This is a genomic window from Streptomyces sp. NPDC041200 (genome assembly GCF_055591805.1).
On sequence record NZ_JBVIZF010000001.1, the window covers coordinates 157,100 to 267,068 of the forward strand.

Annotated in this window: 110 protein-coding genes and 2 pseudogenes (1 of these 112 only partly in view); 55 read left to right on the plus strand and 57 right to left on the minus strand. The window is 71.5% G+C overall.

The window, feature by feature from the left end; all coding sequences use genetic code 11:
• Positions 1-286 precede the first annotated feature (286 nt).
• Both ACZ6CL_RS00765 and ACZ6CL_RS00770 read right to left on the minus strand, forming a co-directional pair.
• Positions 287-787 (minus strand): SUKH-3 domain-containing protein, encoded by a 501-nt coding sequence (locus tag ACZ6CL_RS00765; protein WP_468929407.1) that lies wholly within the window; start codon positions 785-787, stop codon positions 287-289.
• Positions 784-1,305, minus strand: a complete 522-nt coding sequence (locus ACZ6CL_RS00770; RefSeq protein ID WP_468929409.1) for a YwqJ-related putative deaminase — start codon at positions 1,303-1,305, stop codon at positions 784-786. The genes ACZ6CL_RS00765 and ACZ6CL_RS00770 overlap by 4 nt, the downstream gene beginning before the upstream one ends.
• 196 nt (positions 1,306-1,501) lie before the next feature.
• Between ACZ6CL_RS00770 and ACZ6CL_RS00775 the strand changes: the two genes are divergently transcribed.
• The 3 genes from ACZ6CL_RS00775 to ACZ6CL_RS00785 all read left to right on the plus strand — a co-directional run bounded on the left by ACZ6CL_RS00775 (position 1,502) and on the right by ACZ6CL_RS00785 (position 7,031).
• Entirely contained in the window at positions 1,502-2,479 is a 978-nt protein-coding gene (locus ACZ6CL_RS00775; RefSeq protein WP_468929411.1) for an SMI1/KNR4 family protein, read from the plus strand.
• A 1,067-nt stretch (positions 2,480-3,546) separates the two neighbouring features.
• The gene (locus tag ACZ6CL_RS00780; RefSeq protein ID WP_468931203.1) at positions 3,547-5,910 is read left to right on the plus strand and encodes an SUKH-4 family immunity protein; all 2,364 of its coding nucleotides are present in this window, start codon (positions 3,547-3,549) and stop codon (positions 5,908-5,910) included.
• A gap of 209 nt (positions 5,911-6,119) precedes the next feature.
• Positions 6,120-7,031, plus strand: coding sequence for a cellulose-binding protein (locus ACZ6CL_RS00785; RefSeq protein ID WP_468929413.1), 912 nt, complete (start codon positions 6,120-6,122; stop codon positions 7,029-7,031).
• A 19-nt stretch (positions 7,032-7,050) separates the two neighbouring features.
• On the opposite strand, the gene ACZ6CL_RS00790 is transcribed toward ACZ6CL_RS00785, so the two are convergent.
• The gene (locus ACZ6CL_RS00790) at positions 7,051-8,793 is read right to left on the minus strand and encodes an MFS transporter (RefSeq protein ID WP_468929416.1); all 1,743 of its coding nucleotides are present in this window, start codon (positions 8,791-8,793) and stop codon (positions 7,051-7,053) included.
• A 263-nt stretch (positions 8,794-9,056) separates the two neighbouring features.
• Here ACZ6CL_RS00790 and ACZ6CL_RS00795 point away from each other — a divergent pair, with 263 nt between their 5' ends.
• Positions 9,057-9,845: an ABC transporter ATP-binding protein gene (locus ACZ6CL_RS00795; RefSeq protein WP_385448374.1), complete on the plus strand. Its 789-nt coding sequence runs from the start codon at positions 9,057-9,059 to the stop codon at positions 9,843-9,845.
• Entirely contained in the window at positions 9,842-12,421 is a 2,580-nt protein-coding gene (locus ACZ6CL_RS00800; RefSeq protein ID WP_468929418.1) for an ABC transporter permease, read from the plus strand. The genes ACZ6CL_RS00795 and ACZ6CL_RS00800 overlap by 4 nt, the downstream gene beginning before the upstream one ends.
• 121 nt (positions 12,422-12,542) lie before the next feature.
• Here ACZ6CL_RS00800 and ACZ6CL_RS00805 read toward each other — a convergent pair whose 3' ends face one another.
• The gene (locus ACZ6CL_RS00805) at positions 12,543-12,974 is read right to left on the minus strand and encodes an NUDIX hydrolase (RefSeq protein WP_468929420.1); all 432 of its coding nucleotides are present in this window, start codon (positions 12,972-12,974) and stop codon (positions 12,543-12,545) included.
• A gap of 79 nt (positions 12,975-13,053) precedes the next feature.
• On the opposite strand from ACZ6CL_RS00805, the gene ACZ6CL_RS00810 reads away from it, so the two are divergent.
• A complete protein-coding gene (locus ACZ6CL_RS00810; RefSeq protein WP_468929423.1) occupies positions 13,054-14,043 on the plus strand; it encodes an aldo/keto reductase in 990 nt (329 codons plus the stop codon).
• 136 nt (positions 14,044-14,179) lie between these two features.
• Here ACZ6CL_RS00810 and ACZ6CL_RS00815 read toward each other — a convergent pair whose 3' ends face one another.
• Both ACZ6CL_RS00815 and ACZ6CL_RS00820 read right to left on the minus strand, forming a co-directional pair.
• Positions 14,180-14,596 (minus strand): hypothetical protein, encoded by a 417-nt coding sequence (locus tag ACZ6CL_RS00815; protein ID WP_468929426.1) that lies wholly within the window; start codon positions 14,594-14,596, stop codon positions 14,180-14,182.
• An 11-nt stretch (positions 14,597-14,607) separates the two neighbouring features.
• On the minus strand, positions 14,608-15,663 hold the full coding sequence (locus tag ACZ6CL_RS00820) for a DNA polymerase III subunit beta family protein (protein WP_468929428.1): 1,056 nt from the start codon (positions 15,661-15,663) through the stop codon (positions 14,608-14,610).
• 112 nt (positions 15,664-15,775) lie between these two features.
• Here ACZ6CL_RS00820 and ACZ6CL_RS00825 point away from each other — a divergent pair, with 112 nt between their 5' ends.
• Positions 15,776-16,177, plus strand: coding sequence for a VOC family protein (locus ACZ6CL_RS00825; protein WP_468929431.1), 402 nt, complete (start codon positions 15,776-15,778; stop codon positions 16,175-16,177).
• Between the two features lie 90 nt (positions 16,178-16,267).
• Here ACZ6CL_RS00825 and ACZ6CL_RS00830 read toward each other — a convergent pair whose 3' ends face one another.
• Both ACZ6CL_RS00830 and ACZ6CL_RS00835 read right to left on the minus strand, forming a co-directional pair.
• Positions 16,268-16,750, minus strand: a complete 483-nt coding sequence (locus ACZ6CL_RS00830) for a nuclear transport factor 2 family protein (RefSeq protein WP_468929433.1) — start codon at positions 16,748-16,750, stop codon at positions 16,268-16,270.
• 282 nt (positions 16,751-17,032) lie between these two features.
• Positions 17,033-18,046, minus strand: a complete 1,014-nt coding sequence (locus tag ACZ6CL_RS00835) for an NADP-dependent oxidoreductase (RefSeq protein WP_468929436.1) — start codon at positions 18,044-18,046, stop codon at positions 17,033-17,035.
• A gap of 112 nt (positions 18,047-18,158) precedes the next feature.
• Here ACZ6CL_RS00835 and ACZ6CL_RS00840 point away from each other — a divergent pair, with 112 nt between their 5' ends.
• Positions 18,159-18,752 (plus strand): TetR/AcrR family transcriptional regulator, encoded by a 594-nt coding sequence (locus ACZ6CL_RS00840; RefSeq protein ID WP_468929438.1) that lies wholly within the window; start codon positions 18,159-18,161, stop codon positions 18,750-18,752.
• A 177-nt stretch (positions 18,753-18,929) separates the two neighbouring features.
• Here ACZ6CL_RS00840 and ACZ6CL_RS00845 read toward each other — a convergent pair whose 3' ends face one another.
• Both ACZ6CL_RS00845 and ACZ6CL_RS00850 read right to left on the minus strand, forming a co-directional pair.
• Positions 18,930-19,133 (minus strand): DUF397 domain-containing protein, encoded by a 204-nt coding sequence (locus tag ACZ6CL_RS00845; protein WP_468929441.1) that lies wholly within the window; start codon positions 19,131-19,133, stop codon positions 18,930-18,932.
• Positions 19,134-19,146: 13 nt separating this feature from the next.
• The gene (locus ACZ6CL_RS00850; RefSeq protein ID WP_468929443.1) at positions 19,147-20,001 is read right to left on the minus strand and encodes a helix-turn-helix domain-containing protein; all 855 of its coding nucleotides are present in this window, start codon (positions 19,999-20,001) and stop codon (positions 19,147-19,149) included.
• Between the two features lie 151 nt (positions 20,002-20,152).
• Here ACZ6CL_RS00850 and ACZ6CL_RS00855 point away from each other — a divergent pair, with 151 nt between their 5' ends.
• Together ACZ6CL_RS00855 and ACZ6CL_RS00860 are read left to right on the plus strand one after the other, a co-directional pair.
• Positions 20,153-20,509 carry a hypothetical protein gene (locus tag ACZ6CL_RS00855; protein ID WP_468929445.1) on the plus strand — a complete coding sequence of 119 codons (357 nt, stop codon included), beginning with the start codon at positions 20,153-20,155 and terminating at the stop codon, positions 20,507-20,509.
• A gap of 419 nt (positions 20,510-20,928) precedes the next feature.
• On the plus strand, positions 20,929-21,396 hold the full coding sequence (locus ACZ6CL_RS00860; protein ID WP_468929447.1) for a hypothetical protein: 468 nt from the start codon (positions 20,929-20,931) through the stop codon (positions 21,394-21,396).
• Positions 21,397-21,674: 278 nt separating this feature from the next.
• Here the strand turns inward: ACZ6CL_RS00860 and ACZ6CL_RS00865 are convergent, their stop codons facing one another.
• The 8 genes from ACZ6CL_RS00865 to gvpO are packed head-to-tail and all read right to left on the minus strand — an operon-like array spanning position 21,675 to position 25,091.
• Complete coding sequence (locus ACZ6CL_RS00865) at positions 21,675-21,953, minus strand: gas vesicle protein K (RefSeq protein WP_468929449.1); 279 nt, start codon at positions 21,951-21,953, stop codon at positions 21,675-21,677.
• A complete protein-coding gene (locus ACZ6CL_RS00870; protein ID WP_468929451.1) occupies positions 21,950-22,174 on the minus strand; it encodes a gas vesicle protein in 225 nt (74 codons plus the stop codon). Before ACZ6CL_RS00870 ends, ACZ6CL_RS00865 begins: the two co-directional genes overlap by 4 nt.
• Positions 22,171-22,935, minus strand: coding sequence for a GvpL/GvpF family gas vesicle protein (locus ACZ6CL_RS00875; protein WP_468929453.1), 765 nt, complete (start codon positions 22,933-22,935; stop codon positions 22,171-22,173). The genes ACZ6CL_RS00870 and ACZ6CL_RS00875 overlap by 4 nt, the downstream gene beginning before the upstream one ends.
• Entirely contained in the window at positions 22,932-23,267 is a 336-nt protein-coding gene (locus tag ACZ6CL_RS00880; RefSeq protein ID WP_123107744.1) for a gas vesicle protein, read from the minus strand. The genes ACZ6CL_RS00875 and ACZ6CL_RS00880 overlap by 4 nt, the downstream gene beginning before the upstream one ends.
• 19 nt (positions 23,268-23,286) lie before the next feature.
• Positions 23,287-23,526, minus strand: coding sequence for a gas vesicle protein GvpG (locus tag ACZ6CL_RS00885; RefSeq protein ID WP_468929455.1), 240 nt, complete (start codon positions 23,524-23,526; stop codon positions 23,287-23,289).
• Positions 23,514-24,266: a GvpL/GvpF family gas vesicle protein gene (locus ACZ6CL_RS00890; RefSeq protein WP_468929457.1), complete on the minus strand. Its 753-nt coding sequence runs from the start codon at positions 24,264-24,266 to the stop codon at positions 23,514-23,516. Before ACZ6CL_RS00890 ends, ACZ6CL_RS00885 begins: the two co-directional genes overlap by 13 nt.
• A 3-nt stretch (positions 24,267-24,269) precedes the next feature.
• Complete coding sequence (gvpJ, locus tag ACZ6CL_RS00895; protein ID WP_468929460.1) at positions 24,270-24,728, minus strand: gas vesicle protein GvpJ; 459 nt, start codon at positions 24,726-24,728, stop codon at positions 24,270-24,272.
• A 30-nt stretch (positions 24,729-24,758) separates the two neighbouring features.
• Positions 24,759-25,091: a gas vesicle protein GvpO gene (gene gvpO / locus ACZ6CL_RS00900; protein ID WP_468929462.1), complete on the minus strand. Its 333-nt coding sequence runs from the start codon at positions 25,089-25,091 to the stop codon at positions 24,759-24,761.
• A gap of 216 nt (positions 25,092-25,307) precedes the next feature.
• Between gvpO and mfd the strand changes: the two genes are divergently transcribed.
• The 3 genes from mfd (at position 25,308) to ACZ6CL_RS00915 (ending at position 29,598) form a co-directional block, all read left to right on the plus strand.
• Positions 25,308-28,844, plus strand: coding sequence for a transcription-repair coupling factor (mfd, locus tag ACZ6CL_RS00905; RefSeq protein WP_468929465.1), 3,537 nt, complete (start codon positions 25,308-25,310; stop codon positions 28,842-28,844).
• A gap of 83 nt (positions 28,845-28,927) precedes the next feature.
• A complete protein-coding gene (locus ACZ6CL_RS00910; protein WP_468929467.1) occupies positions 28,928-29,206 on the plus strand; it encodes a hypothetical protein in 279 nt (92 codons plus the stop codon).
• Positions 29,203-29,598 carry a type II toxin-antitoxin system VapC family toxin gene (locus ACZ6CL_RS00915; protein WP_468929470.1) on the plus strand — a complete coding sequence of 132 codons (396 nt, stop codon included), beginning with the start codon at positions 29,203-29,205 and terminating at the stop codon, positions 29,596-29,598. Before ACZ6CL_RS00910 ends, ACZ6CL_RS00915 begins: the two co-directional genes overlap by 4 nt.
• 341 nt (positions 29,599-29,939) lie before the next feature.
• Here the strand turns inward: ACZ6CL_RS00915 and ACZ6CL_RS00920 are convergent, their stop codons facing one another.
• Positions 29,940-31,430: a helix-turn-helix domain-containing protein gene (locus ACZ6CL_RS00920; protein ID WP_468929472.1), complete on the minus strand. Its 1,491-nt coding sequence runs from the start codon at positions 31,428-31,430 to the stop codon at positions 29,940-29,942.
• A gap of 69 nt (positions 31,431-31,499) precedes the next feature.
• Here ACZ6CL_RS00920 and ACZ6CL_RS00925 point away from each other — a divergent pair, with 69 nt between their 5' ends.
• Together ACZ6CL_RS00925 and ACZ6CL_RS00930 are read left to right on the plus strand one after the other, a co-directional pair.
• On the plus strand, positions 31,500-32,012 hold the full coding sequence (locus tag ACZ6CL_RS00925) for a hypothetical protein (RefSeq protein WP_468929474.1): 513 nt from the start codon (positions 31,500-31,502) through the stop codon (positions 32,010-32,012).
• A gap of 118 nt (positions 32,013-32,130) precedes the next feature.
• Positions 32,131-32,520 carry a DUF1330 domain-containing protein gene (locus ACZ6CL_RS00930; RefSeq protein WP_468929476.1) on the plus strand — a complete coding sequence of 130 codons (390 nt, stop codon included), beginning with the start codon at positions 32,131-32,133 and terminating at the stop codon, positions 32,518-32,520.
• Here ACZ6CL_RS00930 and ACZ6CL_RS00935 read toward each other — a convergent pair.
• Entirely contained in the window at positions 32,502-34,370 is a 1,869-nt protein-coding gene (locus tag ACZ6CL_RS00935) for a gamma-glutamyltransferase family protein (protein WP_468929479.1), read from the minus strand. The genes ACZ6CL_RS00930 and ACZ6CL_RS00935 overlap by 19 nt on opposite strands.
• A 221-nt stretch (positions 34,371-34,591) precedes the next feature.
• On the opposite strand from ACZ6CL_RS00935, the gene ACZ6CL_RS00940 reads away from it, so the two are divergent.
• Positions 34,592-34,978 (plus strand): helix-turn-helix domain-containing protein, encoded by a 387-nt coding sequence (locus ACZ6CL_RS00940; protein ID WP_468929481.1) that lies wholly within the window; start codon positions 34,592-34,594, stop codon positions 34,976-34,978.
• 29 nt (positions 34,979-35,007) lie between these two features.
• Here the strand turns inward: ACZ6CL_RS00940 and ACZ6CL_RS00945 are convergent, their stop codons facing one another.
• The 6 genes from ACZ6CL_RS00945 to ACZ6CL_RS00970 all read right to left on the minus strand — a co-directional run bounded on the left by ACZ6CL_RS00945 (position 35,008) and on the right by ACZ6CL_RS00970 (position 40,364).
• Positions 35,008-35,895, minus strand: a complete 888-nt coding sequence (locus ACZ6CL_RS00945; protein WP_468929483.1) for an alpha/beta fold hydrolase — start codon at positions 35,893-35,895, stop codon at positions 35,008-35,010.
• A 140-nt stretch (positions 35,896-36,035) separates the two neighbouring features.
• Entirely contained in the window at positions 36,036-36,641 is a 606-nt protein-coding gene (locus ACZ6CL_RS00950) for a ClpP family protease (protein WP_468929486.1), read from the minus strand.
• Positions 36,642-36,645: 4 nt separating this feature from the next.
• On the minus strand, positions 36,646-37,287 hold the full coding sequence (locus tag ACZ6CL_RS00955; protein ID WP_468929488.1) for an ATP-dependent Clp protease proteolytic subunit: 642 nt from the start codon (positions 37,285-37,287) through the stop codon (positions 36,646-36,648).
• A gap of 113 nt (positions 37,288-37,400) precedes the next feature.
• Positions 37,401-38,219, minus strand: coding sequence for an endo alpha-1,4 polygalactosaminidase (locus ACZ6CL_RS00960; protein WP_468929490.1), 819 nt, complete (start codon positions 38,217-38,219; stop codon positions 37,401-37,403).
• Between the two features lie 70 nt (positions 38,220-38,289).
• A complete protein-coding gene (locus ACZ6CL_RS00965) occupies positions 38,290-39,183 on the minus strand; it encodes a phosphorothioated DNA-binding restriction endonuclease (RefSeq protein WP_468929492.1) in 894 nt (297 codons plus the stop codon).
• A gap of 44 nt (positions 39,184-39,227) precedes the next feature.
• On the minus strand, positions 39,228-40,364 hold the full coding sequence (locus tag ACZ6CL_RS00970; RefSeq protein WP_468929494.1) for a substrate-binding domain-containing protein: 1,137 nt from the start codon (positions 40,362-40,364) through the stop codon (positions 39,228-39,230).
• 331 nt (positions 40,365-40,695) lie between these two features.
• Between ACZ6CL_RS00970 and ACZ6CL_RS00975 the strand changes: the two genes are divergently transcribed.
• The 4 genes from ACZ6CL_RS00975 to ACZ6CL_RS00990 all read left to right on the plus strand — a co-directional run bounded on the left by ACZ6CL_RS00975 (position 40,696) and on the right by ACZ6CL_RS00990 (position 44,866).
• Positions 40,696-43,317, plus strand: coding sequence for a sensor histidine kinase (locus tag ACZ6CL_RS00975; protein WP_468929497.1), 2,622 nt, complete (start codon positions 40,696-40,698; stop codon positions 43,315-43,317).
• A complete protein-coding gene (locus tag ACZ6CL_RS00980; protein WP_468929499.1) occupies positions 43,298-43,774 on the plus strand; it encodes a roadblock/LC7 domain-containing protein in 477 nt (158 codons plus the stop codon). The genes ACZ6CL_RS00975 and ACZ6CL_RS00980 overlap by 20 nt, the downstream gene beginning before the upstream one ends.
• A gap of 104 nt (positions 43,775-43,878) precedes the next feature.
• Positions 43,879-44,298 carry a DUF742 domain-containing protein gene (locus ACZ6CL_RS00985; RefSeq protein ID WP_468931206.1) on the plus strand — a complete coding sequence of 140 codons (420 nt, stop codon included), beginning with the start codon at positions 43,879-43,881 and terminating at the stop codon, positions 44,296-44,298.
• Complete coding sequence (locus ACZ6CL_RS00990; protein WP_468929502.1) at positions 44,246-44,866, plus strand: GTP-binding protein; 621 nt, start codon at positions 44,246-44,248, stop codon at positions 44,864-44,866. Before ACZ6CL_RS00985 ends, ACZ6CL_RS00990 begins: the two co-directional genes overlap by 53 nt.
• A gap of 35 nt (positions 44,867-44,901) precedes the next feature.
• On the opposite strand, the gene ACZ6CL_RS00995 is transcribed toward ACZ6CL_RS00990, so the two are convergent.
• Positions 44,902-45,624, minus strand: a complete 723-nt coding sequence (locus tag ACZ6CL_RS00995) for a hypothetical protein (protein WP_468929505.1) — start codon at positions 45,622-45,624, stop codon at positions 44,902-44,904.
• Positions 45,625-45,880: 256 nt separating this feature from the next.
• Positions 45,881-47,134: an MFS transporter gene (locus tag ACZ6CL_RS01000; RefSeq protein WP_468929507.1), complete on the minus strand. Its 1,254-nt coding sequence runs from the start codon at positions 47,132-47,134 to the stop codon at positions 45,881-45,883.
• A gap of 93 nt (positions 47,135-47,227) precedes the next feature.
• On the opposite strand from ACZ6CL_RS01000, the gene ACZ6CL_RS01005 reads away from it, so the two are divergent.
• Positions 47,228-47,608: an ArsR/SmtB family transcription factor gene (locus ACZ6CL_RS01005; protein WP_468929510.1), complete on the plus strand. Its 381-nt coding sequence runs from the start codon at positions 47,228-47,230 to the stop codon at positions 47,606-47,608.
• A 63-nt stretch (positions 47,609-47,671) separates the two neighbouring features.
• Positions 47,672-48,412 (plus strand): MBL fold metallo-hydrolase, encoded by a 741-nt coding sequence (locus ACZ6CL_RS01010; protein WP_468929512.1) that lies wholly within the window; start codon positions 47,672-47,674, stop codon positions 48,410-48,412.
• On the opposite strand, the gene ACZ6CL_RS01015 is transcribed toward ACZ6CL_RS01010, so the two are convergent.
• Positions 48,399-49,253, minus strand: a complete 855-nt coding sequence (locus ACZ6CL_RS01015) for a class I SAM-dependent methyltransferase (protein WP_468929514.1) — start codon at positions 49,251-49,253, stop codon at positions 48,399-48,401. The two genes, ACZ6CL_RS01010 and ACZ6CL_RS01015, sit on opposite strands and share 14 nt — an antisense overlap.
• Positions 49,254-49,403: 150 nt before the next feature.
• Between ACZ6CL_RS01015 and ACZ6CL_RS01020 the strand changes: the two genes are divergently transcribed.
• Positions 49,404-49,988, plus strand: a complete 585-nt coding sequence (locus tag ACZ6CL_RS01020; protein ID WP_468929516.1) for a TetR/AcrR family transcriptional regulator — start codon at positions 49,404-49,406, stop codon at positions 49,986-49,988.
• Between the two features lie 315 nt (positions 49,989-50,303).
• Here ACZ6CL_RS01020 and ACZ6CL_RS01025 read toward each other — a convergent pair.
• Positions 50,304-50,644, minus strand: a pseudogene (locus ACZ6CL_RS01025) (hypothetical protein).
• A 418-nt stretch (positions 50,645-51,062) separates the two neighbouring features.
• Between ACZ6CL_RS01025 and ACZ6CL_RS01030 the strand changes: the two are divergent.
• The 3 genes from ACZ6CL_RS01030 (at position 51,063) to ACZ6CL_RS01040 (ending at position 53,518) form a co-directional block, all read left to right on the plus strand.
• Entirely contained in the window at positions 51,063-52,364 is a 1,302-nt protein-coding gene (locus tag ACZ6CL_RS01030) for an XRE family transcriptional regulator (RefSeq protein ID WP_468929518.1), read from the plus strand.
• Entirely contained in the window at positions 52,361-52,879 is a 519-nt protein-coding gene (locus ACZ6CL_RS01035; protein ID WP_468929521.1) for an NUDIX domain-containing protein, read from the plus strand. The genes ACZ6CL_RS01030 and ACZ6CL_RS01035 overlap by 4 nt, the downstream gene beginning before the upstream one ends.
• A gap of 180 nt (positions 52,880-53,059) precedes the next feature.
• A complete protein-coding gene (locus ACZ6CL_RS01040) occupies positions 53,060-53,518 on the plus strand; it encodes a DUF3515 domain-containing protein (protein ID WP_468929523.1) in 459 nt (152 codons plus the stop codon).
• 340 nt (positions 53,519-53,858) lie between these two features.
• Here the strand turns inward: ACZ6CL_RS01040 and ACZ6CL_RS01045 are convergent, their stop codons facing one another.
• Positions 53,859-54,539 (minus strand): TetR/AcrR family transcriptional regulator, encoded by a 681-nt coding sequence (locus ACZ6CL_RS01045; RefSeq protein ID WP_468929524.1) that lies wholly within the window; start codon positions 54,537-54,539, stop codon positions 53,859-53,861.
• A gap of 91 nt (positions 54,540-54,630) precedes the next feature.
• On the opposite strand from ACZ6CL_RS01045, the gene ACZ6CL_RS01050 reads away from it, so the two are divergent.
• Entirely contained in the window at positions 54,631-55,026 is a 396-nt protein-coding gene (locus tag ACZ6CL_RS01050; protein WP_468929526.1) for a cupin domain-containing protein, read from the plus strand.
• Between the two features lie 9 nt (positions 55,027-55,035).
• On the opposite strand, the gene ACZ6CL_RS01055 is transcribed toward ACZ6CL_RS01050, so the two are convergent.
• Entirely contained in the window at positions 55,036-55,983 is a 948-nt protein-coding gene (locus tag ACZ6CL_RS01055; RefSeq protein WP_468929528.1) for an aldo/keto reductase, read from the minus strand.
• Positions 55,984-56,023: 40 nt separating this feature from the next.
• Here ACZ6CL_RS01055 and pdxR point away from each other — a divergent pair, with 40 nt between their 5' ends.
• Complete coding sequence (pdxR, locus tag ACZ6CL_RS01060) at positions 56,024-57,448, plus strand: MocR-like pyridoxine biosynthesis transcription factor PdxR (protein ID WP_468929531.1); 1,425 nt, start codon at positions 56,024-56,026, stop codon at positions 57,446-57,448.
• A gap of 127 nt (positions 57,449-57,575) precedes the next feature.
• The gene (locus ACZ6CL_RS01065) at positions 57,576-58,100 is read left to right on the plus strand and encodes a hypothetical protein (RefSeq protein ID WP_468929534.1); all 525 of its coding nucleotides are present in this window, start codon (positions 57,576-57,578) and stop codon (positions 58,098-58,100) included.
• 50 nt (positions 58,101-58,150) lie between these two features.
• Here the strand turns inward: ACZ6CL_RS01065 and ACZ6CL_RS01070 are convergent, their stop codons facing one another.
• From ACZ6CL_RS01070 to ACZ6CL_RS01095, 6 genes are all read right to left on the minus strand, one after another.
• A complete protein-coding gene (locus ACZ6CL_RS01070) occupies positions 58,151-58,675 on the minus strand; it encodes a P-loop nucleotide/nucleoside kinase family protein (protein ID WP_468929536.1) in 525 nt (174 codons plus the stop codon).
• Between the two features lie 195 nt (positions 58,676-58,870).
• The gene (locus ACZ6CL_RS01075; protein ID WP_468929538.1) at positions 58,871-59,404 is read right to left on the minus strand and encodes a GNAT family N-acetyltransferase; all 534 of its coding nucleotides are present in this window, start codon (positions 59,402-59,404) and stop codon (positions 58,871-58,873) included.
• 240 nt (positions 59,405-59,644) lie between these two features.
• Positions 59,645-60,136, minus strand: a complete 492-nt coding sequence (locus tag ACZ6CL_RS01080) for a GNAT family N-acetyltransferase (protein ID WP_468929540.1) — start codon at positions 60,134-60,136, stop codon at positions 59,645-59,647.
• A 166-nt stretch (positions 60,137-60,302) separates the two neighbouring features.
• Positions 60,303-61,472 carry a DUF2235 domain-containing protein gene (locus tag ACZ6CL_RS01085; protein WP_468929543.1) on the minus strand — a complete coding sequence of 390 codons (1,170 nt, stop codon included), beginning with the start codon at positions 61,470-61,472 and terminating at the stop codon, positions 60,303-60,305.
• A 142-nt stretch (positions 61,473-61,614) separates the two neighbouring features.
• Positions 61,615-62,274: a peptide-methionine (S)-S-oxide reductase MsrA gene (msrA, locus tag ACZ6CL_RS01090; protein WP_468929546.1), complete on the minus strand. Its 660-nt coding sequence runs from the start codon at positions 62,272-62,274 to the stop codon at positions 61,615-61,617.
• A 141-nt stretch (positions 62,275-62,415) separates the two neighbouring features.
• Positions 62,416-63,513: a hypothetical protein gene (locus tag ACZ6CL_RS01095; RefSeq protein ID WP_468929548.1), complete on the minus strand. Its 1,098-nt coding sequence runs from the start codon at positions 63,511-63,513 to the stop codon at positions 62,416-62,418.
• 136 nt (positions 63,514-63,649) lie between these two features.
• On the opposite strand from ACZ6CL_RS01095, the gene ACZ6CL_RS01100 reads away from it, so the two are divergent.
• Entirely contained in the window at positions 63,650-64,801 is a 1,152-nt protein-coding gene (locus ACZ6CL_RS01100) for a cystathionine gamma-synthase (protein ID WP_468929551.1), read from the plus strand.
• Positions 64,802-64,810: 9 nt separating this feature from the next.
• On the opposite strand, the gene ACZ6CL_RS01105 is transcribed toward ACZ6CL_RS01100, so the two are convergent.
• From ACZ6CL_RS01105 to ACZ6CL_RS01115, 3 genes are all read right to left on the minus strand, one after another.
• A complete protein-coding gene (locus ACZ6CL_RS01105; RefSeq protein WP_468929554.1) occupies positions 64,811-65,062 on the minus strand; it encodes a hypothetical protein in 252 nt (83 codons plus the stop codon).
• Positions 65,059-65,604 (minus strand): sigma factor-like helix-turn-helix DNA-binding protein, encoded by a 546-nt coding sequence (locus ACZ6CL_RS01110; RefSeq protein WP_468931208.1) that lies wholly within the window; start codon positions 65,602-65,604, stop codon positions 65,059-65,061. Before ACZ6CL_RS01110 ends, ACZ6CL_RS01105 begins: the two co-directional genes overlap by 4 nt.
• 65 nt (positions 65,605-65,669) lie before the next feature.
• Positions 65,670-66,173, minus strand: coding sequence for a MarR family winged helix-turn-helix transcriptional regulator (locus ACZ6CL_RS01115; protein WP_468929557.1), 504 nt, complete (start codon positions 66,171-66,173; stop codon positions 65,670-65,672).
• Between the two features lie 179 nt (positions 66,174-66,352).
• Here ACZ6CL_RS01115 and ilvA point away from each other — a divergent pair, with 179 nt between their 5' ends.
• The 3 genes from ilvA to ACZ6CL_RS01130 all read left to right on the plus strand — a co-directional run bounded on the left by ilvA (position 66,353) and on the right by ACZ6CL_RS01130 (position 69,721).
• Entirely contained in the window at positions 66,353-67,630 is a 1,278-nt protein-coding gene (ilvA, locus tag ACZ6CL_RS01120) for a threonine ammonia-lyase (protein WP_468929560.1), read from the plus strand.
• A gap of 172 nt (positions 67,631-67,802) precedes the next feature.
• Positions 67,803-68,858 carry an ATP-binding cassette domain-containing protein gene (locus ACZ6CL_RS01125; RefSeq protein WP_468929563.1) on the plus strand — a complete coding sequence of 352 codons (1,056 nt, stop codon included), beginning with the start codon at positions 67,803-67,805 and terminating at the stop codon, positions 68,856-68,858.
• Positions 68,858-69,721 carry an ABC transporter permease gene (locus ACZ6CL_RS01130; RefSeq protein ID WP_468929566.1) on the plus strand — a complete coding sequence of 288 codons (864 nt, stop codon included), beginning with the start codon at positions 68,858-68,860 and terminating at the stop codon, positions 69,719-69,721. The genes ACZ6CL_RS01125 and ACZ6CL_RS01130 overlap by 1 nt, the downstream gene beginning before the upstream one ends.
• A gap of 74 nt (positions 69,722-69,795) precedes the next feature.
• Here ACZ6CL_RS01130 and greA read toward each other — a convergent pair whose 3' ends face one another.
• Complete coding sequence (gene greA, locus ACZ6CL_RS01135; RefSeq protein WP_468929569.1) at positions 69,796-70,293, minus strand: transcription elongation factor GreA; 498 nt, start codon at positions 70,291-70,293, stop codon at positions 69,796-69,798.
• A 298-nt stretch (positions 70,294-70,591) separates the two neighbouring features.
• Entirely contained in the window at positions 70,592-71,002 is a 411-nt protein-coding gene (locus tag ACZ6CL_RS01140) for a DUF4307 domain-containing protein (RefSeq protein WP_468929572.1), read from the minus strand.
• Between the two features lie 96 nt (positions 71,003-71,098).
• Between ACZ6CL_RS01140 and mca the strand changes: the two genes are divergently transcribed.
• Complete coding sequence (gene mca, locus ACZ6CL_RS01145) at positions 71,099-71,971, plus strand: mycothiol conjugate amidase Mca (RefSeq protein ID WP_468929575.1); 873 nt, start codon at positions 71,099-71,101, stop codon at positions 71,969-71,971.
• A gap of 7 nt (positions 71,972-71,978) precedes the next feature.
• Positions 71,979-72,248, plus strand: coding sequence for a hypothetical protein (locus ACZ6CL_RS01150; RefSeq protein ID WP_468931211.1), 270 nt, complete (start codon positions 71,979-71,981; stop codon positions 72,246-72,248).
• Between the two features lie 121 nt (positions 72,249-72,369).
• Here ACZ6CL_RS01150 and ACZ6CL_RS01155 read toward each other — a convergent pair whose 3' ends face one another.
• A complete protein-coding gene (locus tag ACZ6CL_RS01155) occupies positions 72,370-75,669 on the minus strand; it encodes a tetratricopeptide repeat protein (RefSeq protein WP_468929577.1) in 3,300 nt (1,099 codons plus the stop codon).
• A 1,477-nt stretch (positions 75,670-77,146) separates the two neighbouring features.
• Between ACZ6CL_RS01155 and lxmK the strand changes: the two genes are divergently transcribed.
• From lxmK to ACZ6CL_RS01190, 7 genes are all read left to right on the plus strand, one after another.
• The gene (lxmK, locus tag ACZ6CL_RS01160) at positions 77,147-78,205 is read left to right on the plus strand and encodes a class V lanthionine synthetase subunit LxmK (protein WP_468931213.1); all 1,059 of its coding nucleotides are present in this window, start codon (positions 77,147-77,149) and stop codon (positions 78,203-78,205) included.
• Complete coding sequence (locus ACZ6CL_RS01165; RefSeq protein ID WP_468929580.1) at positions 78,202-79,245, plus strand: T3SS effector HopA1 family protein; 1,044 nt, start codon at positions 78,202-78,204, stop codon at positions 79,243-79,245. The genes lxmK and ACZ6CL_RS01165 overlap by 4 nt, the downstream gene beginning before the upstream one ends.
• Before the next feature lie 109 nt (positions 79,246-79,354).
• Positions 79,355-81,163, plus strand: a complete 1,809-nt coding sequence (locus ACZ6CL_RS01170) for an ABC transporter ATP-binding protein (RefSeq protein ID WP_468929583.1) — start codon at positions 79,355-79,357, stop codon at positions 81,161-81,163.
• A complete protein-coding gene (locus ACZ6CL_RS01175; protein WP_468929586.1) occupies positions 81,160-81,777 on the plus strand; it encodes a flavoprotein in 618 nt (205 codons plus the stop codon). Before ACZ6CL_RS01170 ends, ACZ6CL_RS01175 begins: the two co-directional genes overlap by 4 nt.
• Complete coding sequence (locus ACZ6CL_RS01180; protein WP_468929589.1) at positions 81,774-82,535, plus strand: class I SAM-dependent methyltransferase; 762 nt, start codon at positions 81,774-81,776, stop codon at positions 82,533-82,535. The genes ACZ6CL_RS01175 and ACZ6CL_RS01180 overlap by 4 nt, the downstream gene beginning before the upstream one ends.
• Positions 82,536-82,606: 71 nt before the next feature.
• Positions 82,607-83,527, plus strand: coding sequence for an ABC transporter ATP-binding protein (locus tag ACZ6CL_RS01185; RefSeq protein WP_468929591.1), 921 nt, complete (start codon positions 82,607-82,609; stop codon positions 83,525-83,527).
• Complete coding sequence (locus ACZ6CL_RS01190) at positions 83,524-84,741, plus strand: ABC transporter permease (RefSeq protein ID WP_468929593.1); 1,218 nt, start codon at positions 83,524-83,526, stop codon at positions 84,739-84,741. Before ACZ6CL_RS01185 ends, ACZ6CL_RS01190 begins: the two co-directional genes overlap by 4 nt.
• Before the next feature lie 182 nt (positions 84,742-84,923).
• On the opposite strand, the gene ACZ6CL_RS01195 is transcribed toward ACZ6CL_RS01190, so the two are convergent.
• A complete protein-coding gene (locus ACZ6CL_RS01195; protein WP_468929596.1) occupies positions 84,924-86,288 on the minus strand; it encodes a M16 family metallopeptidase in 1,365 nt (454 codons plus the stop codon).
• A complete protein-coding gene (locus tag ACZ6CL_RS01200) occupies positions 86,285-87,667 on the minus strand; it encodes a M16 family metallopeptidase (RefSeq protein WP_468929599.1) in 1,383 nt (460 codons plus the stop codon). The genes ACZ6CL_RS01195 and ACZ6CL_RS01200 overlap by 4 nt, the downstream gene beginning before the upstream one ends.
• Before the next feature lie 124 nt (positions 87,668-87,791).
• On the opposite strand from ACZ6CL_RS01200, the gene ACZ6CL_RS01205 reads away from it, so the two are divergent.
• Positions 87,792-87,971 carry an LxmA leader domain family RiPP gene (locus ACZ6CL_RS01205; protein ID WP_468929602.1) on the plus strand — a complete coding sequence of 60 codons (180 nt, stop codon included), beginning with the start codon at positions 87,792-87,794 and terminating at the stop codon, positions 87,969-87,971.
• 103 nt (positions 87,972-88,074) lie between these two features.
• Here the strand turns inward: ACZ6CL_RS01205 and ACZ6CL_RS01210 are convergent, their stop codons facing one another.
• Together ACZ6CL_RS01210 and ACZ6CL_RS01215 are read right to left on the minus strand one after the other, a co-directional pair.
• Entirely contained in the window at positions 88,075-88,509 is a 435-nt protein-coding gene (locus ACZ6CL_RS01210) for a hypothetical protein (protein WP_468929604.1), read from the minus strand.
• Positions 88,510-88,538: 29 nt separating this feature from the next.
• Entirely contained in the window at positions 88,539-88,811 is a 273-nt protein-coding gene (locus ACZ6CL_RS01215) for a helix-turn-helix transcriptional regulator (protein WP_468929606.1), read from the minus strand.
• Between the two features lie 111 nt (positions 88,812-88,922).
• Here ACZ6CL_RS01215 and ACZ6CL_RS01220 point away from each other — a divergent pair, with 111 nt between their 5' ends.
• Together ACZ6CL_RS01220 and ACZ6CL_RS01225 are read left to right on the plus strand one after the other, a co-directional pair.
• Positions 88,923-89,915, plus strand: a complete 993-nt coding sequence (locus ACZ6CL_RS01220) for an LLM class flavin-dependent oxidoreductase (RefSeq protein WP_468929609.1) — start codon at positions 88,923-88,925, stop codon at positions 89,913-89,915.
• Positions 89,908-90,933: a phosphotransferase family protein gene (locus tag ACZ6CL_RS01225; protein WP_468929611.1), complete on the plus strand. Its 1,026-nt coding sequence runs from the start codon at positions 89,908-89,910 to the stop codon at positions 90,931-90,933. Before ACZ6CL_RS01220 ends, ACZ6CL_RS01225 begins: the two co-directional genes overlap by 8 nt.
• Here the strand turns inward: ACZ6CL_RS01225 and ACZ6CL_RS01230 are convergent.
• Together ACZ6CL_RS01230 and ACZ6CL_RS01235 are read right to left on the minus strand one after the other, a co-directional pair.
• Positions 90,917-91,597, minus strand: coding sequence for a GOLPH3/VPS74 family protein (locus ACZ6CL_RS01230; RefSeq protein WP_468929613.1), 681 nt, complete (start codon positions 91,595-91,597; stop codon positions 90,917-90,919). The genes ACZ6CL_RS01225 and ACZ6CL_RS01230 overlap by 17 nt on opposite strands.
• Positions 91,598-91,660: 63 nt before the next feature.
• Positions 91,661-93,070 carry an amidase gene (locus ACZ6CL_RS01235; protein WP_468929616.1) on the minus strand — a complete coding sequence of 470 codons (1,410 nt, stop codon included), beginning with the start codon at positions 93,068-93,070 and terminating at the stop codon, positions 91,661-91,663.
• A gap of 341 nt (positions 93,071-93,411) precedes the next feature.
• Between ACZ6CL_RS01235 and ACZ6CL_RS01240 the strand changes: the two genes are divergently transcribed.
• Positions 93,412-94,386 carry an L-threonylcarbamoyladenylate synthase gene (locus ACZ6CL_RS01240; protein WP_468929618.1) on the plus strand — a complete coding sequence of 325 codons (975 nt, stop codon included), beginning with the start codon at positions 93,412-93,414 and terminating at the stop codon, positions 94,384-94,386.
• A gap of 68 nt (positions 94,387-94,454) precedes the next feature.
• Positions 94,455-94,700 (plus strand): hypothetical protein, encoded by a 246-nt coding sequence (locus ACZ6CL_RS01245; protein ID WP_468929621.1) that lies wholly within the window; start codon positions 94,455-94,457, stop codon positions 94,698-94,700.
• Positions 94,701-94,780: 80 nt separating this feature from the next.
• Here the strand turns inward: ACZ6CL_RS01245 and ACZ6CL_RS01250 are convergent, their stop codons facing one another.
• On the minus strand, positions 94,781-95,404 hold the full coding sequence (locus ACZ6CL_RS01250) for a TetR/AcrR family transcriptional regulator (RefSeq protein ID WP_468929623.1): 624 nt from the start codon (positions 95,402-95,404) through the stop codon (positions 94,781-94,783).
• Between the two features lie 205 nt (positions 95,405-95,609).
• Here ACZ6CL_RS01250 and ACZ6CL_RS01255 point away from each other — a divergent pair, with 205 nt between their 5' ends.
• Together ACZ6CL_RS01255 and ACZ6CL_RS01260 are read left to right on the plus strand one after the other, a co-directional pair.
• The gene (locus ACZ6CL_RS01255; RefSeq protein ID WP_468929626.1) at positions 95,610-96,425 is read left to right on the plus strand and encodes an oxidoreductase; all 816 of its coding nucleotides are present in this window, start codon (positions 95,610-95,612) and stop codon (positions 96,423-96,425) included.
• A gap of 108 nt (positions 96,426-96,533) precedes the next feature.
• A complete protein-coding gene (locus ACZ6CL_RS01260; protein WP_468929628.1) occupies positions 96,534-97,376 on the plus strand; it encodes an alpha/beta fold hydrolase in 843 nt (280 codons plus the stop codon).
• 345 nt (positions 97,377-97,721) lie between these two features.
• Here ACZ6CL_RS01260 and ACZ6CL_RS01265 read toward each other — a convergent pair.
• Positions 97,722-98,024, minus strand: a pseudogene (locus ACZ6CL_RS01265) (HD domain-containing protein); the annotation flags it as partial.
• On the opposite strand from ACZ6CL_RS01265, the gene ACZ6CL_RS01270 reads away from it, so the two are divergent.
• Both ACZ6CL_RS01270 and ACZ6CL_RS01275 read left to right on the plus strand, forming a co-directional pair.
• Positions 97,984-98,247, plus strand: coding sequence for a helix-turn-helix domain-containing protein (locus tag ACZ6CL_RS01270; protein WP_468929630.1), 264 nt, complete (start codon positions 97,984-97,986; stop codon positions 98,245-98,247). The pseudogene ACZ6CL_RS01265 and the gene ACZ6CL_RS01270 sit on opposite strands and share 41 nt — an antisense overlap.
• A 176-nt stretch (positions 98,248-98,423) precedes the next feature.
• On the plus strand, positions 98,424-100,457 hold the full coding sequence (locus ACZ6CL_RS01275; protein ID WP_468929633.1) for a thioredoxin domain-containing protein: 2,034 nt from the start codon (positions 98,424-98,426) through the stop codon (positions 100,455-100,457).
• A gap of 125 nt (positions 100,458-100,582) precedes the next feature.
• Here ACZ6CL_RS01275 and ACZ6CL_RS01280 read toward each other — a convergent pair whose 3' ends face one another.
• Together ACZ6CL_RS01280 and trhA are read right to left on the minus strand one after the other, a co-directional pair.
• Positions 100,583-101,206, minus strand: a complete 624-nt coding sequence (locus tag ACZ6CL_RS01280) for a TetR/AcrR family transcriptional regulator (protein ID WP_468929634.1) — start codon at positions 101,204-101,206, stop codon at positions 100,583-100,585.
• A 26-nt stretch (positions 101,207-101,232) separates the two neighbouring features.
• Positions 101,233-101,940, minus strand: a complete 708-nt coding sequence (trhA, locus tag ACZ6CL_RS01285; RefSeq protein ID WP_468929637.1) for a PAQR family membrane homeostasis protein TrhA — start codon at positions 101,938-101,940, stop codon at positions 101,233-101,235.
• Between the two features lie 244 nt (positions 101,941-102,184).
• Between trhA and ACZ6CL_RS01290 the strand changes: the two genes are divergently transcribed.
• Both ACZ6CL_RS01290 and ACZ6CL_RS01295 read left to right on the plus strand, forming a co-directional pair.
• Positions 102,185-104,014 (plus strand): phosphoenolpyruvate carboxykinase (GTP), encoded by a 1,830-nt coding sequence (locus ACZ6CL_RS01290; RefSeq protein ID WP_468929639.1) that lies wholly within the window; start codon positions 102,185-102,187, stop codon positions 104,012-104,014.
• Positions 104,015-104,211: 197 nt separating this feature from the next.
• On the plus strand, positions 104,212-105,402 hold the full coding sequence (locus ACZ6CL_RS01295) for an L-talarate/galactarate dehydratase (RefSeq protein WP_468929641.1): 1,191 nt from the start codon (positions 104,212-104,214) through the stop codon (positions 105,400-105,402).
• Between the two features lie 15 nt (positions 105,403-105,417).
• Here the strand turns inward: ACZ6CL_RS01295 and ACZ6CL_RS01300 are convergent, their stop codons facing one another.
• The 3 genes from ACZ6CL_RS01300 to ACZ6CL_RS01310 form a co-directional block, all read right to left on the minus strand.
• Positions 105,418-105,927, minus strand: coding sequence for an O-acetyl-ADP-ribose deacetylase (locus tag ACZ6CL_RS01300; RefSeq protein WP_468929644.1), 510 nt, complete (start codon positions 105,925-105,927; stop codon positions 105,418-105,420).
• A 42-nt stretch (positions 105,928-105,969) separates the two neighbouring features.
• Positions 105,970-106,380 carry an SCO4983 family protein gene (locus ACZ6CL_RS01305; RefSeq protein ID WP_468929647.1) on the minus strand — a complete coding sequence of 137 codons (411 nt, stop codon included), beginning with the start codon at positions 106,378-106,380 and terminating at the stop codon, positions 105,970-105,972.
• An 84-nt stretch (positions 106,381-106,464) separates the two neighbouring features.
• Positions 106,465-107,676, minus strand: a complete 1,212-nt coding sequence (locus ACZ6CL_RS01310) for a pyridoxal phosphate-dependent aminotransferase (protein ID WP_468929650.1) — start codon at positions 107,674-107,676, stop codon at positions 106,465-106,467.
• 329 nt (positions 107,677-108,005) lie between these two features.
• On the opposite strand from ACZ6CL_RS01310, the gene ACZ6CL_RS01315 reads away from it, so the two are divergent.
• On the plus strand, positions 108,006-109,622 hold the full coding sequence (locus ACZ6CL_RS01315) for an ABC transporter substrate-binding protein (protein ID WP_468929652.1): 1,617 nt from the start codon (positions 108,006-108,008) through the stop codon (positions 109,620-109,622).
• Between the two features lie 5 nt (positions 109,623-109,627).
• Positions 109,628-109,969, plus strand: partial view of an ABC transporter permease gene (locus ACZ6CL_RS01320; protein ID WP_468931215.1) — the start only. The gene runs 618 nt beyond the window's last position; the window shows 342 of its 960 coding nt (coding positions 1-342); it begins with the start codon at positions 109,628-109,630; its stop codon lies off the right edge, out of view.

The following is a 109,969-nucleotide window of genomic DNA, read 5'->3' on the forward strand; positions in this document are numbered from 1 at the left end:
CCACGACGGTGCCGCACACGGCCGACGCCGGGATGACCAACGGCGCGTGGTGGCCCCGGTGCGGGGTGGCTGGGCCCCGTAGGGGCGCGGGGAACCGCGCGAGCGGCCACGACGGTGCCGCACACGGCCGACGCCGGGATGACCAACGGCGCGTGGTGGCCCCGGTGCGGGGTGGCTGGGCCCCGTAGGGGCGCGGGGAACCGCGCGAGCGGCCACGACGGCGCCGCACACGGCCGACGCCGGGATGACCAACGGTGCCCATCACGGTCTCCCCCAAGCGGAGCGACTACGCGCGAGACAGCCGAGCCGGAAGCGTGCCCGTGATCAGAGCGCCCAGCGCAGCGTCAAGCGTGGCGCCGAGATACCAGTCCCCGGTGTGGTCGAGGCTGTAGATCCGCCCCTCCGCGTCGATGGTCAGCAGCCCCTGCCCATCGGCCTCTTCACCCAGCGGGCAGACCTCGGTCTCCAGGGCGCGCCCCAGGTCGCCGAGAGTGCGGGCCAGGTGGAGCCCGTGCAGGGGGTCGATACGGAAGGGCGTGGGGGCGATCTGGCGGCCGGTGCCGGGCGGCTGGATATGCAGTCCGCCGAACTCGGCCCAGGCCTCGACGGCGGCCGGGAAGACGGTGTGCCGGTGTCCGGCGGGGGAGGTGTGGGCCGACAGGGTGTCGGCCCAGCGTTCGGCGCGTTCCATGTCCCAGCGGCCCGGCTGCCAGCCCGCGTCGCGCAGGGCGGCGTCGACGGGGACGGGGAAGCGGGTGGTGTCGGTGCGCTCAAAGGGGCGGGTCACGCGGGCTCACCCACCACCCGTACGCCGAAGTGGCCCAGCAGCGCCGTGCAGGAGAGGCACGGCGGGGCGTAGGAGCCGTGCTGCGGGTCGCCCGCCTCGCGGATCCGGCGGGCGGTCAGCTTCGACTGTTTGAGGGAGCGCCGGGCCTCACCGTGGGTGAGGGGCTTGCGGGCCGCGCGTTTGGTGCGGGCCGCCTCGACGGCGGTCAGATGACGGGAGAGCAGCACGGCTTCGGGGCAGCGACCGGTGAAGCGTTCGCGCTGTCCGCTGGTGAGGGCGTCGAGGAAGTCCTGCACCAGGGGGTGGAGGGTGGGCGCCTGGTCGGCCTTGCCTCCGGTGCAGGTCAGGGTCTCGCCCCGGACGGAGAGCGCGGCCGCGACGGCGGGCAGGAGCGTGTCGCGGCGGTGGTGCAGTGGGGGCGGGCCCGCGTCGGGATCGACGCTGCTCCATCTGAGCCTCGGGTCGCTGGCCGCGGCGGCGGCGCCGTCGCCGCCCCCGTTGCTCTGCGTGATGTGCATGTGGTGGGTCCCTCCCTGTGCAATCCACCGCAATCCCCCGGTTGCGAAAGATCAGCCTGCCAAATGCCACGGGAAATGCGGTAGTCCGGGTACGTCGGCCCAGGTAGGCGGGCGGGGTGGTGGCCGACCGGTTCCGCTTGTGGCCTCACCGCATAGGCTGTGCCCCATACGCCAGCATCAGCAGGGGGCAACCGCCATGACGACAGGTCGGCTCGGGCAGCATGCCGCGCCACCGAACACGGCCTACGCCGGGCAGGTCGTGCACTTCCCGGATCCGGTTCGGGCCGCCCGCCACCCCATGGGCGTCCGGGTGGACGAAAACGGCTTTCCGGACTTCTCGCCGTACGCCCGCGCGGCCGCCGAAATCGCCGAGCCCCCGGAGGGGTTCGGGGTCGACGAGCTGCGGCTGACCGACTTCGTATCGGCGAACGCCGCGCTGCACGCCTCCGGTCATGAGCTGTGGAACGACGCCTCGGCGGTGGCCACCCCGCACGGCTGGACGTGGCACCACGTGCCCGGCCGCCGCCGGATGGTGCTGATCCCGGTCGAGGTCAAGGCGTTGCTGCGGCATCACGGCGGGCTCGCGACGGCCTTGGTGGACCACACCAAGCGGGGCACCCGCCCGCTGCAGGACACCCGGCCGATTCACTTCCGGCTGCCGGTGCGGGGGCTCTCGGTCACCGAGGAGCAGGTGCTGGGCGTCGAGGAGGACCTCGGCTACCGGCTGCCGGAGTCGTACCGCGCGTTCCTGAAGGCGGCGGGGGGCTGCGCGCCGGTGGGCGCGGCGCTCGACCCGGAGCTGGGACTCCTGGTCGACCAGCCGTTCTTCACGGTGCGCGACGAGGCGGCGGCCAACGACCTCGTCTACATCAACAAGTGTCTGCGCGACCACTTCACCAAGGACTACCTGGGCGTGGGCTTCGTCCAGGGCGGGGTGATCGCGGTGAAGGTGAAGGGGGACGCGATCGGCTCGGTGTGGTTCTGCGCGTACGACGACGCGCGGGACCGCGACGGCTGGACGGTCCGGGAGCGGGTGGAGCGGCTGATGCTGCCGTGCGGTGAGGACTTCGACGCCTTCCTGCTGCGGCTCGCGGGCAACCCGCCGGAGCTGGAGACCGTGGCGAACCTGATGGTGGACGGCGGATTCGCGTACGCCGTACCCGTGGAGGGCTGAGCGCGATGGTGACCTTCGCACAGGCGCAGGAGCGCGCCGAACTCTGGATCAACGGTGAGGTGCCCGCGTACCAGCAGCGCGAGGTGCGGGTGCGGGAGTTCGACCTGGGCTTCGTGGCCTGGGCCGAGGACCGCCCGGACGGGGCGGTCTCGGGCGCGCCCGTGGACGGCGCCCGGCTGGTGATCGCGCGGGACAGCGGCGAGACGACGCTGTGGCCCGGGCTGCCGGTGGGTGAGGTGATCCGCCGGTACGAGGAGGAGTACGGGACCAACGACGACCGCGCCCAGGAGACCACCGGGGGTCGGCAGCAGCGCATCGACCTCAACGTGACGTCGTTCCTGCTGACTCCGCCGGAGTGGCTGCAGGAGGCGGCGGACGCGATGAGCGGTGGCGCGGACGCGCCGGACGCTCCGGCGACTGGCGCGCCGGAGCCGGAGCCGGTGGACGACTGGCCTTCCGGCGGCGTGCCGTCGCCGCGTGCCGATGCGCCCGCCCCTGCGTCCGGGTCGGCTGACGAGGGCTGGCGTAACGGCCCGCCTACGCCGCCGCCTGGTCGCGGCGAGCCGGAGGATGCGGTGCCCGTGTCCGCGGCGGTGGACGACTGGCCTTCCGGCGGCGTGCCGTCGCCGCGCGGCGACGCGGCCGGGCCTGGGCCCGGGGCGGCTGGCGGCGAGCCGCGCGATGCGGTGCCCGAGCCGGAGCCGGTGGATGACTGGCCGTCGTCGGGTGGTGCGGCGTCACCGCGCGGTGACGCGCCCGCGCACGGTTCGCCGTCGACGCCCGCGCACGGGTCGGGTTCGGTCTCCGGGTCGGCTGACGAGGGCTGGCGTAGCGGTCCCCCTACGCCGCCGCCTGGTCGCGGCGAGCCGGTGGACGACTGGCCTTCCGGCGGCGTGCCGTCGCCGCGTGCCGATGCGCCCGCCCCTGCGTCCGGGTCGGCTGAAGACGGCTGGCGTAACGGTCCGCCCACGCCGCCCGGTGGTGGCGAGCCGCGCGATGCGGTGCCCGAGCCGGAGCCGGTGGATGACTGGCCGTCGCCGCGTGGCGACGCGCCCGCGGCCGGGCCCATGCCCGCTTCCGCGTCGGCGGATGACTGGCCTTCGGGCGGTATGGCGCCGCCACGCGCCGGCGCGTCCGCGCCCGGCGCGCCCGCACCCCCCGCGTCCGCGCCGGTGGCGCCGCCGCGGCGGGACAGCGACGACGATTGGCCCACGGACGGGGTGGCGCGGCCGCGCGTCGACGCACCCGCTCCGGCCCCCGGCGCCGGTGGCCCGTGGACCCCGCCGTCCGGTTCCGGTTCCGCTTCCGGTGAGACGCCGGCGGGTCCCGGTACTCCGTGGGCCGACGCCAACTCCGCCAGCGACGACGGCGATCGTTCGGTCGCCCCGCCCGCCACGGTGTTCGCCCCGCCGCTCGCGGGCTCGGACGACGAGGACACCCCGCCTCCGGGGGTGCGGCCGGACGCCAAGACCGAGCTGATGGCGCCGCCCTCCGGCGCGGCCGACATCGCGGACGCCGCCACCCACAAGGCGGGCAAGCCGGGCGGTCCGGCGACCCCGCCGCCGCCCGGCGCGCCGGGTACGCCCGGCGCCCGGCCGGGCGCGGGGGCGCACACGCCTCCGCCGCCGAGCCCGGGTGCTCCGGGTGCTCCGGCCGGAGGCTACCTACCGACGCAACTGGTCTCGCAGCTCGACGCCGACAGCACGGGCGGCGGCGCCCCGGGCGCTCCCGGCGCGCAGAGCGGTAAACAGAGTGGTCCGCAGATCCCGCCGCCTCCCGCCCCCGGTACACCCGGCGGTGGGGTGCACGCGGCCGCGACGATGCTGTCCGGTGGTCCGGTCGGCGCGCCCGGTACTCCCGGTCAGACGCCGCCCGGCGGTCAGACTCCGCCGCCTCCGCCCGCCCCCGGGGCGCCCGGTGCCCCAGGTGGCGGTATGCACGCGGCGGCGACGATGCTGGCGGGCGGCCAGAACACGCCGCCGCCCGGCCCCGGCGCCCCCGGCTTTCCGCCGCCGCCCGGTCCGCCCGGTCCGCCCGGACCTCCCGGCGCTCCGGGCGCGGGTGCTCCGAGCGCGGGCGCTCCCGGGCAGGCTGGGCCATCCGGCCCGCACCCGCCCGGCCCTCCCGGTGTCCCCGGTGCGGGTGGTCCGCACACTCCGCCGCCCCCGCCGAGCCCTGTCCCGGGTCCGCCCGGCGCCCCGGGCACTCCCGGCGCTCCCGGCGGTGGCGTCCACGCGGCCGCGACGATGCTGGCAGGCGGCCCGACCCCGCCGCCGCCCGGCGCCCCCGGCGCACCGGGCGCCCCCGGCGTCCCCAACATGCCGCCACCGGCCGGTCCGCCGGTGCCCGGGATCACCCCGCCGCACGGGGTGGCGCAGCCCGGGACGCCGCCGCCCGGCATGCCGCCCGGGCCCGGCGGCGGGTACGCGTATCCGCCGCCGCCCGCCGGGATGCCGACGGTCGGCCCCGGCTACATGGCCGTCCTCCGCTACCGCGCGCAGGACGGCTCCGAGCAGCAGCTGATCCGCCGTTCGGCGCCGGGCACCCCGCATCCGGAGTGGCAGATCCTGCATGAGCTGCGGGCGATGAACGTGCCGCCGCAGCAGGTGCTGGAGCTGCACACCGAGCTGGAGTCGTGTGACCTGCCGGGTGGTTACTGCGCGCGGATGATCCGCGAGTCGTGGCCGCAAGTACGGATCAGCCATACGGCGCCGTACGGGCGCGATCACGCCACCCGGCAGCAGGGCGTACGCCATCTGATCGAGCACCAGGGTGAGCTGCACCAGGTGGCCGACGGTCCGGCCCGCCCGGCGCCCAACCGGGTGCCGCTGCCGCACCCCAGCCAGGTGCAGCCGATTCCGCCGGTGCCGCCGGAGGGGCTGGCGCATGAGCTGGGCCAGGCGTTCGGGCCGCAGGCGATCGTCCGGTTCGACCAGCGGGCGGTGTCGCGGCAGGGCGTACCGGACGTGGTGGCGCAGACGCTGGTGTGGGCGGGGCTCCCGGCGGACTTCGGCCCGTTCTTCTGGGCTCAGGCGCAGCAGGGCCGCCCGGTGCCGACGCTCGCCGAACTGGCGGCGGAGCGCGGTGTGCAGCCCGCGGCCGACGCGGGGTCGTACCTGGTGATGGGCAACGACTTCGGCCGTCAGCTGTGCGTGCAGTACGGCACGGCGCACATCGTGGCCGTACCGCTGGAGGCGGCGCCGCAGCCGGTGCCCGCGCAGTTCGTCAACACCGGTCTGCCGGAGTTCGTGCGCTGCATGGGGCTGCTGGGCCGTATGTGGCGGCTGCGGTACGGGCTGACGCCGGACCAGGCGGGCCGCTGGACGGTCGACTTCCAGGCGCAGCTTGCCGCGCTGGACCCGGCCGCGCTGTCCGCGCCGGACAACTGGTGGGCGGTGCTGCTGGAGCAGATGTGGGACGGTCTGCTCTGAACCTCACCCGCATGACCGCCGGAGCGCGCTGAGCGCGTGCCCCATCGAGGCGCCCGACCCCCGTGACGGGGGCGGGCGCCTTGTCGTTGTGGTACCCGGGCGGGCCCCGGCCGGGGAGATGGGCGGAGTGTCGCGTTATGGGCGATAAGACCCTATCCATCAAGATGTGCGCCGGAGCGCGTTGCCTACCGGACAAAGGGGTTCCAAGGATGGGCGCATCGGTGTCACGTCATGGCTTCACCATCGGCGGACGGGGCCGCGGCTACCGTCCCGCGCAGGTCGACCGCTATGTGGCGGAGCTGTCCGAGGGGCGTGACGCGGCGTGGGAGCGCGCCGCGCGCCTCACCGTTCTCGCCAACGAGCTGGCCGCCGACGCCGAACGGCTGCGTGAGGTGATCGCCCAGTTGGCCCCCCAGACGTACGAATCGCTGGGTGACCGCGCGCAGCTGATCCTGATGGCGGCCGAGGAGGAAGTCGGCTGCCTGCGGGCCGCGGCCGAGGCGTCGGCGCAGGAGGAGTGGGAGGCCGCGCAGGGCGCCGCCCGGCTCGTCCGGGACGCCGCGCGCGACGAGGGCGAGCGGGTGCGGGAGGCCGCCGAGGCGTCGGCGCGCAGCACCCTGGAGGCGGCCCAGGCGCAGGTGGAGGAGTTGCGCGCGGCCTCGCGCCGGGACGTCAAGGAGTGGCGCGGCGAGGCGCTGGCGGCGCTGAAGGAGATGCGCGGCCGTACCGCCGCGCTCCTCGCCGAGCAGGAGCGGGAGCAGGCGGACCGGTGGGAGGCGGCCGGCCATGAGCTGGTCGAACGCGACGCGGCGATGACCGTGCGGCTGGGCCAGATGGAGGAGCACGCCCAGGCGAGGCTGGCGGACGCCAAGAGGGAGTACGCGATGGCGGATCAGGCGGCGCGGCTGCGGCAGGAGGACGCCCAGGCGCAGGCGGCGGAGATCATCGCGCAGGCCCGGGCCAGGGAGGAGCGGCTGGCCCGGGAGACGGAACGGACGCTGCGCGAACACGTGGAGCGGCGCGAGGAGCTGAAGGCGCACTTGGAGCACGTACGCGGCAGCCTGGCGGCCCTGACGGGCAAGCCGGTCGTGGAGGACGCCGCTCCGCACCCCGAGAACTGATCCCTGCCGCGCAGCGGGTTCAGCTCTCCCGGGCGGGGTTCGCCGTCAGCTGGTCGGCGGCGGACCCCGTTTCCGCGGCCGCTGCCGTCTCCGTTCCCGCTTCCCTCTCCGCTTCCGTTCCGCTTCCCGTTTCGGCGCGGACCGGGAAGCGGCGCGGGGCGAGGAACAGCAGGACCAGGAGGGCGAGGACCGCGGCGCCGGCGGCGCCCAGGTAGACGCGGTCGACGGCGGTGTCCACGGCGCGTCGCAGATAGTCGGCGGCCCGGGCCGTGAGGGCGCCGGGGCTGTCGAGGGCGTGGGAGACCGAGTCGAGGTCGCCGGGGAGGCCGTCGCGGATGCCGGACGGGGCGGCGGCGAGCCGGGCGGCGAGGGTCGCGTTGGCGACCGCGCCGAACAGGGCCGCGCCGATGGACTGGCCGACCTGGCGGCAGAAGAGGATCGAGGCGGTGGCGGTGCCGCGCTCGTCCCAGTCGACGGACGACTGGACGCCGATGATCAGCGGGAGCTGGAAGAGTCCGAGCGCGGCGCCGAGCATCAGCATGATCAGCGCGGGCTGCCAGGCGGCGCCGGGGTAGGGGAGGAGGGGGAAGGCGGCCAGGATGAGCGCGGCGGCGCCGATGCCGATGATGGAGCAGTTCCGGAAGCCGACGCGGTTGTAGACGCGGCTGCTGAGCGCGGCCGAGATGGGCCAGCTCAGGGTCATCACGGACAGCACGAACCCGGCGGGGATCGGCCCGAGGCCCAGCACCGACTGGGCGTAGGTGGGCAGGAAGACGGTCGGGGCGATCATGAGGAGCCCGAGCGCGCCGAGCGCGAGGTTGACCGCCGAGATGGTGCGCCGCCGCCACACCCACCCCGGGATGATGGGCTCGGCCGCGCGCCGTTCGATCCATACGGTCAGGGCCGCGCAGGCGGCACTGGCCGTCAGCAGCGCGAGGGAGGGCGCGGAGAGCCACGCCCAGGCCACTCCGCCCTGGACGAGCGCGGTCAGCAACAGCCCGCCGCAGGCGAAGATGGCGAGGGCACCCGCCCAGTCGATGCGCGGCCGGGTCGCCCGGGGCCGTACCGGTTCGTGCAGGTGGCGCACGATGAGGAGGAGGGCGAGCGCCCCGATCGGCAGATTGATGAGGAAGATCCAGCGCCAGTCGGCGTATCCGGCGAGCACGCCGCCGAGCGCCGGGCCCGTCACCGCGGACAGCGCCCATACGGAGGACAGCCGCGCCTGGATCTTGGGGCGTTCCTTGAGCGGATACAGATCGGCGGCGACCACCTGGATGGTGCCCTGGAGCGCCCCGCCGCCCAGCCCCTGGACGACGCGGAAGGCGATCAGGGAGGCCATGTCCCAGGCCCCGGCGCACAGCAGCGATCCGATGAGGAAGACGATGGTGCCCGCCACCAGGATGGGCTTGCGGCCGAAGGTGTCGGAGAGCTTCCCGTACACCGGCAGGGTCACGGTGACGGCGAGCAGATAGCCGGAGAACAGCCAGGAGAAGACGGAGAAGCCGCCGAGATCGCCGACGATCTGCGGAACGGCCGTCGAGATGATGGTGGAGTCGAGCGCGGTCAGCGCCATGCCCAGCATCAGCGCGGCGACGACGGGGCGGCGGCCGCGGGGAGTCGGGTTCTCCCGGGGAGGGGAGTCCCCGGCGGATATGGAGTCCGCGTCAGGCCCTTCTGCGGTGCCGCCCACCGTGACGCACTCCCTCCGCCGGTCGCCCGCGCCGACTCTGGTGTCCAGTTCTTGTACGACCCACCATTCCATGGAGCTTCGGGGCAGGGGAAGAACGCATCAGGGCTGTTGAGGCGGCGGACTCCCGCCTTCCGCTCCGTCCGGGTTCAGGGTCGGCCCCGAGACGCGCTCCACCCCAAGGCCTACTCCCCTAGGGGATGCGCTGCCTTTCCTCCTACCCGGGGTTCGTCCCGGGGAAGGACGAGCCGGGGCGTACCGCTCCTTACTGTTGTTACCGCCGATCGGATACGTACGATCATCTCGGATCCGACATAGACGAAAAAGAGGAGCACACCGTGACAACGGCCGTATCGATTCCCAAGACCGGGGGCAGCGGAGGACATACGGCCGTCGCCGCCCGGGCACGCCAGGTGGTCAAGGCGTACGGCTCCGGCGAGACCCGCGTGGTCGCGCTGGACCACGTCGACGTGGACATCGCCCGCAGCCAGTTCACCGCGATCATGGGCCCTTCCGGTTCCGGCAAGTCGACGCTGATGCACTGCCTCGCGGGTCTGGACACGGTGTCCTCCGGGCAGATCTTCATCGACGAGACCGAGATCACCGGGCTCAAGGACAAGAAGCTGACGCAGCTGCGCCGGGACCGGATCGGCTTCATCTTCCAGGCGTTCAACCTGCTGCCGACGCTCAACGCGATCGAGAACATCACGCTGCCGATGGACATCGCGGGCCGTAAGCCCGACCGGGGCTGGCTGGACCGCGTGGTGCAGACCGTGGGCCTGAGCGACCGGCTGAGGCACCGTCCGAACCAGCTGTCCGGCGGTCAGCAGCAGCGCGTCGCGGTGGCCCGCGCCCTGGCCGCCCGCCCCGAGATCATCTTCGGTGACGAGCCGACCGGGAACCTGGACTCCCGGGCCGGTGCCGAGGTGCTGGGCTTCCTCAAGCGGTCCGTGGACGAGCTGGGGCAGACGATCGTGATGGTCACTCACGACCCGGTCGCCGCCTCCTACGCCGACCGGGTGCTGTACCTGGCCGACGGCCGGATCGTGGACGAGATGCACCACCCCACCGCGGAGCTGGTCCTAGAGCGCATGAAGAGCTTCGACGCGCGCGGACGGGTGTCATGACCGTCCTCAAGACCTCTCTGCGCAACTTCGTCGCCCACAAGGGGCGGATGGCGCTGTCCGCGATCGCCGTCCTGCTGTCCGTGGCGTTCGTCTGCGGCACGCTCGTCTTCACCGACACCACCAACGCCACGTTCGACAAGCTCTTCGCGAGCACCGCGTCCGACGTCACGGTCAGCCCGAAGGGCGCCAGCGACCAGGACACCCGGCAGGGCCGCATCCGTACCCTGCCCGGGGCGGACCTGGCGAAGCTGAAGCAGGTCGACGGCGTCAAGTCGGTGATCGGCGACGTCACCAGCCAGTCGGTCACCGTCACCGACGCGAGGGGCAAGAGCATCGGCCCGAGTTCCGGCGCCCCGACCATCGGCACCAACTGGGACACCACCGAGCACCGTTCGGTGAAGATCACCTCCGGACACGCGCCGCGCGGCCCCACCGAGGTGATGGTCGACGCCGACACCGCCGAGAACAAGAAGCTGAAGCTCGGCGACAGCCTGCGGACCATCGCCATCCCCGGCGAGTTCCACGCGAAGATCGTCGGCATCGCCACGTTCCAGGTGACCAACCCCGGCGCCACCATCGTCTACCTGGACACCGCCACCGCGCAGCGCAAGCTGCTGGGCGCGCCCGGCGCGTACTCCAGCTACGCGATCACCGCCCAGCCCGGCGTCAGCAACGACCAGCTCAAGAAGGCCGTCGTCGCGGACCTGGGCGCCGGTCACAAGGTGCAGACGAAGGCCGAGGCCAGCAAGGAGGCCGAGAGCGACATCGGCTCGTTCCTGGACGTCATGAAGTACGCGATGCTCGGCTTCGCCGGGATCGCCGTCCTGGTCGGCATCTTCCTCATCGTCAACACCTTCTCCATGCTGGTCGCCCAGCGCACCCGCGAGATCGGCCTGATGCGCGCCATCGGGTCGAGCCGCAAGCAGATCAACCGGTCGGTGCTGATCGAGGCGCTGCTGCTCGGCGTCGTCGGCTCGATCCTCGGCGTCCTCGGCGGCGTCGGGCTCGCGATCGGCCTGATCAAGATCATGGGCAGCGCGGGGCTGCACCTGAGCACCGACCAGCTGACGGTGAAGCCCACCACGCCCATCATCGGTCTCACCATCGGCATCGTCGTCACCGTCATCGCCGCGTACATCCCCGCCCGCCGGGCCGGGAAGATCTCCCCGATGGCGGCCCTGCGCGACGCGGGCACCCCGGCCGACATCCGGGCCGGATGGATCCGGGGCGCGATCGGCACCCTGCTCACCGCGGGCGGCGCGGCGGCCCTGGTCGTCGCGGGCACCGCGGACAAGGCGGTCGACGGCTCGCTGTTCCTGGGTCTCGGCGTGGTGCTGACCCTCATCGGCTTCATCGTCATCGGCCCGCTGCTGGCCGGTCTGGTGGTCCGGGCCCTGGCCACCGTCGTCCTGCGGATCTTCGGCCCGGTCGGCCGACTGGCCGAGCGCAACGCGCTGCGCAACCCGCGGCGCACCGGCGCCACCGGCGCGGCCCTGATGATCGGCCTCGCGCTGGTCGCCTGTCTGTCGGTGGTGGGCTCCTCGATGGTCGCCTCGGCCACCGATGAGCTGGACAAGTCGGTGGGCGCGGACTTCATCGTCCAGTCCATGACGGGCCAGCCGATCACCAAGGGGATCGAGCAGGCGGTGCACGGAGCGGCGGGCCTCAAGCACATCAGCGACGCCAAGCAGATCGCGGACGCCAAGATCACCCTGCCCGACGGCAAGGAGGTCACCAAGAACCTGACCGCCGCCGACCCGACGTACGCCGACGACGTGCGCACCCCGGTCGTCGCGGGCACCCTGGCCGACGCGTACGGCAAGAACGCCATCTCGGTGCCCGAGAGTTTCGCCAAGGACCACAAGGTGAAGCAGGGCGACACCCTGACCGTCGACTTCAAGGACGTCGAGCCCGCCAAGCCCGCCAAGCTCACCATCGCGGCGATCACCTCGGACGACGTCAGCCTCGACAAGGGCGCGCTGTACCTCAGCATCACCACCCTCGAGCGCTATGTCCCCGCCAAGCTGATCCCGGCGGACGCCATCATGCTGGCGCAGGCCAAGGAAGGCCAGGAGGACGCGGCGTACAAGTCCCTCAAGTCGACGCTCCAGCCCTACCCGTCGGTCCAGGTGAAGGACCAGACCGACTACAAGGAGGAGATCAAGGACCAGGTCGGCCAGCTGCTCAACCTGGTCTACGGGCTGCTGGCGCTCGCGATCATCGTCGCCATCCTGGGCGTGGTGAACACCCTCGCCCTGTCGGTCGTCGAACGGACCCGGGAGATCGGCCTGATGCGCGCCATCGGACTCTCCCGGCGCCAGATGCGCCGCATGATCCGGCTGGAGTCCGTCGTCATCGCCCTCTTCGGCGCGCTGCTGGGCCTGGGGCTCGGCATGGGCTGGGGAGCGACGGCGCAGAAGCTGCTCGCGCTGGAGGGTCTGAAGGTCCTGGAGATCCCCTGGTCGACCATCATCACGGTCTTCATCGGCTCGGCCGTGGTGGGCCTGATCGCGGCCCTGATCCCGGCGTTCCGGGCGGCGCGGATGAACATTCTGAACGCCATCGCCACCGACTGAGGGCGGGCCGGGGGGTTTCGGGACGGCTGCCCCTTCCTTGGGGGGAGGGGCAGCCTCTACGGGGGGAACGGGCCCGGCCCGGTGCGCGACGGGGGTGCGCACCGGGCCGGGCCCGTTCCGTTTATGCGGCTGTGAGTGTGCCCCTGGCTCGAAGACGCGGCACCACGTGGTTCCGGATGGCCGCCGCGAGCCGGACGTCGCTCTCGCCACCCGCTATCCAGCGCATATGCGCCAGTTCGGCCGCCGGGTGGGGTGTCTCGTCGATCCGCGCCTCGAACACGGTCAGCCGCATCGGCACCTTCTCCAGGACGGCCACCCCCTCGACCTCGGCCAGCAGCCGGGGCTCCAGCGGGACCACGCCCAGCTCCTCGTCCAGCTCCCGCGCGAGGGTCTCCAGCGGGCTCTCGCCCGGGTCCGGCTTGCCGCCGGGCAGGTAGAAGACCTCGGGCGCCGCCTTCTTGCTCACCACCAGCAGCCGTCCCCGCTGCACGATCGCGGCCGCCACCACCTCCATGGACCCTTCCGCCATGGACCCTTCGTCCTCGTATCTCATGCGGGCGATTCTGGCAGCGTTGACTTGGAGTGCGCTCCAACTCCTAGCGTGATCGTCACGACCACGAAGGAGGCATCTTATGTCCGATCTGCCCACCCGTCACCTGGGACAACTCACCGTCGCCGCACAGGGCCTGGGGCTCATGGGGATGAGCCACGGCTACGGCGAGTCGGACGACGCGCAGTCGATCGCCACCATCCACCGCGCCCTCGACCTCGGCGTTACCCTGCTGGACACCTCCGACTTCTACGGCTTCGGCCACAACGAGGAACTGCTCGGCCGGGCCCTGGCCGGGCCGCGCCGTGAGCAGGCGGCCGTGGCCACCAAGTTCGGCTTCGCCAACCGGCTGGGCGAGCCCACCGCGATCCGCGGCGACGCCGCGTACGTCCGCCAGGCCTGCGACGCGTCGCTGCGCCGCCTCGGCCTCGACCACATCGACCTCTACTACCAGCACCGCGTCGATCCCGAGGTCCCGATCGAGGAGACCGTCGGCGCGATGGCCGAGCTGGTCCAGGCGGGCAAGGTGCGCCACCTCGGCCTGTCCGAGGCGAGCGCGGCCACGATCCGCCGCGCCCACGCGGTGCACCCCATCGCGGCGCTGCAGAGCGAATGGTCGCTGTGGACCCGGGACCTGGAGCGGGAGACCGCCCCGGTCTGCCGCGAACTCGGCATCGGCCTCGTCCCGTTCTCTCCGCTCGGCCGCGGCTTCCTGACCGGCCGCTACACCTCGGTCGAGGGCCTGCCGGAGACCGATGTGCGCCGCACCCAGCCGCGGTTCGCCGACGGCAACCTCGAACAGAACCTGGCCATCGTCGACAAGCTGAACGAACTGGCCGCCGAGAAGGGCGTCACCGCCGGTCAGCTCGCCCTCGCCTGGGTGCAGCACCGGGGCGACGACGTGGTGCCGATCCCGGGCACCCGCCGCGAGAAGTACCTGGAGGAGAACCTCGCCGCGGTCGCCATCGAGCTGTCGGCGGAAGAGCTGGCCGCGATCGACGCCGCGGCTCCGGCGGACCAGGTGGCCGGGACCCGCTACGACGAGAAGAGCCTCGCCTTCGTCAACCGCTGACCGTCATCAGCTCGGTGATCACCGCGCTCAGCGCACCCTGCGCAGCGCGGTGACCAGCCGTTCCCGGTCCTCCTCCGTGCCGAGGTCGCCGAGGTACGGGGCAGGATCACCCCGACCGCCCGCCTTCGGGCTCGGCTCAGCGGGTCGTACGCAGCCCCCCGGCGATGCCGCGGCGGATCCAGTCCGCGTACGGCCCAGCCGGTACGTCGCCGATGTGCGCGGCGGCGCGTACGTAGTGCTCGCGCGCCGTGTCCATGGCGCCGAGCTGTGCGTACGCCCTGCCCATGTTGACGTGCAGCGAGGCGTAGAAGCCGCGGACCCGGTCGTCGCCGACCGCGTCCGCGCGGTCCAGGCTCTCCTGGTTCCAGCGAAGCGTCTCCTCGGGGGTGGGCTGGTGCCGGGCCAGGTAGTGCGCGGCCACACACTTTTCGTAGTCATCCGTGGCGGCGTCCCACGCCTCCCGGAAGCGGGCGCGGGCGTCGCCGTCCCGGCCCTCGGCCTCGGCGGCCATACCCTGCGCGCACAGCCGGACGACGGGGTTGTCGGGGTCCATCACGGTCTCCTTCACGATGTCCGCACGGGCATGACGAGCGTCGTGAAACTGCCCTGATCGGCAGACCGAACGACGACGGGCTCGCCGCCCGAGGCGACTTCCAGCAGCACATCGGGCCCGACGCCCGCCTCCAGCGCGGCCAGCAGAACGGCCGGGTCGAAGGCGATGCCGAGCGGCGGCCCGGTGCAGAGGGCGGGCAGCGTGCGGCCGCCCTCGACCGTCAGCTCGCCGTCGCCGGTCCGCAGCACGACCGGTCCGTCGCCGCCTCGCCCCGCCACAGCCGCGCACAGCGCCGTCCGGTCGGCGATGACCCGGTGCCGGGCGGCGGCGAGGCCGTCCAGCACCATGCGGTACGCGGGGAACACCTCGTCCGCGACGGGCAGCACCCGCTCCTCGCCCCCGCCCCGTACGCGCACCTCGGCCCCCGCCACCTCGATCGCGACCTCCGCCAGCCCGCGCGCCCAGCCCGCGACCTCCCGCAGCTCCTCGATGCCGACCGGCAGCCCGCACGGTTCGCCCTCGATCGCGAGCGGCCGCAGGGCCCGTACGGACAGCCGATAGCGGTCGGTGGCCACGAGCCGAAGCTCCTCCTCGGTCAGTTCGAGCAGCACCCGGCCCAGTACCGGGAACTCCTCCCGTACCGCGCCCTCCGCGACCGCCGAGCCCACCTGCCGCACCGCGCCCGCCAGCTCCGCGCCGCCGACCCGGACCTGCCCGCGCCGCACCCCGCCCGGCAGCTCGCGCAGCACGTCCTCGATCCCCTCCCGGGCGGCTGCCGCCGACTCCGTACTCCGCCGCAGATGGTCCCGCAGCACCTGCCGGGCCTCCTCGGGCGGCCCGTCCAGCACGGTCGTCGCCTCGACCAGCGGCAGCCCGGCCTCCCGCAGCCGCCGCAGCAGGGTGGCGCGGGGCGCCTGCTCCGGGGCGTAGTACCGGTACCCGGTGGCCGCGTCCACCCGGGCGGGCCGCAGCACCGCGCAGTCGTCGTAGAACCGCAGCGCGCTCGGCGCCAGCCCTACCCGGCGGGAGAAGGTGCCGATGCCCATCAGGGGCTCGTCGTCGTCCATGGCCGTCATGCTGGGCCTTCAAGCGGCTCGAAGGTCAATCGACGCGGACCGATGAGTTCCGCACTGCCTTCCGGTCATAACGGCAGAACCCATCACTACCAGGGAGGCCACCATGACCGATACCGACGCGAAGGGCACCCGGCTCACCGAGATCGGCCGGGTCGCCGTCACCGTCGCCGACCAGGACCGGGCGCTCGACTTCTACGTCAACACCCTCGGCTTCGAGAAGCGTGCCGACATCCCCTACGGCGACACGTACCGCTGGATCGAGGTGGGCCCCCAGGGCGCCCCGACCGGCATCGCGCTCGTCCTCCCGCGCGAGGGCCAGCAGGCGTCGGCCTACGCGACCGGCCTGATCCTCACCTCCGAGGACATCGACGCCGACCACGCCACCCTGCGCTCGCGCGGCGTCGACACCGACCCGGAGGTGCAGCGCTGGGGCGCCCCGATACCGCCGATGTTCAGCTTCCGCGACGCGGACGGCAACACGCTGATGGTCGTGGAGAACGGCTGAGCAGCCCGTCCCGCCGTGAGCCGGTCCGCTCAGGGGGCGGACCGGCTCGCGATCACAAATAGAGGCCCGGGCCTTGGCCAGTCGCGGGTTTCACGCGGCATTGTCCAGACCGACGAGCACCTTCGCGATACGCCACTCGCTTTCGGCGTGCCGCAGCGTGAACGTGTAGAAGCCGGTCGCGATCACGGTCGGGCTCCCGCCCGCGTTCGACGTCAGCATCAGGTAGGCCCACACCACTGCCGTGTCGGCCTCCGCACGGTGGAAGACCATGTTGACCAGGTTGTGCCTTCGCTGCTCGGTTTGCGCTTCCGTTGCCTCTCGCACCAAGCCGAGAATCGCCGCGCGTCCGATGAACGGGCCCTGCTCGACCTCATCGGCGATCGAGGCCGTCCAGGTGGCGTCCTCGGTCAGGGTGCCCTCCAACGCCACCAGATCTCCGTGATCCAGGGCGAAGGCGTGGCGCGCCAGCGTCCGCTGGACGGCGAACTGCTCTGCGGGGTCGAGGTTCACCTCCCCCGCCGGCGTTGTGTTGAGGTGGCTGCTTCCCCAGCCGAAAGCCGCAGTCGTCGTCATGTCGAACCTCGTTCGTGCTCGGTTGGTGAAAGATCGGGGCGCGCACTGCGACAGCGGCCACCCGGCGTGAGCTGAGGGCGGAGCGCGTGGCGTGAGCGGTGCGACCGTGTCGGCGATCTCCTGCGGCGAACCGAGCCGACCGCACGGGTCCGCTCGGTTCGCCGCGGCGGGAATCGCGGCCGCTTGGGCGCCACACGCGCCCCAAGCTCTCCGCGTCGGCGTCTCGATGGCCAGCGGTACCCCGAGGACGAGCGCCGGACGCGTTGGTGAAACGGCTCGTTCCTAGGCGACCGTGAGTACGATCTTGCCCTGGATGTGCCCTCGGGCGGCGCGTTCGTGCGCTGCGCGGGCGTCCGCGAGCGTAAACGTGCTGTCGATCGCGACGCGCAGCGTGCCCGCGTCGAGCAGGCGTCCCAGCTCGGCGAGCTGCGCGCCGTTCGAGCGAACCTGGGCGGCCGTGACCGTGACACCCAGCTCCGCGTTCTCCTCGTCGTCGAACTCGCCGAAGTACACCGGGTAGAGGGACCCGCCGCGCTTGATGGTGCGCAGGAAGCGCCTGCTGTTGGGGCCCCCGACGGTGTCCAGGACGAGATCGACGTCACGGGCGACTTCCTCGGGCCGTTCCTTGGTGTAGTCGATGAACTCGTCGGCGCCGAGCTCGCGCAGGAACGTCTCGTGGGTGCCGGAGGCCACGGCGATGACGCGGGCTCCCTTCCACTTGGCCAGCTGGAGAGCGAGGTGCCCCACGCCACCGGCAGCGCCGTTGATGAGCACCGTGGTCTCGCTGTCGAGTGCCATCGGGCGGTGCTGGGCCTCTTGGAACGGCGAGGGGTGGTCGTGCCCGAGTTCGATCAAGAACTGCCACGCCGTCAACCCCGACATGGGCAGGCCGGCGGCGTGCACGTGGTCGATGGCAGCCGGCTTGCGGGCGAGGTCGGTCGCCGGCGCGGTGACGTACTCGGCGTACGCACTGCCTTGGAGGGTGGTGGGGAAGCGCAGAAGTCCGGCCACCTCGTCTCCGGCCGCGAAGCCGGTGACGTCGGCGGCGACGGCTTCCACGACGCCTGAGACGTCGGTCCCCGGAATCAGGGGGAGATGGAACGGGGGCTTGAGCTCGGGAGGTACGTCGGGCATTCCCTCGCGTGCGTACCAGTCGGGAGGGTTGAGGCCGACCGCGTGCACGCGGATGAGCACCTCACCCGGTCCCGGTTCGGGAACCGGCGCCTCCTCGAAACGCAGCACCTCGGGGCCGCCGAACTCGTGCAGCCGGATCGCCCTCATGGTTTGTGTCGGCATCATTTTCTCCTGCCCGCGCTGCGGGATACGCTTATTCGGACCAGTGATCCATATATCCGGACCACTGATCCGAATATATGGACCAGTGGTCCGGATAGTCAAGGGGGGCCAGATGCGGGCCGACGCCAGGAAGAACCACGACCACCTACTCGCAGTCGCGGGTGCCGCCATCACCGAGCAAGGCGTCGACGTGGCGCTGCGCGACATCGCACGCAGGGCCGGCGTAGGGCTCGCGACGCTGCTCCGTCACTTCCCGACGCGCGAGGCACTGCTCGAGGCCTTGCTCCACACGAGCTTCGACGGGCTGACGGCAAGGGCGGACGAGCTCGAAACGTCGAGCTCACCCGAAGATGCTCTCGTTTCGTGGCTACGCGACTGCGTCGCGTGGACAACCGAGTACCGGGGCGTGACCGTGCTGATGGCAGCCGCCATCGACGACACCGAATCCGCACTCCACGCTTCGTGCGTCACCCTGCGCGCAGCCGGCACGCGACTCCTCGCCCGTGCCCAGGCCGCGGGCATGGCGCGGACCGACATTGATGGCACCGATTTTTTCGCACTGATCGCGGCGCTCGCGTGGCTCGGCGATCAACCCTCGCTCGCGCCGCGCGCCGATCACCTCTTCGAGATTGTCGCGAGCGCGATTCTGACGAGCGCGGGGAGCAGCGGCGCCGAGGGGGAACGCCGCCCTCGGACCCGTAGCTGAAATGGCCGCACGCTGACCAGCGGACTCGGCCGCGCGCTCGGCGGGGTGGGGTTCGTCGCCGAGTCGCGGCATCGTCCTGGGCGCTGGCGATGGACCACATGGACGGCATCGCCTCCACCCGCACCCGCAGGGCGGTGCGGAACCTGCGCCGCGACCTCGCCCCCTACCGCGCCCGCGCTAGCGGGTGGTGAGGTGGTCGAGGGCGCCTGCCTTGGCGGCGCGTATGAAGGTGTGGAAGGTGGCGGGGGTGGTGGCGAGGATGGTGTCGGGTGCGTCGCTCTCGCGGAGGTGGAGGGCGCCGTCGCGGTCGGTGCGTACGTAGACGCAGTTGCCCGCGTTCGGGCTGTGGGAGGACTTACGCCAGTTGTGGATGTCGGGCATATCGATTCCTTGGTCAGAGGTCCTGTGTGATCCGGCGGATTGCGTCGCGGGACTCCACCGGATCGAGGGCCGACGCCTCCATGCGGTCCACGACGTCCCGGTACCGGGCCAGTTGAGGTTGAGTATCCAGGAATTCGGAGCCGTGGTCTGAGTCGAGCTGAACGGTATCCAGGTGTGGCACCTCTCCGCCGACGTAGATGATGCCCTGACCCGAGATGGGAAAGATCCCGGTGCCGAACGGAATCACCTTCAGGGTGATGTTTTCCCGCTCGCTCATCTTGATCAGGTAGTCAAGCTGAGCGCGGGCCACCGCTGGGCCGCCGAAGCCCATGCGCAGCGCGGCCTCGTGGACCACTGCCGTCAGCGGCGTCGGCTGCTCCCCGTACAACACCGCCTGGCGTTTGATGCGGCAGGAGACGCGGTGTTCCACCTCGTGCAGGGCCAGCGAGGGCAGGGCGTCGCTCATCAGTGCGCGGGCATGTTCCGTGGTCTGGAGGACTCCGGGCATGTGGAAGACGGAGACGATTCGCAGGTGCGTCGCGTGGTGCTCCAGCTCGGCGAGTTCGAGCATGCTCGCGGGCAGGATGTCGCGGTACTCGTCCCACCAGCCCCGGGTCCACCCGCCCGTCATGCCCGCGAGCGCTTCGATCAGCGCCGCGTCCGTGCAGTCGTAGGCGCGAGCCATCGCCCGTACCCGGTCCGCGCTGACCGCGTAGGCGCCGGACTCGATGCTGCTGACGCGTGACTGCGACGAGCCGAGAAGCGCGCCCGCCTGTGTGGCGTTGAGGTCGGCCCGTTCGCGTAGCCGACGTAGCTCGGCACCGAGTCGTCGTTGCCGGATGGTCGGCGGAAGCTTGGTCCGGGCCATCGCGCTTTCCCTCTCGCTTGCATGGCTGTGCCGTCACCCAGACGAGGGGTGTTATGACGTATCCCATCGATTTCGTTGGCTGCATCATAGCTGCGCCCTATGGTGTAACTCATGCGCCACGTCAGGGCGTTGTTCTGCTCAACTCCTCCTCGTGACAGGAGACATCGATGGCCACGGTGTCCCCACAGAATTCCACCCCCGAGCCGTTCGATTTCGACCAAGAGGTGCGCTCGCTCGTCCTCGACACGACACCGCACCCCGACTCTTCGCCGTCGTCCAGGAATTCGCCCTGGAGAACCGCTGGCGGGATGCCGAGGTCGCGGCGTGGGGGACGGCGTACGAGGACGGGCGGGTGGACGTGCTCAGCGTCGACGGGCGGCGGAGGTTCAGCCTGCCCACGCCTGACCGGGCGATCCGGCACTTCGCGCTGCTGGGAGGCGTAACGGTACGGTTGGTGTGGCTCACGCCGTCTCGCGCCGCCACCTTCGATCCGGCCGAGGCGGCCTGACCGCTAGGGTTTTTCTGGTGGCTCTTGGACGGCGTCCCGGAGTCAGATGACGATCGGTGCAACTGTCAGAACGGTCACCTTGATCCCCCGTCGCCGCGGATAGGCCCAGCTCGCGTCGCCGAATCTGTAAGCCCGTCCAGCACACGTGCACCGCCCCTTTTGCCTGACTGCGCTGGGTGGTTGCGGTGGCATGAGTGGGCAGCGGCGGTGTTCGGTTCACGCGGGCTGGTTCCTTGACGAGCTGTGGGGCGTGGGTGGGCCGGGTGAAGTCACGCCACTCGTATCAGCAGGGCGACTCCTGGAACACTGCGCGGAATTTGACGAGCTATCCGCAAAAAAGCGGATGACAGGTGGAGGGCGGCTTGGCATCCTTCCTTTGCTTCGATCACTTCTGATGCGGAAGGGCTTACATGTCTAAGATGAGGAACCGTATCGCCACCCTGCTGGCTGCGACAGCCGTGATGGTCGGCGTCTCGCTCAGCTCCGGGGCGGGCACCGCCAGCGCGGCGATCTCCAAGCTCACCTTCAAGGTGAACGAATACGACGGCGGCAAGTCGGCGATCATCTACCTCTACGCCGACGGCAAGTACGCCGGATACGTGAACTGGAACGCGGACCCGGACAGCTTCGGCACCCCTGGGGACGCGCTGCGGGCACATGACGACACGGCCGACGGGTACGGTGTCAAAGGGCGCACCTATTACTACGACTGGTCGGGCGTCCCAGAGTACGAGCGCACGGCTTCGACATACGGACACTCCTCTCCTTACACGACCCCGTGGAAGACCGGGAACCTCCCCGAAAAGAGCGCCATAGGGTTGGAGGCATGTGTAGGGACCAGCTCGAAGGACATATGCATCTTCCAGGACAACCTGATCCGGGCGTAAGTGCGGTCGTCTGAGATTGTGGCGGCAGGGAGCAGTGGTTCCCCGCCGCCTGCCCTCACACAAGAAACGGCGGTGCCGGACAGCCCTCCGTGCCGCCAACAGCGCGTAAATGAAGGTCGACGACCACCGGACCCTGCTGTGGCGGACCGAGGAGGACCGTGCGCAGGATCTCGTGCGCACCCCGCTCGCTCTCCACTGCTGCGGGAGTCGATGAGCTGGTGGAAGAACTCCGCCTCGAAGTGGCTCCGGGACACCACCCAAGAGCCACCAGAAGAGCGCTAGTCGCGGGGGAGCAGGGTGCCCAGGGGGCCGAGGTCGAGGTTGAGGTCTTCCAGGGTCAGGCCGTGCTGGTCGCACAGCTCCGTCATCCGCTCGTCCAGGTGCATCAGCGTCGTGCCGATGCTGTCGATCTGGTCCTCGGTGAGACCGCCCGCGTCGATGCGGCGCAGGGCCTGGCGTTCCATCAGCTGGCGGAGGAGTTCGACCACCGTCAGGACGAGGGCGACCAGGTCGCGGCCCATCGCCTCGGGGTCGAGGTCGACGCGGGACGCGGTCACAGCGGGCCGCCGTCGGTCCAGGGGGCGGGGACGCGTTCGTTGACGGAGGAGAGCAGGGCGTGCAGGGACAGCCGGATGAGGGGGACTTCGGCGATGGCGATGACCAGGTCGCCGCTGACGACGACCCCGGTGGCGAGCACCCGGTCGAGGAGGTCGACGAGCGGCACGCCGATCGGGCCGTGGGCCTCGGCGGGGGCGGTGCCCCAGGCGGCGGTGGTCATCGGGCGGCCCCGGTGTCGGTGAAGGAGTACGGGGCCCAGGGGCCCGACAGCTCGATCTCGATCGCGGGTTCATCGCCGCGCAACGAGGCCAGGGCGGCGCGGAGTTCGCGGGCCCGGGTGGTGTCGAGGAGGTAGGCCGCGTTCAGGATGTGGGTGCGGTGGGGGCCCGTGACCTCGGGGCCGTGGGGGCGCAGGCGGCGGGTTGCTACGGCGAGGCCGCGTACGACCGTGTCCACGCGCTCGGCGGCCTGGAGGGCGGCGTTCTGGCGCTGTTCGCGGCCCTGGTGGCGGGTGCGGACTCGGTCGAGGTAGGCACGGCCGGTGTCCGCCTTGGCCGTTTCCCGGACGGGCGGAGGCGTCGCCGGGGCATACACCTTTACGCCCCATTCGGCGCGGCCCGCGAGCCGGTCGAGGGCGGCGAGGAAGGCCGTCTCCTGCTCGCGCAGCGCCTCGCGGACCCGTTCGTCGCCCCGGTAGAGGGTGGCGAGGGGGAGGGGGACGGTCGCGGTGACGGCCGAGACCGCCGTGATCACCTCGTGGTGGGCGCGGGCGCAGCGCTCCAGTTCGGCGCGGTCGGACAGGCGTCGGCGCAGGGCCTCTTCGGAGAAGTCCGCCTCGGGTACGTCCTGGACCACGGCGGTGAGCGGGCCTGCGGGCAGCGTACGGACGGGGCTGCCCGGGTCGAGTCCGGGCAGCTCCGTCGGCGTGGGGCCGTCGTGGGGTCGGCAGACGGCGTACGCGTAGGTCAGGGTGGCGGTCATGCGCCGTCGCCTCCCGCCGGGGCGGCCGCCGTCAGCTCGCCGGACTCGAAGGCGTCCAGCCGCTCCCGCAGCCGCGCGTTCTCCTCCGCGAGGGCGTCCCGCCTCGCGCGCGAGGACAGCGCGGGGTCGGTCTCCCACCAGTCGATCCCGGCCTTCCGCGCGGTGTCCACGGACGCGACGAACAGCCGCAGCCGGATGGTGAGCAGTTCGATGTCCAGGAGGTCGATCTTGATGTCCCCGGCGATGACGATGCCCTTGTCGAGGACACGTTCCAGGATCTCGGCGAGGTCGGACGTCGGCGGGCCGGTGGTCGGGGGCGGGGTGCACAGCAGGTCACGGTCGGTGTGGTGGTCAGCCACGGCGCGTCGTCCCTTGTTCCAGGAGGTCGAGGAGCCGGTCCTCTTCGCGGTCGAATGCGTCGGGGCCGATGGCGCCGGACTCCAGGGCCTCGTTCAGGGCGGCGAGCCGGGCCCGGACCACGGACGGGTGGCACAGCTCCCGTTCCGCGGCGTCCCGCAGGCACTCCGCGACCCACACCACGCCCCGCACCGGCGCCAGCGGGAGGAGCGCGATCTCGCTTAGCACGCCCATGCGGGCTCCACGAAGCTGTAGCAGGGCAGCGGCCCGGTCAGCCGCAGTTCGACATGGCCGCCGTGTTCGGTGGCGAGGCGGTCGACGGTGCTGCGGAAGCGGCCCGTCTCGGCGCGGGCGAGGAGGAAGGACGCGTTGAGGACGCAGCCCTCCACCTCCGGCCCGGCGACCCGCTCGTCCGCCACCTCCGACAGCTCGGCCAGTACGGCGGCGGCGGTGGCTGTGGCCCGGCGGGTCAGCCCCCGGGCCACGGCCTCGCCGAGCCGCAGGCTGGCCTCGTAGCCCGGATTGCGGCGGGCTTCGGCGCGCAGCCGGGCGACCTCGGGGTCCTCGTGCACCAGCGACCGCAGATCGCCCTGGGCGGGGACCGCCTTGAGGTTCATCTCGACCCGGCCGTCGACCCGGTGGAGGGCGGCGAGGCAGTCGCCGTGCGAGGACTCCAGCTGGCGCCGCACCATCTCCTCGTCGGGCGCGACCATCCCGAAGCGCATGGGCAGCACCGGCCCGTCCGCCGCGAGCGCCAGCGCCAGCTCCTGGTGGGCGAGGAGGTCGCGCCGCTTGGCGCGCAGCCCGGCCGGGGCGTCGCTGACGACGGCGGCCAGCTCACCGGCGCGCAGCGTGCGCAGCGGGGCGGGGTGTTCGCCGACGCCGGTGCGGCCGGGCGGGAGGACGCGGCGGGCGTGGACGACGCCGTAGACGTACACGCTGCGGGGCGCGGCGGGCGCGGCGCTCTCGGCCATGGGTCAGTCCTCCTCGGAGCGGCGGCGGGTGCGGGCGGGCGCGGCGCTGCCGGTGCGGCGGCGCGGACGGGGCTCCTCGTCCGATTCGGACTCGTCGTCGGCTCCGACCGCCCGCTTGACCTTCTCCTCCACGGCGCCGACCGCCTTCTTGGCCTTCCGCTTGCCGAGGCCCTGGGCCACCGCCCCCGCACCGCCCCCGCCGCCGAACAGCTCGGGGACGGTGCGGCTGGTGCGGTCGTGTTCGAGGTCGACGCGGTTGCAGGCCTCCGCGAAGCGCAGGTACGTGTCCACGCTCGCGACCACGATCCGGGCGTCGATCTTCAGGATCTCGATGCCGACCAGGGAGACCCTGACGAACACGTCGATCACCATGCCGCGGTCGAGGATCAGCTCCATGACGTCGTACAGGGTGCCCGCCCGCGGAACGCAGACGACTTCCTCGGTGTAGGTGGTGGGGGCCATGGTCGGACCGGGTCCTTTCAGCGGTGGGGCCTAGCAGTCGTCGGCCGCACCGCGCCGGTAGCGGCGGACCCTCCGGTACTCGCGCAGCTCGCCCCGCTCGTCGATGTCCACCTCGTAGGTGGCCAGCAGGCTCGTCGTATCGGGGATGCGGGAGACCTCCAGCACGTCCACGCTGACCCGCCAGCCGTCCTCGGTGCGCCGCACCGCGGACACCCCCTCGGTGGGGTGGGTGATCAGCGCGGCGAGCCGTTCGCAGGCGTGCCCGGCCGCCTGCTCGGGGCCGGGCTCGCGCTCCCGTTCCCGCGTCCTGCCGCGACTGGTCTCGGCGCCGGACGCGCGCCGCTCTCGCTCTGCCATGGGCATCAGTCTGTTCACAGCCCGTGGCGGTTCGCGCGCTGAGCTGGGCCAGATGCGGGCATGTCGGCGGACCGGAGGGGTGCGCCGGGGATCGTCCCGTATGACCGGACAAACCGCGCCCGGCGGAGGATGTCGGCGCGGGGCCGTACTCTGGAAGACCCCCGGCCCGTGCGACGTGTCGGGTGATTCGCGTTGTCCGCCTCCGGGATGGAATAGCCCTTTATGAGCCTCACCGGTCTGCTCGACGCCGTCGTACGGGACCCCGCGCTCGCCGAGGCGGTGCGCGGCGCCGCCGATGGAAACCGCCCTCATGTGGATCTGGTCGGCCCGCCCGCCGCCCGGCCCTTCGCCGTCGCCGCGCTGGCGCGCTCCGCCGGGCGGCCCGTGCTCGCGGTGACCGCCACCGGGCGGGAGGCCGAGGATCTGGCGGCCGCGCTGCGGTCGCTGCTGCCGCCGGACGGGGTGGTGGAGTATCCGTCGTGGGAGACGCTGCCGCACGAGCGGCTGTCCCCGCGGTCGGACACGGTGGGCCGCAGGCTCGCCGTGCTGCGCAGGCTCGCGCATCCGAGCGCGGACGATCCGGCCGCGGGGCCGGTGTCGGTCGTGGTGGCGCCGGTGCGCTCGGTGCTGCAGCCGCAGGTCAAGGGGCTCGGCGAGCTGGAGCCGGTGAGTCTGCGGGCCGGGCGGAGCGCCGATCTGGGGGAGGTCGTGGACGGGCTCGCGGCCGCCGCGTACTCCCGGGTGGAGCTGGTCGAGAAGCGCGGCGAGTTCGCCGTGCGCGGCGGCATCCTGGATGTCTTCCCGCCGACGGAGGAGCATCCGCTGCGGATCGAGTTCTGGGGCGACGACGTCGAGGAGATCCGTTACTTCAAGGTCGCGGACCAGCGGTCCCTGGAGGTCGCCGAGCACGGGCTGTGGGCCCCGCCCTGCCGGGAGCTGCTGCTGACCGACGACGTACGGGAGCGGGCCCGGGCCCTCGCGGAGGAGCACCCGGAGCTGGGCGAGCTGCTGGGCAAGATCGCCGAGGGTATCGCGGTCGAGGGCATGGAGTCCCTGGCCCCGGTGCTGGTCGACGACATGGAGCTGCTGCTGGACGTGATGCCCGCGGGCAGCATGGCGATGGTGTGCGACCCGGAGCGGGTGCGCACCCGGGCGGCGGACCTGGTGGCCACGTCGCAGGAGTTCCTGCAGGCGTCCTGGGCGGCCACGGCGGGCGGCGGGGAGGCCCCGATCGACGTGGGCGCGGCCTCGCTGTGGGGGCTGGTGGACGTCCGGGACCGGGCGCGCGAGCTGGGCATGATGTGGTGGTCGGTGAGCCCCTTCGCGGCCGACGCCGAGCGGGACGACGACACCCTGAAGCTCGGCATGCACGCCCCCGAGTCGTACCGCGGCGACACCGCCCGCGCGCTGGCCGACACCAAGGGCTGGCTCGCCGAGGGCTGGCGCGCGGTGTACGTCACCGAGGCCCACGGCCCGGCCTCGCGGACCGTCGAGGTGCTGAGCGGTGAGGGGATCGCGGCGCGGCTCGACGCGGATCTCGGCGAGATCAAGCCGTCCGTGGTGCACGTGGCGTGCGGTTCCATCGACTTCGGCTTCGTCGACCCCGGTCTGAAGCTGGCCGTCCTCACCGAGACTGACCTGTCCGGGCAGAAGGCGGCGGGCAAGGAGGGCGCGCGGATGCCCGCGCGCCGCCGTAAGACGATCGACCCGCTCACCCTGGAGGCGGGCGACTTCATCGTCCACGAGCAGCACGGCGTCGGCCGCTACATCGAGATGGTGCAGCGCACCGTGCAGGGCGCGACCCGCGAGTACCTGGTCGTCGAGTACGCCCCGGCCAAGCGCGGCCAGCCCGGCGACCGGCTCTACATCCCGACCGACCAGCTGGAGCAGATCACCAAGTACGTGGGCGGCGAGGCCCCCACGCTGCACCGGCTGGGCGGCGCCGACTGGACGAAGACCAAGGCGCGCGCGAAGAAGGCCGTCAAGGAGATCGCGGCCGATCTGATCAAGCTGTACTCGGCCCGGATGGCCGCCCCCGGCCACGCCTTCGGCGCCGATACGCCCTGGCAGCGCGAGCTGGAGGACGCGTTCCCGTACGCGGAGACGCCCGACCAGCTCACCACCATCGGCGAGGTCAAGGAGGACATGGAGAAGTCGGTCCCGATGGACCGGCTGATCTGCGGCGACGTCGGCTACGGCAAGACCGAGATCGCGGTGCGCGCCGCCTTCAAGGCGGTCCAGGACGGCAAGCAGGTCGCGGTCCTGGTGCCGACGACGCTCCTCGTCCAGCAGCACATGGGCACCTTCACCGAGCGGTACGGGCAGTTCCCGGTCGTGGTCAAGGCGCTGTCCCGGTTCCAGACGGACACCGAGGCGAAAGCCGTCCTGGAGGGGCTGCGGGAGGGTTCGGTGGACGTCGTCATCGGCACCCACCGGCTGTTCTCCTCCGAGACCAAGTTCAAGAACCTGGGCCTGGTCATCGTCGACGAGGAGCAGCGCTTCGGCGTCGAGCACAAGGAGCAGCTGAAGAAGCTCCGGGCCAACGTGGACGTGCTGACCATGTCCGCGACCCCCATCCCGCGCACCCTGGAGATGGCGGTCACCGGCATCCGCGAGATGTCCACGATCACCACCCCGCCGGAGGAGCGCCACCCGGTGCTGACCTTCGTCGGGCCGTACGAGCAGAAGCAGATCGGCGCGGCCATCCGCCGTGAGCTGCTGCGCGAGGGCCAGGTCTTCTACATCCACAACCGGGTCGAGTCCATCGACCGGGCCGCGGCCCGGCTCCGCGAGATCGTCCCCGAGGCGCGCATCGCCACCGCCCACGGCCAGATGTCGGAGGGCGCCCTGGAGCAGGTCGTGGTCGACTTCTGGGAGAAGAAGTTCGACGTCCTGGTCTCCACGACGATCGTCGAGTCCGGCATCGACATCTCCAACGCCAACACCCTCATCGTCGAGCGCGGCGACAACTTCGGCCTCTCCCAGCTGCACCAGCTGCGCGGCCGGGTCGGGCGAGGGCGCGAGCGCGGCTACGCGTACTTCCTCTACCCGCCGGAGAAGCCGCTCACCGAGACGGCCCACGAGCGGCTGGCCACCATCGCCCAGCACACCGAGATGGGCGCGGGCATGTACGTGGCGATGAAGGACCTGGAGATCCGCGGCGCGGGCAATCTGCTCGGCGGCGAACAGTCCGGCCACATCGCGGGCGTCGGCTTCGACCTGTACGTACGGATGGTCGGCGAGGCCGTCGCCGACTACCGGGCCACGCTGGAGGCGGACGGCGGCGAGGTGGAGGAAGCGCCGCTGGAGGTCAAGATCGAGCTTCCGGTCGACGCGCACGTCCCGCACGACTACGCGCCGGGCGAGCGGCTGCGGCTCCAGGCGTACCGCGCCATCGCCTCGGCCAACGGCGAGGACGACATCCGCGCCGTCCGCGAGGAGCTGACCGACCGCTACGGGCCGCTGCCCGAGCCGGTGGAAAACCTCCTCCTGGTCGCGGGCCTGCGGCTGCTGGCCCGCTCCTGCGGCGTCGCCGACATCACGCTCCAGGGCTCCAACATCCGCTTCGGTCCGGTGGAGCTGCGCGAGTCCCAGGAGCTGCGGCTGAAGCGGCTCTATCAGCGAGCGATCGTCAAGCCCGCCACCCAGCAGGTCCTGGTCCCCCGCCCCGCGACGGCCCGCATCGGCGGAAAGCCGCTGGTCGGGCGGGACCTGCTGGCGTGGACGGGGGAGTTTTTGACGACGATCCTGGGGTCGTGAGGGTCGCGCTCACCGGAGCGTGACGGGCGCGTTCCCGGGGAACCGGCTTGCTTGCGGCGCGACCGTGCATGGAAAATGCATGCATGGTGGCTCTGCAGATTCGGGATGTGCCGGACGAGGTCCGCGACATACTGGCCGACCGGGCGCGCCAGCTCGGCCAGTCGCTCCAGGGGTATCTCCTGGAACTGGTCAAGAGCGAGGCGGAACGGGCGGGCAACGTCGCGTTGCTGCAGCGGTTCGAGGACCGTGACGACGGTGCCGCGAGCACCATGGCGGACACCGTGCGCGAGCGGGACGTGGAGCGTGCCGCACGTGATGCCCAGCTCGGTCTCCCGGCGGACGGGCCGGGGGCGGCCACGTGATCATCGTGGATGCGAGCGTGCTCACCGAGGCGCTCACGGGGGACGGGGTCGCGGGGAAGGCGGCCCGCGCGCGTCTCGCCCAGGACCCGCACTGGGCCGCGCCCAGCCACCTCGTCGTCGAGACCTTCCACGCCGTACGCGGCCGGCTCCTCGGCGGGAAGATCAGCCAGGCCCGGGCCGAGGACGCCGTGGCGGCCCTGACCGGAGCGTCGATCGAGGCGATCGGCATCCAGCCGCTGCTCATACGGATGTGGGAACTGCGCGGCAACGTCTCCGGCTACGACGCCGCGTACATCGCCGCCGCCGAGGCGTACCGGGCGCCGCTGATCACCGGCGACGCCCGGCTGAGCCGCTGCACCGTGGCGCGCTGCGCGATCGAGGTCATCGGCTGAGAGGCCACCGGGCACGCGGTACGGATCACGGCGGGACCGGACCGCACTGGGACAGGGCCGGACGCCACGCGACACCCCCGTGATCGCGTGGCGTCCGTCCCCGGATCGGAAGAGGCCGGGGCGGCCGCGGCATGGTGGGTCCGGCGGGCGGGCCGGATCGCGGAGCCGTGCGGTGGAGGGGAATCCGCGGGTACGGCTCTGAGGGGAGGCGGGGTGGGTTCCGGAGCGGCCGCCGGGCTCAAGGAGACAGTAGGCGCGGGCGGCCGGGGCGGCGAGGAACGAAGTGCACAGTGACGACCCCGTTCGGTTGCCGTTCGAACGGTGACCCGGGAGCGGTCGGCTCAGAGGTCGCCCAACGCCCGCATCGCCAGCCACAGTTCATGCTTCGCGCTCGGCGCGCTCAGCAGCGACCGCCCGAGCGCGTCCTCGGCCCTGAGCAGCCGCTTCCGGGTCCCGGGCAGCGAGATCCCAAGGGCTGAGGCGGTCGCGGGCAGCCGGGCGTCGGCGCGCAGCCAGGCCCGTATCGTCTCGGGACCGGCCGTCAGCTTCGCCTGCTCCAGCGGCCGCAGCTGGGCCCGCGCCCAGACCGTTGCGGCGGGCGCGGACAGCAGCCCGTCGAGGGTGGCCGGGTGCCCGGCCGGGGCCGTGGCGCGGGGCGCCTGGTGCAGCCGCAGCGCGAGCCAGGCGGCCGACTGGGCGGCCAGGCTGTGGCTGACGTCCACCCCGAGCAGGTCGTCGAGATGGCGCATCCGCGCGGCCAGCGTATTGCGGTGGATCTTGAGGTGGCGGCTGGCCGCGCTGCCGAAGCTGAGCCACGAGCCGAGGGTGCCGAGCAGTTCCGCCGGGCCGGGGTCGGCGCGGCGGGTCGGCGCGTACTCCAGGCACGGCCCCAGCAACTCGCCCGCCCAGGCGTGCCCCTCCGGGCTCGCCAGCACCGTCACATCGCTGTGCCCGCCGAAACCGGCGGACCGCTGCGGGGCGTTACGGGCCACCGCCAGGGCGTGGAAGGCCTGCTCGTAGCCGACCGGGGTGTCCCGCAGCGCGATCTCCGCGCTCACCCCGACCCGGCACTCCGGCTCCTGCCGGATGATCAGCCGGTCCAGTGGCTCGCCGTCCGCCGCGACCCGCTCGCCCTGCGACGGGACCAGCGAGATGAGGTGGTTGGGCCGCACCGGACACGGCACGACCCACGCCCGGCCGCGCCCCACGTCATGGATCCGCTCCGCGATCTCGTGCCGCCGGTCGATCGGGCACTCGATCACATACACCCGTACCACGGCGGGCAGTGCCGGGCGCAGCGCGGCGGCGATGCGCTGCGCCGCGGGCAGGCTGCCGACCATGAGCAGATGCAGCACCGCCTCCCGGCTGTGCGCCTCGGCCGACTCGACGCGGCGCCGCGCCCGTTCGGCCTCGTCGGCCCGCCAGCACAGGCCGAGGGTGCTGGACGCGTCGGCGAGCAGCACCCCGCAGCGCGGCGCGGTGGGCGCGACGACCGCCAGATACGGCGCCGGGCCACGGAACTCCGCGGACCCCAGCGACACCAGGTGCACCGGGCGCGCCTCGCCCCCGCCGAGTACCCCGGACGCCGCGCCGCGGCGGTGCAGCGCGACGGCCGCCTCGGCGGCGAGCCGCCGCAGCGACGCGGGCGGCGGCGGGTTGTCCGCCGTGGCCAGCACGGAGCCGTCCGTTCCGACGAGCAGGGCGGGGCCCCCGGTGCGCCGGGTGAGCCACCCGAGCATGGCCCGTACCGCCCCGCGCCGGGCGGAGAGCCGGGCGAGGGCGAGTACGTCGTCGGCGCGTTCGGCTCGCGCGTCGGAGGGCGAAGGTGGCATGAACCGCACCTTAGTGCCGCCGGTCCGGCCCCGGAGAGGCCCCTTTCGGCGGCCGTTAGGGTCTGTGGCGTGACCGCCGTCCTCGCCGCCATGATCACCGCCGTCGTCGGTGTCCTCGGCACGCTCTTCGCGCCCCTGCTGCACCAGCGGTTGACGGCGCGTCAGCGCGCGGAGGAGGTCCGTACGGAGGACCGCCGCCGCCGTTTCGAGGAGCGCCGGGCCGCCTACACCGCCATGAACCGCGCCTCCCGGCAGTTCCACACCCTCCTCAAGGACGCGCTGCACCGCATCCGGGACGGCGTCTACACGGACGACGACCGCGACCGGCTGGAGGAGGCCCGGCGCGACTACCGGGACCGCTACGCCGAGGCGCAGATGATCGTCCCCGAACGGGTCCTCACCGCGTCCCGCGACCTGAACACGGTCCTCGCCGGTATCGACGCGATGGCCAAGCGCATCGACCGGGGGCTGCCGAGGGAGGGGGAGACCGCCGGGGCCGCCCTGCTCGAACTGAAGGACGCCGAACCCCGGCTGTCGGCGATGCGGCGCGTCATGCGCGAGGACCTGGGGCTCACGGACTGAGGACCCGCCGCCTGACGCGCGGCTTTACGTCCGGGGTAATCGACGGTTTCCCCGGGCCGCGCGAGGGTGGTGCCACACCGGCGGTCCCACGACAGCCGCCGCGCACCCGGGAGGAACCGTGCCCGCTTACGCCCTGGCCCACCTGCGAGACCGCGCCCCGCACCCGGACATCATCACGTACCTGGAGCGCATCCAGCCGACCCTCGACCCCTTCCACGGCCGGTTCGTCATCCACGGCGGCCGGACGGACGTCGTGGAGGGGGAGTGGCCGGGGAGCGTGGTCCTGATCGAGTTCCCGGACCTGGGGCAGGCCCGGGAGTGGTACGCGTCGCCCGCGTACCAGGACATCCTGCCGCTGCGGACGGACCACATCGACGGGAACGTGATCCTCGTGGAGGGCGTGGGCCCGGACTACGACCCGGCCGAGCGCGTCGCCAAGCTCCTCGCGGCGGACGCCCCCGGGTACGGAGCGGACCAAGCCGACGCGGCTCAGCGGCCCACCGCGTAACCCTGGGCGCCGCGCGGGTTGGCCCCGGCCAGCAGCAGCCCCGTCTCCGGGTCGCGCGCCACCGCGCACAGCCGCCCCTCCGACCACGGCCCGCCCACCACCACGTCGTGGCCGCGCCGCCGCAGTTCCGCCACCGCGGGCTCGCCGATGCGCGACTCCACGACCACCCGGCCCGCCGTCATCGCGCGGGGGTGGAAGGAGCCGGGGAAGCTCTCCTGGTGCCAGTTGGGGGCGTCGATCGCGCCCTGGAGGTCGAGCCCGGAGCGTACGGCCGCGCCGCGCAGCGCGACGCTCACGAAGAAGTGCAGGCTCCACTGGTCCTGCTGGTCGCCGCCCGGGGTGCCGAAGGCGAGGACCGGGGTGTCGCCGCGCAGCGCGAGCGACGGGGTGAGGGTGGTGCGCGGGCGGCGGCCTGGGGCCAGGGAGCCTGGCAGGCCGGGGTCCAGCCAGGCCATCTGGAGCCGGGTGCCGAGCGGGAAGCCGAGCGCGGGGATGACCGGGTTGGACTGCAGCCAGCCCCCGCTGGGGGTGGCGGCGACCATGTTGCCCCAGCGGTCGACGACATCGAGGTGGCAGGTGTCGCCCCGGGTGGCGCCATCGGCGCCGACGGCCGGTTCGCCCCCGACGGCCGGTTCGCCCCCGACCGTTGGCGCGCCGCCGACCGTCGGCTCCCCGCTTCCTGGCGCGGCGACCGGCCCGGTGGCCCCGGTCGCCGCGCGGGCGGCGGCGGCCAGCGCCTGCCTGCTCAGCCGGGGTTCGCGGCCGCCGGGGTGCCCCGGGCGCAGCTCGTACGAGGCGTGCTCGCCCACCAGCGCCCGCCGCGCGTCGTTGTACGGGCGGGAGAGCAGATCGGCGAGCGGTACATCCGCGTCGGCGTCCCCGTACCAGGCCTCCCGGTCGGCCATGGCCAGCTTGCTGCCCTCGATGAGGGTGTGCAGAGCGTCGGGCGTGCCCAGGTCGGCGGCGGTCAGCCCGTCCGGCAGCAGGGCGAGTTGCTGGAGGAAGACCGGCCCCTGGGTCCACGGCCCGGCCTTGCAGACCGTCCAGCCGTTCCAGGTGTACTGGACGGGGTCCTCGTACGTGGCCGCGAACCTGGCCAGGTCGTCGCCGGTGAGCGTGCCCGCGTGGCGTTCCCCGGAGGAGTCCATGGCGGGCCGGGCCGCGGCGGCGGCCAGTTCCTCGGCGATGAAGCCCTCGCGCCACACCCGGCGGGCCGCCTCGATCTGCGCCTCCCGCCCCGGACCGGCCGCCTCCGCCTCGGTGATGAGCCGCCGCCAGGTGGCGGCCAGCGCGGGGTTGGTGAGCAGCCGCCCGGCGGCGGGCGACCGGCCGCCCGGCAGATACAGCTCGGCGGAGGTCGTCCACTCCGTCTCGAACAGCTCCCGTACGGTCTCGACCGTCTCGCCGATCCGCTCGACCGCGGGATGGCCGTGTTCGGCGTACCCGATCGCGTACCGCAGCACCTCGGCGAGGTGCCGCGTCCCGTGGTCGCGCAGCAGCAGCATCCAGGCGTCGAAGGCGCCGGGGACCGCCGCGGCCAGCGGGCCGGTGCCGGGCACCAGGTCGAGGCCGAGGCCGGTGTAGTGGCCGATGGTGGCTCCGGCGGGCGCCGGGCCCTGCCCGCACAGCACGGTGGGCGGGGAGCCCGCCGGGGCGAGGATGACCGGCACCTCACCGGCGGGCCCGTTCAGGTGCGGCTCGACGACGTGCAGGACGAACCCGGCGGCGACGGCCGCGTCGAAGGCGTTGCCGCCGTCCTCCAGGACGGCCATGGCGGACTGCGAGGCCAGCCAGTGCGTGGACGACACCATGCCGTAGGTGCCCTGGAGGGTGGGCCGGGTGGTGAACATGCAGCTCCCTGAGGGTGGCGGCCGGGGTGCGGCCCAGCATCGCCCACGACCCGCGCACCGGTCCATGGTGCGATCAGGACGCCGTGCGGGCGTGTCCCCAGGACGTGTGCGGGGGCGTGATCCTCTCGACACGCGGTCGGCGGCGCGCCGTCAAGGGGCGTTTCGCCACAGGCAGAGCGGACTCGGCTGACGGGCGGGCGGGGCGCTTCTACGCTGAGGGGATGAGCAGCCACGAGCCGAAGCCAGCGCGCGTCATCCCCCTGCGGCCCGTCCCCGCCGACCGGGAACCCCTCTGGCGGGACGTCGTCGGGGACGTGCTGCGGCGGGAGCGGCTGGCGCAGCGGCGGACGCTCAAGGACGTGGCCGAGGCCGCGCGGATCTCGATGCCGTACCTCTCCGAGCTGGAGCGGGGCCGCAAGGAGGCTTCATCCGAAGTCCTCGCGGCCGCCGCTCGCGCCCTCGGTCTCGGGCTGGCCGATCTGCTCGCGCTGGCCCACCGCGACATCATCCGGCTGTCGGGGGCGCGGGCGGTCAGGACCGCCGCCACCGCCCCGCAGGCGCGGCTGACGTCACATCAGGGCGAGGCCCGTCTGCGGCTCGCTGCCTAGGGGGTGTCCGGCGGACCTTCCGTTCGAGGTCAGCTCCAGCGCTTCACGAAATCGATCGCCGCGGAGTCGACCTCCTCGGGGTGCGAGGCGCTCAGGAAGTGCTGCCCGCCCTCGATGATTTCCAGGCGCGCCTCGGGGGAGTGGGTGAACATCCCGATCTCCTCTTGGGCGTTCGCCACGGAATACACCTGGTCCGCGGTGCCGTGCAGCCACAGGACGGGGCAGCGGACCTCGTCGAGCCTGCCGTGGAGCCCGTCGCGGTCGCGCAGGTTCACCGTGCTGAGGCGCAGCCGGTGGCGCCCGGCGTCACCGGCGTAGTTGGCGCGGTAGGCGGCGATCCACAGCTCGCGCTCCTCGCCCGAGACGCCGCCCAGGGCCGCGTCGAACACGTCGTCCACGAACTGGTCCGGCACGACCCAGTCCTCGTCGACCGGCTCGGCGAAGGCGTCGACGACCGGCGTGTTGAACGCGACCCCGTCCCAGCACCCCAGGTCGCGGCTGCGCTGGCTCTCGTAGTCCATCGACGTGCCGAGCGCCATGACGCCCTTCACGACGTCCGGGGCGAGCAGCGCCATGCGGACCGCCACCCAGCCGCCTTGCGAGGTACCCAGCACGAAGGCCTCGCGGATCCCGAGGGCCTCCAGGACCTGCAGGTTCGCGATCGCGCTGTCCCAGAAGGTGAAGTGCGGGTAGGTGGCCCTCGTACGGCCGTGCCCGTAGGGCTCCAGGGCGAGCAGGTTGACCGCGGACCCGAGCGCCGGGTCGGCGAACTGCGGCCGGTACAGCTCGGCCGAGGTGGTGTACGAGTTGATGAGGACGAGCGTCGGGAGCGCGGGGTCGTACGGCTTGGCGAAGGTGTATCCGACGGTCGACCCGCCCAGGTGGGGTATCTCGACGGTCTGCTCAATCTTGCTCATCCATGACTCCTAAAGTCGCATGAGACGTTCAAATCAAGGCTGCAAGCGCAATTCAGGATGAGCGATGACCGGAAGTTCAAAGAAATTTGACTGGCCGTCCGGACACGGGGCGCCCCTCACCCGGACGGCCGGTCACGACATCAGGCGGCGCGGACCAGCCGCCTCGACAGCACCTCGTCGGCCAGCCCGTACGCCACCGCCTCCCGCGCCGTGAACACCTTGTCGCGGTCCATGTCCGCGCGCAGCGTCGCCACGTCGTGCGGGGTGTGCCGGGACAGCACCTCTTCGACCTGGGCGCGGATGCGCAGCATCTCCTTGGCCTGAAGGCTGAGGTCCGACACCGTGCCGCGCGTCCCGCCGGTCGCGGGCTGGCCGAGCAGCACCCGGGAGTGTTCGAGGACGAACCGCCGCCCGGGGTCGCCCCCGGCCAGCAGCACCGCCGCGGTCGAGGCCGCCTGGCCGACGCAGAACGTCGAGATCGGCGCGGTCACGAAGGTCATCGTGTCGTAGATCGCCATGAGCGAGGTGTACGAGCCGCCCGGTGAGTTGAGGTAGATCGCGATCTCCTGCTCCGGGCTGGACGACTCCAGGTGGAGCAGTTGCGCGATGACGACGTTGGCGACCCCGTCGTCGATCTCCGTGCCCAGGAAGATGATGCGCTCCGAGAGCAGCTTGCTGTAGATGTCGTACGCGCGCTCGCCCTGCGTGGTGCGTTCGACGACGGTCGGAATCGTGTACTGGCTCATGTCCTCAGATCCCCATCCGCCGTCGCGGGGCGCCCGGCCGCACATCGCTCAGCGACTCCACGATGTGGTCGACCATTCCGTATTCCTTGGCCTGTTCGGCCGTGAACCACCGGTCCCGGTCGCCGTCGCGGGAGATCGTCTCCTCGCTCTGGCCGGTGTGCTCGGCGGTGATGCGCTCGATGGCCCGCTTGGTGAACTCCAGGTTCTCGGCCTGGATCGCGATGTCGGCGGTCGTTCCGCCGATGCCCGCCGACGGCTGGTGCATCATGATCCGCGCGTTGGGCAGCGCGTACCGCTTGCCCGCCGTCCCGACCGTGAGCAGGAACTGCCCCATGCTCGCCGCGAAGCCCATGGCGAGGGTCGCGACGTCGTTGGGGATCAGCCGCATCGTGTCGTAGATCGCCAGCCCGGCCGTCACCGAGCCGCCCGGGCTGTTGATGTAGAGGCTGATGTCGGTCCGCGGGTCCTCCGCCGACAGCAGGAGCAGCTGGGCGCAGACCCGGTTCGCGGAGACCTCGTCGACCTGGGTGCCGAGGAAGACGATCCGCTGGGTGAGGAGCTGCGCGGCCAGGTGGTCGTCGAAGCGTGAGGGCGGCGTATCGCCCTCCTCGGCGCGCGGGCTGTGCGGGGAAAGGGGTGCTCGCATCGGGCCTCCCAGGGGTGACCGTGGTGACCCGCGGCGGACTTCGCCGCGGTCACTTCACTGTCGGCCCGTGGGCGCCGCCGGGGGAGGTTTCTCTGCCCGCGGCAGATCCGCCGTCAGCAGACGCCGCGGACGTACGCGTCGTCGTCCGGCGTGGAGACGTCCACGTCGCGGCGTACGACGGACAGCCGGTCGGCGAAACCGTCGCAGGCCTTCGCCATCCCCTTGTCCTCGTACTCGACGACGACCACCCGGTTGCGGAACGGCTTCGCGAACGCCTCGCACTCGTCGTAGCGGCCGCACTCTTCGACGACCGCGAAGTCCAGACCCGTCCGCGCGCGGCGCGGGGCGAGCGGCCCGGTGTTCTTCTGCGCGATCGCGAGCCCCAGGTCGTGGGCGCGCCGCGCGAGCAGGGAGACGTACGCCGTGGCCTGGTCGGCGGTCAGCAGGTCGGGCCAGCGGGTGAAGGTGTCGAGATTGTCGGGCTCGACGGCGTCGAACCCCTTGTCGGCACACTCCTCGAACCACGCCCCGACCTTCTCGGCCGCCTCCTCGCGCTTCGCCTCCGTGGTGATGTCGAGCACCGACTCCCCGTCCCACTCGGGGTCCTCCACGACCTCGCCCTCAGCGTCGTGCAGCAGCAGCCGGGACGGCCACTTCTCGTCCGGCTGGGTCTGGAAGGCGTTGACGTAACAGACGTTGTAGACGCCGGGCGCCGGTTCGTCCGCGCGGTCGCGGGCCACGATCTCGACGCCCTTGGGCGGTGGGTAGGCGCCCCCGATCTGGTAGTCCCAGTCGGCGCCCTTGGGCGGCAGCTTCACCTCGGGCGCTCCCTTGTCCGCGGAGGAACCGCACGCGGGCAGCGCCGCGATGGCCAGGGCGGTGAGGACCAACGCGACGGCGGACCGCGAGCGCGCGGCGGGGGAGCGGTGCATGGGAACGATTCTCTCAAGACCGATCAATGCCGAAACGCCGGGCCTTCACCCCGTGCCCGCCTCAACCCCCCTATGCCACCCGCGCCTTGCCACGGAAGACCTGCTTCGCATGCCAGTCGACGTTCTCCGCCGAGACCGGGGCACTGCCGCCCTGCGGCCCGGTCAGCGGCCGGTCCACCAGGTCGAGCACCTGCGTCCGGGCCGCCTCACCGCGGCCGGTGAACTCCCGGGAGACGATGACGCGCCGCCCGCCGTCCAGCCCCAGCACCCCTCGGTCGAACAGCTTGTGGTGCAGGGAGCACAGGCACAGCGCGTTGGAGAGGTCGTCCGCGCCCCGGAAGGCCCACCACCGCACGTGCGCGGCCTCCAACCCCACCGGCACCCGTCCCATCGCCCCGTCGAACCCGCAGAACGCGCACCGGTACTCGTACGCGATCAGCACCTCCCGCCGCAGCTCGGCCGCGCGCCGCCGGTCGCGCACCGTCACGGTCGCCCGCACCGCGCCGTCCGCCGACTCCAGGTCCAGCCCGACCGCGGTGGCGATGTCGGCGTGGAGCGAGGGCGGGAAGTGGGTCTCCAGGAGGACGTGCGCCAGCCGCCCCAGCAGCTCCGGCTCCGTGACCAGCGCGGACCGCAGCCCCGCCACCAGCCGCCCCTCCGCACCGCTCGCCCGCAACTGCCCCACCCCCGAACCGGGACTGGAGCCGCCGTCGGCCGTGCGGACGTCCCACACCCCGTCATTGGTCAGGTGGTGGAAGGGATATGAGGGCGAGGTGTCGTGGGGCGGTCCGTAGTCCCGCAGCAGCTCCTTCAGGTCCCGCTCGATGTCCGAGTAGCGGAGCGCCTGGTCGGGGCCCTGCTGGAACCGCCCCAGGGCGTACAGCATCAGCAGTGGCTTGTGCGGGGCGCGCACCCCGTTGTTCGCCCACTGCCGCAGATTGCCGACCCGTTCGATCCAGTCCATGCGCCGGACCGTAGTACGGACCGTAGAGTGCCCGGAACGGCGGCTCAGCGGCCCCAGATCTGGCGGTATGCCTGACGGTATCCCTCGGAGTCCCAGGACAGGGCGCCGCCGCTGTTGGCGGCGGTGGTGACGTGGACGGGGGTGACGTAGCCGCTGGCGGGCCTGTCCGCGAAGGCGCGGTTGAACTCGTCGACGATCTGCCAGCCCTGCTCGGACAGCGGCTCGGGCACGGTGGCGGCCTGGTACTGCTTGCCGTTGATGCGCTCGAAGGCCGACGGATCGCCGTCACCGGCGCCGATGGTGTACGGGGCGCCCGCGCCGTCCTTGCCCGCGGCGCGCAGGGCGGGGGCGGTGTGGCCGAAGTACAGGTCGTTGATGGCGGCGGAGTACGTCCACTTGTCGCCGAAGCGGGAGAGCAGCGAGCGGACCGCCCCGATGGCGCGGCGGTTGGCGTCGGGGATGGGGATGTTCTGGTAGCTCAGCAGCTTGACGTCGGAGCAGGTGGCCAGCTCCTTCTTGATCAGGTCCGACTTGCGCTTCGCGAACGGCACCGTGGCGTCGGTGAACAGGACGACCCCCGCGCGGCCGTTCGACCGGGCGATCATCCAGTCGGCGCTGATCTTCGCGACGTCCTCGACCCGGGAGGTGATGTTGCTGAACAGCTCCGGCTGTTCACTGGGGCCGGGGGCGTCGGTGGCGTGCCAGCCGATCAGCGGAATGCCCGCCGCCTTGGCCTCCTTGGCCTCGCTCGCGGCGACTTCGGGGTCGAAGCCGCCGATGACGATGCCGTCCGGCTTGAGGTCGAGGGCCTCCTTGAACGCGGAGCGGATGCCGCTCGGCGTGCCCTGGCCGTTGATGGTGCGGGCCTTCCAGCCGAGGATCTTGGCGGATTCTTGCACGCCCTGGGCGACTCCGGCGACCCCGGGGTTGGTGAGGGTCTGCGCGATGAAGACGATGCTCTTGCCGCGCCGGGCCGTCGGCCCGCTGGTGGGGCCCTTCCACGGCGCGTCGACGTCCTCCGCCTTGGCGACCGCCCGCTTGGCCTTGGCGAGGGTGGCGGGGCAGCCGGGCTCGGCGGGGCGCGGATGCGTGGCGGCGGTGCCGGATCCGGGTTCGCAGCCGGTGGTGGCCACGGCCAGGAGCGCGGCGGCTGTCAGGACCGACTTGCGGGTGGCGTGCACGGGTCTCCTCGCGGGGCACAGACGGTTCGGGGCCGGGGTGGGGCCGGGGGTGGGAGCAGACAGATTACGGGTGGCGGCGCCCCGCCGGGCAGCCCCCGGGAGCGAGCGGAAAGCGACGGGGCAATGGCCTAAACCCGACAACCGTGGATCTTCGGTAACCGTTGTCGGTGGATGTCTTGCCAGCGTGCGCACACACGGTAGTGTTCACGGCCGGTTGGACGTGTGGCGCAATCCAGTCGCTCTGGTCGCTCGCTACGAGGGCGCTGGACGTCGCCGGCGCCACGCTCCCCGTCGTCGGCGGTCGGCAACAACGACACCTCGGTCACCGCTCATGAGCACATCGAAGGAGGCCCGGGTGTCGGTGGACACAGAGGCGCCGCGACGCGATCCGGACCCGTCCGGGCGCGCCCCGCGGGGCCCCCGGTTCCGTCGCGGGGCGTACGCACTCCTGCGCGGCGACGCCCTCGACCGGTGGCCGTTCCGGCGCAAGCTCAACGTCCTGGTCGTCGTGCCCGTCGTGGTCGTCGGCGTGCTGCTGGGCGTCGGCGCGTACGACCAAGTGGGGCAGGCCCGGGACGCCGACCGGACCGCGCAACTGGTGCGCGACAGCGAGCAGGTCACGCGGCTGATCAACGACATCCAGGCCGAGCACCGGCAGGCGCTGCTGCTGGCCGTGCAGCAGGAGTCGGCCCGGCCCGGCGCGCAGCTGCCGTCGACCGTCGACTACCGCCGGACGCAGCGGGCCACCGACGAGCAGACCACCGCCGTGCGTTCCGCGTTCGGCTCGGGGCTCGCGCGGGAGGAGCGGCGGGCCCTGGAGTACGTCCGTGGCCTCGGCGTGCTGCGCGACAAGGTCGAGCGTGGCTCGGTCCCCGCCGCCGGTATCGACCCCGCGTACGCCAACGCGGTCGGCTACCTGATCGACGGCATCGGGCTCGACCGGCTCTCCGGCTCCTCCTCGTCCTCGGTGGTCGAGCTGCTCGACACGGTGCTGCGCGCCGACGCCGCCCACGCGGCGTTCGAGAGCGGCGTGTTCTCGGCCCAGACCCAGGACGCCAACCCGCTCACCGAGTACACCCGCGCGGCCGGTGCCCACCGGATCTTCCAGGAGCAGAAGGAACGGTTCGGCAGAATCGCCGACCCGGACCAGGTCCTGCGCCTGGACGGCATCGAGCGCAGCGCCGAGGAGAACGGCTTCACCGCCAAGTTCGCCGAGCTGCAGATCGACCCGGGCTCCCTCCAGGGCCAGTCGCCGCGGCAACTGCGCACCTCCATCGCCGCGGGCACCCGGCAGGCCGAGGACCGCCTCGACGTCACCCGCTCCCTGACCGGGCAGATCGCCGCCCACGCCGACAGCCTCTCCCGGGACGCCCTGCACAAGGCGGTGGCCCTGCTCGGCCTCGCCGTCCTCGGCTTCGCCGTCTGGCTCGGCTTCTCCTTCCTGGTCCGCCGCTCGGTCGTGCGCCCCCTCGCGGCCCTGACCGGTGCCGCGCACCAGGTCGTCGAGGTGGCGGGCGAGGAACTGGCCCGCGTCGAGGACGAGGACGACGAGTCGGCCGACAGCACCCCGCTGCGGCCGCGGCCCATCCCCGTCCCCGTGCGCGACGAGATCGGCGACCTGGCCGAGGCGTTCAACCAGGTCCAGGTCACCGCCGCGGCGCTGCTGGAGAGGCAGGTGCTCAGCCGCCGCAACGTCGGCGAGATGTTCGGCAACGTCGGCCGCCGGGTCAGCAACCTCACCACCCGCCAGCTCACCCTGATCGACGCCGTCGAACGCGAGGAGACCGCTCCCGACGTCCTGGAGCGGCTCTACCGCATCGACCACATCGCCGTACGCCTCCAGCGCAACGCCGACAGCCTGATGCTGCTCGCCGGGATCCGGGAAGCCGAGCTGGACGCCCAGCCGACCGCCCTCGCCAACGTCATCCGGGCGAGCCTCGGCCGCATCGAGGGCTTCCAGCGGGTGTCGCTGCGCTCCGAAACCGAGGTCACGGTCGCGCCCGACATCATCGGTGACTTGACGCTGATGGTCGCCGAACTGCTGGAGAACGCGGTCGCGTTCTCCCCGTCCGACACCCCCGTCGAGGTCGTCGTCCGGCCCGGCACCGACATCACGGCGGACGGCGGCGCGCTGATCGAGGTCATCGACCACGGTCTGGGCATGGGCGCGGAACGCCTCGAAGAGGAGAACGCCCGGCTCATCCGCCGCGAACGGCTCGACCTCGTCCCCACCAAGGTGCTCGGCCTGTTCGTCGTCGGCAGCCTCGCCCGGCGCTGGGGTGTCCGGGTCACCCTGAGCCGTACGCCGGGTGGCGGGGTCACCGCCACGGTGTGGATTCCGGACGCGCTGCTGATGACGGCGAGCCCCACGGACCCCTCCGGGCCGCCCCCGGTCACGGATTTGGCCCGTACCCCGGCGGCGTCCGCGCCGGTCGCGCCGGTCGCCCCGGCCCGGGCCACGCCGCTGCCCGTACGGACGCCCGCCACCCCGCCCGCGTCCCCGCTCGCGCCCGAACAGGGCTCGGCGGCCCCCGCGCAGCCCGGCGGCCTGCCCCGGCGGATCCCGAACCGCAAGGGCGCGGAGCGAACGCCCCAGGAGACCGCTGCGGACGCTTCCGCCGCACAGGAATCACCCACCACGCCGGAACCGGCCACCGACCGGAATTCGTCGTCCTCCGCGGAGAAGCCGCCCGCCGCGTCCACCTCCCGCCCGCTGCGACGGCGGGTGCGGGGCGCGACGCTCGACAAGACCACGCCCCCGGCCTCGCCGGACCGGGGCATCGGGGACGTCCGCCCGCCCGTCGACGCCGATGCCGTCCGGTCGGAACTCGACGAGTTCGAGGCCGCCGTACGCAGGGCACAGCAGGACAGTGCCACCACCCCGACCGAACCCACGCCATTGCCGCATCAGCAACCCCGGAAGGAGTCGGGCAGTGACCACGCCGACAGGTAAGAGCAGTCCCGCTGGGCAGGAACCCACCGATCTGCGAGCAGCCGCGGCCGACTTCACCTGGCTGCTCGACCGGTTCGCCACCGACACCGCCGGTGTCGTCGACGCCATCGCCGTGTCCTCCGACGGCCTGCTGATCGCCGTATCCGAGCTGCGCGAACAGGCCGACTCCGAGCGGCTCGCCGCGATCGTCTCGGGCGTCACGAGCCTGGCCGCCGGGGCCTCCGGCAACTACGGCCTGGGCGGCCTCAACAAGGTCATCATCGACCTGGAGGGCGGCCATGTGCTGGTCTCGGCCATCGGCTGCGGCGCGGTGCTCGGCGTGGTGACGTCGAAGGAGGCGAAGCTCGGCAACATCGCCTACGAGATGACCCTCTTCGCCAACCGGGCCGGGGCCGCGCTCACCCCCCAGCTCGTACTGGAGCTGAAGAAGAGCGCCGGCGCCCCCTCCATCATCTGACGCGTTGCGGGCATGCAGAAGGGGGGCGTGTGATGGACACCGGTGAACCAGAACGGCCCGAGCCGGATGAGCCGGACGGGCCGGACGAGCCGGACAGCGCGGCCATGAATCCGAGCCCGGAACCGGACCCGGACCTGGAACCCGCCCCCCGCGCCTCCGCGATCCGGCCGTTCCTGCTGACCGCGGGCCGGGTGGCGGGCGGCGGCACCGCACCCCCGCTCCCGGTCGAGGCGCAGGTCGTGGCGACGTCGGACGGGCTCTCCGCCCTCCGCACACTCGCCTTCGAACGCCGCGACATCGTCGCCGCCTGCCGACGCCCGCAGTCGGTGGCGGAACTGTCCGCCCGCCTCCGGCTGCACCTCAACGTGGTCCGGGTCCTGGCGGAGGACCTGTGCACCGCCGGACACCTGGCGGTCCACGTTCCGGACGCCAGGACAGTCCAGGACATCTCCGTACTGCGAAGGGTTATCGATGGTCTCCGTGCCGTCCCCGACTCACGGGGCACACTCCGCGACAGCAGCTGAGCCCGAACGACCTCCGCTGCCGGTCAAGCTGGTCATCGCGGGCGGCTTCGGAGTCGGCAAGACCACGGCCGTGGGCGCCATCTCCGAGATCCGCCCGCTGACCACGGAGGCCGCCATCACGGAGGTCGCGGCGGGCGTGGACGACCTCACCCACACCCCCGGCAAGACCACCACCACGGTCGCCATGGACTTCGGCGTCATCACCATCGACCCGACCCTCAAGCTCTACCTGTTCGGCACGCCGGGCCAGGACCGGTTCGGCTTCATGTGGGACGACGTGGTCCAAGGCGCCCTCGGCGGCCTCGTCATCGTGGACACCCGCCGCTTGGACGACTGCTACGCGGCCGTCGACTACTTCGAGCACAAGGACATCCCCTTCGCCGTCGCGGTCAACGCCTTCGACGGCGAGGTGGAGCACGACCTGGACGAGGTCCGCTGGGCGCTGGACGTCTCCGAGCACGTCCCGCTCACCGTCTTCGACGCCCGCGAGACGGGCTCGGTACGCGACGCCCTGCTGGTCGTCCTGGACGTGGCCCTCGCCAGGGCGAAGGCCGCCGAACCGGCCTGAAGCGGGCCCCTGTGGGCCGGGCCCGACCTTACGCTTCAGAACGGCAACGCCGACAGCCTGTTCAGCCACAGAATCGTCGGAACGCCACAGGCGACACCCCAGATACCGCTCACCATGAACGCGGCCAGGGCGATCCCCAGCCAGGCCACGCGCGTCGGTACGAGCACGCGCGTGGGGTCCTGTGGGTCGTAACGGATCTCGTCCCCGCGGCCCCGCAGATGCGCGTGCGCGGTGACCTCATGGCCATCGAGGGTGCGAAAGTGCACGCGGTAGCTGCTGGGGCTCTCGCTCAAGAGGTCGGTTTCGAACCTCGCGCGTACGGTGACGCCCCGGCGCCATATCACCCACCGTGTGTCGAGTTCGGCCATGCCCACCCACATGCGCAGCATGCCGATGCTCAGCGGCAGCGACAGCCAGGCCAAGAGCCCCAGGCCGCGCGGCTCCACCGGTAGCCAGGCCAAGAGCACCAGGCCGCGCGGCTCCACTGGCAGCCACACAGCCGGCGGCAACCCCAGGACCACGTACCAGAGGGCGCGCCGCCACCACGGACTGCCATGCAGCACCCGATCACGCAGACCCGTCAGTACCCGCACGGGCCAGACGGGCACCACCTCCCGGCTGACCGGCCGGGGGCGCTCCGCGGGCCCCGCGTCGCCCATGATCGCCTCAATGTCGGCGCCGAGCGCGGCGACCACCGCCGCATCGCGGTGCCGGACCGTCATGACCCCACCGCCCTGGGCATCGTCGACGATGACCACGGTCAGCGACCGCCCGGCGGCCTTGACTCGGCGGACCCGCGCCCCCGGCACGGTGACGGCCGTACGCCCCCGCCTCCAGTGCAGCGCGCCCCGCTCCACCCACACCCGGGTCCGGCCGCGAGTCAGGACAACTCCTGTTAAAGACTCAGGATTCGATTCCCCCACAGCAGTGGATCCTAGGGCCGTCAGGCGGCGGACACACCCTCCGGGCACGGAGTTCTTCGTCTGTAGGCTGACGCCGCACGGAACCGTTCGCTCACCCGAGTTCACGTGCCCGCCCGCGGCTGCCGACGACCACGATGCCGCCGGCCGCGGCGAGGGCCATCAGGACCAGGCCGAAGAGGGTTGCCCCGTCGGTCAGCCCCACGGCGTCGCTGAGGTAGCCCGCCGATACCGGCAGCAGACCGGCCGGAACGTAACCGCCCACATTGAGCGCCGCGTTCCCCTCCGCCAACCGCTGCGGCGGGACGGTGGAGTTGAGCAGGGAGAGGCCGCCGAGCTGCCCCATGCCCTGGCCGGCGCCGGCCAGCAGGGCGGACGCGATGAGCGCGGGGATCCATGAGGTGCGGACGGCGGCGATGAGCGCGATCATGCTCAGGGCGGTACTGACCGCTCCCGCGGTCAGAATGGTGCGCCTGGGCAGCTTTTGCACCGCGAACTGCACCCCGGTCGCGGCGAGGAACATCGCGAACGCCATGGCTCCGGCGACGATCCGGCTGTTCGTACCGAGCAGACCGGCCAGCAGCGACGGGCCGAGTGAGAGCACGAAGGACGTCGCGGTGATGCCGGGCGCGAACACCGCGATGCCCAGGGTGAGTTGTGGAGCGTTGCCGTGCGGTACGCCGGGTACGCGCACCCACTTCCCCTTCGCCGGGGGTGCCGCTGGGCGCCGCACGGGCATGCGCAGCACGACGAGGATCGCGGTGATCAGCAGCGCGGCCTCGACGATGAAGACGGTGACGGTCGGCGCGGGAAGAGTCTCGGAGAGAACACCGGCGAGGAACGGCCCCAGCCCGGCCCCGAAGACCATGGCACAGGAGGCGAGCAACGCCGCGAGCCGCCTGCGGTCCTGCCCGGCCACGTCCGTCACGGCCGCCATACCCGCCGAGACGACGGCGCCGACCGCGATGCCGCTGAACAGCCGGGCGACGATCAGTGCGACCACGGTGTGGGCCGTGGCGAAGATCAGGCAGGCGGTCACGGCGAGGGCGAGCGCGGGCAGCAGTACGGGCTTGCGTCCGAGCCGGTCGGACAGGACGCCGGAGACGAGCAGGGAGCCGAGCAGCCCGACGATGTAGAAGGCGAAGACCACCGTCAGGGTGCCCTGGGAGAACCCGATGTCCCGCTGCCACAGCACGTACAGCGGAGTCGCGGCGTTGGACAGGACGAAGACGGCGGTCACCGGCCACGCGGCGAGCCACACCCACCAGGTGGGAGCCGCCGCCGGGGCGCTCGTGTCCGAGCGCCCTCCCTCTCTCCCCTCCACGGGCACCGTTCGACTTTCCACCATGGCCGCTCCCTCCAGCGCAGTACGAGTTAAGTCGAACATAGCATGCAGTACGATTGGACTCGTACAGTCGATTCGGGATGCGAGGAGCCGCATATGCCTTCGACGGTGGGTCCGCCTCCGGCCATCAAGGTGCTGCCCGAACCCGCGGGGCTGCCCGAGCCGCTGCCGGAACCGGCGGTCGAAGACCTGCGCCTGGAAACGGTGCTGGGCGCACTGAGCGACCCGCTGCGCCTGCTCATCGTGCGCAAACTCCTCCTGGAGTCGGAGCAGTTCGACCACCCCTGCGGCTGGTTCGGGATCGACCGCCCCAAGTCCTCCCTCACCCACCACTTCAAGGCCCTGCGGGAGGCGGGCATCACCAGACAGCGGCAGTACGGCCTGGAGCGCCGCAGCCACGTACGCGTCGCCCACCTCAACGCCCGTTTCCCCGGTCTCCTGGACCTGGTGGCGGCGTGGACACCGGACGCCCCGTGACCCCTTCGAGCTGGTCGTAAAACACCTGCTCACCGCCGAGGAACGGCGCTAGGGTCCCGTGTCATGCAACTGACCGTTCTCGGCGGCTGCGGAGCCTGGCCCACCGCGGGCCAGGCATGCAGCGGCTACCTTGTGGAGTACGCGGGATTCCGCCTGCTGATCGACCCCGGCTACGCCACGCTGCCGCGCCTGCTCCGGTACAGCACCGTCGACGCGGTCGACGCCGTGCTGATCAGCCACGGCCACCCCGACCACTGCGCCGACCTCAACCCCCTGTTACGCGCCCGGGGGCTGAGCGACGACCCGCCGCCGCCCCTGCCCGTCTACGCCCCGCACGGGGCGGTCGACGCCGTGCTCGCCCTCGACAAGCCGAGCATGCTCGCCGGGGCGTACCGCCTCCACGAGTTCACGCCCGGCGACCGGTTCGACATCGGCCCCTGCACCGCCGACACCTGGCTGCTGCCCCACTTCGTCCCCAACGCGGGCATCCGGCTCACCACGCCCGGCGCCGTACTCGCCTACACCGGCGACACCGGCCCCAGCCCCGACATCCCCCGCCTCGCCCAGGGCGCCGACCTGTTCCTGTCGGAGGCCACGTACGTCCACCAGGTGCCGACCGGCGACGCCCCGTACCTGCTGACCGCGCGCCTGGCCGGTCAGTACGCCCACCAGGCGGGCGCCGCCCGCCTCATGCTCACCCACCTCTGGCCGGGAACAGACCCCACAGCCGCACACACAGCGGCGGCGGAGACCTTCGCGCACCCCATCACCATCGCCACCCCCGGCATCGTCACGCGCCTGTGAACCGGTCCGCCGTGACGAGCCACGAGGTGCCGCGCAGCCGGACGGTGCCGTCCTCCGCCTCGTGGGGACGCAGATGTGCCATCAGGTGGCGGCGGGCACGGTCCCGTTGGGACGCGTCGGCCTGTGCCATCAGGTGGCGGCCGGGGCCCGTACCGAGCAGGAACTCCGCCGCGTCCTCGGCCCCCTGCCCCCATGCCCCGTCCGCCTGTGCCTGACTGACGGTGATGCCGGTGAAGCCCGCCGCGGTGAGGACCTCACGGATGTGGCCCGGGTCGGCCAGGGAGAACATGCCGGGCAGTCTCGGCTGCCCGAAGCCGCCGAATGGCACGATGTCGCGCAGCGAGGCCATCGCCACCGCCCAGTCGTTGAGCAGGGCATCGGCCGGGCAGACGAACGCCAGGCGACCGCCGGGCCGCAGCGCCCGGCCGACATGGGCGAACGCACCGACCGGATCGGCGAAGAACATCACCCCGTAGCGGCTGATCACCGCGTCGAACGCCTCCGTCTCGAAGGGGAACACCTGGGCGTCGCCCTGGGCGAAGGAGACGTTGGGGATGCCCTCCCGCTCCCTGCGGGCCCGCGCCTCGGCCAGCATCGGGCCGGACAGGTCAAGGCCCAGTACGTGTCCTTGGGGTGCCCTGAGCGCGGCGCGGCACGTGGTGTGCCCGGAGCCGCAGCCAAGGTCCAGGACCCGATGAGCCGCCGTGATTCCCGCGGCGTCGAGCAGTGGTTCGTCGAAGCCCTCGTTCACGGCGTTCCAGCGGTCGTGATGGCGAGCCCAGTGGCTGCCTTCGGGGCCGTTCCACGCTTGGGCCTGATCCGTGTTGACGACGTCGGGCACGGTGCCTCCTGTGATGGATGCCGCAGAATGGGCGTACGCCCAAACAGTATGGGCATCCGCCCAAACCCGCAATCTCCGCTACCATCAACGGCGTTCCGCGCTGTGCGCGCGACCGAAGCGGAACGGAAGAGCGGAACGGAAGAGAGGCCCATGTCACCGCGTGGAGTGGCGACGCCGGACGTGTGCGAGCAGCTGTTCTCGGCCGCCGAGCGCGTCGTGGAGAGGTCCGGCCCCGGCGCACTCACCAGCCGGGCCGTCACGACCGAGGCCGGTTGCGCGAAGGGGCTGCTGCATACGCACTTCGCGGGCATGGACGAGTTCGTGGCCGAGCTGTGCCTCGACCGGTTCGCGCGGACCGCCGCGAAGGCGCGGGCGCTGTCGGACCTCGCGGGGCGGAACACGGTGACCCGGAACCTGGACGCCGTCGCCCTCGCCCTGTTCGACTCCGGCGGCCCGGCCATTTCAGGGCTCGCCCTGTCCCGCCCCGGCGCCGCGCTGCGCATCCGCGAGGCCCTGGAAGCCGGGGCCCCGGGCTTCGGCACGATCCAGGAGGCCGTCACCGGCTATCTGCACGCCGAACAGCGGCTCGGCCGGGTGGCAGGGACAGTCGACCCGGACGCCGTGGCCCTGGCCATCGTCGGCGCCGCCCACCACCTCCTGATGACCAGCTGGCCGGGCACGCCCGACCCCAGGCCCGCCATGACCCGCCTGGTGACGGCGCTGGTGGAGGCCTGAGTTCCTCCGCGAGAAGACCGACAGCCCTCGCGAGGGTGGGGGCGCCTCGACGTCGACCTCAGTACCGCTGTCGGCCACCCGGGTAACGGACCGCTTTTCGGCACTCCGGCGCGTCGACAGGGGCGGATTGCCCGTCGAGGGCGTAGCACAACGCGGCGTGTAGCTGCTCCGCTTCCACTCCCGTCAGTACCAGCGAGCCCAGGCCGACGGGCCCGGGGCGCAGCACATGAACCGGCAGTTCAAGGCGGCCATCCCCGCCCCGCCGCAACCCCCGCCCCGGCACGGGCCGCACCTGCCAGCCCTCTCCCGCCCCGCTCATCCGACCGCCCCGTTCTCGTCCTCATCGGCCCCGGGGAGCCGCCTGCCGCGGCTCTCTGCGACCCGGAGCGCGTCCCGTAGCGCCTCGACCAGCCGGTTCGCGAGGAAGCGAGCTCTCCGGCTTCTGCGTTGGGGTTGCCGAGCAGCGCGGCCGCATGGCCTAGGAGTTCGGTGCCCATGCGGAGCTGTACGGCTTCCATCTCGTCTGCGAGCCGTGACAGGTAGCCCTTGCCGTCCTCGCTGGGGACCAGGTAACACGGCTTCCCAGCCACCCCATTCCACGGCAGCAGACGCGGTTGTGTGCTCACCGAACGACCACCATCCCGTGCGGAGCGCACAGCAACTCCACGCGAGGAGTGTCCTGATGCACGCGCGGAAGCCGCAGCGTTGGGGCATCCGCGCAGCTCACCGGAGGGCTCGTCCGGCCTGTGGGCCGACGCTCCCGGCCGGGCAGCAATGATCGCAGCAGCCGCCACGCGATGGGGTGGATATGGTTCAGCACGTTGGCGCTCCTCAGTAGCGTTGACCACGCCCCCGGGCCGTTCGCGCGGTCGCGGGGGTCTCGCACTGCCAACTGTGCTGCGGAGTAACGGCGCTGCCTTCCCGCCCCTGGCTATCCCCATCATGGGTAGGCACCTTCGCAGCGGGGTGGTTTGCCGTGATGGCGACCGGTGGCGGTCGCAGACACCTTGCACTGGGTACACTCGGTGCGGGCTGATCAACCCTCAGTAAGATCGCGACACCGGGAGTGCTCCCTTGGCCGAGTCCGTCGCGCCCAACGCCCTGCCGGAACGACTGCTCGCTCGCGAAGACGTGCGCGCCGCGCTGCTGTGTCATGACTTCGGCGCGTTCTTCGCTCTCGCCCGTAAATGGTCCGGCATCAGCTTCATGCGCATCGCCGACGCATGCGACATGAAGCCTGAGCGCGTCGGGAAGCTCGCACGCGGCGAAGGTCGCGTGACGAGCGTGGAAAAGATGGAGCAGATCGCTGATGGATTGCGTATCCCCGGTGGATTGATGCGCCTCGCTCCCCGTCCCTGGGAGGGTTACGAGACGCGGCGTGCGTCCCTCGCCGCTCAGGCCGGGCGCATCCAGTCCGTGCCGTCCTCGGAAGTAACCCCGGACCTGGCCGCGGTGAGGTCGTTTCGGGCCGCGGACCGGCAATTGGGCGGTGGTCATCTGTACGCCTCAGTGCTCCACTACCTCCATCGCGAGGTGGGCCCACGGGTCTTTGGGGGCGAGACCGGCGTTGACTCCGCTCGGACGTTCCAGGCAGCCGCAGCGCTCACGGAGATGGCCGGATGGATGGCTCATGACATGGGACATAACCGGCGGGCCGGTGACCACTTCACCAAGGCCCTTTCGCTGGCGAAGGCCGGAGATGACCACGCTTTGAGTGCGAACATCCTGGCCAGCAAGAGCCATCTCGCCTTACAGACGGGGCACCCGGATAAGGCCGTTTCTCTCGCGAGAGCGGGACACGACCATGTAACCGGTGGGTCCCGCATTCCTGCGCTGAACGCGAGACTGCACGCGATGGAGGCGCGAGCGCTCGCTCAGCTCGGGGATGGCGACGGGGCTCGCCGCTCGCTGGCTGTGGCACAGAAGGAGATCAACAAGATGCCGGACACCCAGCCATCCCCTTGGATCAGTTCGTTCGACAGTCCCGCATTGGCGAGCGAGACAGCGTTGTCCTTGCAGGATGCGGGCCGCTTGCCCGCCGCCGTTGAAGCCGCCGAAGAGGCGATCGCTCTCCGCTCCGGTGACCGCACGAGGAGTCGCGTATTCAGTCAGATCACCTTGGCGCTGATCCGCACGCGGCAGGGCGAGCTGGAGGCCGCTTGTGAGGTTGGCCGTGCGCTCCTCGGCGAGTGTGCAACGCTCGGATCGTTGCGGATCACCCAGCAACTTGATGTGCTGTCCGATGCCTTGGCCCGGCACCTCTCGGAACCGACCGTGAGGGACTTCCTGGATCGTCTCGCAGCGACAAAGCGGCAACGGGCACTCATCCTGGCCGGGCTCGGCACACTTCCCATCGGCGGAGGCACCGCCATATGACCACGCGCCCCCAGCCAGGCACCGCCGAATGGGACGCCTACCTCGCGGAAGGGAACGCCAGGCAGGCGCGCAAGCGCGTGTCGGCCGACGTGCTGTTGCGCGATGCCGCCGGGCGTGTGCTGGTGGTCAAGCCGACGTACAAGGAAGCGTGGGATCTCCCCGGCGGGATGGCCGAGGCGAACGAATCACCCGCCGATGCGGCGAGGCGGGAACTGAGCGAAGAGCTGGGCCTTGCCGTCGAGCTGCGAGGGCTTCTGTGCGTCGACTGGGTCGCGCCACACGGCCCCTGGGACGACCAGCTCGCGTTCGTTTTCGACGGAGGCACGCTCTCGGCCGATCAGACTCGCTGCCTGTACCCGCGCGACCACGAACTCTCGGCCTGCGAGTTCATTGCCCCGGATGAGGCTCTGCCCATGCTCCCGCCCCGGACCCGCCGACGAGCCGCCCAGGCGCTCCGCGTCCTGGCCGAGCGGCGGACCGCGTATCTGGAGAGCGGCGAACGCCCTGCTCCCTGACGGACGGGGCCACGCCCACTCCCGTATCGCTACCTCCCCGGCCCGCGCCGTAAGGGGCCGCGATCCCCGGCCCGGGTGGGGGAGGGGCGTGGCGGTAGGGTGCGGGCGAGGGTGTCGATGGGATAAGTGGGTCCGATGCGGTTCAGGTCATGGAGTAAAAGGGCCCGCCTCATCTCCGGGGTGTGCGTCGCGGCGGGAATCGCGGCCGCCGTCGCCTCGTATTTCCTGTTCTTTTCGAAGGTTTCCGTGGAGCCCGGTCCCTTTGCCGATAATCCACGGTGCTCGGATGTCATTTCCCGGGCACCCGAAACCGTCCGTTCGAAGCATCGCGACGACGTCACCGGAGAGGGAGTCGCCTCCTGGGGAGACGGCTCGGTCGTTCTGCGCTGTGGCGTCACGCCGCTGAGGCCGACGACCAACCTGTGCGTGACCGTCAACGGCGTCGACTGGGTGCTCGACGAGGAACAGGCGCAGAAGGACGGGGTGCACGTCTTGACGACGTACGGCCGCGACCCCGCGGTCGAGGTGACCGTCGAGGGCGATGGATCCAAGGCCACAGACGCGGTGGTCGACCTCACCCGGGCGGTCCGCAGCATTCCTCAGGAATCCAAATGCCTCTCCTTGGGCGACACGCTCTGAGCCCGCCGCACCACGTGTCCAGCGGAAGCCGAGGGGCGGACGGGGCGGACGGGGCCGGAGAAGGGCTGGGCCGACGTCACCACGTCAGGGTCAGCGAACCTCCGACCGGCAGCGTGTGCCAGCGGTCGGCGTAGTCGTCGAACCGGGACACGATCCGGTCGACCACCGGGGGGGATCTCCGCCGCCGTCACAGCCGTTGTCACCGGCGGTCAGTCGCCCGTATACCTTGAGCTTGATGCCCGCTTCCGCCTCGACGGCTCGTTGCGCGGGGCGAGCGCGGCACCGTTCTCGCGGTGCACAGCGATGTCGTAGCTGGGGCGCCCCTGGCCGACAAGACCCGTCAGCGGGTGGCGAGAAGGCCGTCCACCAGGGCGCGGAGCCCGTCCAGATAGGTGTCCTCGGCGGTCAGCGGTGCCCAGTCGTCCGCGACGTGCGCCAGGCGCGGAAGCTCGTCCGGGTCGAGATCGGCGAACACCCGCTCCCGGTACGTCACACGGTCGTCGGTGGCGTCGGCGGCGCGCCGCCGGGCCGCTGACGCCCGTACCACGATCTCTCCGGCGGTGTAGTACCAGATCGCGCGATAGCCGTGCACGGCCCGTTCGGGAGTCAGGCCGCATGCGACCAGGCCGTCCACGATCTGCTCGACGAACCACAGCGCGGACACGGACATCAGGTCGTCGGAGGTCAGCACCTCCACGATCCAGGGGCAGGCGGCGAGCGCCTCATGGATCGCGGCGGCGGCGACGACGATCCGCTCGCGGGGGTGGGCGGCGGGGGTTTCGGGGCGGCGCAGGGTTCGCGCGGCGTGGTCGTCCAGCAGCAGGAGGAGCAGTTCTTCCTTGTTGCGGACGTGGTGGTAGAGCGCCATCGGCGTGCTGCCGACCTCCGTGGCGAGCCGCCGCATGGTCAGCCGGTCCACGCCGTCCTCGTCCACGATCCTGCGGGCCGTGGCGACGACCTCCTCGCGGGAGATACGGGGAGGTCGGCCACGGGTTTTGCGCGGAGCGGACGGTTGCGGCATGGCCCCATCATCCCTCAGGTGTCGACAGCGGCGACCCTTCCCCACTATTTTCCGTACACGTACAAAAACCGCTGTCTGGAAGGACACCGTCATGACGACGACCACCACCCCCATCGACCTGTTCGCCTCAGCGATGTGCTTCCACCCCGACGGCGACATCCGGGCCGCCGAGCGGCAGATGCGGGGCAACGGCCCCGACGGTGCCTGGCACGTCGCCACCTTCCACGTCGAGACCGATGCCGATGTCCACGCCGACCACTGGGAGATGCACCCGGAGGCCGACGAGGCGGTGTGCTGTCTGGCGGGCGGTGTCCGCCTCGCCTTCCGCCCCACCGCGCCGGGCGACCCCGAGGACGTGGTGCGGCTGGCGGCGGGCACCGCCGTCGTCGTGCCCCGCGGGCGCTGGCACCGCCTGGAACTCGACGCCCCGAGCGACCTGATGTCGATCACCCTGCGCCAGGGCACCCGCCTCGAAAAGCGCGCCTGATCCCGCTGGTCACACCACGGCGTCCAGGCGTTCGCGCTGCTCGGCGGTCAACCGCAGCGACACCCCCGCGACCGCCTCGTCCAGCTGCTCGACCGTGCTGACGCCGACGATCGGCGTGGCGGCCGGGTTTCCGCCGGTAAGCCACGCCAGCACCACCTGATTGCGGTTCGTACCGGTCTCGGTGGCGATCTCGTCGAGCGCCGCGAGGCGGCGGGCGGTGCCGGGGTGGTCGTACTCCGCCGGAAGCGGTCGGTCCGGGCGGGTGTAGCGGCCGTTCAGCAGCGGTGTGTACGCCCACAGCGCGAGGTCCGGGTGATGCGCCAGATAGTGGAGCACCTCGTCGGAGACCACGCCGAACCGGTGCTTCACGAGGGGGTGGTCACCGGGGCGCGGTCGCAGATACGTGTGGTGCTGCTGCACCGCCGTGAAGCCCGCGCCGCCGTGGGCCCGCGCGATCTGCCGGGCCCGTTCCAGCTGCCAGACGGGGTAGTTGGAGCATCCGAGGCGACCGACCGTGCCCGCGGAGACCAGTTCGTCGAAGGCGGCGACCGTCTCTTCCAGTGGTGTGGCCGCATCGGGCTTGTGCGCCCAGTACAGCTCGACGTGATCCGTACCGAGGCGCCGGAGACTGCCCTCGATCCCGCGCTTGATCACCCCGGCCGCGAGGCCCTCGGCCGTCTCCGGGAAGCGTCCGGCCTCGGTCGGCTCGCAGCCCACCTTGGTGCTGATCTTGACGCGGTCACGGATGCCCGGGCGGCTCGCCAGCCAGCGCCCGAGCACCGTCTCGCTCTGCCCGCCGAAACCGGTCGGGTCCGACCAGAACGCGTAGCAATTGGCGGTGTCGATCCAGACGCCTCCGGCGTCCACGAAACGGTCCAGGATCTCGAACGATCGACGCTCGTCCTGAACCGTGCCGAACAGCATGGCCCCAAGAACCAGATTGTTCATCATGGCCATCACGCTAGGCCGATGCGGATCGGCAGTACGCTCCAATCTTGTGGCGAATTCCCAGACCAATTTCGCGTGGGCGACGCTGCTGGAGGTCGGTGCTCCGGAGCGTGGCCCGCGCCGCCTGCACGATCGCCTCGCCCGCGCCCTGCGCACCGCGATCCGGGACGGCCGACTGACGGAGGGCGCCGCCGTGCCGCCGAGCCGGGCGCTCGCCGAGGATCTGGGCTGCTCCCGCTGGGTCGTAACGGAGGCGTACGGGCAGCTCATCGCCGAGGGCTACCTCACCGCCCGGGTCGGGTCCGCCACCCGCGTCTCGTGGTCACCGGACACCGCGCCGCCGCGCCCCCGCGCGCAGCCCGTACCGGTGCCGTTCTCACCGGTTCGGTACGACCTCGCGCCCGGCCTGCCCGACCTGCGGGCGTTCCCGCGCCGCCGCTGGGCGGACGCCGTCCGGGCGGTCACGGGCTCGGCCGTCCACTACGACCTCGGCCTGCCCGACCCCGCCGGGCATCCGGGCCTGCGGACCACCGTCGCGCAGTACCTGCGGCGCTCGCGCGGCGCGGACGCGCACGCCGGGGCTGTGACCGTGTGCGCGGGGGTCACCGACGGCCTGGTCCGTACGTGCCGGGCGCTGCGCGTCGAGGGGATCGCCGACCTGGCCGTGGAACACCCGGGCTGGGGGCGGCTGCGCGACGCCGCGGCGAGCGCCGGACTGCGGCTGCACCCGGTGCCCGTGGACCACGATGGCCTCCGCGTCGACGACCTCGTCCGCACCCCGGCCCGGGCAGTCGTTGTCGGCGCGGCACACCAGTTCCCCACCGGCACGGTGCTGTCGCCGGCCCGCCGGGCGCGTCTGGTGCGCTGGGCCCCCGAGGTGGACGGGTTCGTCATCGAGGACGACTACGACGCCGAGTTCCGCTACGACCACCACCCGGTCGCCGTCATGCAGGGCATGGACCCGCGCCGGGTCTTCCTCCTCGGCTCGGTCAGCAAGACCCTGTCCCCGGCCCTCGGCCTGGGCTGGCTGGTCGCGCCTGCCGCCATGACCCCGGCGCTCGCGGCGGCGAACCCCGTCGCCGCCGCGCCCCCGGTGCTGGACCAGCTCGCGCTGGCCACCTTCATCGACCGCGGCTGGTACGACGCCCATCTGCGCGCGGCCCGGCGCCGGTTCCGCACCCGCCGCGACCTGCTGATCCGGACGCTCGCCGCCCAGCTGCCGGAGGGCCGGGTCGCCGGTACGGCCGCCGGGCTGCACATCCTGCTGCACCTGCCGGACGGCACCGACACGGGCGGAACGGTCCGCGCCGCGGCCGCCGCCGGGCTGCGCCTGTCGGACCTCGACGACTACCGCGTGCACGATGCGGCGGACCGCGCGCTCGTCCTCGGATACGGGAACATCACCGACACCGACATCCCCCCGGCCATCGCGCTCCTCCGCGACACGCTGGCGGCACGTACGCCTGGGGTCTGATGCGGCGATATGCGGATACGCCCGCTGTCTGATGGCGTTCCATGCCCTGGCGGGACGCCGTGTGGCGGGGCCCCGCGAAAGCATCAAGGACATCGAACGACACATCGCTGATTGAGGAGCGTTCGGCATGTCTGAGCCTGACCCCACCTCCACCCAAGGGACGCACTTACCCGTCCCGCCCTGGGCGCGCCGCGCCGCGGCAGCGGCCGTATGGGTGTCCCTCCCCTCGGCGTTATGGCGCCTCAGCGCGGTCCTGGGCATTCCGCTCGGCCTGGCGCAGTCCGAGTACGACGCGATGCTCCTCCCCGGCTGGGGCCTGCTGATACTGCCCCTGATGTCCCTGGCCCAAGAGGGCCTGGCCTGGCTGACCCTCGGGCTGGTGCGCTCCTGGGGCGAAGTATGGCCGCGCTGGCTGCCGTACCTCGGCGGCCGCCCGGTCCCGGTCCCCGCCGCGGTGATCCCGGCAGTGTTCGGCACCATCGCCTGCAGCGTGTACGGAGTGCTGTTCGTCTGGACGACCCTGCACGCCCATATGGACATCACGCCATGGGGCAACTGGCTCCTCACCGCCTGCTATCTCCCCCTCGTGGCCTGGGGCCCACTGCTGGGCGCGGTGACCCTCCACTACTACCGCCGCCGCACCCGCGGATGAGCGCCGCCCCGTCACGCTGGGCTAGATGACACTGCGGTGCTGGGTTGAGATCAACTCTTGACGGCCTCTGCGATCTGCTGGGCGGCCTGGGCTGGCGTGAGGTGCGTGGTGTCGACGACCTCGGCCTCGCCGTGTAGCCACGTGCGGGCCGCCTCGGCGTAGGGCTCAAGGTATCTGAGACGGAATGGGGAGTCGGGGCCAAGCACAGTGTCGCCCGCGATGCGCCCGCGGAGGGTTTCCTTGTCGGCGTGGAGGACGAAATGTCGTACTGGAATCGCATGGTGGGCGAGGCCTGTGCTGATCTCACGCCAGTACTGCTCGACCAGGACAGTCATGGGCATCACCAGCGTGCCGCCGGTGTAGTCGAGTACGCGGCGGGCGGTCTCGACTACGAGAGGCCGCCACGGAGGCCAGTGCTGGAAGTTGTCCGTCGCGGGCAGTCCTGGCGTGATGTCCATAAGCGTCTCGCCGACCTTCTCGGCGTCGAACACCCGTGAATCCGGGATCAGCTGCTGCACGAGTGCACTGGTCGTCGTCTTGCCCACACCATGGGTGCCGTTGAGCCATACGATCATGGGCCCCCACGCTAGCGCTGTGCGGGCCGTGGGAACGGGTACAGCAGGAATCCGGTACGGCTTCGGCGTTTCTCAGGGTGAGCCTGTTCCAACCTCAGCTTGGGTAGGTCAGTCGTCTGGCCGTGCCCAGGGCCAGACGACTGGCACGAGGCACAGCGGCCGACGGTCTCATGGTGATCCGATGGCTCGGCCGGTTCACGCCTGGAATTGGGTGAGATCGATGGTGTGGACGCGCAGCGGATAGCCGTACACGGGGTGCGTCGTCACGCGTTCGGGCACCATGTCCAGCTTCCGGATGACGTTCCCGGAGGCGTCGTTGCCCACCCGGTCAATGCTGATCACGCGGTCGAGGCCACGGTCCTGGAGCGCGAACTCCATGGCGGCTTGGGCGGCTTCGGACGCGTATCCCTGACCCCAGAACTGTGAGCCCAGCCGCCAGCTGATCGCCACGGCGGGCAGCACCTCCGGCAGGAACTCGGGCACGGACAGACCCGTGAAGCCAGCCAGTTCACCGGAGGCCAGCAGCTCGACGGCGAAGAGGCCGAAGCCCTCCTCGTCCCACTCTTCCTCCCAGCTCTCGATGGCCTCCGCCGTGTGCTCCAGGTCGCGCACCGAGCCGTCGTCGATCCAGTGCATGACGCGCGGGTCCGCGTTGATGTCCGCCATGGGCGCGAGGTCGTCGTCGTGCCAGCGGCGGAGGAGGAGGCGGGGGGTGCGGATCTCGGTCATGGCGCCCATCCTGCCGAAGGCAAGGGCCTCATCGGTAATTGGCGCTTGTCCGTGTTGCCGTTCCGGGACCGCAAGGCAGCAGGCTGCCCGCACCGCACGCCGTGGGTGAAGCATCGACCTGATGGCCCGGGGGAGGCAGCCTGCCGCGTCACCGAGATCGTTCACGAAATCGCGGTCAGAGCCAGATTCAGATATCGCCATCAGGGAGTAGAGAATCGCCGGGCGACCGGTGTGAAGAGGTCAGACAGCCAGGTCGTGATACATGACGTGCAGTCCGACCGGGCCCAGCGCCGGATGGCGGAACGCGCCCGGGACGGTGCCGATGAGGGCGAACCCGAGGCGTTCGTACAGTCTGACGGCGGGCGTGTTGGAGGCCGCTACCGCGTTGAACTGCACGCCAGCAAAGCCGCTGGTCGAAGCCCAGTTGAGCAGATACTCGCCCAGCGCCTGACCGACGCCCTGGCCGCGCGCCTCGGACGCCACCATGAAGTTGCCGCTGGCGACGTGGGAACCGGGGCCGGGGCGGTTGGGGTACATGTTCGAGGTGCCCAGCACGCGCTGGCCCTCTACGGCGACCACGACATGTCCCGGTGGCGGTACCACCCACATGTCGTGCGCCTGCGCCTCAGTCTGCAGGGGGTCGTAGCAGAAGGTGTCCCCCTTGCGGACAATCTGCTCGATGATCGGCCAGACCTGCAGCCAGTCACGCTCGTCGAACGCCCGGATTTCCATCCGCCATACGCTAGCGACGGCGTTCGGTCCATTCGATCGATTTTTTCTGCGGCGAATCAGCGGGCGATCCAGCCAGGTCGACCAGTTGCCCCGTGAGAGGGCGCCCGCGGCCCGCGCAGCGCGGTCTACGGGATCCACGGCGCATGGGCGCCGGTCGCGGTGGTTCTTAAGCGGGGGGCCGTCTCAATCGGCGCGGTTTGGCAGGCGCTCGATGCGAGTCGGGAGCGGTCAGGGGCACTGGTTCGAGGTGTACGTCTCCCTGAGCGAGATAGCGGTCGAGTTCGGGCGGTCGGTAGGAGGCGTCCTCGTCGTGGCGCGTGCGAGCGGTTTCCGAGAGGTACTCACACCCGTCGACACGGCCCGACTCGTCCGCGGCCTCTCCGATGGGCCGGTGCCACGGTCGGGCCATGAGGTAGGGGCCGGTGCGTGAGTTGTGCACCGTGCCCATGATGTCGGGCCGCACAGCGAAGCCCATGCCGGTGTTCGAGGCAATGGCGCGCGGCCCGGTCTCGCTGAGGACCTCGGGGTCGAACTCCAGCCCGTGACGGCGAGCTTGGTGGACCATCCACAGCAGGGTGATGTCGGACAGGGCCGTCTCACCGTAGCCACCGCCGACGTCACTGTGTACTCCGGCGAACCACACCTGCTTCAGTTCCTGGCCCTTGTCGTCGGCGCCGGGTTGCTGGTGCCATAGCGTCGGGATGAACGGTGTGCGCTGCTCGTCGATGGCCAGTGCGTGGAAGGCTCCCTCCACCCAGCTGCTCAGGTCGGTGTCGTGGAACGCCCACCGACGGTTGACCGAGGCCACGACCGGCTTGAGCCACCGGGGACCCGGAACCGGGATGCCGAGGGTGCCGACCGTGTCCCACACTCCGATGAAGCGGATCCCCGTCTCGTACGCATACGTCTGGCGGAACAGGGTGGCGGCCGTGCCGGTCGGCTTCTCGATCCGGTCGCGGTACAGGGCCCACGCCTCCTTGATCCGGTGGGCGTGCTCCCGGCGCAGGATGCCGGAGTTGCGCACCAGGCCGACGAGGCTGCGTGCGGTGAAAGCCCCCCGGCTGAATCCGAACAGGTACAGATGGTCACCGGGCTCGTAGGCGTCGACGAGGAAGCGGTAGGCGTCCAGGACGTTGCTGGACAACCCCATGCCGAACGCGCCGCCGCGCAGGCGCTCCCAACGGCGCGTGCCGACACCGCGGCCGTAGTACACGCGCTGCTCCACGCCGTCTGCCCGCCGGCGGACGGCCAGGGCGACCTTGGTGACGTTCGTCTTGTGGGGCTGGTCGGCGAGGTCCCACGTGCCGTCACAGCAGAGGACCAGATTCTTGGCCATGGAAGCTCCCTCCGGGGAGGAACAGCGACCGCACATCATCGATGTCAGCGCCCCGGCCGGTCCCGCGCCGCGTGGCGGGACTACCGGCCGACAGGACGCGATTCGATGGTCGCACTACTCCGCAGGCCTCGCCATTTCTCCCTCAGCCGTCCGCCGGGGCCACGCCGATCGGGCAGGAGACGCCCGTGCCGCCGATGCCGCAGTAGCCTGCGGGGTTTTTGTCCAGGTACTGCTGGTGGTAGGGCTCGGCCGGGTAGAAGGGGCCCGCGGGAAGAACTTCGGTGGCTATCTCGCCGTAGCCCGAGCCGGTCAGGACGGACTGGTAGGCGGTGCGGGAGGTCTCGGCCTCGGACTGCTGCTCGGGGGAGTGGGTGTAGATGGCCGAGCGGTACTGGGTGCCGACGTCGTTGCCCTGGCGGAAGTGCTGGGTGGGGTCGTGGGACTCCCAGAAGAGCTTCAGGAGAGCGCCGTACGAGGTGACCGCGGGGTCGAAGACGACGCGGACGGCCTCGGTGTGGGCGGTGAGGCCGCTGCAGACCTCTTCGTAGGTGGGGTTCTCGGTGTGGCCGCCCTGGTAGCCGACCAGGGTGGTCCAGACGCCGGGGGCCTGCCAGAAGACGCGCTCCGCGCCCCAGAAGCAGCCGAGGCCGAAGTCGGCGACGGCCAGGCCCTGCGGATACGGGCCGGTGAGGGGATTGCCGAGGACGGTGTGGCGGTCGGGGACCGCGAAGCCCGGCTCGGGGCGGCCCTTCAGCGCCTCCTCGGGGGTCGGGAGGTGGTTCTCGCGGCGGCTGAACAGCATCGGGAGGGCTCCTCGGAGGGCGGAAGAGTGGGGTGGCTATCCCTTACAACGGGCGGGGGCGCGCTCGAATTCCGGGGCGCCGCTCACCTGGGCAGGGTCGCCGGGCACCTGGGCAGGGTCGCCGGGTAGCCGCGGCGCCGCTCACTTCGGCAGGGTCGCCGGGGAGCCGCCGTGGCCCTCCCAGCCCGCCACCGCCAGCGCCCGGTAGACGGCGTACTCGGCGGCCGGGTCCGCCCCGTACGACCACGGCACCGCGCCCACGTGGCCGTCCACGTGGCGCAGCTGCTCCATGGCGTCCGCGTACCGCTCCGACCGCACCAGGAACCAGATCAGCAGATGGCGGACGTGGGGCAGGACCGGGTGGTCGGCGGGGGCCCGGCGGACGGCGTACAGGGCGCCCTCGACGGCCTTGGTGATCACGTCGCTCTGGTAGAGGCCGCGAACGAGGTTGACCTCGGGCAGGTGCTCGAAGACGCCGAAGAGCGGCAGCGCGGGCAGGAGGCTCTTCTCGGGCGCGGACCCGGCGGCGGCGTGGGTGAAGCGGTCGGCGCGGTCCTGGGAGCCGTGCCACTTCTCGCACCAGTAGTGGAGGGCGGCGAGGTGGGCGCCCATGTGGTGCGGGGCGCGGTCGGTGACCTTGGTCCACAGCTCCTCGAAGTCGGCCTGCCGGTAGGGGAGACCGCGGGCGACGCCGAGTTCGATGATGTACGGGACGGGGTCGTCGGGGGCCAGCCGCGCCGCCTCGTGGCAGACGTCCCGGGCCTCCTCCAGGATCATGCGGAAGTCCTGCGAGGACGGGTCGCGCAGCGCCTGGCGGACCAGGAATTCCGCCTGCACGGCGGCCGCGCCCGGGTCCTCGGGGGCCGCGACGCGCCAGGTGCGCAGCCACATCCCGCCCTTGCCCGGGGCCTGGGCCAGCTCGAAGGCGGCGGCCCCGGCGAGCGTCTGCACGCGCTGCCAGCGCAGTTCGGAGGTCGCCTCGGTGAGCGCGAGCAGCCGGGAGGCGGGCTGCCAGTCCTGGCCGGACTGGACCTCCTCCAGCGCGTCGATGAGCTGGCGGTCCGGGCCGGGCAGCCGTACGTCCAGCTGCTCGGGCGGTACGAAGCCGTACTCACCCGGGTCCGTGGCGCGCACCGCGCCCCGCAGGGCCTCGCGGCCGCCGCGCCTCCGCCGCAGGGCGGGCAGCACGATCAGCCCACCGATCATGACGACGGCGATGAGGAAGATCAGAAGCTCCATGGTGTCCCCGTGTGAAGTCCCGTGACGGCTTGTGCTCCAGCCTATGCGCCCCGGCGGATATTGAAGACAGCCGTTGAATCCTGGACCTGCCCGCCGCCCCGCCCCGACCCGCCCGCCGCGCGTTACGCTCGGGCTCATGACCGATCAGGACCCCCAGAGCTTCGAGACGCTCGCCATCCACGCGGGCCAGGAGGCGGACCCGCTTACCGGCGCCGTCGTTCCGCCGATCTACCAGGTCTCCACCTATAAGCAGGACGGGGTGGGCGGGCTGCGCGGCGGCTATGAGTACAGCCGCTCCGCCAACCCCACCCGCACCGCGCTGGAAGAGAACCTGGCTGCCCTGGAGGGAGGCCGCCGCGGGCTCGCCTTCGCCTCCGGCCTCGCCGCCGAGGACTGCCTGCTGCGCACGCTGCTGGTGCCGGGCGACCATGTGGTGATCCCGAACGACGCGTACGGCGGCACGTTCCGCCTCTTCTCCAAGGTCGTCGAGCGCTGGGGCGTGGAGTGGTCGGTCGCCGACACCTCCGACCCGGCCGCGGTACGGGCCGCGCTGCGCCCCCGTACGAAGGTGATCTGGGTCGAGACGCCGAGCAACCCGCTGCTGGGCATCACCGACATCGCCGCCGTCGCCGACGTCGCCCGCACCGCGGGGGCCCGGCTCGTCGTGGACAACACGTTCGCCAGCCCGTATCTGCAGCAGCCGCTGGCGCTCGGGGCGGACGTCGTCGTGCACTCCACCACCAAGTACATGGGCGGCCACTCGGACGTCGTCGGCGGCGCGCTGATCGTCTCCGACCCGGCCCTCGGCGACGAACTCGCCTTCCACCAGAACGCGATGGGCGCCGTCGCCGCCCCCTTCGACTCCTGGCTGGTGCTGCGCGGCATCAAGACGCTCGGCGTACGGATGGACCGGCACAGCGCGAACGCCGAGCGCGTCGCGGAGCTGCTCACCGCCCACCCCAAGGTGGCCCAGGTCTACTACCCGGGGCTGGCCGAGCACGCGGGCCACGAGGTCGCCGCCAAGCAGATGCGGGCGTTCGGCGGCATGGTGTCGTTCCGGGTCGCCGGTGGCGAGGAGGCGGCGGTCGAGGTCTGCAACCGGGCCCGGCTGTTCACGCTCGGCGAGTCGCTGGGCGGCGTCGAGTCGCTGATCGAGCACCCGGGGCGGATGACCCACGCCTCGACGGCCGGTTCGGCGCTGGAGGTGCCGGGGGATCTCGTACGGCTGTCGGTGGGCATCGAGTCCATCGACGACCTGCTGGCGGATCTCACGCGGGCGCTGGCCTGACCACCTGAGTCACCACCCCTCCAGCGGAGGGGTGGTGTCGGTGGGCGGCCCCGCCCACGGGTGGACGACCGCCGCCCAGACGGTGAACGCGACGACCGCGGCGATCAGCACCGCCCAGCCGACGGTCCGCGCCGTCCGGCGGCGGCGCAGCAGCCGCTGCCCGCGCCCGGCCGCCCGTCCGGCCAGATCCGGCGGCAGTACCGGATGCGGCCCCTCCAGCATCCGCCGGACCTGGTCCTCCTTGCGGTCCGGGAAGCTCATCGTGCCGCTCCCGCGGGATGGCCGGTGTTCGGGGGCTCGGGTACGTCATGGGGGCCGGGGCGTGGCGGGGGGTTGCGCATCAGGGTGACGGCCCGCGCGCAGATGGCCCGTACGCGCTCGACCGGCAGGCCCAGCGTGGCCGCCGCCTGCTCCTCCGCTACCCCCTCGTACAGCCGCAGCACCAGCACCAGCCGCTCACGCGGGGTGAGCCGGTCCAGTACGCCGCCGCGCGGGCGGCGGTAGCGGCGGGCCCGGTGGGCGAAGAGGGCGGCCAGCTCCTGGCGGGCGCGGTCGTACGGATCCTCACCGCGCAGCCGGTCCCAGCGGGCGTAGGTGCGCGCGAGCGCGGCGGTCAGCAGGTCCTGCGCGGCCGTGGTGCCGACGACGGTGCCGGCTTCGGTTTCGACTTCCCCCGAGCGTTCCCCTGTGCGTTCTCCGGTGAGCAGTGTGGCCGCGTGCAACAACCTGCCACCCGCGCCCGCGACGAATGCCTCGAATTCCCGGGCCCGGCGGCTCTCCCGTGCTGCCTGCCGCTCTCGCACCACGTCCTCCGCCTTCCGTTCCTCAAGGACACGGCAGGCAGGGGCGCCCGGTCAAGAGTCAGGAGTCAGGACGCCGGGGCCGCCGCCTGCGGCACCGCGCCGTGCGCGGCGGAGAGGGCGACGTTGAAGCGGGTGAGCAGATCGCAGAACATATCGCGCTCCTCCACCGTCCAGTCGTCCGTGACCTGCGCCATCAGCTCGCGCCGCGAGGAGCGCACCTCCTCAAGACGGGCCTTGCCGCGCGGGGAGAGCTGGAGGACGACGGCGCGCCCGTCCTCGGGGTGCGAGGTGCGCTTGACCAGGCCGGAGTCGACCAGCGGGGCAACCTGCCGGGTCACGGTGGACGAGTCGATGCCCATGCCTCCGGCGAGCGCCTTGACCCCCATGGGGCCTTCCTGGTCGAGCCGGTTGAGCAGCAGGTAGGCGGCGCGGTCCATCGAATTGCGGGCCTGTCCGACGCCGCCGAGCCGGGTCTGCTCCGCGCGGCGGGCGAAGATCGCGACCTGGTGCTGGAGTGAATCGAGTACGCCTGTGTCGAGTTGAGTCGTCATGTCCGATTGGGTGGGCATGGCCTAGGGCTCACTTCATGCGGTGGTCTGTGGGATGTGGCACAGAGTACGCGGCCCGGGCCCTGCCCGTACGGGGGCTGCAGAAACCTGCCGACAACCGGCCAACGTCTGGTTCCCCCGGCCCGGCCGTGTTGCGATGGAGCTGCGAGACTGGGGCCATGGCTCCACGATCCGGCGGTATGGCCCCCCGACCCGGCGGCGAGGAAGGGTCCGGCCGGGCCCCGAGTCCCGCCCGTTCCGTACCGTCCGCTCCGCTCGCGGTCACGCTGGATGATGTGCGCGAGGCGCAGAAGATGCTTTCGGGGGTCTCCCGGCTGACCGCTCTGGAGGGCAGCCGCTATCTGACCGGTCTGGTCGGCTCCCCGGTGCAGCTGAAGTGCGAGAACCTGCAGCGTACGGGCTCCTTCAAGCTGCGCGGCGCCTATGTGCGGATCGCCCGTCTGACGGCCGCGGAGCGGGCCGCGGGGGTGGTCGCGGCGAGCGCCGGGAACCATGCGCAGGGCGTCGCGCTCGCGGCCTCGCTGCTGGGGGTGCGGTCGACCGTCTTCATGCCCGAGGGTGCGCCGCTGCCGAAGATCGCGGCGACCCGGGACTACGGCGCGGAGGTCCGGTTCGAGGGCCAGATCGTGGACGAGTCGATGCGGGCGGCGCGGCGGTACGCGGAGGAGACGGGTGCGGTCTTCATCCACCCGTTCGACCACCCGGACGTCATCGCGGGCCAGGGCACGGTGGGCCTGGAGATCCTGGAGCAGTGCCCCGAGGTGCGCACGGTCGTGGTGGGCATCGGCGGGGGCGGGCTCGTCGCCGGGGTCGCGGTGGCGGTGAAGGCGCTGCGGCCGGACGTACGCGTGGTGGGGGTGCAGGCGGCGGGCGCCGCGGCGTATCCGCCCTCGCTGGCGGCGGGGCGCCCGGTGCCGGTCGAGGCGCCGGTGACGATGGCGGACGGCATCAAGGTGGGGCTGCCGGGCGACGTTCCGTTCGAGATCATCAACGCGCTCGTCGACGAGGTCCGCACGGTCAGCGAGGACGAGCTGTCCAGCGCGCTGCTGCTGTGCCTGGAGCGGGCGAAGCTGGTGGTCGAACCGGCGGGGGCGAGCCCGGTGGCTGCGGTGTTGTCGGATCCGGAGTCCTTCGAGGGGCCGGTGGTGTCGGTGCTCTCGGGCGGCAACGTCGATCCGCTGCTGATGCAGCGCATCCTGCGGCACGGCATGGCCGCGGCGGGCCGCTATCTGTCGCTGCGCCTGCGGCTCACCGACCGGCCGGGGGCGCTGGCGACGCTGCTGGCGGAGCTGTCGGCGATGGACGCCAATGTGCTGGACATCAGCCATGTGCGGATCAACCCTCGGCTGGGGCTCAGTGAAGCGGAGGTAGAGCTTCAGCTGGAGACGAAGGGGCCGGAGCACTGCGCCGAGGTCCGCGAGGCGCTGCACGGGGCCGGGTACACGGTGATGATCTGACGGCATACGCCTGCCGTCAGGCATGTGTCGCGATGTAACGCGATTGCGTGCGGATTCCTCTCCAGTTGCTGTCGCGACGCTGCCGTTGTGGCCGGACATATGCCTTTATTGAGGGGACGCGTCCCCCGTGGCGCTGACTCAACCCGGGAACACCCAACTCTGGGAGTGCCACATGCCAGGCGCGATCCATGCCGAGGGCCTGGTGAAGACCTTCGGCGAAGTAAGGGCTCTGGACGGCGTCGACCTCGACGTGCCGGAAGGAACCGTGCTCGGACTGCTCGGCCCCAACGGTGCGGGCAAGACCACCGCGGTGCGCGTGCTGACCACGCTGCTGCGCCCGGACAGCGGGACGGCGGTGGTCGCGGGGGTGGATGTGCTGAAGTACCCCAACGAGGTCCGCCGGTCCATCGGCCTGTCCGGGCAGTTCGCCGCCGTCGACGAGTATCTGACGGGCCGCGAGAACCTCCGGATGGTCGGCCAGCTCTACCAGATGGGCGCGCGCGAGGCGAAGGCCCGCGCGGACGAGCTGCTGGAGCGGTTCCACCTCGCGGACGCGGCCGACCGCACCGCCAAGACGTACTCCGGCGGCATGCGCCGCCGTCTCGACCTCGCCGCCGCCCTGGTCGTCAGCCCGCCCGTCATGTTCATGGACGAGCCGACGACGGGGCTCGACCCGCGCAACCGGCAGGCGCTGTGGGAGGTCATCCAGGAGCTGGTGGCGGGCGGTACGACGCTGCTGCTGACCACGCAGTACCTGGAGGAGGCCGACCATCTGGCCCATGACATCTGCGTGATCGACCGCGGCAAGGTCATCGCCCGCGGCACCTCCGACCAGCTCAAGGCCCGTACCGGCGGGGAGCGGGTGGAGGTCGTGGTGCACGAGCGGGAGCACATCGCGGTCGCCGAGCATGTGCTGCGGGTGCTGGGCAAGGGGGAGACCACGGTGCGGGAGCACACCCGCAAGGTCACCGTGCCGGTGGTCGGCGGGGCCAAGCTGCTCGCCGAGGTCATCCGCGAACTGGACACCCGTGGGGTGGAGATCGACGACATCGGGCTGCGCCGCCCGACGCTCGACGATGTCTTCATCTCGCTCACCGGCCATGGCGCCGAGGACAGCGGCGCCGAGGACGGCGTCGGAGCGAGGGGCGTCGGGGCGAGGGGCGTCGGGGCGAGCGGCGTGGGGACGAGTGACGTCGGGGCGAGCGGTGCGCGCGAGGGAGGCAAGTGATGGCTGTTGTCGAGGAGTCGGGCGCCACGGTCGCCGCCGCCCCCCGGCCGCGCGGCGGGCCGCTCGGGGCGGTCCGGGACTCGCTGGTGGTCGCCCAGCGCAATTTGATCCGAATGATGCGGATTCCGGAAGTCGTCATTTTTGGCCTTATCCAGCCCATTATGTTCGTGGTGCTGTTCAGTTATGTATTCGGCGGCGCGATCATGGTGCCGGGGCAGGCCAGTGCGGACGCGGACGTCTATCGCGAGTTCCTGATGGGCGGGATCTTCGCGCAGACCGTCACCTTCGCGACGGCGGGCGCGGGCGCGGGGATCGCCGACGATATGCACAAGGGGCTGATCGACCGGTTCCGCTCGCTGCCGATGGCGCGCGGCGCGGTGCTCACCGGCCGTACGCTCGCCGATCTGGTACAGACGGCGCTGACGCTGGTCGTGCTGGCGATCGTCGCGCTCATCGTGGGGTGGCGGGTGCACGACGGGATCCTGAGCGCGCTGGGCGCGTTCGGGCTGCTGCTTCTGCTCGGGTACGCCTTCTCGTGGATCGGCGCGCTGATCGGGCTGACGGTACGGACCCCCGAGGCCGCGACGTCCGGCGGGCTGATCTGGCTGTTCCCGCTGACCTTCATCTCGAACGCGTTCGTGCCGTCCAGCAAGATGCCCGAGTTCCTGGGGCACATCGCGGACTGGAACCCGTTCAGCGCCACGGTGCAGGCCTGCCGGGAGCTGTTCGGCAATCCGCAGGGCGTCGTCTCGGACGCCTGGCCGATGCAGCATCCGGTGCTGGCGTCGGTGCTGTGGTCGGTGGTGATCATCGTGGTGTTCCGGACGCTGTCGGTCCGGAAGTACCGCTCGGCGACGGCCTGAGTGCTGCTACAGCGAGCCCCCGGCCGTGTCGGCCGGGGGCTCGCTGTGCGACGTGCGGGCGTTCGGGGGGCGCTTCAGCCCTGGTAGGGCTTGGCATCCAGGATGCGCACCGAGGCCGTACGGCCGTTGGGGAGTTCGTATTCGGCGTCCTGGCCGACCTTCTTGCCGTTCACACCCGTGCCCAGCGGGGACTGCGGCGAGTAGGTCTCGATGTCCGAGCTCGCGTATTCACGAGAGGCGAGAAGGAAGGTCAGGGTGTCGTCCGTGTCGCCGTCGAAGGCGATGGTGACGACCATGCCGGGGGCGACCACGCCGGTGTCCGCGGGTGCCTCTCCGACCTTCGCGTGCTCCAGGAGCTGCGTCAGCTGACGCACTCGGAGCTCCTGCTTGCCCTGCTCCTCCTTGGCGGCGTGGTAACCGCCGTTCTCCCGGAGGTCACCTTCCTCCCGGGCAGCCTCGATCTTCTTCGCGATCTCGATACGTGCCGGACCCGACAGGTACTCCAGCTCGGCCTTGAGCTGGTCGTACGCCTCCTGGGTCAGCCAGGTGACGTTCTCGCTGGTCTGGGTCACAGGTGCTCCTCGTCGGTGCTGGGAATACAAATGAACGCCCTACTCAGAAGGGTGCGCCTTCAAAGCCGGGCGAAACCACGAGCCTAACAATTCCGACAGGAAACGGGGAGGAGGGAACTCAGCTCCATGCGCATGAAACGGGACAAAACCGACCAGTTCGGGTGTGAATGGCTCAGATCTCCGACCGAGCCTCCGGCTGCGCCTCTAGCCGGTGTCAGGGCGGCGTCCGGTCGGTGCCGGGACGGTATCCGGTCGGTGCCGGGCCGGTGTCCTGGGCGGGCCCTGTCCGGTGCGCGGCTCAGCTGTCCGCGGCGGAGCCGCAGCCGACCAGCTCGGCGCTGGTCGCGCGCGCGGTGGTGCGCACCGTCACGATCTTGATCATGTCGTCCTGGCGCTGCCCGAAACTGAAGCTCTTGCGGCCCACCTCTTCGTGGTAGGTGTCCAGCGTGCGCACCGTGCACTCGGCGGTGGTGTCCTGGTCCTTGGTGATCTCCAGCCGGACCTCGACGGTGTCGTCCGAGGTCACCTCGAAACCGGTCAGCTGCCCGCTGACGTCCTTTTCGATGACGTACGCGTACCCGAACCAGGCGATCAGGGCGACCAGACCGGCGCCGAGCACCGAACCGATGATCTTCAGCTTGCGGTCGGCCCGCTCGTCCGCGGAGCGGCCGTAGCGCCCCTCGGGAAGGCCCTCGCGCACCGCCGACATGATCGCTTCCTCCTGCCTGGGAGACCCGGAATTATTCGGGCCCGCTGTGGGTCACTATAGAAGCCGTCTTCCGCGACGAATCACTGAGGATCGAAGTTGACTGAGCAGCTGCGTTTGATGGCCGTGCACGCGCACCCGGATGACGAGTCGAGCAAGGGCGCGGCCACCATGGCCAAGTACGTGTCCGAGGGGGTGGACGTGCTGGTCGCGACCTGCACAGGCGGTGAGCGCGGCTCCATCCTCAACCCCAAGCTCCAGGGGGACCCGTACATCGAGGAGCACATCCACGAGGTGCGCGCCAAGGAGATGGACGAGGCGCGCGAGATCCTCGGCGTCAAGCAGGAGTGGCTGGGCTTCGTGGACTCCGGGCTGCCCGAGGGCGACCCGCTGCCCCCGCTGCCCGAGGGCTGCTTCGCGCTCCAGGACGTGGACGAGGCGGCGGGCGCGCTCGTCAAGCTGATCCGCTCCTTCAAGCCGCAGGTCATCACCACGTATGACGAGAACGGCGGCTATCCGCACCCCGACCACATCATGACCCACAAGATCACGATGGTGGCCTTCGAGGCGGCCGGGGACCCGGAGAAGTACCCCGAGGCGGGTCCGGCCTGGCAGCCGCAGAAGCTCTACTACAACCAGGGCTTCAACCGGCCGCGCACCGTCGCCCTGCACGAGGCGCTGCTCGCGCGCGGGCTGGATTCGCCGTACGGGGAGTGGCTGGAGCGCTGGAAGGACTTCTCGAGGCGCGAGCGCACCCTGACCACCTATGTGCCGTGCGCGGACTTCTTCGAGATCCGCGACAAGGCGCTGATCGCGCACCGCACACAGATCGACCCCGACGGCGGCTGGTTCCGGGTGCCCATGGACGTCCAGAAGGAGGTCTGGCCGACGGAGGAGTACGAGCTGGCCAAGTCGCTCGTCGATACTTCCCTCCCCGAGGACGACCTCTTCGCGGGCATCCGCAACAATTGACCCCATGATGAGCGCGACCAGCACCCTCGCCATGACGCATCTCGTCCCGCTCGCCAAGGATCTGGACGAGAACAAGGTGACCCCCGGCCTGCTCGGGTTCGTCGTCTTCGCACTGATCGGCGGCGCGGTGTGGCTCCTGATGAAGTCCATGAACAAGCACATGAACAAGGTGGACTTCGAGGAGGCGCCGGAGCCCGGTGAAGCCCGGGCCACCGCCTCCCCGAAGGGCGCGAAGGGCGCCGCGGGGGAGCCCGCCCGCGGGGAGCGCACCGCCTGAGCGCGCGCACGGCGTAGCACCACTTCCCGGGCCCAGGCCCGGAGCGGCACCGCCTCACCCGGGCCCGGACCGGAGTGGACCGGGCCCAGACACGGGCGCAGGCGCGGCCTCAAGTGTGGCCTCAGGCGCGGGGCCGGTCGGACAGCACGGCCATGACCTCGCGGGAGCGGCGGCTCGGCACCATGCCGAGCTGCCATGCCTGCCATCCCGTTTCCGGCTCCACACCGCGCTCCAGCACCAGCGCGAACGCCTCCGCGCACCCCTCCAGCCGGGGGTCCCCGCCCGCCGCGGCCCCGTCCGGCTCCCGCAGCTCCCGCAGCAGCTCCGCCAGCTCCTCCTGCGCCACCGCCGTGCCGATCACCGAGCCGCCCGCCGAGGCGAACGGCAGCAGCGTGCAGCGCAGGAACCGGGCCCAGGACCCACCGCGCCGGTCCCCGTACTCCGCGAACAGCCGGGTCGCCTCCTCCACCAGCTCCAGCGCCTGCACCGCCCGGCCGTTCCCCGCGTCGATCACCGCCAGCTCGACGCATGACCACGCCTCGCCATGGGCCACCCCCACCCGGTGGAAGTCCTGCCGCGCGTCCTGCAGCAGCTGCCGCGCGAAGCCGCTGTTGCGCAGCGAGCCGGTCTGCGCCGCCCGCAGATCACGGGTGACCCGCGCCGAGTGGTGCCGGGCACACGCCAGTCCGTACACATCGCGCATCCGGCTGAACATCGTGCGCGCCCGCTCCAGCTCGCGCACCGCCGCGTCCCGGTCGCCGCGCTCCTCCAGGGCCTGGCCCAGGTAGTACAGCGTCCAGGCCTCACCGCGCGCGTCCTCGTTCTCCCGGTGCCGGGACAGGGCCTGGCGCAGCTGGTCCACGGCCGCCGACGGCTCCCCGGCCACCAGCCGGGCGCGGGCCAGCTGGGTCAGCGCCCAGGCCTCACCGCGCTGGTCGTGGGTGCGGTGGTACGCGCCCAGCGCGTCCCGCAGCTCGGCCTCCGCGCGCGGCACGTCGCCCATGCGCAGACACGCCTGGCCGAGCTGGAAGTGCGCCCACGCCTGGCCGTGCAGGCTCTCGGACTCCCGGTGCAGCTCCAGGGACTGCCGCAGCAGGTCCAGCGCCTCGGCGAGCTGCCCGCGGTCCCGCTCCACGGCGGCCAGCGCGTGCATCGTCCACCCCCGGTCCCCGCGCAGGGGCTCGGACGTCTGCAGGGCCAGCGCCTCGCGCAGCTTCGCCGAGGCCTCGACCAGATTCCCCTGGTGGTGCAGGGTGATGCCGAGGCTGCACAGCGCCCGGGCCGCGCCCGCCTCGTGCTGGGCCTCGAAATACAGGTCGACCACCGAGGACAGCGTCGTACGGGCCTGGTCCAGCTCGCCGAGCTGGCGGGCGGCGATCCCGGTCCGCCACTGCACGGACCGCACCAGCAGCCCCTGGTCGACTGCCTGGGTCAGCTCGCTGATCTCGCCCAGCCGGTACAGGTCGCCGCGCAGCAGGCAGTAGTCGCACAGCGCGCCCAGCAGATGCAGCACCACGGACTGGTCCACTCCCTCCGCGTGGCGCAGCGCCGCCGTGATGAAGCTCGATTCGTCGTCCAGCCAGCCCAGCGCCGCGTCCAGCGAGGTGAAGCCGTGGCCGCCCGCCGTGCCCTTGGTGAAGACGTCGGCGCGGGTGGACGTCTTCCCGTCGACCAGCCGGATCACCGAGTCCGCCAGCTCGGCATAGCTGCGGATCAGCCGCTCCTGCGCGGCGGTGCGCTGCTCGGGCTCCTCCTCGTCCGCCAGCCGCGCGGCGGCGAACGAGCGCACCACGTCGTGCAGCCGGTAGCGGCTGCCGCGCACATGCTGGATCAGCCCGGCGCGGCCCAGCGCGTCCAGATGACGGGCCGCCTCCTGCTGATCGGCGCCCAGCAGCGCCGCGGCCGCCGCCGCGCCCATGCTCGCCCGCCCGGCCAGCGCGAGGCGCCGCAGCAGCCGCCGGGCGCCGTCCTGCTGGTCGGTGTAGCGCAGCCACAGGGTGCGCTCGACCGGGCCGACCGGCCCGTAGGCCTCCAGGTCGGTGGCGAGGGCGGCGGGGGTGCGCGGGCCGAGGGAGGAGCCCGCGATCCGCAGGGCCAGGGGCAGCCGCCCGCACAGCTCGGCGATCCGCTCCACGGACTGCCCGTCGTACGGACCGGGCCCGGCCGGGTTCTCGGCGGAGACCCGCAGCAGCTCCTCGGCGCCCGACTGGTCCAGCGGGCCGACCTCCAGCTTGTGCACCCACGCGGCCAGATCCGGCGGCAGGGTGAGCGGGGTGCGCGAGGTCACCAGGATCAGGCTGTCGGACCGCTCCGGGACCAGTGTGGACACCTGCTCCGCGTCGCTCGCGTCGTCCAGCACGATCGTGACCGGAAGCCCGGTCATGTGCTGGTGATACAGCTCGATGAGCCGCTTGAGGTGCTGGTCCTGACCGGCCCGCTCCCGGAAGAGCAGCTGGTCGCGGGGGGCTCCGAGCCTGTTCAGCAGATGCAGCAGCGCGTCGCGGGTCGACAGCGGGGCCTGCTCGGCGCTGTCCCCGCGCAGATCCACCAGGCACGCGCCCCGGAACTGGTCGCGCAGCTCGTGGGCCGCCCGCACGGCCAGCATGGTGCGGCCCGAGCCCGGCGGGCCCTCCAGCAGCACCACCGTCGGCTTGGTCTCGGTGCTGGCCCGCGCCTGGTGCACCCACTGGGCGATCTGGGTGGTCTGCGCGCGGCGCCCGGCGAACGGGCCGTCCGCCTGGGGGAGATGGCCGAAGGACTGCTCCAGCACGGTGCGCCTGCGGGCCGCCTGGCTGCGGTCCGCGCCCCGCAGCCGCGGCGCCTGCCCGCCGGCCGGGGAGCCGGAGCGCTTGGGCGAGCCGCCGCCCTGGCGGGTAGCGGCCGAGGTCATCCGGTGCTTGTCGATGAACGGCCGGATGCCGCGCACCTCGACCGCCGTCAGCCACTGCAGCCGCAACTGCTCGGGCCCGCCGGGCTGGTTGCGCAGCGCCGCCTGGCGGTGGGCGGCGGGCCAGTGCGCCGCGGTGAGCTTGAGGACGGCCGCGGCCGACCCCGCCACCCCCGCGGTCACGCCCGCGCCCAGCGCCGTGCCCGCCGACGTGCCGAAGGTGAGGTCCGCGCCGAAGGCGGCGACCGCCGCCACCCCCGCGGCCAGCGCCGGGGTGGCCAGCCGCCCGCGCCCCAGCATCGCCGAGAGCGGTCGTCTGCCCGCCTCCGCCTCCTCCAGCGCGCGCCTGTACGCGCCGTACTCCTCGGCCGCGGTCGCCGCCATCTCGTCCAGCGAGCCCCGCGCGCGGGTCAGCAGCACCCCGCCGTCCGTGCGGCCGCCCGAGCGCCGCACCTCCTCCTCGACGGCCCGTGTCAGCAGCCGCTCGACCTCCGTCCGGTGGCTGTCCCGCAGCACGGCCAGTGAGCCCGGCATGTGATCCCCCTCCTGCACGAGCGCCACGCGTGAATCGCGCGTTGCTCCCCAAGTCTTCCGCTTCTGCCTCATTTCCGGCAGCCCTGTGGATAACTCCCCCTGTGGACAACTCGCCGCCCCCCACGAGCCGGGCCCCCACGAGCCGGGCCCCCGCGAGCCGGCCCCGCCCCCACGGGCAGGCCTCGCCCCCGCGGGCCGGGCCCGTGCCTGGTCGGGCGAGGAGGCGTTGGGTCATTCCCTGGATGAAACAGACGATGGCCAATGATTAAAGCTGGCTCCTTTTGTGCGTGAATAGCCAGGGACGTGACACCGAGTCGCAGGTTCAAGGAATTGATTCACCACATGTGGAATCTCGGATTCCGGCGAAATGATCACGATGTGACGTCGATCACATGGGTAAAGACTTGATCAAGTGGATCCGGTGGTTCATATACTGGCGGCACGTTCGGTGCCGCGGATGAACTGACCTTCATCGCCGCCTCCGGTGCGGCCGCCGCGTGTCCGTCCGGCGCAGTCATGTGGTCTCAGCTCAGGGGGGAAGCTCATGCTTTTTGGACGAGTTGATCAGGGCGCATCGCTCGAGGGCTTCGTTGATCCTGTGATCGCCGGCGTCGTGGCCGAGGGTACGTAACCGCCAGGAGTCGGCGAAACTTCGCGAATTCCTCGCCATTCATGGTGACCATTTGATGCGAGACTCACGGCATTTTCGCTGAAAGAGTTCTCGTTGAGGCATAGCGCGGAAGCGCGGCTCAATGGTGTCTGGGCGGACGGCGTGTCGGCGTTACGCCGCATTGAAGCGCTGTGCGGTATGCCTGTCGACCACAAGGTGGCGCGTACACCGAGAACTGTTGGCCATAGCTGATCGTCAGCAGTATCGCAAACCATCTTCCTAGGGCACTTTTGGTGCCTCGAAATCCGGCGCCTCACCGCCGGACGAACGTAAGGTTGATAGGTGAATTCAAGTACTTCCTTAAGAGATCCCCACATCGAACTAGGAAACGATCACTTGAGAATCCTTCGACTCGTCTCAGAGGGCTGCACCATGGTGCAGGTCGCCCGCCGCATGGAGATGAGCGACCGCACACTCCGGCGCAAACTCCGATCGATATGTGACCACGTCGACGTGGAAACCCCGATAGAAGCAGTGGTGTGGGCTGTGCGCCGAAGAATCATCTGACCGGAGTCACGCTGTCGTTTAAAGCGGCGCCAGGTGACGGTTGGCGGAGGAAACCGTCACCAGCCGCCGTGCACCCGCTTCGTCGCGCCGTACCCGCGGTATCGCCCCCGGGTGCCGTGACGGGCCACGCCGCCGCGCGGCCATCTTGTACCGCGCCCTGTGCGCCCCTGCCGCCCCCGGTGGCCGATGCCGGTCAGTTCGTTGTCCGGCGGCATCGTCCCGCGATAGAAAACGTCTGTGGCAGGCGAAAAGATTAAGTACCCGCAGGTCCGGTCTTCCGCGTCGGCTGTCGACAGTCCCGTGAGTGCATCGGTCGAACAGCTTCTGAGTCGGCTTGGGTTAGGTTCACTGAGCGCCTCGGAGGTCTACTCCTATCCTGGCCGGAATGAGAACTGGTCCGGTATCACGGACACCGGGAATTCGGTGTTCGTAAAGCAGCTCAGGGGGAGTCCCAGGGAATCCCTGAAGCGCTACCGAAGGGTCTTGTCGTTCGAGTGCCTGGTGAAGGGCGGTGTCCGGCCTTTCCCTCGTCCCGAATTCCTCGGGGGCGATGAGGAGCAGCGGCTGCTGGTGTTCCGGATGCTGGACGACATCAGGTCCGGCAGCGAACTCGCCGCGGACCAGGAGTTCACCGAGGCCATGGCGGTGGAGGCCGGGCGGGCGCTGGCAGCGCTGCATCGGCTCCCGTTCCGGGCCGAGGACTTCCCTGACCCGGACCCCCACCCGTACCCACCGGTCGAAGACCTGCGGTCGCTGCCGCTGGAGAACTACGTCAACGCCACCGGCGCCTTCGTGCAGGCATGGGCGCTGTTGCAGCGTGACGCCGCGCTGCTCGACGAGCTGGAGCGGCTGCGCGCGGCCGAGGCCAGCGTCGCGCGTGTGCCCATCCACGGTGACCTGCGGCTGGATCAGTTCCTGCTCACCGACACGGCGTTCTACGTCAACGACTGGGAAGAGTTCAGGCTCGGTGACCCGGCACGCGATGTCGGGGCGTACGCCGGCGAGTGGCTGCACCGCGCGGTGCTGCGGATTCCCGGGCAGGAGACGGACGACGCGTTCTCCCCCGTGCTCACGCACGAGGAGGTCGTGGCGCGCGGCAGCGACGAACTGGTGCGCGTATTGCCGCTGATCTCCGGGTTCCACCGTGGTTACCGCGAGGGCGGGGGCCCCGACGACGACGGACTCGTGGTGCGTGCCACGTCCTACGCCGGCTGGCACCTGATCGATCGGCTGATCGCCTCGACCAGGGAGAGCGGTCGGCTGTCGGCCATCGTCCGGGCGGCGGCGGGCATTGGCAGGACCGCGCTACTTGATCCGCGGAGCTTCGTCTCCACGGTCGGACTCGGGGAGGCTCCATGAGTACGCGCACCGAAGAGATGGCCACGCCCGGTCGCGTGCCGGAGCAGCCCTCCGTGAACGGGGGGCCCGTACCGGTGCTTTCGGCCGGGCTCCGGCTGGCGCTGGAGGACGTACGGATCGCGCCGGACGGCAAGACGGCCTGGGTGCGGGACGACGAGGTGACCGCCGAGTCCGCGTCCGCGATGCGCTTCGTGCTCGCCCGCACCCTGTACGAAGTGCTGCACACCGGGCGCGGGGTCAAGGACCGTGAGCCGCCCAAGACACTGCGCGCGCCGGACTTCGAGGCACGGCTGGCGAAGGCGACACCGCACCCGGAGACGGTCGCCGCGGTGATCCTCACCGGGCAACGGTCGGCCGCCGGCCGACAGGTCGTGGAGATCGACGGCCTGCGCGTGGGCGTCCCGGACTCGGTGACGCTCCGGGAAACCGGGCGGCTGGCGGGAGATCCCGGACGCCCGGTGGCGACGATGAAACTCCCGGCGGCCCGCCCGCTCGTCTCTCCCGGCTTCTTCCTCGTGGACAGCGGCGCGGGCCGCACCGGTGGTGGCGATCTGCTGCGGCTCTATCTGCGGGTGGCCGACCCGGACGCGGCGCCGGAGCTGTGGCATGCCGTACTGAGCGCTCTGGAGAGCCGCTCCGCGACCTATCGCGCGAAGATCATCTCGAATCCGGCGAGCCTGCCGCGCAACGACGGCATGGTCCTCTACCTCAGCTCGCGCTCCTGGCACGTTGTCGACGTGGTGACCGAAACCGCCGTTGCCACCGCCCTGCCGGAGGGGCCCGCCCCGGCGTTCGCCCATGTGATCGCGCCCGGTGTGACGGCCGCGTGGGAGCCGAAGGACGACCGTACGGGCATGCGCGGAATGAGTTTCGGCGAACACCGGGCGCATGTGGTCGCGCGGGCCTTCGTGAGCGCGGCGGAACAGCGCCGCGAACATCCGACCGCCGCCGAGCTGGCGGCGGCGTGCGTCGCGGCGAACGTGGATCCCGCCGACCCCGCCCGGAATCTCGACTCGGGCGACTGGCCGTGGACGACCTGAACCGTCAGCCGTGGACGACCTGAAGCAGTCAGCCGTCGACGACCTGAACCGTCAGCCGTGGCCACGACGGTGACCGGATTCAACCGCACCCCGCAGGAGGTCCATCACCATGGCCAGAGAACCACGCCCTGACGATTCCCACGAGCTGCGTGTCTTCACACAGCTTCTGGAGGGCCGGAGGGCCTCCGTGGCCTCCGCGGTGGTGATGAGCCTGCTCTCCGCCGCCGCCACCCTCGTCCTCCCCCTCCAGGTCCGCGATCTGGTGATGGCTCTCGCCGAGGACGAACGTCCCGTCGGTCCGCTGCTCATGATGGCGGGCCTCGCGGTGGGCGCCGGGCTGGCGTCGGCGCTCTCCTCCTACCTGCTCACCCGCGCCGGTGAGGGCCTGGTCTCCGAGGCGCGGTCCCGGATCGTCTCGCACATCCTGACCCTGCCGCTGCGGCGGGTGCGGCGTGAGGGAGCGGGCAATCTGGTCGCCCGCGCCAACTCCGACAGCACGCAGCTGCGCTCTGTGGTGGACGTCGGGGTGGCGCAGCTCCCGTCGTCGCTCTTCCTGGCCATCGGCACCCTGGTCGCCATGGGCATGCTGGACTGGGTCCTGCTGCTCGTCGTGCTCGCCACCTTCACGATCGCCGGTGTCGGCATCTTCCTGTGCGTACGGTCGATCCGCGGTGGTGTGGAACGCCAGCAGAACGCCATCGGGACGATGTCGCAGCAGATGACGGCGGCCGTGCTGTCACTGCCCACGGTCAAGGCGTTCCTCGCCGAACGCCAGGTGGCGTCCTCGCTCGGCCGCAGTGTCGAGGACGCGCGCAGGGCCGCCGTATCGGTCGCGAGGGTGACCGCCCTGGTCGGACCCACGATGCAGCTCGGCCAACAGCTCTCGATCATCGCGGTGATGGTCACCAGCGGTGCCCGGCTGGCCTCCGGGGACCTGGGCATCGGCGAGTTCGCCGCCTTCATCGTCTACCTGCTGCAACTCGTCGCGCCGCTGACCCTGCTGGTCTCAGGCGTGGCCCGGATGCAGAGCGGCCTGGCCGCCCGGATGCGTCTCAACAGTGTGCTCACCCTCGCCTCGGAAGGCGCCGGGGCCGCCTCGCCCGTCGAGCCGTCACCGACCGCGCCCGCGGTGGAGTTCGACGCGGTCACTTACACGGACGGCGGGCGCACCATCATCCACGAGGCGTCCTTCGCGGCCCCCGCACGGGGACTCACCGCCATCGTCGGGCCGTCCGGGGCGGGAAAGACGACCTTGCTCGGGCTCACCGAGCGCTTCCTCCTGCCGGATTCGGGCCGTATCTCCGTCTGCGGGTTTCCGGTCGAGCGCTGGCCCCTGCGCCAGCTGCGCGGCGAGATCAATTACGTCGACCAGAGCTTCACGCTCGTCGAGGGCACGGTGCGGCAGAACCTCCAGCTCGGGCAGGACGAGGACCTGCCGGACGCGGAGCTGTGGCAGGCGCTGGAGACGCTGGCGCTGCGCGGCGCCGTAGAAGCGCTGCCGGACGGTCTGGACACCGAGCTGGGACGAGCCGAGGACCTGTCGGGAGGCCAGCGGCAGCGGCTGGCGGCCGCCCGCGTGCTCCTGCGGGACACGCGCATCGTCATCTTCGACGAACCGACCTCGCAGCTCGACAGCGAGAACGAGGAACGGCTGCGGGTGCTGATGCGCACGCTCGCGGCCGAGCGCGCGGTGATCGTGGTCGCGCACCGCATCTCCACGGTGCAGGACGCCGATCTGATCGTGGTCGTGGACGAGGGACACATCGTCGACCGGGGCACGCACGAGGAGCTGCTGACGCGCTCCGCGCTCTATCAGGAGCTGGTGTACGGACAGTCCCTGCGCGGTGGTCCGGCGAGGCGGGCGGTCGACAGTGCCCCGGTGCCGCCCGCGCCGGTGGCCGGGATGGCGGAGCGGTGACCGGCACGGCGGGCGCGGTCCAACCAGTGGGGGTGCGGCGCCTGCTGGTGGTGGGTACGGGTTCGGTGACCGCCGCCCATCTGCCCTTCTGGGCCAGCTGGCTGAAGGCCGGGCACCCCGGGACGGAGGTGCGGTACGTACTGACCGGGGCGGCCACCAGGTTCGTCACCCGGGAGGCGCTGGCCGCCATCAGCGGCTGTGACGTGCTGGCGGACCGATGGCCCGACGAGCCGGAGCCGAGAGCCCGGCATGTGGACCTCGCACAGTGGCCCGACGCGGTCGTGGTGCTGCCGGCGACGCTGAACTACCTGGCCAGACTGGCCATCGGGCTGGGCGACTCGCCCTCCCTCCTCGCGCTTCAGTGCACGCGGGCGGCGATCGCGCTGGCGCCCGCGCTGCCGCCCGGCGGCGCGGAGAGCGCGGCGTACGCGGAACACACCGCCAAGCTCGGCGCGCGGAGCAACGTGCTCGTCGTCCCACCCCATCCCGGCCGCAGTACGACCAGCGGGAAGCGCGAGGCGTGGGCGCCCGCGTCCTTTCCCGACGTGCTGGCCGCGGCCGACAGGCTGCGGGCGGACCTGGAAGCACCGGACAACTCACGGAGGCAGCCATGACCACCGAAACACCCCGGCAGACCGAGAGCAGCGCGTACGGGGAGTCGCTGGCGGACGTCTACGACACGCTCTACCCCGCCTCGGGCCCCGCCATCGACTCCATGGTCGCCTTCCTCCAGGAGCTGTGCCCCGCCCCCGCCTCGCTGCTCGAACTGGGAGTGGGGACCGGTCGGTTGGCGATCCCGCTGGCCAGGCACGGCTACCGGGTGCACGGGGTGGACGCGTCCCCCGCGATGCTGGCGAAGCTCCACGAGAACGACCCCACGGGCGGTGTCACCACGTCGGTGGGCGACTTCAGCGCGCTGGCCGTCGAGGAGCGGTACGACCTCGTCCTCACCGCGCTCAACACCTTCTTCATGCTGCCCACCCAGGAGCAGCAGATCAGCTGTCTCCGCGGCATCCACGACGCGCTGGCGGACGGCGGGGTCGCGGTCTTCGAGACGTACAACCCGCAGGTGTACCACCGGCTCACCGAGGCGACGACCCGGGTCGGCCATCTGGCGCCGGACGCGTTGCTGCTCGACACGGTTCAGGTGAACCGGTCGCTCCAGTCCGTCCTGGTCGTCCACACGATCATGGGCCCCGGCGGGCTGCGGAAGGTGCCGGAGGTCAGCCGGTACGCCTGGCCCGCCGAGTTCGACGTGATGGCCCGGCTCGCGGGACTGCGCGTGACCGGCCGCTGGGCCGGCTGGGACCGCGGCCCGGTGACCGATCAGGCGGAGAAGCACGTCTACGTGGTGGAGCGCCAAAGTGTATGAGTAACTTGACGAGGTGATGTGTTAACACAATACTTCAGTGAGTTAACGCATGGCATGGGGAGGTGCGCGGCATGGCTGTGTCGGCGCTGGAGGTCGACGGCGTACGGAAGAGTTACGGCAGACGTCAGGCCGTCGACGGCATGACCTTCGACATCCGCGCCGGTGAGCTGTTCGGCTTCGTGGGAAGCAACGGAGCCGGGAAGACCACCACGATGCGGATCATCCTCGGAGTCCTCACACCCGACGCGGGAGAGGTCCGGTGGCTCGGCCGTCCGGTCGACTTCGCCGCCCGTCGGCAGTTCGGTTACATGCCCGAGGAGCGCGGTCTCTATCCGCGGATGAAGGTCCGCGAACACCTCCGGTACCTGGGCGAGTTGCACGGCCTTTCGCCGTCCGCCGCGCGGGCGGCGGCGGGGCTGTGGATCGAGCGGCTGGAGCTGTCCTCGTACGCCTCCGAGGAGGTCCAGAACCTCAGCCTCGGCAACCAGCAGCGGGTCCAGCTGGCCGCGGCGCTGGTCCACGGGCCGAAGGCGCTGGTGCTCGACGAGCCGTTCTCCGGCCTCGACCCGGTGGCGGTCGACGTCATGCGTGACGTGCTCGCCGAACGGGCCGCCGACGGGGTCCCCGTCATGTTCTCCAGCCATCAGCTCTCGCTCGTCGAACGCGTCTGCGACCGGGTCGGCATCGTCGGCGGCGGGCGGCTCATCGCCTGCGGGACGGTCAAGGAGCTGAGCGAGAACGCCGATCGCCGACTGCTGGTCGACGCCCCTGAGGCGGGGGAGGACTGGGCCGCGGGGCTGGCGGGCGTGGAGGTCGTGAGCCGCGAGGGCACCCGTACCCGGCTCCGCCTGGCGCAGGGCGCGGACGATCAGCGGGTGCTCCACGCGGCGCTGGCCACCGGGCCGGTCTCGGCCTTCGTGTCCGAACACCCGCCGCTGACCGAGCTGTACCGCGACCTGATCAGCAACCGGACCGAGGGCGGCGAGCGATGAGCACAGCGGTGCGAGCGCGGGGCGAAGCGACCGGCCAGGACTTACCGGCCCGCCGCGCCGTCGGCCTGGTCGCCCGGCGGGAGATCAACAGCAGGATGCGGACGAAGTCGTTCGCGCTGAGCACCCTGGGGCTGCTCCTCGCACTCGGCGTCTATGCCCTGATCATTCTCCTCTCCGAGGACGGGCCGACCAAGGTCGGCGTCGAGCGGGAGGCCTCGGCGACGCGCCCGGTGCTCGCCGCGGTGGCCGAAGGGGCGGGCGACTTCGAGTTCGTCAGCGTCGACGGCGACCGTACGGACCGTCTCCTGCGCGAGGGGGACCTATCCGCCGTGATCGGCCGCACCGACGGGCAGCTCACGCTGTCCGTGGAACGTGAGGCGGACGAGCAGCTGCTCGCCGTGGTGCGAGCCGCGGCCACCGAGGAGCGCACCACCAGCGAACTGGAGCGCGCGGGTGTGGACCCCGTGGAATTCAGGGAGCACGTGGCATCGTCCACCGTGAAGGTCGACGCACTGGAGCCGTCGGAGACCAGCGCGGCCGAGCAGTTCGCGCTGATCCTCTCCTCCACCGGGCTGCTGTACTTCTTCTTCGTCTTCTACGGGATCATGCTGGCGCAGGGGGTGGTGGAGGAGAAGACCAGCCGCGTGGTGGAGTTGCTCCTCTCGACCATTCGTCCCTGGCAGCTTCTCGCCGGGAAACTGATCGGTGTGGCCGTGGTCGGCCTGACCCAGCTCGTGCTGCTCGGCGGGGCCGCGGTGGCGCTCGCCCAGGGCACCGGCGCCCTCACCCTGCCGACCGCCGTGGGCGGGACGCTGGTGACGCTGGGCGCCTGGTTCCTGCTCGGCTTCTTCCTCTTCGCCGCCATGCTGGCCGCGGCGGCCGCGCGCGTCTCACGGCAGGAGGACCTCCAGGGGGTGCTGCAACCGGTGATGCTGCTCATCACCACGCCGTTCATCCTGGGCATCGCCCTGTTGAGCAAGAACGCACACGACCCGGTGATCGAGTGGCTGTCACTCGTACCGCCGCTCAGCCCGATCCTGATGCCCGCCCGCATGCTGCTCGGCATCGCCCCGGTCTGGCAGATCGCCCTCTCCCTGGTGCTGGCGGGCGCCGCCCTGGCCGGGATGACCCGTATCGCCGGACGGATGTACGCGGGCAGCGTGCTCCGCAGCGGCTCCCGCGTTCCGCTCGCCGAGGCGCTGCGGCTGCGTTAGAGCCCCGATCCCCCCGCCCCTACTCGGAACCCACCCAACTGGCCTCCCTGGCTACCTCACCCCATAGGAGTACCTCATGAGCACCGCCCTCTGGATCGCCGTCGGCCTCGCCGTTCTCGTCGCCGTTGTCGCGGGGATCAAGAAGAGCCGGAACTGAACACCGATCGGAGCCCTGAAGGCCCTCAGAAGTCGAGTTCGTCGGTGGCGCCCCGGCGCAGCGGTGCCACCGACGCCTCATCGGCGACGATCACACCCGTGAAATCGGCGGGCCGGAAGAACCGGCGGGCCGCCTCGCCGACCGCCTCGTACGGCACGCCGTCCAGGAGCGGTCCCCAGTTGTGCAACCAGTCGGAACCGACCCCGATGTGCAGCAGGTTCGCCAGACCAGAGGCCAGCGCGCCCGGTGACGACATCGCCGTCGCGGTGGAACCGGCCGCGTAACTCCTGGCAGCGCCGACCTCCCGCACCGACGGAGGCTCGGCCGCCATGCGCTCCAGCTCTTCTTTGATCACCGCGAGTGCGGGCACGGTGTGTTCGGCGGCGGTGTCGGCCTCGACCATCAGCGTCGAGGCCCCCGGTACCGACTCCATGCCCGAACCGAGCTGATAGGCGTACCCCTCGTCCTCGCGCAGACGCGCGACCAGCCGGGAGGCGAAAGACCCGCCGAAGACCAACTGGGCCAGGTGCAGGGCCGGGTAGCCCGGGTCGGTTCGGGGCAGCGCGGGGGTGGCCAGCCGGATCACGCTCTGGACGGACCCGGGCCGGTCCACCCGGAGCAGCGGCCCGCCCGCGAACGGCGGCGGCACCTCGGGTACGTCGCCTTCCGGCCCCGCCTCCCACGGCCCGAACACGTCCGTGACCGTGGCGACGGCTTCCTCCGGCCTCAGGTCTCCGACCAGCACGAGCACCGCGCCCGCGGCCCCCAGGTGTCGCGCGTGCAGCGTCGCCAGGCCGTCCGGTGTGCAGGCGGCGGCCAGTTCGGGCGTCGGCTGCCAGCGGGCGGCGGTCTCCTCGCCGTACCGCCGTCGCAGCAGCGCGTGCTGGGCGAGGGCCGCCGGCTGGTGGGTGGCCAGCCGTATGCGGCGTGCCAGCCGTTCGCGTTCGGGGGCGACGACGTCCTCCGTCAGCCGCGGCTCTCGGACCGACTCGGCCAGCAGGGCGAGTACGGGCGGCAGGGCGTCGGCCATGGTGTGCCCGGCGATGGTGAGTTTGCGGGCGTCCGCGGCGGAGTCCAGAGTGGCGCCGTGCGCGGCGAGCGCCGCGTCGTAGCCGTCCGCGTCCCGGTGCGCGGTGCCGTACTGCAGGACCCCGGCCAGCAGTTGGCACGCCGCCACCTCGCCGGGGCCGGTGGCGGCGTACGGGACGGTGAGCCGGATCTCGACGAGGGGGACGACGGGGGCCGAACAGACCACCACACGCAGTCCGCTGGCGAGAGTGATGTCGACGTCGGGCAGCGGCAGCCGCCCGTGCGGTCGGCCGCCGCGGATACCGTGCTCGTGCGTCACGCCTTCGGCCATCATGTCTTTGGCCATCGCACCTTTGGTCATGCCGCCTTCTCTCGCGCGGCGCCCCGTGGCGCGGCTTTGTCCGGTATGAAGCGCACGACCGCCCGGTGCGAGGACGTGAGCCGGGCGGCGGCCCGGCTCACTTGCTCACCGGTCACCCCGGTCCGCACCAGCTCCGGCAGCGCCCCAGTCAACTCGGCCTCGCCGAACAGCGCTTCGCGCAGCCCGAGCAACTGTGCCCGGGTGCCCGGGTCACCGAGTTCGCGCAGCGCCCCGGCGGCCCAGCGGGCGGTCGTGGCACGCAGCAGTGCGGGATCGACCTCGTCCCTCGCCAGTGCCTCCAGCGTGCCGTCCAGCGCGGCCAGGACGTCCTCGGCGCCGTGCTCGTGCTCGTGCGCGGCGAACAGCGTCAGCAGATCGGGCCCCGCCGTATCCAGCGGCAGTCCGAACAGACCGCAGCCCACCGAGAGGCTCGACACCCGCGCGGCAGCGGTCGGCCCTCGGCGCAGCAGGGCTTGTCTGCCCTGGCCGAGCAGCGCGGCCAGCACGAGGTGCGCGAGGTAGTCGGCGCGCTCGGTGACCGGGTCCGGCATCCGGTAGCCCACCGCCACCGCGGGCGCCCCGGCGTGCGGATCGGCGACGGTCATCCGACGCTCCTCGCGCGGCAACGGCTCGTGCCCGTCGGGTGCGGCCACCGACGGACGGGCCGCCAGGGGCTCGAAGTGCTCGCGTACGAGACGCTCCGCCGTCCCCGGGTCGAACGCACCGGTCAGCGTCACCACAGTATTTCCGGGGCCGTAGTGGTCGGCGAAAAACTTCTCGCACAGCGGGATGTCGAATGCTGCCAGGTCGACGGTTTCGCCGTACCCGTCCCTGGTGTTCTCACCACGAGTGTGCAGGGCGCGCGGCAGTACCCAGGGGAATGCGCCGTACGGGCGATTGCGCACCATGAGGCGGATCTCCTCGTCAATCACCGCGGTCTGCGTGCGCAGGTTTCGCGCGGAAATGCGAGGCGAGCGCATTCGGTCCGCTTCGAGCGCGAGCAGCATTTCCAATGCGGGGGCCGGGCCGGCGGCGTAGTAAACCGTCACGTCCTGGCGGGTCCTGGCGTCGCCGAAACCTCCGGCACGCTGCACCTGGGGTAGGTACCCCTCAGGTGCGGCACGGCGGCCGCCTTGGAACACCAGGTGTTCGAAGAGGTGCGCAAGGCCCGTATGTCCGTGGGGTTCGGTCCGGAAACCGACGCCGTAGTGCACCGCGACGCCGATCGACGCGCCGACGGGATTCGGAGCCATCAGCACCCGCAGGCCATTGTCCAATACCAGGCGGCGCAGCTGATTTCGGATCATCTGGGCGAGTGTAGAACGAGTCAAGTACCGGCTCAACGGGGAGCGTTGACCGATAGCGGCCAGTGTCCGCATGCGGTCAATTCCATTGCCTTCACGGCGCCGGTCGGTGAATGGTTCTGTCGCGGCCTGAGAGTGTGATCGCCGAAATTACCGATCCGGTCGCCAGTCAATTTCACTATCACCAACGGGAGTCATTATGAACACCCAGGCCCTCATCAGCGGTTACTCCGCCTACGCCGACGCCGACGAGCTGGTTCCGGCGGCGGAGGCCCCGGGCGCCACCATCACCATCACCACCTCGTCGCAGGCTTGCATCTCCGCCGCGTCCGCCGTCTCGGCGGTGTCGGTCGACAACACCTTCGACCACTCCTGCTGACCCGCGTGACTCGCTGAGCAGCAGGGCGGGTGCCCGCCGCCGCAATCGGTGGGCACCCGCCCTGCCGCACGAGAGCCCGGGGCGCCGGTCTCCGCGTGCCGGATCACTCGTCGTGATCTGCCTCGGCGTCCTCGACGCCCGCACCGGACAATCCCAGGATGATGGAGGGCAGTGCCGATGACGTCAGCATCAGGGTCGTCAGCAGCGCGGGCATGCGCTCGATCATCGCGGGCTCGTTCTGGAAGGCGACCATGAGCAGGACGACGGCCATGCCGGCGCCGACCGCGCACTGATACCCGATGAAGGAGACGCGGTCGCGCAGTCCGCGTTCGCGTTCGTCCAGTCCCTTCAGCGGCCGTTCGGCCACGCCGCGGGTCATCGAGCGCAGCACGCCCCACACCAGCAGCCAGACGGCGAAGGCCACGAGCCACCACGAGTCGGAGAACGCGTTGCCCTCGGAGATCAGCGACAGCACCACCATGACCGCGCTCAACGCGCAGAGCGAGAGCGCCACGGGGGACGAGGGGCTGCGGACCATATCCGTTGTCCCGTCAGAACCTTGCCGACTCACGAGCGTGCCTCCTTGTTGTACAGCTGGGCGGACAGCGGGGCGAAGGGCTTACGACTGAAGATCGCCTCGATCGGAAGCTCGAACACGTCGCTGAACCGGAACGCCAGATCGAGGCTCGGGAAGTAGTCGCCCCGTTCGATGGCACCGATGGTCTGCGGGTGCACTTCCACCATCTTGGCCAGCGCGACCCTGCTGAGGCCGCGCTCCGCGCGGAGCACTCTCAGCTGGTTGTAGATCGGCATTCCCTCGCGATGGCTCACTGGGCTCATGCAAGGAATGTAGTGGAAACACAACAGTTCGTCAAGGAAAAGCAACGGCTCTGGCAGGAGTCACAGCACCAGAGACACCCAGCACCAGAGACCAGGGAAGGTGTGCCGCCCGTGACCACCGATGCCTCCAGCCACGTGCTCCCGAGCGTGCTCGTGCCCAACATGCCGGACACCCCGGACGCCCTGCGGCCCCACGCCGAGCTGGTGCGCGACACCGGTGCGCGCCGCCTGTGGACAGGGCAGTCGCTCAAGGTCGAGACCCACCAGGCGTTCGCCCATCTCGCCGGGGCGGGCGTACGCGTCCCCGTAGGCACCGGCGTGACCCTGATGCCGCTGCGCCACCCGTACGAGGCCGCCCTCCAGGCACGCTCACTGGCCCTGATGACCGGTCGGCCGGTGGTGGCCGGATACGGCGTCGGCGCACCGGCGTTCGTGCGCAGCCTCAACGGACGCCCCTATCCCAGCCCGCGAACGATGGCCGCGGACTACCTGCGCACCGTCCGCTCCCTGCTCGACGGGAAGGTCGTCGACCACGCGGGCGACTACCACGCGCTGCGGGGGCGGCTGATCCCCATGGAGCACCCCGGCGTGGAGGTCGGCGTGGGCGTGCTGCGCCCCAATATGGCGCGTACCGCGGGCGGCGTCGCCGATGTCGCCATCACCTGGATGACCCCGCCCGGATACGTCGCCGAGACCCTGCTGCCCGCCCTGGAGGAAGGGGCCAAGGACCGGGACGCCCGCTGCCGCGTCGCGACCGTCGTCCACGTCGCGGTGGAGCGCGGCGGCCGGGACCCGTACGTGCTCGCCCACACCGCTGCCTCCGGGCACCTCTCGGCCGACCACTACACGGACATGCTGCGCCGGGCCGGTGTACCGGCTGAGTCGTCCGACCCGAGGGCCGGTGCCATCTCCCTGGTGGACAGCGGCACGTACGTATTCGGCTCGGCGGACCACATCGCCGCCCGGCTCGACGAATACCGGGACGCCGGGGTGGACGAGGTGATCCTCAACTGCGGCGGGGTGCTCTTCACGGAGGGCCAGGAGGCGGCGTTCCGGGATGCCCGGGAGATCATCGAGGCGGTACGGCGGCGGCACGGTGGCTGAGGCCATCACCGTACGCGAGTACGGCACCCGCTATCTGCGGATCACCGTGCGCTACCACGGGAACACCGGCTTCAGCTGGCTGCGCGCCCCCGGGCCGGCCCACACCCATCCGCAGCGCCTGCCTCCACCGGCGGTCGGCTCGGCGCTGCGCCGCGTCGACACCGCCATCAGCACGCCCGGCGACACCTCCGCCGACGGCCGGCGCGGTGCCCGGCTCGCCCTGGGGGAGTGGGCTGTTGACCCGGCGTCGGAGGGGGAAACCCGGCAGGGTGTGCGGCCCGGTGTGCTGTACCGCGTGCCAGGCGCCGTCTCGGTGGCCCGGCTGCTGCCCTCCGGTGACGACACCGCCCTCCGGCTCTCCGTACGTGCCCTGGTGGACGTGGGCAAGACACTGCGGCGACTCCACCAGGAGCCGTGGGAGCTGCCCCAGCGGCCGCCGCACCACGGCGTGCGACGGCTCCTCGCCTGGGTTGCCGGAGAGGAGAACACCCCTGAGGCGGCGCGGCTGCGCGCGCTGGCCCGCACCCGGCTCGGCCCCTCGCTGTGGGCGCGGCTGACGGACTGGTCCGAGGCCGCGAACGAACCACCCTTCACGGGCGGTGCCGTCCTGCTGCACGGTGCGCCCAGCACCGGCTGGCTGGTCCCCTCCACCGCTGGTGGCCACGCCGCCCTGCTCACCGGAGAGGAGGTGACCGGGGGCGATCCGGCCCTCGACCTCGGCTGGATCCTCGGCGAGTTGCACGAACTGCGCGCCGCCGCAGCACGGGGCCTCGGCTCCGCCGGACAGGGCCCGCCGGTCGACTATCCGGCCGCGGCCCACGCCCTGCTGTCCGGTTACACCGGCGGCGACGGCCCCGCCGCCGTCCCGCGCGGCACCGCACGCGCGGCCACCCTCCGACTGGCCGTCCACATGCGGGACTTCGCCTCGTTCGTCGGCTGGCACGAGGACCTGCGCCACTACTGCGACCTGCTCGCGGAAACGCTCACCGAGGACGGCGCCGTCAGCTGCCCGCGATGACCGTCGTCGTCACCGTCACCGCGATGATCGTCGCCAGTGCGTCCTCCGCGGCCTTCACGGCGTGGCGCACCGCCGTCGCGGACCACTGGCCCTGTGCGATCGACTCCATGGCCGTCGCGACCCGGCGCGCGTCGGCGTCCGGGAAGGCCAGGCGGTGCAGTTTCGCTCCGTGCAGCAGCCCCACCAGGCTCGCCGTGCGGGCGTCCGGCGTCGCGCCTTGGAGGACGACCGCGTCGAGGCGCTGCCGTACCGCCGCCTCCACCGAGCCGTCGGCCTCCGGGTAGCGGCGCACGGGGAAGAGGCCGAGCACCTTTTTCTTCTCCTCCCGGACCAGCCCCTTCTCGATCAGGCCCGTGTTCGCCCGCGCCACCGCGTCCGTCTTCCCCTGGGTGATCCAGTCCTTGGGCTTGCCCGGCCTGTCCTTGCCACCGATGGCGGCGAGCGCGCTGTCGAGGGCGGGCTCGCCCAGGGGTGTCGCGTCGACGACGGTGACCTTGTCGTCGGCCACGTCGATCCGGCCGGCCAGGGCGAGTTCCACCAGCGAGGCCGCGGAGATGGCCAGGGCCACCTTCGCCGACTCCCTCGCGGTGCCGGACTCGTCGTCCAGCGAGAGGAGCAGGAGCTGTTCGCCCAGTGTGGTGGCGGTTTCCGTGGGCGATTCCATGGGGGTGTCCATTCCTCCAGTGTCCGGTACCGCGGCAGCGGTCGCACTGACCAGCACGTCGGACTACCGCGTGCCGGGGTGGCGGTCGCGCACCGGGCTGACCGTCTCCAGGGCGGTGCCCAGCCGCAGGAGGGTGGCTTCGTCGTACCAGCGGGAGACGAGCTGAACGCCGATCGGCAGGCCTTCGGTGCTCGCCCCGAACGGCAGCGACAGCGCGGGCAGGCCGGTGAGGTTGAACGGAACGGTCGCCCGCATGATGCCGCGCGCCGGGACGGCCGCGTCCGCGATCTGGAGGGCTGGCCGGGCGTGTGGTGGCGCGGGGACGGGGCACACCGGGCACAGCAGCGCGTCGTAGCGTTCGAAGTACCCGGCGAACAGTGTGCTGAGCGCGTCGGCCCCTTGCTGTGCGGCGATGTAGTCGGCTGTTGTCACCTCCGGTGCCGTGAGCGTTCGCAGGATGAGGGGGTGCAGTTCCGACTCGCGGCCGGCGGCCACCTTCCGGAAGTACGGCACCACCTCGGCTGTGTAGAGCACGGCGCTCAGCGCGGTCGCGTCGATTGCCTCCAGCCCGGGCGGCGGGGCGGGTTCGACCGCACAGCCCAGCTCCCGCAGCGCCTCGGCGGCGGACCTGACGGTGGCTGTCACCTCGTGGTCCACCGGGCCGAATGCCGGGTCGCTCGCCCAGCCGATCCGCAGCCCGGCCAGTTCGCGGGACCCGGCCGCGTGGGGTGGTGAGTGGCGCACGTACCCGTCGACGCCGTCGGGCCCTGCGAGCAGCCGGAAGGCGGTCGCGATGTCCCGCACGCTGCGGGCCATCGGGCCGACGTGCCAGTAGCGGCGGGGGACCTCGGGCCAGTGCCCGGTGATCGGGATCCGCCCCCGCGTCGCCTTCAGGGCGACGATGCCGGTGTCGTGGGCCGGACCGCGCACCGAGATGGCCACGTCGCTGCCCAGGCCCAGTGGTGACATCCCGGCGGCGATCGCGGCCGACTCACCGCCGCTGGAGCCGCCCGGAGTGCGCTCGCCGTCCCAGGGATTACGGGATCTGCCGACGAGCAGGTTGTCGGTCTCGGTCCAGTAGGAGAACTCCGGCAGGTTCGTCTTGGCCAGCGGAATCGCACCAGCCGCCCGAAGACGGGCCACCGCGGTCGCGTCCGCCGCGGGGACGTGGTCCCGGAACAGTGCCGACCCGCGGGTGGTCACCGCTCCCGCCACGTCCAGCGCGTCCTTGACGGTGAACGGCACGCCGGTGAACGGACCCACCGCTTCGCCCGCCGCCACGGCCGCGTCCACCGCGTGGGCCGCGGCGAGCCCCTGCTCGGCGAGGACCGTGATCACGGCGTTGACCTCGGGGTTGACCGTCTCGATGCGCTCCAGGTGCGTCCGTACCACCTCCACCGCGGACACCTGCCGTTCGCGTATCAGCCCCGCCAGCGCGGTCGCGTCCCGGTGGTGGATCTCTTCCTCGGCCATGCGGCACCTCCCTCCGGTACCCCATCACATGGGCAGTCGCGCGAAGAAGGGTTCCTCGATGGCGTAGAGCCAGCGGCCGTCGGTCTGGCGGCGGGCGACGTTGATGGTGTTCCCTGGCAAGTCGTTGTGTTCGATCGCTGAAGCCCCGGACTCCCGCATGGGAATGACAGCCAACCGTGGTCGGCCTTGAGATTGATCACGGTGGCGGGTCGCCCTCAACTCTGGCCGCAGCGTTCTGCCGAGCTTCTCTCACGAGGTGCCGAGAGCCGTGGTCTGGTCGTTATGCGCCGACCAGACCGCGGAACGTGGGAGAGCGGAACGGTGAGAGGATTTCGAGGGTGATGGCAAGAACCAGTGACATCGAGAAGGCGGCCGGTGTGCTGGGCGCCGGCGGCCTGGTGGCCCTCCCGACCGAAACCGTCTACGGACTGGGCGCCAACGCCGAAGACCCCGCTGCCGTCTCGCGCATCTTCCAGGTCAAGGGACGCCCACCCTCCCATCCGCTGATCGTCCACATCGGCGGCGCGCAGCACCTGGACGACTGGGTCCAGGACGTTCCCGCGACGGCGCACCTGCTGGCCGAGCACTTCTGGCCGGGGCCGCTCACGCTGGTCCTGCGGCGTGGTCGGCGGGTGCCCCTGGAAGCCACGGGTGGCCTGGAGACCGTGGCCGTGCGTGTGCCCGACCACCCCGTTGCCCTCGCGCTGCTGTCGGCCTTCGGCGGCGGTGTCACAGCTCCGTCCGCCAATCGCTTCGGCTCGGTGAGCCCCACCACGGCCGGTCACGTGCGGGCGGAGCTCGGCGATGCCGTCGACTTCGTCCTGGACGGCGGTCCCTGCGGGGTCGGCGTCGAGTCGACCATCGTCGACGTCATGGGTGAGACCCCGGCCATCCTCCGGCCCGGTGGAGTGACCCGCGAGGACCTCGAAGCGGTGCTGGGGTATCCGATCGACTTCCCGTCCACGAGCCATGTCCGGGTGCCGGGTCAGCACCCGTCGCACTACGCGCCGTCTGCTCGGGTCGTCCTGGTCGAGCCGGAGAAGGTCGTCGACGAGGCGCGGCTCGCGCAGGAGCAGGGGCACCAGGTTGGCGTCCTTCTTCCCCCGTCCCTCGCCGACACCCCGGTGAAGGCGCACGCCGTGGCGAATGTCCCAGCGTCCCTGGCCGACTACGCGCGCGAGCTGTACGGGTTCCTGCGCGAACTCGACCAGCGGGGGTGCGACCTCATCGTCGCCTCCATGCCGGTGGAGGAGGGGCTGGGACTGGCGATCGCCAACCGGCTGCGCCGCGCCGCGGGGCCCCGTCCCACCGCGTGACCGCACCGACATTGGACCTCTCGCGTCACCGGACGCGGTTGATCTGCTCCTCTGTGCACAATGCCCTCGTGGAGCTGCTGCTCATTCCTTGCCCCACCAACCTCATTCCGGATGCCACCGGCACCGACGCCTTCCACGACGTGTACCGGACGGCCATGGCGCAGCTGGCTGTGTTCGTCGCCATCGAATCCGAAAGACGGCAGCGGTGGACCGTGAAGGCGGACACGCTCACTGCCGACTCCGGCCACGCTGCTTTCGAGGACTGGCTGGCCCGGCTGGACACTCTCGCCGACAGAGGCCACGGCGGCGCGTAAACCTACGGGCCGTGCCTCCGCGGCGTCGAAGTGGGCCGACCGCATCAGATGCCTGTGCAACGAGGCCGGCCGTGCCCTTCTCAGCGGTGGCGCGGGCGAGGCAGCAAGGCGAACGCGCTCTCCGCAATCGAGGCCAGGCGGGCGGGACTGTGGCCGGACGCGCCTACGACATCGATCCCGCGGACGATGGTCAGCAGAAGGTACGCGAGGTCGTCAGGATCCGCGTCAGGGTCGATGTCGCCGCTGCGCTGCGCCGCGCGCACACACTCGGCCACCGACGTCGCGACCGCGGAGAAGCAGTCGTTGGCCAGGCGTTCCACCTCGGGGTCGGAGGCGCCGATCTCCAGGGCCATCTTGGCGGCGAAGCAGGCCGCCGCCGCCCGGTCAGGGGCGGGGGGTACGTCGGCGGCGAGTGGCACCCCGTCGACGGCGCGGAGCAAGAACCCGCGCAGTCGTTCCAGGGCGCCCTCGTCCGGTCCGGCGAGCGCCTTCGGCGCAAACTGCCCCAGCCGGGCGAAGTACCCGGCCATCGCCTGCATCAGCACGCCGTGCTTGCCGTCGAACGCGGCGTAGAGGCTGCCGCGGCCCAGGCCGGTGGCGGCGCTGATGTCGTCGACGCTCGTGCCGTTGTAGCCCGAGGTGCGGAACTGCCGCTCGGCGGCATGCAGGACGTGGTCGCGGTCGAAGCTTCGTGGTCTCGCCATACACAGAAGGTAAAGCCGACCCACCCTTCTTGACAACTCAGTACAGAACTGCCTAGGTTTCTGACTGTTTAGTACACAACCATCCTGAGCTCACCGGACAGGCTTGGTCCGGGCTTGCAGGACCGGTGCGGACCGTGTCGGCCTCAGCGCGGGGCGACCCCGCACAGCGCACGACGAAGTCATGCCCACAACCGAAGGAACCAACATGCGGACAGCTCCCCCAGTGGCCCTCGTGACGGGCGCCTCCTCCGGGATCGGGCGGGCGGCGGCGCTCGCCCTCGTGGGCGCCGGCTTCGCGGTGGTCGGCACGAGCCGCAATGCGGCGAACGCCGAGCCGCTCGCCGGGGTGACGTTCCTCGATCTCGACGTGGCCAGCGACGAGTCGGTCCGCTCCCTGGTCGAGGAGGTGATCGAGCGGTTCGGCCGGATCGATGTCCTGGTCAACAACGCAGGCGTGGGCGCGGTCGGCGCCGGCGAGGAGAGCTCGATCAACCAGGCCAAGGAGGTCTTCGACATCAACGTCTTCGGCCTGATTCGGATGACGAACGCAGTGCTGCCCCACATGCGCGCCCAGGGCAGTGGCCGCGTGGTCAACGTCTCCTCGGTACTCGGTCTGATCCCAGCCCCCTTCATGGCCATCTACGCCGCCACCAAGCATGCGATCGAGGGCTACTCCGAGTCCGTCGACCACGAGCTTCGCGAGCACGGCGTCCGGATGCTGCTGATCGAGCCGGCCTACACAAGCACGAGTTTCGAGGCGAGCAGCCTGGCACCCGACTCGCCCCTGCCGATCTACGCCGCACAGCGGGAGGTCTCCCGAGACGTGCTGGCCACGGCCTTGCGCAATGCCGACGACCCGGACGTTGTCGCGAAGGTGATCGTCGCGGCCTCCACCGATTCCAAGCCCAAGCTCCGGTACACCGCCGGCTCGATGGCCGGACGCGTCAGCGTCCTGCGCCGGATCGTGCCCTCGCGCGCCTTCGACAGACAAATCCGCAAGCTCAACCGACTGGCCGGCTGACCCCGCAGTACACCCGGCGCCTGAGGAGACGCACATGTCCAAAACCAGAGACACCGAAGCCAGCATCAGCCTCTCTCGTCCGACCGCTCTTGGAAAAGGCTGACACACATGGAGTTCGAACACGTCACCTTCGACCTGCCACACGGCACCTTTCACGCGCTGCAGGGTGGTGATCCTGATGGTCAACCGACGCTCGTCTTGCACGGCTTCCCGGACCATCCGCCGACCGCGAAGCCCTTCCTTGCCGAGCTCGGCCGCCGCGGACGTCACGTCGTCGCACCCTGGCTTCGCGGTTACGCGCCGTCCCCGACCGCGGGGCCGTTCGACTTCGCAGCCCTCACCAGCGACGTGCTCGCGCTGATCGACCGCTGGTCTCCGGGGCGAGCCGTGGAGTTGGTTGGCCACGACTGGGGCGCCCTGATCACATACGATGCCTGCGTCACCGCGCCGGAGCGGATCGAACGCGCGGTCACGCTCGCAGTCCCCCACCCACTCACGTTCCTGAGCCGGCCGCGCCCCGCTCAGCTACGCCGGAGCTGGTACATGGGGCTCTTTCAACTGCCGGGAAGCGGCTGGATGGTCACCGCCCGCGATCTCGCCCTCATCGACCACCTTTGGCGTCAGTGGTCGCCCAGCCTCTCGCTCGATCCAGCTCTCCGGGCGGAGCTACACGAGCACCTGCGGGCGAGCATGCCCGCGCCTCTAAAGTACTACCGGGCGATGCTGCGACCCGGCATGCTTGGGGCGACGCGCCGCCTGTCTCAGCCGATCGCGGTGCCCCTGCTGCAGCTTCACGGTGCCGACGACGGCTGCATCCTCCCCCCGCAGGTCGACGACCGACATCGGTTCGCCGCCCCGCACGCGCTGGAGGTCGTCCCCGACGTCGGTCACTTCCTGCACATCGAGGCCCCCGAGGCGATCGCGGAACGGATCGCGGCATGGGCCGAGTAGCGGATCACTCGACCCTCGCGGCGAGACCACCGGGATGAGCTGCTCGGGCGTCTCGGCGGCCGTCGGCGCGCCTGGCCGCCGGTGCGCGGGGCGGTCGCCCCATCCCGAGTGGGCTGCCATGTCGTACCAGGTGGGTGCCTGGCCGGGCGGCATACCGAGCGCGGCCATGTGGCCGGGGAAGGTGATCGGTGACGCCTTCTCCGGTGTCGCGGAGATCTGGGCCGCGATGTCGTCGACGATCGCGTATCCGAGGTCGTGGCGCGGCCACCTGGCGAGAGCGTCGGCGATCAGTTCCTCGGGCAGGTCCTCGCGGGCCAGACCGGCGACATCGGTGGCGATGCCCAGCTGGGCGACACCGGCTTCGGGACCGAACCTGGCGGCGAGGCCGTCGGAGGTGTGCAGGGCGATCCCCGTCCACACCGCGTCGGCGCGTTCCCGCTCGACCCCGGCGTCGAGCAGGAACGCGCGCGCCATGTCCGCACCATCCACCTCGAAGCGCTGACGGCCGTTGCCCGCCTCGCTGAGGCCCAGGTCGTGCAGCAGGCAGATCAGGAAGACCAGTTCTTCGTCGTAGTCCCGCCCCGGCTCCAGCCCTTGAGCCGCGGCGGTGGGCCGGACGAAGAGGAAGCTGCGGGCGGCGGCGCGCACCTTCGCTCGACGCTTCGTCGAAGAGGTCGGCGTATCTCCAGCACAATGGCTGCTGACCGCTCGAGTCGACCTCGCCAAACAGCTCCTCGAATCCGGGGACCACGGCATCGACGAGGTCGCCCGGCGCGTCGGCCTTGGCACCGCCGCCAATCTCCGCGCCCGCTTCCACAAGGCCACGGGCACCAGCCCGTCCGCCTACCGGCAGACCTTCTCCCGCCGCTGAGGCACGCGCGCCGGATCGGGGTCGCTCCCGGGAGTGCTGCTCACCGGACTGCCTCTCGGTGGTGGCGGGCGATGTGGGACAGGCGGGTGAGGACGAGGTGGCGCTCACCCACCCGGCCCGACGTCGGACCCTTGTGGCGCTGGGCTGGACGCTCCGGCTCGTGCGACGATTCGGGTATGAACCGCCTGGTCAACTCGCAGTCGCCGTACCTCCTTCAGCACGCCTCCAACCCGGTGGATTGGTGGCCCTGGAGCGACGAGGCGTTCGAGGAGGCGAAGCGGCGGAACGTACCCGTCCTGCTGTCGGTCGGTTACGCCGCGTGTCACTGGTGCCACGTCATGGCGCACGAGTCCTTCGAGGACGCTGAGACGGCCGAGTATCTGAACGCCCACTTCGTCTCCGTCAAGGTCGACCGCGAGGAGCGGCCCGACGTCGACGCCGTGTACATGGAGGCGGTGCAGGCCGCGACCGGGCAGGGTGGGTGGCCGATGACGGTGTTCCTGACGCCGGATGCCGAGCCCTTCTACTTCGGTACCTACTTCCCGCCCCGGCCCCGGCCCGGTGTGCCGTCCTTCCGGCAGGTGCTGGAGGGGGTCCGCGCCGCGTGGGCCGACCGGCGGGACGAGGTGCGGGACGTGGCCGGGAAGATCGTGCGGGATCTGGCCGAGCGCACCGGTATCGCGCTGGGCTCCGGCTCGCCGCAGCCGCCGGGTGAGGAGGATCTGGCCGCCGCGCTGATGGGGCTGACCCGGGAATTCGACGCCGTGCGGGGCGGGTTCGGCGGAGCGCCGAAGTTCCCGCCGTCCATGGCGCTGGAGTTCCTGCTGCGGCACCATGCCCGGACCGGCTCCGAGGGTGCGTTGCAGATGGTGCAGGCCACCTGTGAGGCGATGGCCCGCGGCGGCATCTACGACCAGCTCGGTGGCGGGTTCGCGCGCTACTCCGTCGATGCGGAATGGATCATTCCGCACTTCGAGAAGATGCTGTACGACAACGCGCTGCTGTGCCGCGTCTACGCCCACCTCTGGCGGGCCACCGGTTCGGACCTCGCGCGCCGTGTCGCCCTGGAGACCGCCGACTTCCTGGTCCGCGAGCTGCGCACCGAGCAGGGCGGATTCGCCTCCGCGCTGGACGCCGACAGCGATGACGGCACCGGGCGGCACGTCGAGGGCGCGTACTACGTGTGGACGGCCGGACAGCTGCGGGAGGTGCTGGGCGAGGCGGACGCCGAGCAGGCCGCCGCGTACTTCGGGGTGACCGAGGAGGGCACCTTCGAGGCGGGCGCGTCCGTCCTCCAGCTGCCCGACGGCGCGGGCCCGGCCGACGCCGCCCGGCTCGCCTCCGTACGGGAGCGGCTGCTGGCCGCGCGGGAGCGGCGGGAGCGGCCCGGCCGCGACGACAAGATCGTGGCCGCCTGGAACGGGCTGGCCATCGCCGCCCTCGCCGAGACCGGCGCCTACTTCGACCGCCCCGACCTGGTCGAGGCCGCGACCGAGGCCGCCGACCTGCTCGTACGCCTCCACATGGACAACGGCGGGCGGCTCGCCCGCACCTCGCTGGGCGGCGTCGTGGGAGGCCACGCGGGCGTGCTGGAGGACTACGCCGATGTGGCCGAGGGCTTCCTCGCCCTGGCCGCGGTCTCCGGCGAGGGCGTGTGGGTCGAGTTCGCGGGGCTGCTGCTGGACACCGTGCTGCACCACTTCGCCGCCGAGGACGGCACCCTGTTCGACACCGCCGACGACGCCGAGACGCTCATCCGGCGGCCCCAGGACCCGACCGACAACGCCGCCCCCTCGGGGTGGACGGCGGCCGCCGGGGCGCTGCTGTCCTACGCCGCCATCGCGGGGAGCAGCCGCCATCGGGAGGCGGCCGAGCGGGCGCTGGTCGTGGTGCGGGCGCTGGGGGCGCGGGTGCCGCGGTTCATCGGCTGGGGCCTCGCGGTGGCCGAGGCGCGGCTGGACGGGCCGCGCGAGGTGGCCGTCGTCGGACCGGACGGCGACCCCGCGACCCGCGCCCTGCACCGGGCCGCGCTGCTGGGCACGGCGCCGGGAGCGGTGATCGCGGTGGGCGCGCCCGGCTCCGACCAGGTGCCGCTGCTGGAGGGGCGCGTGCTGCTGGAGGGCCGCCCGGCGGCGTACGTCTGCCGCCACTTCACCTGTGACGCCCCGACGGCCGACGTCGACGCGCTGACGGCCCGGCTCGGCGGCTGACAGCGGCAGCCCGGCCAGGGCGCGGTCGCCGGGTACGGCTCGCCGTCCTGGGCGACCTGCCAGCCGAGGACGGCAGCGGCCCGGCCAGGGCGGGGTGCAGGGGCGACGCGGGGTGGTCGCGGCCGCTACAGCGGGAGGCCTTGGGCCAGCATGGCCAGGGCGCGGTCGATGCTGTCCTCCATGGCCTTCACCCCGTGGTGGTCGATGCCGTGGAAGACCGCTTCCTGGAGGGCGCCCAGGACCGCTCCGACGAGCACCCGCACCTCGAAGTCCTCCGGGGACCGGCCGCTGCGCTCGGCCAGGACCTCGCCCAGCCGGAGGCCGGTCTTGGCCATGCCCTCGCCCATGCGGGCGCGCAGCGCCGGGACCTGGCGGACCAGGGTGAGGCGGGTCAGCATCTCCGCGCGCTCGTCATCGGTGAGCTGCCGCGCCATGTCGATCAGGACGCGCCGCAGGGAGGAGACCGGCGGCTCGTCCAGCGGTCGGTCCCGGAGCGCGGCGGCGATGGCCTCGTCGTACTCGTCCGTGAGGACGATGTCCTCCTTGGTGGGGAAGTACCGGAAGACGGTGCTGGGGGAGACGTCGGCGGCCTCCGCGATCCGGTCCACCGGGGTCGCCTCGTAGCCCTGTTCCGCGAACAGCCGGTAGGCGGCCCGCCGGATCGCCTGCCGGGTCTGGATCTTCTTGCGTTCGCGCAGCCCGGGCCGGGGCCCGGGGGGAGTGGTGTGTGCGGAGGCCATGCCGATCATTGTCGAGCACCGGCGGGCGGCCGGAGTCAGGAATGCTGATAGGCGACCAGGGAGATCCCCACGTAGTGCACGACGAAGGCGGCGAGCGTGAGGGAGTGGAACACCTCGTGGAAGCCGAACCAGCGGGGTGACGGGTTGGGGCGCTTGGTCCCGTAGATCACCGCGCCCGCGCTGTAGAGCAGGCCGCCGACGACGATCAGCGTCATGACGGCGATGCCGCCGGTGCGCAGGAAGTCCGGCAGGAAGAACACCGCCGCCCAGCCCAGGGCGATGTAGCACGGGGTGTAGAGCCAGCGCGGGGCGCCGACCCAGAACACCCGGAAGGCGATACCGGCGAGCGCTCCGGCCCACACCAGCCAGAGCAGCAGCTGCTGTTTGCCGTGCGGGAGGAGCAGCATCGTGAAGGGCGTGTAGGTGCCCGCGATGATCAGGAAGATATTGGCGTGATCCAGGCGGCGCAGCACCGCCGTGGCGCGCGGGCCCCAATTGCCCCGGTGGTACAGGGCGCTCGTGCCGAAGAGCGCGCAGGCGGTGAGGGTGAAGATGCCGCACGCGACGCGCCCGCGAGGGCTGTCGGCGAGCGCGGTGAGCACCACTCCGGCGATGAGCGCGGCGGGGAACATGCCGGCGTGCAGCCAGCCGCGCAGCATGGGTTTGGCGGGGAGCGGGGCTGCCTCGAGCCCTGGGGATGGGTCAACGGCGGCATCGGGCGCGGCTGCAGTCATGACGCTCATGCTACCCAGCCACCGTGAGTTACCGGCCGTGTCGAGTGGTGATGGTCACGAAGGTGCCCACTGGACAGATCGCCCGTACCGTCGGATGATCAAATGAGCGCGGTCGGCACCGGATGAGCTGAGCATCCGGGTCGCAGCCCCCAAGGGGTAGCTGTCTCCATATGCGGATGTGCGTGCACATATCCGCCCAAAACCCTCAAACCAAGACGCCGGAGCAGTGCGGTTCCGGCGGGATGGAGCGATCGTGGCGCCCAGCAATGTGGCTTCTACCCTCACCACGGCCCCGACCAGCCACCAGGAACTGATCTCCTGGGTCGGCGAGATCGCCGCCCTCACCCAGCCCGATGAAGTGGTCTGGTGTGACGGTTCGGAGTCGGAGTACGACCGTCTGTGTGCGCAGCTCGTCGAGAAGGGCACGTTCAAACGGCTCGACCCGATCAAGCGCCCCAACTCGTACTACGCGGCCTCCGATCCCAGCGATGTGGCGCGCGTCGAGGACCGCACCTTCATCTGCTCCGAGAAGGAGGCGGACGCGGGCCCGACGAACCACTGGAAGGACCCCGCTGAGATGCGCAGCGTCTTCGCGGGTGAACAGGGCGTATTCCGGGGCTCGATGCGCGGCCGCACCATGTACGTCGTCCCGTTCTGCATGGGCCCGCTCGGCTCGCCGCTGTCCGCGATCGGCGTCGAGATCACCGACTCCGCGTACGTCGCCGTCGCCATGCGCACCATGACCCGCATGGGACAGGACGTCCTCGACGTCCTGGGCGACCAGGGCTTCTTCGTGAAGGCCGTCCACACCCTGGGCGCCCCGCTGGAGCCGGGCCAGGACGACGTTCCGTGGCCGTGCAACAGCACCAAGTACATCTCCCACTTCCCCGAGTCGCGCGAGATCTGGTCGTACGGCTCCGGCTACGGCGGCAACGCGCTGCTGGGCAAGAAGTGCTACGCCCTGCGCATCGCCTCCGTCATGGCGCGTGACGAGGGCTGGCTCGCCGAGCACATGCTGATCCTCAAGCTCACCCCGCCGCGCGGGGAGGCCAAGTACGTGGCCGCGGCGTTCCCGAGCGCGTGCGGCAAGACGAACCTCGCGATGCTGGAGCCGACCATTCCCGGCTGGACGGTCGAGACGATCGGTGACGACATCGCCTGGATGCGGTTCGGCGAGGACGGCCAGCTGTACGCGATCAACCCCGAGGCGGGCTTCTTCGGCGTCGCGCCCGGCACCGGTGAGCACACCAACGCCAACGCGATGAAGACCCTGTGGGGCAACTCCGTCTTCACCAACGTCGCGCTCACCGACGACGGCGACGTGTGGTGGGAGGGCATGACCGAGGAGCCGCCCGCCCACCTCACCGACTGGAAGGGCAACGACTGGACCCCGGCGAGCGAGACGCCCGCGGCCCACCCCAACGCCCGCTTCACCGTGCCCGCCGGACAGTGCCCGATCATCGCGCCCGAGTGGGAGGACCCCAAGGGCGTGCCGATCTCGGCGATCCTCTTCGGCGGCCGCCGCGCAAGCGCGGTTCCGCTGGTCACCGAGTCCTTCGACTGGCAGCACGGCGTCTTCCTCGGCGCGAACGTGGCGAGCGAGAAGACCGCGGCCGCCGAGGGCAAGGTCGGTGAGCTGCGCCGCGACCCGTTCGCGATGCTGCCCTTCTGCGGCTACAACATGGGCGACTACATGGGCCACTGGGTCGACGTCGCCAAGGGCAAGGACCAGTCGAAGCTCCCGAAGATCTACTACGTCAACTGGTTCCGCAAGAACGACGACGGCAAGTTCGTCTGGCCCGGCTTCGGCGAGAACAGCCGCGTCCTGAAGTGGATCGTGGACCGCCTCGACGGCCGTGCCGAGGGCGTCGAGACCCCCATCGGCATCCTGCCGACCAAGGAGTCCCTCGACACCGACGGCCTGGAACTGGGAGACGCGGAACTGGACTTCCTCCTCACGGTCGACAAGGAGGTGTGGCGCGAGGAGGCCGCCCTGGTCCCCGAGCACCTCAACACCTTCGGTGACCACACGCCGAAGGAGCTGTGGGACGAGTACCGGGCGCTGGTGCAGCGCCTGGGCTGAGCCGCCACGTCATCAGGCTGGACGTCATCAGGCCGGGGCCCGCACCGCACGGTGCGGGCCCCGGCCTGTGTCTACCTGTGCTCATTTGTGCCCGGACATGATCGAGGGGAGTCCCTACAGGTCAATGCCTGTCGGTTTTCGGGGCGGTGGCGGATGGTAGGCCTTCGGCATCAGCACGATGCCGAGGAGAGCACCGCATGAGTGTCGCGCCCAGTGAGTCCGTCGCTTTCAAACCCTTCGCCTCCGCGCCCGGCGAGGCAAGCACCGACCGGGTCTCGGCGATCCGGCTCTCCCTGGTGTACCTGCCGCTGAACGCGCCCATCAGCGACGCCAAGGTGCTGACCGGGCGGCAGAAGCCACTCACCGAAGTGGCCTTCCTCTTCGCGGAGATCAGCACCGAGGGCGGCCATCAGGGGCTGGGCTTCAGCTACTCCAAGCGGGCCGGTGGGCCCGCGCTGTACGCCCACGCCCAGGAGATCGCGCCCGAGCTGATCGGCGAGGACCCCAGCGACACCGGCCGCCTGTGGAACAAGCTGGTGTGGGCGGGCGCGTCCATGGGCCGCAGTGGAGCCGCCGTGCAGGCGGTCGCCGCGTTCGACATCGCGCTGTGGGACCTCAAGGCCCGGCGGGCCCGGCTGCCGCTGGCCAAGCTGCTGGGCGCGCACCGCGACGCGGTCAGCGTCTACAACACCTCCGGCGGCTTCCTCTCCACGCCCATCGAGCAGGTGCTGGAGAACATCGACCTGGCCCGCTCCCGGGGCGTCGCCGGGATCAAGCTCAAGGTCGGCTCGCCGGACTGGCGGGTGGACCTCGCCCGGGTGGAGACCGTACGGGAGCATCTGGGCGACGGCGTCCCGCTGATGGTGGACGCCAACCAGCAGTGGGACCGGATCACCGCGACCCGGGTCGGCCGGGTGCTGGAGAAGTTCGACCTGACGTGGATCGAGGAGCCGCTCGACGCGTACGACGCCGAGGGCCACGCGGCCCTCGCCGCCACCCTGGACACCCCCATAGCCACCGGCGAGATGCTGACCAGCGCGCAGGAGCACGCCGCGCTGATCGAGGCGGGCTCCTCGGACTTCGTGCAGCCCGACGCGCCACGGGTCGGCGGCATCACCCCGTTCCTCCAGATCATGACGCTCGCCGACTACAAGGGCCGGAGCCTCGCCCCGCACTTCGCGATGGAGATCCACGTCCATCTCTCGGCGGCCTACCCGCGCACCGCGTGGGTCGAGCACTTCGAGTGGCTGGAGCCGCTGTTCAACGAGCGGCTGGAGCTGCGCGACGGCCGCATGGTCATCCCCGACCGCGCCGGTCTCGGCCTCTCGCTCAGCGATCAGGCGGCGGCCTGGACGAAGGAAGCGGCCCGCTTCGGCGAAGGCGCCTGATCCCGGAAGACGCGGCTAGCCGGTCTGCGCCGTGAAGGCCCGGTACGCGGGCTCGTCGAAGAGGACGAAGCGCACCTCTTCGACGCCCGTGTCCGCCGCGCGGACCGTCCGCACCGCGATCCGGGCGGCGTCGTCCATCGGCCAGCGGTAGGCGCCGGTGGAAATCGATGGGAACGCGACCGTCCGCGCGCCCAGTTCATCGGCGACGCGCAGGGACTCGCGGTAGCAGGACGCCAGGAGGCCGGAGCGGTCCTCGGTGGCGGACCACACGGGCCCCACGGTGTGGATGACCCAGCGGGCGGGGAGCCGCCCCGCCACCGTGGCCACGGCCTGGCCGGTGGGCAGCCCCTTGCCGTAGCGGGAGGCGCGCAGATCGCGGCAGGCGTCGAGGATCTCGGGCCCGCCCCGCCGGTGAATGGCCCCGTCGACCCCACCGCCGCCGAGTAGCGAGGAGTTCGCCGCGTTGACGATGGCGTCGGCGTGCTGCGCCGTGATGTCGCCCTGGACGAGGGTGATCGTGGTCATGGCTCCATCGTGGGCCATGGGCCCCGGGCTCGCCTCAGGGTTTCAGACCGTGACGCCCAGGGCCGCCGCATGCGCCTCCAGGCGCTCGGCGGTGAGCGTGGTGGCCGTCGCGTCGTCGCGCGAGGTGGCGATGACGAGGGCCCAGCCCGCCACGGTGTGGGCGCGCTGGTGGAGGGCGGCGACATGGGCCGGGTCGGCGTCGGCCGTGGTGGGGGCGGCGCGCAGCGGGGCGCGGCCGCCCCGGAGCCGTATGACCTGGCCGGCCAGGCGCTCCGCCGCCTCGTCGAGGGCCGGCTCCGGGGTGAGGACGCGCAGCTCGTCGGTCACGGTCAGCAGGGCGGTCAGATGTCCGGCGAGCCGAATGTCCAGCTCTTCCTCGCGGGAGCGGTGCGGGAAATCGGGCTCGGGCTCGGCCATGGTGTGGACCGACTTGGTGCGGATCGGCTCGTACATGGATGGCCTCCAAACGTTCAGGAGGCCATCCTAACTTAGACGCGGTCTAAAGTTGAGCCTTCTACAGAAGGTCGGTCAGGGTTCTCAGGGCTGGCTGTAGCCGTCGAGGAAGTGCCCGATCCGGGTCACCGCCTCGGCCAGGTCCTTCTTGGCCGGGAGCGTGACGATGCGGAAGTGGTCCGGCTCCGGCCAGTTGAAGCCCGTGCCGTGCACGATCATGATCTTCTCGGCGCGCAGCAGGTCGAGCACCATCTGCCGGTCGTCCTTGATCTTGTAGACCTTGGGGTCCAGCTTCGGGAACGCGTACAGCGCGCCCTTCGGCTTCACGCAGCTCACGCCCGGGATCTGGGTCAGCAGCTCGTACGCCGTGTCGCGCTGCTCCAGCAGCCGCCCGCCCGGGAGTACCAGGTCGTTGATCGTCTGACGGCCGCCGAGGGCGGCGGCCACCGCGTGCTGTGCGGGCATGTTGGCGCACAGCCGCATGTTGGCCAGGATCGTCAGCCCCTCCAGATAGCTGGCGGCGTGGGCCTTGGGGCCGCAGACCGCGAGCCAGCCGCTGCGGTAGCCCGCGACGCGGTAGGCCTTGGAGAGCCCGTTGAAGGTCAGCGTCAGCAGGTCCGGTGCGAGGGTGGCGGTCGGGGTGTGGGTGGCGCCGTCGTAGAGGATCTTGTCGTAGATCTCGTCGGAGCAGACGATCAGCTGGTGGCGGCGGGCGATGTCGGTGATGCCGCGCAGCACCTCTTCGCTGTAGACGGCGCCCGTCGGGTTGTTCGGGTTGATGATGACGATCGCCTTGGTGCGGTCGGTCACCTTGCGCTCGATGTCGGCGAGGTCCGGCAGCCAGTCCGCCTGCTCGTCGCAGCGGTAGTGGACGGCGGTGCCGCCCGCGAGCGAGACCGAGGCGGTCCACAGCGGATAGTCGGGGGAGGGCACGAGGACCTCGTCCCCGTCGTCCAGCAGTCCCTGCATCGACATCTGGATCAGCTCGGAGACGCCGTTGCCGAGGAAGACGTCCTCGACGTCGAGGTGGATGCCCTGGGTCTGGTAGTGCTGCATGACCGCGCGCCGGGCGGAGAGCAGTCCCTTGGCGTCGCCGTAGCCGTGTGCGTCGCCGAGGTTGCGCAGCATGTCCTCGAGGATCTCCGGCGGGCAGTCGAAACCGAAGGTGGCCGGGTTCCCGGTGTTGAGCTTGAGGATGCGGTGACCCGCTGCCTCCAGTCGCATCGCCTCCTCAAGGACCGGGCCACGGATTTCGTAGCAGACGTTGGCGAGCTTCGTGGACTGGATCACCTGCATGTCGGCCACCTTACGGCGGTGTATCCGGCCACGCTCGGTGTTTTTCACCACGTGGACAGCGTGTGGACGGTGTACGGGAGCGCTCCCGGGCCGTGCCGGGCGCCTCGCGCCCCCATCCGCGCGGGTCGATAACAAGTGTGTGACCCCCGTTAATTTTCGCGAACGAGGGGTTGGCCTGGGCGGAACCGCTGGCTATCGTTCACGCACCTCACCCAATCGTTCAGCTGAACGAATCTGAACGAATCGTGTCGGCGCAGTGAGCCGAAGGGGCGTGGCCGACGCGCCGCCCCGGAGGCGAACCGGGCCTCGAACCGAAGGTGCCCCCGTCCATGTCCGAGACCTCCCTCCGAACAGACCCCGGGGCGTCCGGGATACCGCGGCGGTCGGTGCTCGCCGCCGCGGCCGCAGGCGGCGGTGCCCTCGCCGGGTCCGCCCTGCTGACCGGCTGCTCGGGCGCCGCGTCCGCCTCCCCGGCCGAGGCCGTGCCGAGCCGCGGCCCGGCCGGACGGCCCGGCCGCGGGGGCACCCTGCGCATCGCCCGGCCGCCCGCCTCCGACGCCGAGACGCTGGACCCGGCGAGCGCGCTGTCCGCGTACGAATACCTCGGCGCCCTCTACAACCGGCTCGTCCGCGTCGACGAGGACGGCAAGACCGCCCCCGACCTCGCCGAGTCCTGGGAGCCCGACGCCAAGGCCAGCACCTGGACCTTCCGGCTGCGCCGAGGCGTCACCTTCCACGACGGCTCCGCGCTCACCTCCGCCGACGCCGCCTACACCCTGCGGCACATCCTCGACACCGCGACCGCCTCCCCGCAGGGCCCGGTGCTCGCCCCGCTCGTCGACCCGAAGCGGCTGCGCACCCCCGACCCGCACACCCTCGTGATCCCGCTGAAGAGCCCGCACGCCGAGTTCCCCAGCCTGCTCACCCACTACAACTGCTACGTCATCCCCGACGGCAGCGCCCGCTCCATCGGCCGCACCGGCATCGGCACCGGCCCCTTCAAACTGGCCTCCTTCACCTCCGCCGGACCCGGCCGGGTCGTCGCGTACGGGGACCACTGGGCCGGGCGCCCGGTGCTCGACGCCATCGACTTCTTCTCCGTCGCCGACATGCAGGCGCGGGCCAACGCCCTGCTCGCCGGGCAGGTCGATCTGCTCTCCCAGACGAACCTCGACTTCGCCACCGCCCGCGTCATCGCCGCCTCCAGCCGCGCCACCATCGCCCGCTCCAAGAACGCCCAGTGGTACGTGCTGCCGATGCTCACCACCGAGAAGCCGTTCACCGATGTGCGGGTCCGGCAGGCCATGAAGCTCGCGTACGACCCCGAGCACATCCGGAAGGTGGCCCTCCAGGGTGCGGGCACGCTCGGCTGGGACAACCCCGTACCGCCGAACGACCCCGCCCACATCGCCGCCCACCCCGCCCACGACCCCGGGCGGGCGCGCCAGCTGCTGAAGCGGGCCGGGCACGAACGGCTCGCGGTGGACCTCTACACGTCCTCCTACGACCCGATCTTCACGCCCATGGCCCTCGCCTACCAGGAGTCCGCCGCCCGCGCCGGGATCCGGGTCCGGGTCAAAACCGCGGCCGCCGACTCGTACTACACCCAGATCTGGATGAAGAAGCCGCTCATGGCCACCTACTGGTACACCGGGCGCCCCGTCGACCAGCTCCTCAACCAGGTCTTCCGCGGCGGATCCTCGTACAACGAGACGGCCTGGTCGGACAAGGAGTTCGACGCGCTCCTCGACCGCGCCCGCCGCGAGACCGACGGGGACCGCCGCCGCGAGCTGTACGGGCGGGCGCAGACCCTGATCGTCGAACGCGGCGGCGCGATCACCCCGATGTTCGCCGACCGGCTCACCGGCATCTCCCGGGACGTGCGCGGCTACACCGAGCACGGCTTCGAGTTCGACTACCTCGGCATCGGCCTGAAGGGGGCGTGAGAAGCGTGCTCACCTTCATCGCCCGCCGGGCCGCCGCCGCGCTCGGCACCCTGCTGCTCTCCTCCGTGATGGTCTTCCTGGCCGTCCAGGCACTGCCCGGCGATGTCGCCACCCAGGTGCTCGGCAAGGACGCCACCCCCGACGCGGTCGCCGCGCTGCGCAAGCAGATGGGGCTCGACCAGCCCGCCTGGGAGCGCTACATCGACTGGATCAAGGGCGCCCTGCACGGCGACTTCGGCACCTCGCTGGTCACCACCAAGCCGGTGGGCGGCGAGGTCGCCCAGTACCTCGGCAACTCCGCCCTCATCGCCGTCGTCACCGTCCTCTTCGCGGTCACCGGCTCGCTC

Coding starts and splice junctions, on each gene's coding strand:
- ACZ6CL_RS01045 (WP_468929524.1), bottom strand. CDS start 54,539: ATGCCGCAACCGTCCGCTCCGCGCAAAACCCGTGGCCGACCTCCCCGT.
- ACZ6CL_RS01130 (WP_468929566.1), top strand. CDS start 68,858: ATGGCTGTTGTCGAGGAGTCGGGCGCCACGGTCGCCGCCGCCCCCCGG.
- ACZ6CL_RS01050 (WP_468929526.1), top strand. CDS start 54,631: ATGACGACGACCACCACCCCCATCGACCTGTTCGCCTCAGCGATGTGC.
- ACZ6CL_RS01240 (WP_468929618.1), top strand. CDS start 93,412: ATGGCAAGAACCAGTGACATCGAGAAGGCGGCCGGTGTGCTGGGCGCC.
- ACZ6CL_RS00955 (WP_468929488.1), bottom strand. CDS start 37,287: ATGCGAGCACCCCTTTCCCCGCACAGCCCGCGCGCCGAGGAGGGCGAT.
- ACZ6CL_RS01020 (WP_468929516.1), top strand. CDS start 49,404: ATGTCACCGCGTGGAGTGGCGACGCCGGACGTGTGCGAGCAGCTGTTC.
- ACZ6CL_RS01260 (WP_468929628.1), top strand. CDS start 96,534: ATGGAGTTCGAACACGTCACCTTCGACCTGCCACACGGCACCTTTCAC.
- ACZ6CL_RS01055 (WP_468929528.1), bottom strand. CDS start 55,983: ATGGCCATGATGAACAATCTGGTTCTTGGGGCCATGCTGTTCGGCACG.
- ACZ6CL_RS00775 (WP_468929411.1), top strand. CDS start 1,502: ATGACGACAGGTCGGCTCGGGCAGCATGCCGCGCCACCGAACACGGCC.
- ACZ6CL_RS01100 (WP_468929551.1), top strand. CDS start 63,650: ATGACCGATCAGGACCCCCAGAGCTTCGAGACGCTCGCCATCCACGCG.
- ACZ6CL_RS01310 (WP_468929650.1), bottom strand. CDS start 107,676: ATGCAGGTGATCCAGTCCACGAAGCTCGCCAACGTCTGCTACGAAATC.
- ACZ6CL_RS00870 (WP_468929451.1), bottom strand. CDS start 22,174: ATGACCACCGCCGCCTGGGGCACCGCCCCCGCCGAGGCCCACGGCCCG.
- ACZ6CL_RS01085 (WP_468929543.1), bottom strand. CDS start 61,472: ATGGCCAAGAATCTGGTCCTCTGCTGTGACGGCACGTGGGACCTCGCC.
- ACZ6CL_RS00825 (WP_468929431.1), top strand. CDS start 15,776: ATGACCGATACCGACGCGAAGGGCACCCGGCTCACCGAGATCGGCCGG.
- ACZ6CL_RS01010 (WP_468929512.1), top strand. CDS start 47,672: ATGCAACTGACCGTTCTCGGCGGCTGCGGAGCCTGGCCCACCGCGGGC.
- ACZ6CL_RS01075 (WP_468929538.1), bottom strand. CDS start 59,404: ATGACCGAGATCCGCACCCCCCGCCTCCTCCTCCGCCGCTGGCACGAC.
- ACZ6CL_RS00830 (WP_468929433.1), bottom strand. CDS start 16,750: ATGACGACGACTGCGGCTTTCGGCTGGGGAAGCAGCCACCTCAACACA.
- ACZ6CL_RS00800 (WP_468929418.1), top strand. CDS start 9,842: ATGACCGTCCTCAAGACCTCTCTGCGCAACTTCGTCGCCCACAAGGGG.
- ACZ6CL_RS00965 (WP_468929492.1), bottom strand. CDS start 39,183: ATGGACTGGATCGAACGGGTCGGCAATCTGCGGCAGTGGGCGAACAAC.
- ACZ6CL_RS00985 (WP_468931206.1), top strand. CDS start 43,879: ATGAATCCGAGCCCGGAACCGGACCCGGACCTGGAACCCGCCCCCCGC.
- ACZ6CL_RS01205 (WP_468929602.1), top strand. CDS start 87,792: ATGAACACCCAGGCCCTCATCAGCGGTTACTCCGCCTACGCCGACGCC.
- ACZ6CL_RS01275 (WP_468929633.1), top strand. CDS start 98,424: ATGAACCGCCTGGTCAACTCGCAGTCGCCGTACCTCCTTCAGCACGCC.
- ACZ6CL_RS01190 (WP_468929593.1), top strand. CDS start 83,524: ATGAGCACAGCGGTGCGAGCGCGGGGCGAAGCGACCGGCCAGGACTTA.
- ACZ6CL_RS00810 (WP_468929423.1), top strand. CDS start 13,054: ATGTCCGATCTGCCCACCCGTCACCTGGGACAACTCACCGTCGCCGCA.
- ACZ6CL_RS01230 (WP_468929613.1), bottom strand. CDS start 91,597: ATGGAATCGCCCACGGAAACCGCCACCACACTGGGCGAACAGCTCCTG.
- ACZ6CL_RS01200 (WP_468929599.1), bottom strand. CDS start 87,667: ATGCGGACACTGGCCGCTATCGGTCAACGCTCCCCGTTGAGCCGGTAC.
- ACZ6CL_RS01035 (WP_468929521.1), top strand. CDS start 52,361: ATGACCACGCGCCCCCAGCCAGGCACCGCCGAATGGGACGCCTACCTC.
- ACZ6CL_RS01125 (WP_468929563.1), top strand. CDS start 67,803: ATGCCAGGCGCGATCCATGCCGAGGGCCTGGTGAAGACCTTCGGCGAA.
- ACZ6CL_RS00890 (WP_468929457.1), bottom strand. CDS start 24,266: ATGGCCGAGAGCGCCGCGCCCGCCGCGCCCCGCAGCGTGTACGTCTAC.
- ACZ6CL_RS00820 (WP_468929428.1), bottom strand. CDS start 15,663: ATGGACGACGACGAGCCCCTGATGGGCATCGGCACCTTCTCCCGCCGG.
- ACZ6CL_RS00875 (WP_468929453.1), bottom strand. CDS start 22,935: ATGACCGCCACCCTGACCTACGCGTACGCCGTCTGCCGACCCCACGAC.
- ACZ6CL_RS00785 (WP_468929413.1), top strand. CDS start 6,120: ATGGGCGCATCGGTGTCACGTCATGGCTTCACCATCGGCGGACGGGGC.
- ACZ6CL_RS01065 (WP_468929534.1), top strand. CDS start 57,576: ATGTCTGAGCCTGACCCCACCTCCACCCAAGGGACGCACTTACCCGTC.
- ACZ6CL_RS01280 (WP_468929634.1), bottom strand. CDS start 101,206: ATGATCGGCATGGCCTCCGCACACACCACTCCCCCCGGGCCCCGGCCC.
- ACZ6CL_RS01305 (WP_468929647.1), bottom strand. CDS start 106,380: ATGTACGAGCCGATCCGCACCAAGTCGGTCCACACCATGGCCGAGCCC.
- ACZ6CL_RS01155 (WP_468929577.1), bottom strand. CDS start 75,669: ATGCCGGGCTCACTGGCCGTGCTGCGGGACAGCCACCGGACGGAGGTC.
- ACZ6CL_RS00935 (WP_468929479.1), bottom strand. CDS start 34,370: ATGTTCACCACCCGGCCCACCCTCCAGGGCACCTACGGCATGGTGTCG.
- ACZ6CL_RS00835 (WP_468929436.1), bottom strand. CDS start 18,046: ATGCCGACACAAACCATGAGGGCGATCCGGCTGCACGAGTTCGGCGGC.
- ACZ6CL_RS00780 (WP_468931203.1), top strand. CDS start 3,547: ATGCCCGCTTCCGCGTCGGCGGATGACTGGCCTTCGGGCGGTATGGCG.
- ACZ6CL_RS01300 (WP_468929644.1), bottom strand. CDS start 105,927: ATGACCACGATCACCCTCGTCCAGGGCGACATCACGGCGCAGCACGCC.
- ACZ6CL_RS01210 (WP_468929604.1), bottom strand. CDS start 88,509: ATGGTCCGCAGCCCCTCGTCCCCCGTGGCGCTCTCGCTCTGCGCGTTG.
- ACZ6CL_RS01000 (WP_468929507.1), bottom strand. CDS start 47,134: ATGGTGGAAAGTCGAACGGTGCCCGTGGAGGGGAGAGAGGGAGGGCGC.
- ACZ6CL_RS00860 (WP_468929447.1), top strand. CDS start 20,929: ATGAGGAACCGTATCGCCACCCTGCTGGCTGCGACAGCCGTGATGGTC.
- ACZ6CL_RS00805 (WP_468929420.1), bottom strand. CDS start 12,974: ATGAGATACGAGGACGAAGGGTCCATGGCGGAAGGGTCCATGGAGGTG.
- ACZ6CL_RS01095 (WP_468929548.1), bottom strand. CDS start 63,513: ATGGAGCTTCTGATCTTCCTCATCGCCGTCGTCATGATCGGTGGGCTG.
- trhA (WP_468929637.1), bottom strand. CDS start 101,940: ATGAGCGTCATGACTGCAGCCGCGCCCGATGCCGCCGTTGACCCATCC.
- ACZ6CL_RS00945 (WP_468929483.1), bottom strand. CDS start 35,895: ATGAGCAAGATTGAGCAGACCGTCGAGATACCCCACCTGGGCGGGTCG.
- ACZ6CL_RS00960 (WP_468929490.1), bottom strand. CDS start 38,219: ATGCACCGCTCCCCCGCCGCGCGCTCGCGGTCCGCCGTCGCGTTGGTC.
- ACZ6CL_RS01105 (WP_468929554.1), bottom strand. CDS start 65,062: ATGAGCTTCCCGGACCGCAAGGAGGACCAGGTCCGGCGGATGCTGGAG.
- ACZ6CL_RS01195 (WP_468929596.1), bottom strand. CDS start 86,288: ATGACCAAAGGTGCGATGGCCAAAGACATGATGGCCGAAGGCGTGACG.
- ACZ6CL_RS01005 (WP_468929510.1), top strand. CDS start 47,228: ATGCCTTCGACGGTGGGTCCGCCTCCGGCCATCAAGGTGCTGCCCGAA.
- ACZ6CL_RS01295 (WP_468929641.1), top strand. CDS start 104,212: ATGAGTGTCGCGCCCAGTGAGTCCGTCGCTTTCAAACCCTTCGCCTCC.
- ACZ6CL_RS00910 (WP_468929467.1), top strand. CDS start 28,928: ATGGTGGCTCTGCAGATTCGGGATGTGCCGGACGAGGTCCGCGACATA.
- ACZ6CL_RS01115 (WP_468929557.1), bottom strand. CDS start 66,173: ATGCCCACCCAATCGGACATGACGACTCAACTCGACACAGGCGTACTC.
- ACZ6CL_RS00770 (WP_468929409.1), bottom strand. CDS start 1,305: ATGCACATCACGCAGAGCAACGGGGGCGGCGACGGCGCCGCCGCCGCG.
- ACZ6CL_RS01150 (WP_468931211.1), top strand. CDS start 71,979: ATGAGCGCGACCAGCACCCTCGCCATGACGCATCTCGTCCCGCTCGCC.
- ACZ6CL_RS01250 (WP_468929623.1), bottom strand. CDS start 95,404: ATGGCGAGACCACGAAGCTTCGACCGCGACCACGTCCTGCATGCCGCC.
- ACZ6CL_RS00790 (WP_468929416.1), bottom strand. CDS start 8,793: ATGGAATGGTGGGTCGTACAAGAACTGGACACCAGAGTCGGCGCGGGC.
- ACZ6CL_RS01080 (WP_468929540.1), bottom strand. CDS start 60,136: ATGGAAATCCGGGCGTTCGACGAGCGTGACTGGCTGCAGGTCTGGCCG.
- ilvA (WP_468929560.1), top strand. CDS start 66,353: ATGGCCCCCCGACCCGGCGGCGAGGAAGGGTCCGGCCGGGCCCCGAGT.
- ACZ6CL_RS00920 (WP_468929472.1), bottom strand. CDS start 31,430: ATGCCACCTTCGCCCTCCGACGCGCGAGCCGAACGCGCCGACGACGTA.
- gvpJ (WP_468929460.1), bottom strand. CDS start 24,728: ATGGCCCCCACCACCTACACCGAGGAAGTCGTCTGCGTTCCGCGGGCG.
- ACZ6CL_RS00840 (WP_468929438.1), top strand. CDS start 18,159: ATGCGGGCCGACGCCAGGAAGAACCACGACCACCTACTCGCAGTCGCG.
- ACZ6CL_RS01235 (WP_468929616.1), bottom strand. CDS start 93,070: ATGGCCGAGGAAGAGATCCACCACCGGGACGCGACCGCGCTGGCGGGG.
- gvpO (WP_468929462.1), bottom strand. CDS start 25,091: ATGCCCATGGCAGAGCGAGAGCGGCGCGCGTCCGGCGCCGAGACCAGT.
- ACZ6CL_RS00950 (WP_468929486.1), bottom strand. CDS start 36,641: ATGAGCCAGTACACGATTCCGACCGTCGTCGAACGCACCACGCAGGGC.
- ACZ6CL_RS01185 (WP_468929591.1), top strand. CDS start 82,607: ATGGCTGTGTCGGCGCTGGAGGTCGACGGCGTACGGAAGAGTTACGGC.
- ACZ6CL_RS00975 (WP_468929497.1), top strand. CDS start 40,696: ATGAGCACATCGAAGGAGGCCCGGGTGTCGGTGGACACAGAGGCGCCG.
- ACZ6CL_RS01255 (WP_468929626.1), top strand. CDS start 95,610: ATGCGGACAGCTCCCCCAGTGGCCCTCGTGACGGGCGCCTCCTCCGGG.
- ACZ6CL_RS00885 (WP_468929455.1), bottom strand. CDS start 23,526: ATGGGCGTGCTAAGCGAGATCGCGCTCCTCCCGCTGGCGCCGGTGCGG.
- msrA (WP_468929546.1), bottom strand. CDS start 62,274: ATGCTGTTCAGCCGCCGCGAGAACCACCTCCCGACCCCCGAGGAGGCG.
- ACZ6CL_RS00940 (WP_468929481.1), top strand. CDS start 34,592: ATGAGCAGCCACGAGCCGAAGCCAGCGCGCGTCATCCCCCTGCGGCCC.
- ACZ6CL_RS01180 (WP_468929589.1), top strand. CDS start 81,774: ATGACCACCGAAACACCCCGGCAGACCGAGAGCAGCGCGTACGGGGAG.
- ACZ6CL_RS01170 (WP_468929583.1), top strand. CDS start 79,355: ATGGCCAGAGAACCACGCCCTGACGATTCCCACGAGCTGCGTGTCTTC.
- ACZ6CL_RS01165 (WP_468929580.1), top strand. CDS start 78,202: ATGAGTACGCGCACCGAAGAGATGGCCACGCCCGGTCGCGTGCCGGAG.
- ACZ6CL_RS00845 (WP_468929441.1), bottom strand. CDS start 19,133: ATGCCCGACATCCACAACTGGCGTAAGTCCTCCCACAGCCCGAACGCG.
- ACZ6CL_RS00850 (WP_468929443.1), bottom strand. CDS start 20,001: ATGGCCCGGACCAAGCTTCCGCCGACCATCCGGCAACGACGACTCGGT.
- ACZ6CL_RS01215 (WP_468929606.1), bottom strand. CDS start 88,811: ATGAGCCCAGTGAGCCATCGCGAGGGAATGCCGATCTACAACCAGCTG.
- ACZ6CL_RS00815 (WP_468929426.1), bottom strand. CDS start 14,596: ATGGACCCCGACAACCCCGTCGTCCGGCTGTGCGCGCAGGGTATGGCC.
- ACZ6CL_RS00990 (WP_468929502.1), top strand. CDS start 44,246: ATGGTCTCCGTGCCGTCCCCGACTCACGGGGCACACTCCGCGACAGCA.
- ACZ6CL_RS01140 (WP_468929572.1), bottom strand. CDS start 71,002: ATGTCGGCGGTGCGCGAGGGCCTTCCCGAGGGGCGCTACGGCCGCTCC.
- ACZ6CL_RS01315 (WP_468929652.1), top strand. CDS start 108,006: ATGTCCGAGACCTCCCTCCGAACAGACCCCGGGGCGTCCGGGATACCG.
- mfd (WP_468929465.1), top strand. CDS start 25,308: ATGAGCCTCACCGGTCTGCTCGACGCCGTCGTACGGGACCCCGCGCTC.
- ACZ6CL_RS01070 (WP_468929536.1), bottom strand. CDS start 58,675: ATGATCGTATGGCTCAACGGCACCCATGGTGTGGGCAAGACGACGACC.